The sequence below is a fragment of the Frigoribacterium sp. AC394 genome (assembly GCF_979258095.1).
The window spans coordinates 633,990-749,332 of record NZ_OZ409834.1; the positions used below are offsets into that span (position 1 = coordinate 633,990).

Consider the following 115,343-nt stretch of genomic DNA (forward strand, 5'->3'; position numbering starts at 1 on the left):
AGGCGCTCCTGCGGGTAGAGGGGCGTCAGCTTGTTGAACTCGACGCGCTTGGCGGCCTCCTCGACGGGCTGGCCGTTGATCGAGTCGATGCGCACGATGGCGTTGTACTTCTGACGACCCTGACCCTGCTCGCCCTCGCGGGGCTGGCGGATGGCGCCGACGACCGCGTCGCCCTTGCGGAGGAAGTACTTCTTGACCTGACCGAGCGACACGTAGACGTCGCTGGCGCCGGGCAGGTAGCCCGTCGTGCGGACGAACGCGTAGTTCTCGAGGACGTCGAGGATGCCCGCGACCGGGATCAGGACGTCGTCCTCGGTGATCTCGGGCTCGAACTCGTCGTTCTGCGTGGCGCCGCGACCGCGCTTGCGATCACGCTGACGGCCACGGCCCTGACGGCCGCCCTCGTCGTTCTGCTGGCCGTTGCCCTGGGGTCCGTTGCCCTGAGCACCGGCGGACTGCTGGTCGCCCCGTGCCCCGTCGTTCTTGTCGGCGCCGTTCTGCTTGGGCTGCTCGTCGACGCGGGGGGCGTCGGCCTGGCCGTTCTGGCCGTTCTGCCCGTTCTGCTGACCGCCCTGAGCGTTCTGCTGGCCGTTCTGGCCGTTCTGGCCGTTCTTCCGGTCGCCGCGGTTGCGGTTGCGGCTGCGACGCCCGCCGCCGCCCTGCTGACCGTTCTGCTGGTCGCCGCCCTGCTCGTCGGCGCCCTGCTGCTCGGCACCGTTCTGCTGCTCGGCGCCGTCGGTGACGCCCTGCCTGCCGGTGCCGGCCTCGGGGGCGCTGGCGGGAGCCTGCGCTGCGTCGTCCTGCTGGGGGGCCTGTGCGGCGGCCACGCTGGCGTCGGTCGCGCGGCGTGACCCGCGGCGGCTGCGCGAGGGGCGCTCGGCGGGGGTCTCGTCGGCTGCGGCGGCGGGTGCCGCGCTCGACTCGGCGGTGGTCGCCGCGGCTGCGGTCGCGGACGATGCCTGATCGGCGCCCGAGACGGCGGGGGCGGTCTCGACGGGAGCCTCGGTGCTCTCGACGATCGGCTCGGTGCCGGTCTCGGTGGCGTTCACGTGGTCGACGGCCCCGCGCTGAGCGGGAGCACCGGCGGCGGACGACGCGCGACGCGAACCGCGACGCTTGGCGGCGGGTGCCTGTGCGACCGGAGCCTCGACGGCGTCGGACGACGGCGCCTCGACGGCGGGCGCCCCGGCGGCAGGAGCATCGGCGGCAGGAGCCACGTCGAGGGTCGGCTGAGCCGCCTCGGTCGTGGGGTCGACGGTGTCGACGCTCTCGGCGGCGGAGGGGATCTCGGTCTCGCTGACGGCGGGGGCCTCGACGGTGCCGGTGGAGGCGCTGGCCTCGGTCGCGGCGATGGCGGCCACGAGGTCGCCCTTGCGGAGCTTGGAGAGACCGCTGATGCCGAGCGACGAGGCGAGGGCCTGCAGCTGGGGCAGGCGCATGGCGCCGAGCTCGGTGGTGCGGTCGGTGGACGCGGAGTTGCTGACGTCGGTCACTGGATGGTTTCCTTTCGCTCCCCCGCTCGGAACGGCGGGGCAGAGCTGCTCACACCCCGCTGCCTCTCGCCTGCGCAGAATCGCTGCAGGAGAGGATCTCGGAGGTGCGGTGCACGACTGCCGGATCGGCAGGCGGACACTGCTAGATGTGCACTACGGGATGGTTGCGACCCGGGGACTCGAAGACGTGGAACCCCATGCGGCCCGAATCGGTTCGCATCGACCCGAGGTCGATGGGAGGAGGTTCGAACGGTGCTAGATGCCCAGGAAATCTGAGTTTTCTACCGGGTGCGCTACGACTGTAGCACCTTTGAGATCGACGGCCAGCATCAACGCGTGCCACTCGGACACGCCGTGCTCGGCCACCAGATCGCTGGCGAACAGGCGCTGGGCCGGGTCGCTCCCGAGCACGAGGAGGGACGGCCCGGCGCCGGACACCACGGCCGCCAGACCCGCGTCGCGGAGCAGACGGATGAGGGCGTCGGTCTCGGGCATGGCGCTCGCCCGGTAGCTCTGATGGAGGCGGTCTTCGGTGGCGGCGTGCAGGAGCTCGGGGCTCTGCACGAGGGCCGCGACGAGCAGGGCCGACCGGGAGACGTTGAAGGTGGCGTCCTCGTGGGGCACCGAGGCCGGCTGCAGACTGCGCGCGAGCTTCGTCGAGAGGGTCGTCTCGGGCACGAACACGACCGGCGAGACGCCTCGATGCACCAGGAGGCGCTTGTGCGCGGGCCCCGTCGACGTCGTCCACGCGATCGTCAGACCGCCGAACAGAGCGGGAGCGACGTTGTCGGGATGCCCCTCGAGCTCGGCCGCCAACGCGAGGAGATCGGACGACGAGAACTCGACCTCACCCTCGAGGAGGCCCTTCGCCGCCATGACGCCGGCCACGATGGCGGCGGCGGACGATCCGAGCCCCCGCCCATGCGGGATGACGTTGCGGGCGTCGAGACGGAGACCCGGGAGGTCGCGTCCGACGGACGCGTAGGTCGCCGCGATCGCGCGGACGACCAGGTGCGAGGCGTCGGTCGGGACCTCGCCCGCGCCGACCCCGGTCACCCTGACGTCGACTCCGCGGCCGGCGGTCGTCGTGACGATCAGCTCGTCGTAGAGCGACAGCGCCAGCCCGAGGGTGTCGAACCCGGGGCCGAGGTTGGCCGACGTCGCCGGGACCCTGACGAGGACCGACCTCTCGGCCGGGGCGGGCTGCATGCAGAGGCCGGGACGAGCCCGAGCACCTCGGCCACACGGGCCGTGTCGCTCGCGACGACCGTCGGCTCGACGGTCGACCCGTCGGCCCGACGGAGGGCCCACTGCGGGTCTTTCAGACCGTGACCGGTGACCGTGAGCACGACCGTCGACCCTGCGGGGACGACCCCGGCGTCGGCACGCTCGAGCAGACCCGCGACGCTGATGGCCGAGGCGGGCTCGACGAAGACGCCGACCTCGGCGCTGAGGATCTTCTGCGCCGCGAGGATCGCCTCGTCGGTGATCGCCCCGAACCAGCCGTTCGTGAGGTCGCGGGCCTCGAGCGCGAGCTGCCACGAGGCCGGGTTGCCGATGCGGATCGCGCTCGCGATCGTCTCGGGCGACCTGACGACCTCGCCGGCGACGATCGGCGCGGAACCGGCGGCCTGGAAGCCGAACATGCGCGGGAGGCGCGTGGCGCGACCGGCCTCGAGGTCTTCACGGTAGCCGCGGGTGTACGCGGTGTAGTTGCCGGCGTTGCCGACGGGGATGAAGTGGAAGTCGGGGGCGTCGCCCAGGACGTCGACGACCTCGAAGGCAGCGGTCTTCTGGCCTTCGATGCGGTCGTTGTTGACCGAGTTCACCAGGTGCACGGGGTAGTTCTCGGCGAGGTCGCGAGCGATGTCGAGGCAGTCGTCGAAGTTGCCCTGGATCTGCAGCAGCTGACCGTCGTGCGCCACGGCCTGGCTGAGCTTGCCCATGGCGATCTTGCCCTCGGGCACCAGCACGGCCGCCGTGATGCCGGCGTGCGCCGCGTAGGCGGCGGCCGACGCCGACGTGTTGCCGGTCGAGGCGCAGATGACCGCCTTGGCACCGTGTTCGACCGCCTTCGAGATGGCCATGGTCATGCCGCGGTCTTTGAACGAGCCCGTGGGGTTCATGCCCTCGTACTTGACGTAGACCTTCGCTCCCGTGCGGTGCGAGAGCGCGGGGGCCGGGATGAGCGGAGTGCCGCCCTCGCCCAGGGTCACGATCGGGGTGGACTCGCTGATGTCGAGACGGTCGGCGTATTCGCGCAGGACACCCTGCCACTGGTGGGCCATCAGGCTCCTTCGACTCTCAGGACGCTCGTGACGGTGTTCACGACCGGTGATTCCTCCAAGGCCTCGACCGTCGCGGCGAGAGAGGACTCGAGCGCACGGTGCGTGCCGATGATCAGAGTAGCGGTGGCCGGGGTGTCGTCGTCGCCGGGTGCCGCCTCCGGCCGGACTCCCCCGGTCTGCTCCACGCTGTGGACGCTGACCCCGTGCTGACTGAGCACGCCGGCGACCTCGGCCAGCACACCGGGCTGGTCGGCCACGTCGAGTGTGATCTGGTAACGCGTGGTCACGTGGCCGATGGGCAGCACCCGGAGGTTCGCGTGGGTGGACTCGGCGACGCCCGGGCCGCCGATGACGTGGCGGCGAGCGGCCGACACGAGGTCGCCCAGCACGGCCGACGCCGTCTCGACCCCGCCGGCGCCCGCACCGTAGAACATGAGGTCGCCGGCGGCCTCGGCCTCGACGAAGACGGCGTTCTTCGCGCCGTGCACCGCGGCGAGGGGGTGCCCGAGCGGCACGAGAGCGGGATACACGCGCGCGCTGACGCCCTCGACCCCGTCGGTGTCGACGAGACGCTCGCAGATCGCCAGGATCTTCACGACGTAGCCGGCCTTGCGCGCGGCGACGACCTGCTCGTGGGTGACGCGCGTGATGCCCTCGCGATGCACCGCCGCGAGCGGCACCGTCGTGTGGAATGCGAGGCTCGCGAGGATGGCGGCCTTCTGCGCCGCGTCGTAGCCCTCGATGTCGGCGGTGGGGTCCGCCTCGGCGTAGCCGAGCTCGGTGGCCGTGGCGAGAGCGGCCTCGAGCGTGTCGCCGTCGGTGTCCATGCGGTCGAGGATGAAGTTCGTCGTGCCGTTGACGATGCCCATGATCCGCACGATGCGGTCGCCGGCCAGGCTGTCGCGGAGGGGCCTGATGATCGGGATGGCACCCGCGACGGCCGCTTCGTAGTACAGCTGCGCGCCGACCTGCTCGGCCGCCTCGAAGAGCTCCGGGCCGTGACTCGCCAGCAGCGCCTTGTTGCCCGTCACGACGTCGGCGCCAGAACCGAGCGCCTTGAGGATGTGGGTCCGCGCCGGCTCGATGCCCCCCATCAGCTCGACGACGATGTCGGCGCCGAGGATGAGCGAGTCGATGTCGGTCGTCAGCAGCTCCCGGGGCAGATCGACGTCGCGGCGGGCGTCGACGTCGCGCACGCCGATGCCGACGAGCTCGAGCCCCGCACCCGCGCGCCCGGCGAGGTCGTCCGCCTGCTCGAGGAGCAACCGGGCCACCTGGGACCCCACCGAGCCGGCACCCAGCAGGGCGACCCTCACGTTGCGGTATTCGATCATGGCGTTCCGTTCTCATGGGTGGGCCCGCATCGGCGGGCCCGGTTCGGTGCGGGAGGTGCGGTGGCGTCGGCGGCGGGGCCCGACGGGCGTCTCAGGAGAGACCGGCGTCTCGGGCGAGGAGGTCGGCCTCGGTCTCGCCGCGGACGATGACCCGCGACTCCCCGTCGACGACGGCAACCACGGGTGGTCGTCCGACGTGGTTGTAGTTGCTCGCGAGACTCCAGCAGTAGGCGCCCGTCGCGGGCACGCCCACCAGGTCGCCCGGGGCGACGTCGCCCGGCAGGTAGTCGGCCAGGACGACGAGGTCGCCGCTCTCGCAGTGCTTGCCGGCCACCCGGACGAGCACCGGGTCGGCCGAGGAGGCGCGGTTCGCGATCGCGACGGAGTAGTCGGCCGCGTAGAGGGCCGTCCGGGCGTTGTCGCTCATCCCCCCGTCGACGCTGACGTAGCGCCGCACGGCCTGACCGGAGCCGTCGTCGCCGGTGACGAGGACGTCCTTGACCGTGCCGACCTCGTACAGGGTGGTGCCCGACGGCCCGATGATCGAGCGACCCGGCTCGACGGCCATCACCGGGACGGGGATGCCGAGCCGACGGCACTCCTGGTCGACGATGTCGGCCAGGGCCGCGGCCAGCTCGGCGAGGGGGCGCGCGTCGTCGGCGCTCGTGTAGGCGATGCCGAAACCACCGCCGAGGTTCAGCTCGGGCACGTCGCCGCCGCGCAGCAGGCCGGCGTGGACGCCGAGGAGGCGCGACGCGGCTTCGGCGAAGCCGTCGCTGCCGAAGATCTGCGAGCCGATGTGCGAGTGCAGACCGAGGAACCTCAGCGACGCGCGCTCTCGGACGGCGGCGACGACCTCGGGGGCGTCGGCGAGGGGCACACCGAACTTCTGATCCTCCCTCGCCGTCGCGAGGTACTCGTGGGTCGAGGCGTGCACACCGGAGTTCACGCGCAGCCGGACGGCCTGCACCACCCCGTGGCGATCGGCGGCGTCGGCCACGCGGACGACCTCGTCGGCGTTGTCGAGCACGATCACGCCGATGCCCGCCGCGACCGTGCGGTCGATCTCGCCGAGCGACTTGTTGTTGCCATGGAACCCCATGCGGGCCGGGTCGACGCCCGCGGCCCGCGCGACGGCGAACTCGCCGCCGGTGCAGATGTCGACGCGCATGCCGGCCGCGGCGACCCAGCGGGCGACCTCCACCGACAGGAAGGCCTTCGCCGCGTAGTACACCGACACCGTGGTGCCGATGCGACCGAACTCACGTCCGAACGACTCGACGGCCTCTGCGGCTCGGCCCCGTGCATCGGCCTCGTCGACGACGTAGAGAGGGGTGCCGTACCGAGCGGCGAGCTCGCCGACGAGCACCCCGCCGATCGCCATCTGGCCCGAGTCGTCGCGGCGGGCCGTGCGTGACCAGACGGAGGAGTCGAGCGCGTTCGGCTCGGCCGGTTCGCGCAGCCAGGCGGGAGCGAGGGGATTGGACGACACGGGCACCTCGGTGTTCGGGGACGGAGGGAACTGATCTGAGCCTAGCGACCGCGGGGTCGGCCTCACGCCGTGCCCCCGCGAGTCACGAGCAGGTGGCCTCGTCGTCGAGGACCGGGGTCGAGAGGTCGAGACCGGGTGACGAGAGATCGATGGTGGCGCGATCGGTCGTGACGGCCACCCCGGTGATCGAGGCGTCGGTCGGGAGGTACTCGGCGACGCAGATGGTCGTGGCGAAGTCGCCGACGAACCGACTGAGATCGAGTCGCAACGACGTGTCGGGCAGAGAGGCGGTCATGGGCGCGAATGCGATCGCGCGACCCCCGTCGGCCACCGTGGGCGAGGCGGTCACGTCGACCGGCACGTCGCCGACGATGGGCACGCTGAATGTCTTCGTGTAGGTGACGCGTCCGTCGTCGAACTGCACCGCGCCTCCGGAATCGCGGACGCCCTGCAGGTCGTTGACCGTGCCGGCGTCCGCGCTGATCGTGCCCGTGATCGCCCCGGTCGTGCCGACGAGATCGGTGGGGACGTCGGCGACGTCGAAGCGGAAGTCCAACGGATCGGACGCGGAGCCCGACGACAGGGTCACCGAGTCGAGCGTGCCCCGCGAGAGCTGCCAGAGGATCGAGAGGCCGTGCACGTCGACCGAGACGTCGTCGATGCCGGAGGTCGACTCGATCTCGGATGCGGCGCGCTGCTCGATGACGACCCGGGTGATCACGTCGGCCACCACGGTGATGATGACCAGCATGCTCACCAGCGCCAGAGCGACGCCGAGGGCGAGACCCCGCCGGCGACGCCTGCGAGGTCGGACCGGCTGCTCGGTGAAGAATCCGTCGGGGGCGCTCACATGCGGTCCGGTGCGGAGACGCCGAGCAGCCCGAGCCCGTTGCGGATGACCTGACCGGCGGCCTCGTTGAGCCAGAGTCGGGTGCGGTGCAGATCGGTGATCGCCTCGTCGCCGAGCGGCGTCACCCGGCACGAGTCGTACCAGCGGTGGTACGTGCCCGCCAGCTCTTCGACGTAGCGCGCGACGCGGTGCGGCTCGCGGAGCTCGGCGGCCTGACGGACCACCCGGGGCAGCTCGGCGAGCGCACCGAGCAGGGCGGCCTCGGTCGGGTGCGAGAGGAGCGACGCGTCGAAGGCCTCGCGGGTGACGCCGGCGGCCTCGGCGTTGCGGGCCACCGCACGGGTGCGGGCGTGCGCGTACTGGACGTAGAAGACCGGGTTGTCGTTGCTGCGTCGCGTCAGCAGATCGAGGTCGATGTCGATCGAGCTGTTGACCGGGCTGCGGACGAGCGAGTAGCGACCGGCGTCGACCCCGACGGCGTCGACGAGGTCCTCCATCGTGACGACGGTGCCGTTGCGCTTCGACATGCGGAGGGGCTCGCCGTCGCGGAGCAGGTTGACCATCTGCCCGATGAGGATCTCGAGGTTGACGCCCGGCTCGTCGCCGAAGGCCGCGCACATCGCCATCATGCGACCCACGTAGCCGTGGTGGTCGGCGCCCAGCATGATCAGGTTGCGCTCGAAGCCCCGCTCGCGCTTGTCGAGGTAGTAGGCCAGGTCGCCGGCGATGTAGGCCGCCTCGCCGTCGGTCTTGATGACGACGCGGTCGCGGTCGTCGCCGAAGTCGCTGGTCTTCAGCCAGGTGGCGCCCTCGGCCTCGTAGATGTGACCGAGCTCGCGGAGGCGCGCGACCGCCCGCTCGACGGCCTTCGACTCGTGCAGGGAGTTCTCGTGGAAGTAGACGTCGAAGTCGACGCCGAAGTCGTGCAGGGACTTCTTGATGTCGGCGAACATGAAGTCGACGCCGACCGAGCGGAAGACCTCTTGGGCCTCGGCGCGCGGCAGCTCGCGGACATCGCCGTCGTGGGCGGCCATGACGCGGGCGGCGATGTCGCCGATGTAGAGACCGCCGTAGCCGTCTTCGGGGGTGGGCTCGCCGAGTGCGCTGGCCAGGAGGCTGCGGGCGAACCGGTCGATCTGACCGCCGTGGTCGTTGAAGTAGTACTCGCGGGTGACGAGCGCCCCCTGGGCCTGAAAGACGCGGGCGAGGCTGTCGCCGACCGCCGCCCAGCGGACCCCGCCGAGGTGGATCGGGCCGGTCGGGTTGGCGGACACGAACTCGAGGTCGATGGTGACGCCCTCGTAGTAGTCGCCCCGGCCGAACGACTCGCCCTGCTCGACGATGACCTTGGCGAGAGCGCCCGCGGCCGCGGCGTCGAGACGGATGTTGACGAAGCCCGGGCCTGCGACGTCGACGTCGGCGACACCGTCGACCTCGGCGAGCTCGCCGGCGATCTCGGTGGCCAGCTCACGGGGGTTCGTCCCGACGCGCTTGGCGAACTTCATGGCGACGTTGGTCGTCCAGTCGCCGTGGTCGAGATTGCGCGGGCGCTCGAGCACGACGTCGGCCGGGGTCACCTCGACCTCGTCGGCGAGGCCGCGACGCTCGAGGACACCCGAGACGACGGCGAGGAGGGACGAGGACAGTTCGGCGGGAGTCACGAGCGACGATCTTACCGTCAGACGACGGACGGGGAGCCGGGCGCCGTCCGCCATCCGACGGCACATGACGGCATCCGGCGGCATCCGACGACGCGCCTCGTCGCCCGGCCGCGCCCCACGGCGTCCGATGGCATCCATAGCCTGCGTCGGAGAGGATGGTGGTCATGACGTCGACCCAACACCGCTTCCTGCGGGGCCTGGCCCTCACCGCCGTCGTCGGAGCAGCCGCCCTGCCGCTCGCGGCCTGCACCTCGGCGGCCCCGCCGACGGGAGCCCCGACCTCCGAGGCCCCCGTCGCCGCGTCCGGCGACCCTGCGCCGGAGGCGACCGCGACCGCCACGCCTCCGGCGCTCGTGAGCACGCCCGTCGCGCTGGACTGCGCGAGTCTCGTCGACCCCGCCTCCCTGTCGTCCGTCTTCCCCGGGCTGACGGCCGCGGAGGCACCCGAGCCCGACGCCGCGGACGACGCGGCGGACGGCGCCACCGCAGCGCCGCTCGGACGCATCGCCACGGCCGACGGCACCCTCTGCGCCTGGACGGACGCCGCGGGCGAGACCATCACCCTCGGGGTCGCGCAGTACGACGACGCCGGGCTCACGTCGCTGGCGAACGACCTCGTCGCCTCGAGCAACTCCGTGCCGACCTACGGCGTCGAAGGCTACTTCGACATCGAGCGGGGCGTCGGCCGCGCGGAGCTGTTCCCCCTCCCCTACGACGTCGTCCTCGAGTCGACCGCGTTCGTCGAGCCGGGCTCGGCCGAGCCGATGGCCGCGCAGGTGGTGGCGGCGCTCGAGGCGACCGGCGCGACCGGCTGACCCGCGCCTCCTCGGCTCGGACCGCGCGTCGGGCGCCGCGGCTCAGGCGGCGCGGACCGACGTGCGGGTCGCCAGGGCCTCGTGCCGCAGCCGTGCGAGCAGGGCGGGCAGCTGGGCCCGATCGGCGCCGGGGTCCTCCGGGTGCCACTGCACGCCGGTGATCGGCGCACTCTCGTGCTCGACGGCCTCGACGGTGCCGTCGGCCGCTCGTGCCACGACGACCAGACCGTCGCCGGGTCGACCGATCGCCTGGTGATGCGAGCTGCGGACGACGGCGGTCGTGCCCAGGACGCCCGCGAGCCGACTCGTCGACTCGATCGCGACGGCGTGGTCGGTCATCGACAGATCGGCGGGGACTCCTCCGGTGCGGTGCAGTCCGCTCTCGTCGTGCAGGTGCTGGACGAGCGTGCCGCCGAGGGCGACGGAGACGATCTGGTGGCCGCGGCAGATACCGAGCACCGGCGTCAGCGTCTCGAGGGACCGCCGCACGAGGGCGATCTGCGCCTCGTCGGCGACGGCGTCGTGCGGCCCCTCGCCGGGGTAGCCGCCCTGCGCGCCGTAGAACCGGGGCGAGATGTCCTCCCCGCCGAGGACGACGACGGCGTCGGCCCGCGACGTCTCGCGGAGGAGTGCGTCCGTCCCGAGATCGCGGGCGGCGAGCCGCTCGGCGACCCACCCGCCGCGAGCCGCGTCGCCGAGCGCCCGGGCCACCATCGTCTGCACGTACGCGTCGTAGCGCGGAGCGTACGGGCGGTGGCGGGTCACCTCGACGACGGCGAGGCGGAGGGGCTCGGAGGGCATGGACCCATCGTCGTCACCGCCCGGCCGGGGTGCGAGCTCTGTGTCGCCGCGTTACGCCTACGACCCCGGCCGGATCAGGGCCACAAGGAGGCGCGGGTCCAGCCGTCTCCGTCGCGGTCGTACCGCAGGCGCACCTGATCACGGCCACTCGTTGCCTGCCAGAACTCGACGGACTCGGGTTCGACCCGGTAGGCCGTCCAGTCGTCGGGAGCGAGATCGGGGTTCTCGTCGATGCGCGCGCGGGCGGCGTCGAGCGCGCGCCGCGCCTCCTCGGGATCGTCGATCACGCTGCTCTGCGGGAGGGCGATGGCGCCGGCCCTCGAGGCGGGGTGCCGCGAGGTGAAGTCGGACTCGCTCACCTCGCGCGGCCCGGCGACGGCGCGGCCGCCCACCCGGATCTGCCGACCCCGCTCGGACCAGAAGAACGAGAGGGCGACGCGGGGCTCCGCCTCGATCTGCCGCCCCTTCGGGCTGAGCGACGACGACGCGAACCAGAAGGCGCTGTCGACGTCCTTCAGCAGCACCACGCGGGACGCCGGCGCACCGTCGGCGTCGACCGTCGCGAGGGTCATCGCCTGCGGCTGCGAGACACCGGCCTCGACGGCGTCGACGAGCCACTCGACCACGAGCTCGCGGGGGTCGTTCGGAGCCGCCCCGGGGTCGAGGGCCGGCACGTCGGGGTGAGGAGGCTTCGCCTGGCGCAGCCGGTCGCGGAGGGTCGGGGCGGACTCGTCGGTGCTCATGGCACCAGCGTGCTCCCCGGGGATGCGGCGCGACCGGGAGCGGCGTCGGGAGGCGCACGGAATGGCTGCTAACCTGGACGACGACCCGGGCCCCCATAGCTCAGGGGATAGAGCACTGCCCTCCGGAGGCAGGGGCGAAGGTTCGAATCCTTCTGGGGGCACCACAGAACCGCACGGTCGACTACTGATCCGCCTCGTGATCGTCGAGTCCGCGCCGGAGCACGCGCTCGGGCACGTCGAGATGACGGGCGACGTCGCGCATCGGCATGTCGTCTGCGAGCAGCACCCGGGCGATCCGCAGCCGGCGACTGCTCAGTGTCTGACGGCTGCGGGACATCGCCTCGCGCGCCTCCCGACGGCGCCTCGTCGCGGCCAGACCCGCCTCGGCGTCGAGCGACCGCTCGTGACCGGCCAGCGCCGACGCCGTGCGGAAGAAGAACCGGCCCCAGGGGCCGATCTCGTCGATGCCGTCGTCGAGCGATCGGAAGGCGACACCGCGTTCGTCGAGCCCCGCCACGAGATCGAGCAGCGCGGCCACCGAGCCGCCCAGCCGGTCGAGCCGCGTGACGACGAAGACGTCGCCGTCGCGGAGCGAGGCCAGTGCGTCGCCCAGATAGGGCTGGCGCTCGCGACGCCCCGTGGCCCTGTCGATGTAGATGCGCTCGCACGCCGCCGCCTCGAGCACCGCCTGCTGCCGGTCGGGGGCCGGGTCGTCGTCCGAGATGCGCGCGTAGCCGATCACCGCCATGACGGACCCCTCTCAGAGACGAACGGCCCCGCCGAGGCGGGGCCGTGGTTCGGACGCGGTGCCGGTGGGCACCGCCGACGTGCGGATCAGGAGTAGGTGAGCGCGATGACCGCGACGTCGAGCGTGCGGTAGACGCCCTCAGCACGGGTCGCCGTGCGGACCCGACCCCGCAGGACCTCGAAGCGGCCCTCGGACTCGTGCACGAAGCCGATCACGCCGGCGGTGGGTGTGGACACACGGTGATACCCGTCGCCCAGGGGCACGATCTCTGCCCGGGACGTCTTCTCGAGAACGGCTCCCATGGTGTTCCTCCTCGCTCACCTCGGACCGACTCTGGTCCGATGAGGCGAGAGTACGCCCGTACCCCGTGAGTGGGGTACAGATCATCCGGAAAACGTCATGCGGGTGGCGGCTCGGCCACCACGACCACCCGTCGACGCGCCGTGACGGTGACCCCGACGCTCGCCGCCGTCACCAGCGACAGGGCGATCAGCTCGCGGGCGCCGAGCCCCTGACCGAGCACGACCAGTCCGGCGAGCGCGGCCATCGCGGGCCCGAGACTCGACAGCACGCCGAAGACCCGGGTGGGCAGTCGCCGCAGTGCGACCATCTCGAGCGCGTAGGGGACGGCCGACGTCGCGACGGCCACGACGAGGAAGACGCCGAGGAGGCGCGGGTCGGCCATCACGGCGGCGGTCGCGTCGGCCGCGCCGAACGGCACCACCACGACGGCGGCGACCAGCATCGAGACGGCCAGCCCGGAGAGCGAGTCGGCACGGCGCCCGAGGTTCGCGTTGGCGACGATGTACCCCGCCCAGAAGGCCCCGGCGCCGAGCGCGAGAACGATTCCCAGCGCGGGGATCGCGCCGCTCGAGTCGGAGCCGAGCACCACGACCCCGCCGAGGGCGAGCACCGCCCAGCCGGCGTCGAGCCAGCGTCGCGTCTGCACGAGGGCCACGACGAGCGGGCCGAGGAACTCGAGCGTGACGGCGACGCCGAGCGGGACGCCATCGATGGCGAGGTAGATGAGCGAGTTCATGCCGGCGAGCGCCAGACCGAGCAGGACGACGCCCAGCCACGTGCGGGTGTCCCAGCCGCGGACGCGGGGGCGGAAGACGGCGAGCAGGATGACGGCGCCGAAGGCGAGGCGGAGGGCCGCTGCGCCGAGTGGGCCGACGGCGTCGAAGTGGGTCCGGGCGAGGGCGGCGCCGAACTGCACCGAGACGATGGCCCCGACCGCGAGGACCGGGGCGGGGACGACGTCGAGGGGGGATCGACTCACGGCGGGGGTTCCTCACGGACGGACGGGGGCCTCGGGGGCCTGCGCCGCGGTGCGGCACTACGATCGTGGCATGTCCGACGCCCTGCCCGTGATCTCGTCGGTCGTCGAGATGTTCGGCTGGCTGGGGTTCATCGCGGGGACGCCGTTCTCGATCGCCGCCGCGGTCTCGAGACGCCGGGCCCGTCGGTACGAGAAGACCGTCGCCGTCGTCATCCCCGCTCCGGATTACGCGCGGGTCGCGACGGCGCGCTGGATGGACTCGTGGGGCGACCTGCACGAGACCCAGTTCGCCGACTACGCCATCGAGACGCCCGTGGAGACCGAGTTGACGGTCCATTACGACCCGCGCCGCCCCTCCTCGGTGCGGACGGACACCCCGCATGAGGACGGTCACGCGTTCCGTCTGGCCGGGGGCGTGCTGCTCTCGGTCGGCGCCGTGTGCGCTGCCGCCTCGGTCGCGCTGCTCTTCGTCGAGTGACGTCGGCGCGGCGCCCCCTCGACGCGGCGTGACCGCCCCAGGCCGTCGCCCGGGCGACGTGTCGGCGCCCGTCACTAGACTCGGCCCCATCATCGAGGGGAGAGTCGTGGGCGTCGTCGCACGGAGTGGTCGGATGGTGACGGGCATCGCACTGGCGGGTGCTCTGGCGCTCGGAGGGACGCTGGTCGGCGCCACGGCCGCGCAGGCGGTGGCGCCGGTGGATCTCGCCGGTGCCTACGTCGTCGACCAGGCCGACGTGCTGACCGACGCCGACGAGCAACGGGTCGAGCAGTCGCTCGACTCGCTCGCGGCCGAGAACGGCACGAACCTCTTCGTCGTGTACGTCGACTCGTTCACGTCGCCCTCCGACCGCGCCGCCTGGGGTCGGGCGACGGCCGAGCAGAATCAGCTGGGCGTCAACGACGTGCTGCTCTCCGTGGCGATCGACGACCGTCTGTACGACCTCTCGGTCGCCGACGGCTCGTCGATCACCGCCGCGGACCAGTCCGCCCTCGAGACCGACGTGCTCGTGCCCGAGCTGCGCGACGGCGACTGGGCCGGGGCGGCGACCTCGCTCGCCGACGCCATCGCGACGGACGGGTCGGGGTCGGGCGGCGACGACGGTTCGTCCGGAGGCGGCGACGCGACGTGGCTGCTCTGGACCCTGGGGGTGCTCGCCCTCGTCGTGATCGCCGTGGTCGTCGCCGTCGCGATCGCCCGCCGCCGCCGGCGCAGCCGCGCCTTCGCCGCGGCCCGCGCCGAGCAGGACGACATCGAGCGTCGGGCGGCGGGCCTGCTCGTCGCCCTCGACGACGAGATCACCGCCGGAGCCCAGGAGGTCGGCTTCGCCGCCGCCCAGTTCGGCGACCCGGCGGCCCGGCCGTTCGCCGAGGCCCTCGAATCGGCCCGATCGAGTGCGCGGGAGGCCTTCGAGCTCCGTCAACGACTGGACGACCACGTCCCCGACAGCCCCGAGCAACGGCGCGAGTGGACGCTGCGCATCGTCGAGCTCTGCGAGTCGGCCGGCACGGCGCTCGACGCGCAGTCCGACGCCTTCGACGAGATGCGACGAGCGGAGGACGACGCGCCCGCCGACGCCGCCGCGTTGACCGGGGCACGCGACGAGCGCCGGGCCCGGCTGGTCGAGACGCGCGAGACGCTCGCCGCGTTGTCGCGCACCTACTCCCCCACCGCGGTGGCCACCATCACCGGCAACGTCGATCAGGCCGAGCGTCTGCTCGAGTTCGTCGACGAGTGCGCCGAGGCCGCCCGCACCCACCTCTCGGCGGGCGAGACCGGTCAGGCCGTCGCCCGGATCCGAGCCGGGCGACAGGCGCTCGGGCAGGTCGACCAGCTCGCCGACGCCGTCGATCGCGCGGGAGACTCGCTCGCGACGGCTCAGAGCCGGATCGGCGCTCTGACGGCCGAGCTCCGCACCGATCTCGACACGGCCCGTGCCCTCGAGCCCGCGGCCGCTCCCCGCGGGGTGGACCTCGCGGCGACGGTCACGACGGTCGACGCCGCCCTCCGCTTCGCCGCGGAGAACCCCGCCGACCCCCTCGCCGTGCTCGCCCGGCTCGACGACGCCGACACCCGGGTCGACGCGGCCCTCGAGGCCGTCCGCGACGCCGAGACCGCTCGGCGTCGGGCCCAGGCAGCGCTCGATCAGGCCCTGCTGTCCGGGCGCAGTCGGATCAGCGCAGCCCGCGACTTCATCGAGACCCGCCGCGGTGCCGTCGGGCCCGGCGCCCGGACGCGCCTGTCGGAGGCCGAGCGGCATCTGGCCACCGCCGTCTCGCTCGCCACCGTCGACCGCGACGCCGCCCTGGGCGAGGCCCACCTGGCCAACCAGGCCGCCGAGGCGGCCTCCAGCGAGGCCGCGTCCGACGTGTCGTCGTACCAGCAGGGATCGCCGTTCGGCGGGGGCGGCGGCTTCGGCAGCGGTCGCGGGTCGGGCGGAGCGGATCTCGGCGGCATCGTCACCGGACTGATCATCGGCGGGCTCTTCAGCGGCGGGGGCGGCGGGGGCCGCGGCTTCGGGGGCGGCGGCGGCTTCGGCGGCCGCAGCGGCGGCTTCGGCGGGGGCGGTGGCGGCTTCGGCGGCGGTGGTGGCGGCGGCGGTAGGCGCTCCGGCGGCGGCCGGTTCTGACCCGCATCTCTCCAGACCAGACACGACTCACGACCCACGATCACCCACTCGAAAGGACCACCCCATGTCGAAGCAGTCAATCTTCGGTCGCATCGCCCAGCTGACGAGGGCGAACATCAACAGCCTCCTCGACCAGGCGGAGGACCCGAGCCTCATGCTCGATCAGCTGGTCCGCGACTACACGAGCAGCATCTCGGAGGCCGAGAGCGCCGTCGCTCAGACCATCGGCAACCTCCGTCTCATCGAGCAGGACCACGCCGAGGACGTCGCCGCCGCCGCCGACTGGGAGCGCAAGGCTCGCGCTGCGAGCGGGAAGGCCGACGAGCTGCGCGCCGGCGGCAACACGGTCGACGCCGACAAGTTCGACGCCCTGGCGAAGGTCGCCCTCGGCAAGCAGCTGTCGGCCGAGAAGGAGGCGAAGGACGCCGAACCGACCATCGCCTCGCAGACGCAGGTCGTCGACAAGCTGAAGACGGGTCTGACCCAGATGCGCGGCAAGCTCGACCAGCTGAGCAGCAAGCGCGACGAGCTGAACGCGCGGGCGAAGTCGGCCGAGGCGCAGTCGAGGGTCGCCGACGCCGTCAAGAGCATCGATCTGATGGACCCGACGAGCGAGATCAGCCGCTTCGAGGACAAGGTGCGACGCGAGGAGGCGAAGGTGCTCGGCCAGCAGGAGCTCGCGGCCTCCAGTCTCGACGCGCAGTTCGAGGGCCTCGAGGACCTCGATGAGCAGACCGAGATCGAGGCGCGCCTGGCCGCCCTCAAGCTCGGGGCATGACCGTCGGCACCGCGGGTGCGTCGAGCCCCTCGGGCGGGTCGCACGGGTCGGCGCCCGCAGCGCCGTCCGGTCGACTCGCCGGGATCGACGTCGCCCGCGGTGTCGCGGTGCTCGGCATGTTCGCCGCGCACATGTGGCCGCGGGAACTCCTCGACGAGCGCGTCTTCGACGGCCGCTCGGCGATCCTGTTCGCCACCCTCGCCGGGATCTCGCTCGGTCTCGTCTCCGGCGGTGCCCGCGCGACGCCGCCCGGTCGGCGGGCGAGGGTGTCCGCCTCGATCGCCATCCGGGCGGCGCTGCTCATCGTGCTCGGACTGCTGCTGCAGGCCTGGAACGTCTACGTGCTCGTGATCCTCCCCTACTACGGCGTGATGTTCCTCCTGCTGCTGGGCGTCCTCTGGCTGCCTCGGCGCCTCCTCGTCCCCCTCGCCGCGGTCGTCACCGTCGCGGCCCCGTTAGCGGCCACCCTGGTGCCGGTCGACCCGATCGGAGACACCACCCTCTCCGGCCTCCCCGGTCTCGCGGCGGACGCCCTGCTCGTGGGGGCCTACCCGGCCCTCGTGTGGCTGCCGTTCCTCATCGCGGGACTCGTCGCCGCCCGCAGCGACCTGGCCCGGCCGAAGACGGCGCGACTGCTGATCGTCGTCGGCGTCGTCGCCGCCGTCGTCGGCTACGGCGCGCGATTCCTGCCGGGGGCCGCCGCCGTCGCGGCTCTCGACCCCGCCGATCACGAGGGCATGCCGGCCGAGATCGTCGGCTCGGGCGGCGTCGCCCTCGCCGTCGTCGGGCTGCTGCTCGTGATCACCGGCGCGGCCCGACCCCACGGAGGCGCGACCCGCGTCGTCCGTGCGCTCCTCGCCCCGCTCGCCGCGACGGGCGCCCAGCCGCTGACCGTCTACACCCTGCATCTGCTCATCACGGCGCCGCTCTTCACCGCGTACCGGTCGACCGGAGGGTCGTACGGACTCCCCCTCGGCTGGCTCGTCGCGGCCGTGATCGGCACCCTCGTCTACGCGACCCTGTGGCGCCGGTTCGTCGGACGCGGTCCGCTCGAACGTCTGGTGACTCGGGCGAGCCGGCCCTGGGAGCCCCGGGAGGCCGCCCTCGCCCGCTGACCCGCGCCTCCTCGGGGCACGGCGTCGCCGCCTCCACAGCGCACCGGATCATCCGCCACGGCGCCCCCGGGCTGTGCCAGACTGACGCGCGTGAGGTTCGTCGTGGTTCCGCAGTGGCAGGGTTCTCCGTCGTCGAGGGCCATGCGGCTCGCCGAGGGCGCCTACGCGGTGCTCGGCGATCTGCCCGCGTCCGCCACGACCCTCGTCGAGGTGCCGGTCGGCGCCGGCGACTCGCTCGGCACCCCCGTGCACCGGCTCTCGTCGGTGCTGACCGTCGCCGACGCGCTGCAGCAGGAGCTCGCGACGGCGGACTCGCCCGCGCTCGTCGTCGGGGGCGACTGCGGCATCGAGCTCGGCGCCGTGCGGCATGCGCTCACCCCCTCGACGGCGGTCGTCTGGTTCGACGCCCACCCCGACCTGCACAGCCCCCGCAGCAGCGAGAGCGGCGCCTTCAGCGGCATGGTCCTCCGTGCCCTGACCGGCGACGTCGCCGACGACCTCCCGACCCTCGACCCGGCCGAGACGCCCCTCGACCCGAGCCGCATCGTGCTCGCCGGCGCCCGCACCTTCGACGACGCCGAAGACCGCTACGTCGAGAGCCGGCGCGTGACCACCATCTCGTCGCTCGACCTGTCGCCCGACGACGTCGTCGCCGCGGTCGCCGCTACCGGCGCCACCGAGGTGTACCTGCACGTCGACCTCGACGTGCTCGACCCGGGCACGCTCGACGGCCTGCTCGCCCCGCAGCCCTTCGGCATCGACCTCGCGACCCTGATCGCCACCATCACGGCCCTGAAGTCGCGCTTCACCCTGGTCGGCGCGGGGCTCTGCTCGTTCGCACCCGTCGACGCGGCCAGCGCATCGGACGACATGGGCACCATCCTCCGCATCGTCGGGGCGCTCTCGCGATGAGCGCCGCCGACGCGACGGGCGGCACCGCCGCCGCCGACCGCCCCCGGGTCAGCGTCGAACGTCGCGGCCACGTGCTCCTCATCGGGCTCGACCGACCCGAGAAGCGCAACGCGGCCGACCTGCGGATGCTGCGCGAGCTCTCGCTCGCCTACGGCCGCCTCGACCGCGACCCCGGGCTGCGCGTCGGTCTCGTCTTCGCCCACGGCGACCACTTCACCGCCGGGCTCGACCTCAGAGACGTCATGCCCGCCATGACGGACGCCGGGCTGGACATCGTCCCCGAGGGCGGTCTGCACCCGTGGCAGGTCGACGGCACCCCGCTGACGAAGCCCGTGGTCATGGCCGTGCAGGGCACCTGCCTGACCCTGGGGGTCGAACTGGCGCTGGCGAGCGACGTCGTCGTGGCCGACTCGTCGACGCGCTTCGGTCAGATCGAGGTCAGCAGAGCGATCCTGCCCTTCGGCGGCGCCACGACGCGACTCCCCCGCCGGGTCGGCTGGGGCGATGCGATGCGGTACCTGCTGACGGGCGATCTCTTCGACGCCGAGGAGGCGCGGCGCATCGGGCTCGTCCAGGAGGTCGTCCCCGAGGGGGCCGCCTTCGATCGGGCCCTCGCCCTGGCCGAGCGGATCGCCTCGCAGGCGCCGCTCGCGGTGCAGGCGACCCTGGCGAACGCGCGACTCGCGGTGCGCGAGGGCGAGGCGGCGGCCGAGGCGCGCCTCCAACCCGAACTGGTGCGGCTGCTGACCAGTGACGACGCCCGCGAGGGGCTCGCCGCCTTCACGGAGCGCCGCGAGGCGCGCTTCTCCGGCTACTGACCCGACCGGTACGGCGCGCGTGCGCACGACCGCCGCGCACGACCGGCGGCCCGGGAGCACGACGAAGCCCGCCCCCACGAGGGGAGCGGGCTTCGGGCGTGATGACGCGTCTTACTTGAAGACGTCTTTCACGTCTTCGCCGGTCTTCTTGGCACTCGCGGCGGTCTGGTCCTTCTGACCCTCGGCCTTGAGGCTGTCGTCGCCCTTGTGGTCGCCGATGGCCTCCTTCGCCTTGCCCGCGATGTCCTGAGCGGCGTTCTTGATCTTGTCGTCGAGTCCCATGAAGACCTCCTCTGCTTGGCGCGTCAGCGCGTGGTGAATGCACGGTATCGAGGACCCCGTCCACATCGACCGAACGCACATCCGGCGTTCAGGATCGCCGCGCGGAACGGCCAGGCCACGGCCGGACGGATGCTCGGGGGCGAGGACTACGGTCAGGGCATGACGACATATGACCTCATCGTGATAGGCGCCGGCGCAGTCGGCGAGAACGTGGCGGACTACGCCAAGCGCAAGGGGCTGTCGGTGGCCCTCGTCGAAGGGGAGCTCGTCGGCGGCGAGTGCTCCTACTGGGCGTGCATGCCGTCGAAGGCGCTGCTGCGCTCCACCGCGGTCGTGCGTGCGGCCCGGGCCGTCGACGGGGCGGCCCAGGCCGTGACCGGCGACGTCGACGTCGCCGCCGTCCTCCGCCGTCGCGACTCCTTCACGAGCGGCTGGGACGACTCGGGCCAGGCCGACTGGGTGTCGGGGGCCGGAATCGATCTCATCCGCGGTCATGCGACCATCACCGGCGTCAAGGAGGTCACGGTCGACGGCGTCGTCCACACCGCGACCCATGCCGTCGTCGCCGCCACCGGCTCGACCGCCCTGCTGCCCGACATCCCGGGCCTCGCCGAGGCCCGCCCGTGGACGAGCCGCGAGGCGACCAGCGCGAAGAGCATCCCGCAGAGCCTCGTCGTGATCGGCGGCGGCGTCGTGGCGACCGAGATGGCCACGGCCTACCAGGGGCTCGGCGCGACCGTCTCGCTCATCGCCCGCAGCGGCCTGCTCGGCGGCCAGGAGCCCTTCGCCGGCGAGCTCGTGGGCGACGGTCTGCGCGAGCTCGGAGTCGACCTCCGCCTGGGGGTCTCGCCGACGTCGGTCGTCCGCACCGAGCACGACACCGTCGAGGTCACCCTCGACGACGGGAGCACCATCGTCGCCGACGAGGTGCTCGTCGCGACCGGTCGCGTGCCCCGCACCTCCGACCTCGGTCTCGAGAACGTCGGCATCGAGCCGGGCGACTGGCTGCAGGTCGACGACACCCTCCTGGTGCACGGCACCGACTGGCTGTACGGGGTCGGCGACGTCAACCACCGCGCGCTCCTCACCCACCAGGGCAAGTACCAGGCCCGCGCGGCCGGCGAGGTCATCGCCGCCCGCGCGCAGGGCACCGAGCTCTCGACCGCGCCGTGGGGCACCCACGTGGCGACGGCCGACGACGCCGCCGTGCCGCAGGTCACCTTCACCGACCCCGAGGTCGCCAGCGTGGGCCTGACCGCCGAGGCTGCAGGCCGGCGCGGGCTCGACGTGCGCGTCGTCGACTACGACCTCGCCTCGGTCGCCGGGTCCGCCCTGCACTCCGACTCGTACGAGGGCCGGGCGCGGCTCGTCGTCGACGAGAGCCGCAAGGTGGTCGTCGGCGCCACGTTCGTCGGCCCGGACGTCAGCGATCTGCTGCACGCCGCGACGATCGCGGTCGTCGGCGAGGTGCCGATCGACCGCCTGTGGCACGCCGTGCCGTCGTACCCGACCGTGAGCGAGGTGTGGCTCCGGCTGCTCGACGTCTACGGGCGTCCGTGAGGGGCATCCTGCTCGACTCCCCCGTGTCGCGGCTGGGCTGCTCGTTCGCGACCCTGGTGGGGCTCGCCGTCGGCGTGCCCCTCAGCACCGGTCGCATCCGGGTGGTCGGCGACCTGATCGTCTGCCGGGGCCTGCCCCGGTGGGCCTTCCGTCGCGGCGGCACCTGCGTCGGACGGGTCTACCTGACCCGGCACAACGACGGCCCGCGGGTGCTCCGCCACGAGGCCGTGCACGTCACGCAGTGGCGCCGATACGGCATGCTGATGCCACTGATGTACTTCCTGGCCGGCAGCGACCCGCTGACGAACAGGTTCGAGATCGAGGCCGGCCTCGAGGAAGGCGGTTACCGATGACCCGCACCGTGATCATCACCGGAGCGAGCAGCGGTCTGGGACGCGAGGCCGCGAAGGCCCTGGCGAAGGGCGGCGCGGACCTCGCGATCGTCGGTCGCAACCCCGATCGCACGCGCGCCGTCGCCGACGAGGTGGGCGGCACGGCCTTCGTGGCCGACTTCGACCGGCTGGACGACGTCCGCTCGCTGGCGGCGCGCCTCCTCGAGAGGTACCCCCGCATCGACGTGCTCGCCAACAACGCCGGCGGCCTCGTCAACCCGCGGGGGCTGACGGCCGACGGGCACGAGCGGATCCTCCAGTCGAACCACCTCGCGCCGTTCCTGCTGACCCGCCTGCTGCTGCCCCGACTCATCGAGAGTCAGGCCAGGGTGATCTCGACGGCGAGCGTCGCGAACCTGTTCGGTCGTGTCCGCCTCGACGACCTCGACTGGGCGAAGCGCCCCTGGCTCGGCGGATGGCGTCAGTACGGCACGAGCAAGATCGAGACGATCCTGTTCATCCGCGAGCTGGCGAAGCGCACCGGTCTCGAGGCGTTCTCGTTCCACCCCGGCATCGTCAAGACCAACTTCGGCGCGGACTCGCCGATGTGGCGGATGGCCAACGTGCTGACGAACGGTCACTACGGCATCTCGGCCGCGGCCGGTGCGCTGCCCCTGATCCAGCTGGCGGGCCCCAGCACGGTCGGCGTGCCGAGCGGCACCTACTTCGACCAGCTGAAGCCGAACGGGCTGGTCGTGCCCCAGGCGAAGGACGACTCGCTCGCCGCCGCCCTGTGGGACCGCAGCTCGGAGATCGTCGGACTGCCGTCGGCGGTCTGAGGAGCGGTCAGAGTTCGGCTCGGCCGAGTCGCCAGTAGCCCATGAAGGCGACCTGGCGCCGGTCGATGCCGACCTCGGCGACGATGAACCGGCGGAGGGTCTTGATGGCCGCGGCCTCGCCCGCGAGCCAGGCGTAGAGCTCGCCTTCGAGGGCCTGCCCCGGTAGTGCCGCGCCCTGAGGGACATCCCACAGGATGTCGTGGTCGACGTCGACCTCGTCGACCTCGACCCCGTGGTGCCAGGCGGCGACGTAGCGCTTCGTCCAGCCGCGGACAGCGTCGATCAGCAGGGCGCCGTGCTCGGCGCCCGACGTCGATCGGGGCAGCCAGTGGACGCTCACCCCGTCCGGCGCCACGAGCGTGAGGGCGTCGTCGGCGGTCGGCACCTCGAGGAACACGCAGCCCCGCGCGTCGGAGGGCAGACTCTCGACGATGGACGACACCGCCGGTACGGCCGTCTCGTCGCCGGCGATCAGGACCGAGGAGGCGCCCCGCGGGTTCCACTCGACCCCGCTGCCCGTCACGCCGCTGGTGGCGTCGGGCCCCACGAGCATCGCATCGTCGCCGACAGAGACCTCGGCCAGCCAGGCGGCCGCGGGCCCGCCGTCGGCGTGCACGACGAAGTCGACGTCGACCTCGCCGAGCTCGGGGCGGACGGCACGGGCGGTGTACGTGCGGAACGGGTTGCGCTCGTGATCGGGCAGCGCCCGCCACCCGCCCCACCAGTCGCCAGACGGGAAGGTGTCGAAGCCGGTGGCCTGGAGCGGGAGGACGACCTTGATGCGCTGATCGAGACCGTCGGCGCCGAAGTCGACGAGATCTGGCCCCGCGAAGGTCAGCCGGACGAACGACGGAGAGAGCTGGACCCGTCGCACGATGCGGGCCCGGTAGGGACGATGCGCCGGCTTGGAGGCGGCCTCGGGTACGACGACATCGCCTTCGACGGTCACGGGCGAGGCGTCGAGTGAGGAAGTAAGCACACCCTAAGTATGGCATGCCTTACCTGAGCGGCGACAGGCCCCGGGGAGGAGGTCAGAGCGCGACGGCCCCGTCGACCGCGTGGAAGACGCGGTGCAGATCGTGGCGCAGGTCGTAGGCGAACGACGGAGGCCCGGCGATCCAGATCACGTGCTCGCCCCCGACGAGCGACTCGGTGTCGACGTACATCTCGGCGAGCCAGGCCCGGACGGCGCGTTCGAGCGCCTCGCCGCGGTCGCACGACCGGCCGGAGCCGGGCGCACCCGACCGGCGATCGCGGGCGAGCCAGGTGACGGACACCCGGCCGGGCGAGGCGAGCGGCACGATCTGGCTGCTGTCGTCGACCTCGACGAAGACCTGCCCCCTGGCGCAGAGCGGCAGGGCCGCCAGCATGCCGCGGAGGTGGTCGATCGACGTGGCGTCGCCGGCGAACAGCACGCGCGTGGCGTCGTGCTGCAGGGGCGGGTCGCTGTATTCGAGGAACATCTCGGAATCAGTATAGGTAAGCCTCACCTATCTCGCGACGCGTCCACCTGATTCACACCCTGGTGGTAGGTTCTGACGCGTCCGCGAGTCCGTCAGCGACCCGCGGCGAGGGGCCGCGCCGTGTCCGACAGCACCACGGTGGCGGATCGTGACGACCGTTCCGCCAGCGACCGGAGATCCCCCGCAGCAGAGCCGAGACCACCTCGGCATCCTTCGCCGGGGCATCGACGCCCCGGCCCTCCCCCGGAAGGCCCCTCCGCGTGCGCACCCTGCCCCTCCTCGCCGCCGTCACCGCTCTCGTGCTCGTCACCGCCGGCTGCTCGTCGTCCACCGACTCCGACCGGTCCGGCGCACCCGACCCGGACGCCACGGTGACCGTCGGTCTCGTCCTCGAGCCGACCGACCTCGACATCCGGCGGACCGCGGGCATCGCCCTCGACCAGGTGCTGATCGACAACGTCTACCAGGGTCTCGTCGGCCGCACGCAGGACAACGAGATCGTCGACGTCCTCGCCTCCTCGCACGAGGTGAGCGACGACGGACTGACCTACACCTTCACCCTCGCCGAGGGAGTGACCTTCCACGACGGGGCCGCGCTGACGGCGGAGGACGTCGTCTGGTCGCTGCAGCAGGTCGCCGACGACGACACGCTCGCGAACCACGGCGACCTGGACGCCGTCGAGACGATCGCCTCCCCCGACGCCTCGACGATCGTCCTCACACTGTCGCGCCCCGACTCGGCGCTCCTGTTCTCCCTCACCGGTCGTGCCGGTCTCGTGCTCGAGCAGGCCGCCGACAACGACCTGTCGACGACGGCGAACGGGACGGGCCCGTTCACGCTCGAGAGCTGGACCCAGGGCGACAACCTCCGTCTCAGCCGCAACGACGACTACTGGGGGACGCCCGCCGGGGTGGGCGGCGTCGACTTCCGGTACATCCCCGACCCCTCCGCCCGGATCAACGCCTCGATCTCGGGTGAGATCGACGTGCAGACCGCGGTGGACGCCACCCTCCGCAGCCAGCTCGACGGGATCGACGGCCTCACGGTCGACGAGGGGAAGACGACCGACAAGTACACGCTCGCCTTCAACAACGCCGTCGAGCCGTTCACCGACCCCCGCGTGCGCAAGGCCATCCGGCTCGCGGTCGACAACGACGCGCTGATCGCGGCGACCGGCGGGTCGGCGGTCGACCAGGGCGGACCGATCCCCGAGCTCGACCCCGGGTACCGCGACCTGACGGACGTCGACGCGTACGACCCCGACGCCGCCCGGGCACTGCTCGACGAGGCGGGGCTGTCCGACCTCGACCTGACCCTCGAGTACGCGAACGTCTACCCGACGGCCATCGGCGACGTCCTGACCACACAGCTGAAGGCCGTCGGCATCACGCTGACGGTCGACCAGGTCGACTTCTCGACCTGGCTGACCGACGTCTTCGTCGCCCCGTCCGACGGCTCGCCCCGTGACTTCCAGCTGAGCATGGTCAACCACGCCGAGACCCACGACTTCGGCAACTGGGCCGACCCCGACTACTACTTCGGCTACGACTCCCCCGCCGTCCAGGAGCTCTACGCGGCTTCTCTCGCCGCGACCGACCCGGCCGACGCCGACGCCGCCCTCGCCGAGGCCGCCGAGATCGTCTCCGCCGACGCGCCCGCCGAGTGGCTGTACACGTCGACGACCCTCACCGCCGTGCGCGACGGCGTCACCGGGTTCCCGACCTCGTCGACGACCACCCGTCTCGACCTGTCCGACCTGGCCGCGACGGAGTGATCCGATTCACGGCGGGTCGACTCGTCCTCTTCGCGCTGGGGCTGGTCGTCGCGAGCGTCCTGATCTTCGCCACCCTGCGCCTCCTGCCGGGTGACGTGGCCCAGGTCATCGCCGGGACGACCGGCTCGCCCGCCCAGGTCGCCGCGCTCCGCACCGAGCTCGGCCTCGACCGGTCGATCGTCTCGCAGTACCTGGACTGGGCCGGCGGACTGCTGCGACTCGACCTCGGCCGCTCGCTCGTGACGGGCACCCCGGTCGGCGACGAGATCGCCGACAAGCTGGCCGTCACGCTGCCGCTCGCCGGCCTGTCGCTCGTGATCGGCCTGGTGATCGGGGTGCCCCTGGGCGTGCTCGCCGCGCTCCGCCGGCGTCGCCCGCTCGGCACCGCCGTGTCGGTCGGCGCCCAGGTGCTGGCCGCCGTTCCGGCGGTCTGGGCGGGCATGCTCCTGATCGCGCTCGTCGCCGTCACCCTGCGCTGGCTGCCCACGCAGGGGTTCCCGATCGACGGGTGGTCGGACCCCGCGGCGGCTCTGAGATCGCTCGTGCTGCCCGCCGTGACGATCGGCCTCGTCGAGGGCGCCGTGCTGCTTCGCTTCACCCGGTCCGCCGCGCTCGGGGCGCTCGACGCCGACTACGTCCGCGCCGCCGCGGCCAAGGGCATGACCCGCGACCGGGCCCTCGTGCGCCACGGACTGCCGAACGTCATGCTGAGCGTCGTCAGCGTGCTCGGCATCCAGGTGGCCGGCCTCGTGGTCGGCGCCGTGCTCGTCGAGCAGCTCTTCAGCCTGCCCGGCGTCGGTCGCATGCTCGTCGCCGACGTCGGGCGCCGCGATCTGACCAAGGTGCAGGGCGAGCTGATGACCCTGACCGCGATCGTCCTCGCCGTCGGCTTCGTCGTGGACGTCGTGCACCGCAGCGTCGACCCCCGATCACGGGAGCGCGGCGAATGAGGCGCGGGTCGTGGCTGCGGGCCGTGGTCGGCTCGCCGACGGGCGCGTTCGGCGTCGGCTGGCTCGCGCTCGTCGCGATCGCGGCGGTCGCGAGTCCGTTCTGGACCCCGCTCGATCCGTTCGCGACCGATCCGTACGCGGCCTGGGCGCCGCCCTCGACCGAGCACCTGTTCGGCACGGACTCCGTCGGTCGCGACGTCTTCAGCTACGTCGCCCGCGCGTCGACGACGACCGCGCTCGTCGCCCTGGCCTCCGGCGCCACCGCCCTCGTCGTCGGGGTCCTCCTCGCCGTCCTCGGCTCGCTGACCCCGCGGTGGGCGAGGGACTCCGTCGCGGTGCTGATCGACGTGCTCGTCGCGTTCCCCACCATCCTCATCGCGATGGCCCTCGCGGCGGCCTTCGGCGGATCGCTCGGCGTCGTCGTCATCGCCGCGGGCACGGGCTACGGCGTGAACATCGCCCGCGTCTCGCGCGCCGAGATCCGGCGCGTGGGGCGGGAGGACTACGTGCTCGCCGCCCGAGCCGCGGGCGTCGGCGCCCTGGGCGTCGTCGCCCGGCACGTGCTGCCGAACGTCGCTCCGCTCTTCGCCGTGCAGCTCTCGCTGGCCATGGCGACCTCGATCCTGGCCGAGGCGGGGCTGTCGTTCCTCGGCTACGGCGCGTCCGCCGAGACCGCGTCGTGGGGGCGCCTCCTGAGCGATCTGCAGAAGTTCATCGGGGTGCACCCCTGGAGCATCGTCTGGCCGGGCGCCGCCATCACCCTGACCGTGCTCGCCTTCAACCTGCTCGGCGACGCCGTCCGTGACGCCGGCGACCCGCGCCTCCGACCGCGTGCGGCGACGCCCGCCGACCGACCGGGGGTCGTCTCGTGAGCCTCTCCATCGACGACCTGCACGTCGACCTCGGCGGCCGGCCCGTGCTGGACGGCGTGTCGCTGTCGATCGGCGACGGCGAGCGTCTCGGGCTGATCGGCGAGTCCGGCTCGGGCAAGTCGATGACCCTGCTCGCCGTGCTCGGGCTGCTGCCCGACGCCGCGACCGTGCGCGGCAGCATCCGACTCGACGACCGCGAGCTGGTCGGCCTGTCCGACCGCGACCACGCGCCGCTGCGGGGCGCGGAGATCGGCGTCGTCTTCCAGGATCCGCGCACCTCCCTCGACCCGATCCGCACCATCGGCAGCCAGATCGCCGAGCCGCTCCGTCTGCACGAGGGCATCGGGCGCCGCGAGGCCCGCGCCCGGGCGATCGAGGCCGCGGCCGAGGTGGGCCTGCCCGACCCGGCCGGCATCGTCGACCGCTACCCGCACCAGCTGTCGGGCGGCCAGCGCCAGCGCGTCGTGATCGCGACGGCCCTGATCGCCCGCCCGCGCCTCCTGCTGGCCGACGAGCCGACCACGGCGCTCGACGTCTCGACGCAGGCCGAGGTGCTCGACCTGTTCCGCCGCCTGGTCGACGAACGCGGCACCTCGCTGCTGTTCGTCACCCACGATCTGGCCGTGCTGCGCCGCGTCGTCGAGCACGCGGCGGTGCTGTCGGCCGGCCGCCTCGTCGAGCAGGGTCCCGTGCGCGAGCTGCTGACCCGGCCCGCCCACCCCGTGACCCGCGGGCTCGTGGCGGCGTCGGAGGCGACCACCTGGAGGACGACGTGACCGTCGACGACCCGACCCGCGCCTCCTCGGCTCCGCTGCTGACCGGTCGCGGTCTGACCCGGACCTACCGGCTGCCGCGGCCCTCGCCGTTCCAGCCGGGCGCCGTGCGGCACGCCCTCATCGACGCCGACCTCGACGTCGCCGCCGGCGAGAGCGTGGCGCTGATCGGCGAGTCGGGCAGCGGCAAGAGCACGCTCGTCAAGCTGCTGCTCGCGCTCGACGCGCCCACCGCGGGGTCCGTCACGTTCGACGGGCGCCCGGTGCGACCGGGTCGGGCGGCGGCGCTCCGCTGGTTCCGCCGCGACACGGGCGTCGTGCTGCAGGACCCGTACAGCTCGCTCGACCCCCGCATGCGGATCCGCGACACGGTGGCCGAGCCGCTGCGGGCGCTGTCGATCGACGGCGACCACCGGGCGCTCGTCGACGAGATGCTCGGACGGGTCGGACTCACCCGTGAGCACGGCGACGGCTACCCGCACGAGCTGAGCGGAGGGCAGCGGCAGCGCGTCGCGGTGGCCCGGGCAGTCGTGCACCGCCCCCGGCTGCTCGTCGGCGACGAGCCGATGAGCGCCCTCGACGTCACCGTGCGGGCGCAGATCCTCGCCCTGCTGCGCGAGCTCCGCGACGACCTCGGGCTCTCGCTGCTCACCGTGTCGCACGACATCGGACTCGTGCAGCATCTCGCCGACCGGGTCGCCGTGCTGCACGAAGGGCGCATCGTCGAGCAGGGGGCCGTCGACGACGTGCTGCGGAACCCGCGGCACGCCTACACGCAGAGCCTCATGGCGTCGGTGCCGACGCTCGACTGAGCGGCGCCGGTCACCACCCGGGCGGGTGCCGACGCTGCCACCGCAGACGCCGTTCGAGCTGCGTGCCGAGGGCGAACAGGACGTCCTCACGACCCGGACGGCCGATCAGCTGCACGCCCGCCGGCTGCCCGTCGATCTCGCCCACGGGCAGGGTGATGGCCGGCAGCCCCGCGACGTTGACGAACGACGTGAACGGCGAGTAGAGGCACTGCTGCTCGAAGTTGCGCTCGGCGTCGACGTCGTCGTACCAGCCGATCGGACGCGGCAGCAGGGCGAGCGTCGGCGTCAGCACGGCGTCGTACGGAGCGAAGCTCTCGATGACCGTGCGCTCGAAGGCGGTCAGCCCGACGAGGGTCGCGGCCAGCTCGCGCGCGGTCACCCGACGCCCCTGCTCGACCAGCCAGCGGGTGATCGGCTCGAGCCGCCCCAGCTCGGCCTCGGTCTCGGCGGGGATGCCCGCGGCCCCGGCCTGCCACAGGGTGCGGAAGAGCGTCGGGTAGTCCGAGCCCGGCATCGTGGTCTCGTCGACGCCGTGCCCGAGGTCCGCGAGCAGATCGGCCGTGTGACGGACGACGCCGAGGAGGCGCGGGTCGACCCAGACGTCGAACGCGTCGTCCCACGGGCTGGTCGTCATCACCGCCACCTGGAAGCGTCCCTCGCCGCGCAGCGCCGTGCCGAGGTAGGCCCCGTCGGGCGACGGCGGAGCGTGCAGCGCCTGCCCGTGCCGCGGCGGGCGGCCGTCGGGCGAGACCATGGCGTCGAGCAGCATCGCGGCGTCGGCGACCGTCCGGGCGAGAGGTCCGCCGACGGCCAGCCCGCCGAGACTGGACAGCCCCGACTGCGACGGGACGCGCCCCCGCGAGGGCTTCAGGCCGACGAGACCGGTCGCCGCCGCCGGGATGCGGATGCTGCCGCCGCCGTCGGACCCCGGGGCGAAGGGCAGCAGGCCCGCCGCGACGGCCGCCGCGGCCCCGCCGCTCGAACCGCCCGCGCCGGTCTCGGGGCGCCAGGGGTTGCGGGTCGGGGGCCCGATCAGCGTCTCGGTGTAGGCCGTCAGCCCGTACTCGGGGGTGGCCGTCTTGCCGAGGCTGACGCCACCCGCCTCGTCGAGCACGTCGACGATCTCCGACGACGTCGTCGGCACCCTCCCGTCGGCCAGGCGCGAGCCCGACCGGGTGGGCACCCCGGCCCGGTCGGTGAGGTCCTTGTCGGCGAACGGGAGGCCCCAGAGCGGCGCGGCCGTCGGCCCCTCCCGGGTCAGCCGGTCGGCGCGAGCGCGGGCGGCGTCGGCCGTGACCGTCGTGAAGGCGCCGATCCCGGGGCGGCCGCCGCCTGCGGGGTCACCGGTGCCGCCGCCGTCGAGGCGCTCGATCCGCTCGAGGTAGTGGTCGGTCAGCTCGCGCGGCGTGACCCTGCCGTGCCGCAGCTGGTTCCACTGCTCGTGGGCGGTGAGGTCGTGGAGATCGGGCATCCGTCGAGCCTAGGCCTGGCCGCGCCTCCTCGACTCCCCCGGGTCGGACCGCCCGAGCTCGTGCCGAGCCGGGCCGCGCCCTCGCTCAGCGCCCGAAGCGTCCGCGTCGCTTCTTCAACGACTTCTGCATCGTGATGGTGCCGAGCCACCGCCCGAACTTGAAGCCCACCCGGCCCATGCGCCCGACCTCGACGAAGCCGAGTCGGGCGTGCAGGGCCACCGACGCCTCGGCGTTCTTGTCGGCGATGACGGCGACCATCTCGCGGATCCCGGCGTCGCGGCACACGTCGACGAGCGCCTCCAACAGCCCCGCACCGAGCCCCTTGCCCGTCGATGCGGCCCGCAGGTAGATCGAGGTCTCGACGGTGTAGCGATAGGCGGCCTTGCCGCCCCAGGGCGAGGCCAGCGCGTAGCCGAGCACCTCGCCGCTCGGGTTGACCGCCACGAGGAACGGCATGCCGAGCGACGTGACGAACGAGAACTTGCGCCGCCACTCGGCCAGCGTCATGGCGTCCTCGTCGAAGGTGACCGACGAGTTCGCGACGTAGTGGTTGTAGATCTCGCGCACGTAGGGCAGATCGGCGGGGGCGGCCGCACGCACCTCGAACCGGAACGCGGGCTCGACGGGCGCCGGCGCCTGCAGGGCGCGGGGCAGGCGACGACGGGGCTGGTATTCCTCTTCGAGCACGGTGCCACTCTGCCATGCGGGTGCCCGCCCTTGCGCCTGCGCGGGCGGGCGAATGCGACCCCGACGGGCGAGTCTTCACGCCCGCATGCGCCGGAGACGCCCGCTCCGCCCGCGGCTACCCCGCCCGGCATTCAGGAGGAGCGGCGCGGCCCAGGAGACGCGGCGCGGCCCAGGAGACGCGGCGCACCTCAGACGGAGGCTCGTACACCTGCGCACACGGGCCAGTGCGACGCCGACGGGCGAGTCTCCACGCCCGCATTCGCCGGAGACGCCCGCTCAGCCCAGGGCCGGGGTGCCTGAAGCCCAGGAGGCGCGACGCGGCTCAGGCGGGCGGCAGCGCCCAGTCGACGGGGTCGCCGCCCTGCTCGACCAGCGAGGCGTTCGCCCGGCTGAACGGCTTCGAGCCGAAGAACCCCCGCGAGGCGGAGAGCGGGCTTGGGTGCGCCGACTCGATGGTCGGGACGTCGCCGAGCATCGGCTTCAGGGCCGCGGCGTCGCGCCCCCAGAGGATGGCGACGAGAGGGCCGCCCCGCGCCGCGAGGGCCTCGATCGCCCGCTGCGTGACCGGCTCCCAGCCCTTGCCGCGATGAGACGCGGTCTCGCCGGGGCGGACGGTCAGCACGCGGTTGAGCAGCATCACGCCGTTCTCGGACCACGATGTGAGGTCGCCGTGCGCGACCGGGGGCACGCCGAGGTCGTCGTGCAGCTCGCGGTAGATGTTCGCCAGGCTCCGCGGGATGGGGCGGACCCGGGGGTCGACCGAGAACGAGAGCCCGACGGGGTGCCCCGGCGTCGGGTAGGGGTCCTGACCGACGATCAGCACGCGCACGCTCTCGAGCGGCGCCGTGAACGCCCGGAGCACGTGCTCGCCCGCGGGCAGGTAGCCGCGACCGGCGCGGACCTCGGCACGGAGGTACTCGCCCATGTCGGCGATGCGGTCGGCGACCGGCTCGAGCGCCTCCGCCCAGCCGGCGTCGATCTGCTCGGCGAGGGGCCGGCGCGCGGCCGACTCCGGCGCGCCGGCCGAAGCGGGCGACTCGGCCGACCCGGCCGACCCGGCCGACCCGGGCGACTCGGCGGACCCGGGCGAAGCGCCGGGGGCGTCGGTCACGCCGGGCCCAGAGTGCCGACCGAGACGCCGATGATCTCGCCGCCCTCGTCGACCTGCGGTTCGACCCGCCACACGCTGCCCGTGCCGAGCACCGTCAGGGCCCCGTCGCCGACGACCAGCGCGGTGTTCTCGTCGATCGCGACGCCGCCCGAGACCAGCCCGGCCTCGGTCGCGGCGATCAGCCTGGTGAGGGTGCCCCACTGCGCGGCGTGCACGTCGACGGCGATGTCGACGAGACCGAGGCCGCCGCTGAGGGTGACCTCGTCGAGGTCCTCCGCCGCGTCTTCGGGGCAGACCGGCACGTCGCCGATCAGCCAGCCGCCGAGCAGCGCCCGGTCGGCCGCGATCATCGCGCCGGCCGAGAAGCCGAGGTACGGCAGCCCGTCGGCCACGAGGAGGCGCACCTGGTCGACGAGCGGGATGACGGCCTCGAGGTACGCCGGGGTGAGCCCGCCTGCGACGATCAGCCCGTCGACGTCGCTCAGCACCCGGGTGTCGAACGACTCGCCGGCCTCGATCACGCTCGTCACCACCTCGCAGCGCCTCTGGGACGCGATCATCGCGGGGTAGCCGGTGCGGAACTCGGCCGAGGGCGAGTCGTCGGCGACGACGACGAGCAGGGCGATGCGCGGCACGGCGCGCCCGACGGCGCCGCCGCGGACGGCCGCCTCGGCGACGAAGAGGTCGTAGAGCTCGGGCGAGTCGGGCGACCAGCCGCCGCCCACCAGGTGGATGCTCACGCCTCGACCACCGCGCCGCTGTCGCGGGTGACCGGGGGCAGGGCGCTCCACGGGAAGGTGATCCAGCGCGACGTGCGCTTCCAGACGAAGTCCGGTTCGAGCAGGGTGCGCGGCTTGCTGTAGAGGCAGACGGTGCGCACGTCGGCGGCGACCGCGGCGAGCAGGTCGCGGACGAGCACGAGCGTGCGACCCGAGTCGGAGACGTCGTCGACGATCAGCACGCGCTTGCCCTCGAGCGACGGGGCGTCGAGGGTCGGGGGCAGCAGCACCGGCTCGGGCAGGCGCTCGTCGATGCCCGTGTAGAACTCGACGTTGATCGAGCCGCACATCTTCGTGTCGAGGGCGTACGAGATGGCGCCGGCCAGCACCAGCCCGCCGCGGGCCACGGCCACGATCACGTCGGGGGTGAAGTCGGCCGCGACCACGTCGCTCGCCAGATGCCGCGCCGCCTCGCCGAATTCGAGCCAGCCGAGCACCTCGCGCTCGGGGGCGCCCGTCGACCCGCCCGCCGTGTCACCCGTCGCCGGCGGCGCCTCGGGTGGTGCTGCGGCGGTGTCGGTCGAGTCGTCGGGTGAGGAAACCATGCCAGCAACCGTAGTGCGCCCGCGCGCGGACCGCGAAGACGGCGGGTCAGGGCCCGACCCAGCGACCCCCGGGAGGCGCGAAGACGGTGTCGACGCCGTCCGACCAGAGCAGCGAGTCGGGCTCCCGATCGGCGACCCCGGGCAGACCGGAGTCGGCGATCAGCTCGTCGTCGAAGTCGACCAGCTCGGCCCGCCGCAGCGGCCACGCGCCGTGCTCGTTCGGCCAGAACCGGGTCGTCCCGCCCCGCTCGACGTGCATGCCCCAGCGCGCCGTGAGGAAGTCGGCCAGGGGGTCGCCGACGACGACCTCGTCGGTCGGACGGACGTGGAGGCGCGTGGCCGGTCGCGGGCCGGGTCCGTGCCTGCGCGAGGCGTACTCGACGACTCCCCCGCGCCTCCTGCGGGTCATCGAGGCCCAGCGGTACGGCAGCCCCAGGCCCGCGTTCGCGGCGAGCACCGGCAGCAGCCGCTGCGCCTCGAGCGTGCGGAAGACGACGCCGCGCCGCCCCTGCTCGTCGACCGAGTAGAGCCGCACGTTGGTCTCGAGGAACGTCCCCAGCACCGGTACGGGCGGGAACGGCCCGAACGCGCTCCGCGACAGCTCGAACGGGATCAGACCGACCCAGGTCGACCCGTCGAAGACGTCGGGCCGCGTGCCTCGCGGCAGCAGCGGGGCGACCCGCTCGGGCTCGACCCTCCAGTGCGCGAAGGCGAGCCCGCCCCAGTGCTGCCGGATGAACGGCCGACGGGAGAGCTCGGGGGCGACGTCGGAGACGGGATCGGGGTCGCGGGCGGTCATCGCCTCACCCTACGTGCGGCGGGCCGCGTGGGTAGGGTCGGAGGGGACCCGAGAGGATCCGTCACCGGTGCTCCCCGACCTGCCAGGCCTTCCCGTCCGCCGAGCGGACCCGACCCCGCTCGAACGCGCCGTCGACGACGGGTTCCTGATCGTCCGCGCCGCCGCGGTGGTGGCCGTCGCGAACACCGTCATCGTCAGGGCGCTGCAGGAGCATCTGCCGTTCGACGAGGACGTCGCGACGGCGGCGGCCCGGGACGAGCTGGCGCGGCTCGAGGCCGAGCAGCGCGAGGGCGTCGCGCGGCTGAAGACGCTGCGACGGCGGACGCACCGGTCGTACGGCCGGTCGCGGCACCAGTTCGACTACCGGGTCGACGACATCGACGCGCTGCGCCTGCGCGAGGCCACCCACAAGGAGCTGGCGGCGCGCATCGCGCAGAGCGCCGCCGACGACGACTTCGTGGCGTCGCTCGTGGCGGCCGCGAGGGCCCGTGCCTGGGACGACGTCGGCAGCACGGTCGTCGACCGCCTCGGCTGGGCCGCCTCGCCGCTCCCCGACTACGACGAGGGGCGCGACGAGCGCATCCGCACGCTCGTCGACGAGGACATCGCCGCGCTGCTCCGCCCCGAGGGCGACTAGCGGGAGACGACCCCGTCGAGCAGACCCACCGGGTCGTCGACGAACGCCTGCACCGCGCGGCGCACGGCGTCGCGGTCGAACGAGGTGTCGTTGTACGACACCGCCACGTGCAGCCGTCCGTCGAGCACGACGAGCTGCACGGCGACCGTCTCGGGCGCGATGGGGTGCACGGCCGACGCGGTGTCGACGACCCGCCCATCACGCACCCACGGGAGGGACTGCAGCGAGCGGTTGACCCCGAGGTTGCTCACGACGATCCTGGCCCTCGCCCTGGCCGGCGTGGCTCCGGGCGCACGGCGACGCGCCGGGCGCAGCGCCTCCTTGACGGCACCGGCCATCAGCGCGGCGAGGGGCCGCCCCGACGCCGCTGTCTGCGCCAGGCTCTGGTCGACCGCGACGAGATCGTCGCCGCCCGTCACGGGGATCCCCGTGACGAAGCTGCCCGTGGCCTCGACCCCGGTGGGCAGGTACCCGCGGACGTCGTAGACCATCTCGCTGTCCGGCCCGAGACGCAGCCCCTCGGCGGCGAGGGCGGCCCGCAGCGCGACGATGACGCCCGCGCCGAAGGCCACCGGCTCGTCGCGCCGACGCAGCCAGGCGTGCAGCCCCTTGAACGTCTCGCGGGTCCCGTTCGCCACGACGACGGCGGTGGAGCCGGTCCAGCCGATCAGCGGGCGTTCGACGGGCACCCGCTGCGGCACGACGGGGGTCTCGACGCGGCGCACCCGCAGGAGCGTCGCGACGCGGGCGGGGTGCTTGGCGAAGGTCTCGACGAACGCCGACCAGAGCGGTCTCCGGGCGTTCTCGGCCGTCAGCCACGCCGGGATGTCCCCACCCGTCGCGACCTCGATCAGGGCGAGGGGCAGGCGGGTCGTGAAGCGCGCGTCGACGACGCCGTGGTCGAGGATCATCAGGAGGCGGTCGCCGGCCAGCAGGATGCGCACGGGCGGCCCGGGCTCGAGCCGGCCGATCAGCCGCTCGAGCGCGTCGCCCGCGTCTCCGCTCGCGAACTCGGGCGCGTCGACGACCATCAGGTCGCATCGTTCACGGAGCGACTCGAGGCCGAAGCCCCAGGTGCGGTCGTCGAGCGCGACGAGTCCGAGCCGTGCGTCGGGGCCGACGGCGGCGATGCGCCAGAGGGCCTCGGCGATCGCGTCGCGCGACGGCAGCGTCATCGGGCCGAAGACCGAGACGATGTATCCGCCGGCACCGAGCCGGTCGACGGCCGAGATCGGCACGCGCACGTCGGCGAACGAGGCGGGCACGGAGCCGCCGCCTCCGTTGGTCACGGCGGTCATGCGGACCGCCGTGCGATCGACGGGTCGGCGCCGGTCGTGCGCCGCGGCCCGGTGCCCGCGCTGCGACGGCCCATCAGCCCGGCTCCACGGCGCCGCTGACGCAGGTACAGGATCGGCCCCAGTGCGACGGAGAGCAGCTCCTGCCGGGCGGTGCGGGCGATCTCGCGGGTCAGGTCGGCGTCGACCGGAGCCGAGGAGGCGCGCGAGGGTCCGTCGACGTCGGCGGGCGCCCCCTCGACACGGCGCTTCGCGGCCAGCACCCGGATCGCCCCGGGGGCGCGGCGCAGCGCGAGCCGCAGGGTCACGGGGTCGAGGGCGATCTTCGTCAGCCAGGCGCCGAGCCCCGTGCCGTATCCCCTCGCCTGCACGCGCAGGGCCCCGAGATCGGAGCGGTGCCGGTGCCAGACGAGCGCCGACGGCTCGACGACGAGGGCATGCCCGGCGAGCAGCACGCGGGTGAAGACGTCGAGGTCCTCCCCTCCGCCGGTCGGGGTGCCGACGCCGAACGCGGTGTCGAAGCCGCCGAGCAGCAGGGCGACCGGGCGACGGAGGGCGAAGTTGGCGCCGGTGCCGAACGCGCCGACGGAGAACGGGAACAGCGGCAGGTCGGCCGGCGGCTCGGCGAGACGGAAGACGCGCGTGGTGGTGTTCTGCGACCACGACACCCGGTCGTCGAAGAAGCGCTGGACGGGCGTGCGCAGCTCGCCGCTCGGCACGAGCCCGGACACGCAGGCGACGTCCTCGCCCTGGGCGAAGCCCGCCGCGAGGCCGTGCAGCCACTGACCGTCGACGATCACGTCGTCGTCGGTGAAGGCGACGATCTCGCCCGTGGCGGCGGCGAGACCGGCGTTGCGCGCGCTGGACAGGCCTGCGACGGGCTCGGCCGTGTAGCGCACGCGCGGGTCGTCGAACTCGGTGCGGACGAGGTCGCGGGTCTCCGTGGTCGCGGCGGCGTTGTCGACGATCACCACGTCGAACTCGGGGTAGTCCAGTTCGAGCACGCTGCGGAGGGCGCCGCGCAGATGCCCCGGGCGGTCGCGGGTGCACAGCACGACCGTGACCGAGGGCAGGTGGATCGGCTCGACGGGCACGACGACCGTCGCCAGCGCGGCCACCTCGGAGCGGAGCAGCTCGAGCGGGATCCGCCCGTCGACCACGGGGACCTCGACGAAGCCGAGCACGGCGCGACCTCGACGGACGAGCAGCCGGGCGGCCCGATGCCCCTCGGGGGCCGCCAGCACGACGTCGCCGACACCGGGGCGGGTCAGCTCGTCGACGTCGACCTCGCCGACCCAGAGCGCACCGCCCCAGGAGGGCGCGGTGGAGCCGGCCATCGGCCGGACGAGCTGGAGATCGGTCACGGGGCGCCGTCCGTCGGTCCGACGGCCGCCGGACGGGCCGATCCGCGAGCGGGGAGGACCTGGCCGGCCGAGGGATCGACGGGAGCCAGGGAGGCGCGGCGCAGGCTGCCGAGGGCGTAGCCGGCGACGGTGGCGACGACCGCGGTGACGAGCGCGGCCAGACGACCCGCGCCTCCTCGGCCGACCGAGCGGAGCTCGCGCAGCGCGGCGCGCGGGATGTCGCGACGCAGGTAGGCGGACTCGCTCGAGAGCGAGTCGGACGCGCCCAGCTGACGGCTGAGCGCCGCCTTCGACACCCCCTCGTAGAAGGAGCGGCGACGGAGGTACGCCCAGGTCACGCGACCGGCGGTCACGTGGTGACGCACGTCGGCCCGCGGTTCGAGGACGATGCGCGCCGACGGGTCGGCCTGACGGATCCGGATGCAGAGATCGGTCTCCTCTCCCCCGAGGGGGATGGTGCCGACGCGCCCGGTGTCGAGGTTGAAGCCGCCGACCGACAGGACGGCGTCGCGGCGGAAGGCCATCGAGCAGCCGATGACGTTCCGCACGTCCGAGAGCCGGGTCGGCAGACCGCGGTGGCTGCAGCCGACGATCCAGAGCAGCTCGGCCGGGTAGAGCGTGTTGCCGCCCTCGGGCCAGACGGGAGTCGCGTGCCCGCCGACGCCGGCCACGTCGGGGTCGGCGAACGGGCCGAGCAGGTGCGTCAGCCACGAGGGGTCAGCCGAGGCGTCGTCGTCGAGGAACGCGACGATGTCGCCCGAGGCCAGGGCCACCCCCGTGTTGCGGGCGCCGGAGAGCCCCTGCCGGGACTCGTTGGCGGCCACGACGACGTCACTCCACCGATCGCGCGATCGGGCGAGCAGGCCGTCGTTGTGATCGACGACCAGCAGCACCTCGGGCGCCTCGGGGAGCCCGCGGACGGACTCCACCGAGGCGACCAGGTCGTCCCAGCGGTCTTCGGTGTATGCGCAGACGATGACGGAGACCGTCGTCGGCTGCTGGGTCACGCGACGTCCTGGCGGGCTCCGAGTCGAGCGTCCAGACGGGCGCCGTCGACGACGGCGAAGACGGGCGCCGGCTCGTTCGTGGCCTCGGCCGACGTGAGGGCGGCCTCGCGGATCGACCGACGGAGACGCGCGGCCGCCGAGGGGCGACGACGACGCTCCTCCAGGATGACGCGCAGCACGCGGAATCCGTCGGAGATCGCGTTGAGGTTGCTGACGCCGTGGATGCGGAGCTTCTCGACGCTCGGGACCTCGACGATGTCGTAGCCGAGGGCGGCGATGCGGCAGTTGAGGATGGTCTCGATCTCGAAGCCGTCGCCGTTGTGCATCTGGCCGTCCGCGCGCGGTGCGAGGTCGGCCGGCAGCAGGTCGAGGCTCGGCACGATGCGGGCCCAGAAGGCGTTGTAGCCGTAGCAGAGGTCGGTGTACTTGGTGCCGAGCAGCAGGTTGGTCAGGGCGTTGAGGCCCCAGTTGCCGAGCGCACGGAAGCGCGTGATGTCCTCGCTGCCGCCGCCGTGGACGAAGCGGCTGCCCTTGGCGACGTCGGCGCCCGAGGTGAGCGCCTCGACGAAGCGGGGGATCTCGGCCGGGTCGGCCGAGCCGTCGGCGTCGAACATGACGATGATGTCGCCGGTCGCGGACTCGAAGCCGCAGGCCAGCGCGTTGCCCTTGCCCTTGCGGGTCTGTCGGACGACCTTGATGTCGGGCATGACGCGCTGCGCCGTCGCGATGGTGTCGTCGACGGAGTTGCCGTCGACGAGGATCACCTCGTGGACGAGCGGGAGCATCGGCAGGACGATCTCGAGGTTGCGGGCCTCGTTCCGTGCCGGCACGACGATGGAGATACGGGGAGCGGCGCCGTTTTCGGGCGTGGGGAACACCTGGTTCATGGGGTCCTTGCAGGGGTAAGCGAACTGGCAAAGGGGTGTTGCGAGAGGAGCTCTGCACGGGCGGAGTTTCGGGTTCACGCCAGGAGAGCTGGGCTCGGTCGATCAGTTTCGGGCTGAACGACGTCGCCGTCGGGTGAGACCAAACCTACGCTCGATCCGAGGCAGCGCAAGTACCGGAGATCGTGTCGTGTCGTCGGCCGGCCTCCGTCGGTCGCGCCCGGGCCGCCGCCTCACCCGCACGGCGCGCGTCGCACCCTCGACCGACGGCCCGTCCGCCCGCTGTCCCCCGCTCGGGCGATCGGCGACGAGAGCCGACGCCCCTGGCGCGGGTGTCGTGGGTACAGTCGAGGGCACGCCGAGGCGCCGTCGCACGACGGCACATCGGACCGATGCTCGGAGGAGCCCCATGGCGCGGAAAGTCGACGAAGACAGCACGCTCTGCGTCTGCGGGCACGCCCGCGAGGCGCACGAGCACTACCGCCGCGGCAGCGACTGCGCCCTGTGCGGCGCGGCCGGATGCCGTCGCTTCCGCGCCGATCGCCGACCCGGCCGGGGGACATCAGGGGGACACGGCTTGTCCCCCGAATCCAACTGAGTGGTACTCAGTCGTGGATGACCGGACCCGTCTAACCGGGCGCGCGAGTCGCTCTCGCGCCCCCCCGTCCGGGGGTCGCCGCGCCCCCTTCGAAGGCGGTCGGGACCCGGCCGAGAACGCCTCGGTCCTGCTCAGGAGGCCGACGGGTGATCCGTCGTATCGTCCGCGAATCACCCGTCCGGACCACCCTCGACGATCGTCGTCGGCGTGTCACCGTGTCTGCAGCCGGCCTTTCACGACCTTGTGCGGGGCGGCCTGGGCCACCGGCTTCAGCGTCACGAGGTCGAGGTTGACGTGCGCCGGCAGCTCCACCGAGTGCACGATCGCCTCGGCGACGTCGTCGGCGACGAGCGGCCCCTCGACGTCCGTGTAGACGGCGTCGGCCCGGCCCTGATCGCCGCCGAACCGATTGACCGAGAACTCCTCGGTGTGCACCATGCCCGGTGCGATCTCGATCACGCGGATGGGCTCTCCGGCGAGCTCGAGGCGCAGCACCGCCACCAGGGCGTGCTCGGCGAACTTCGAGGCGTTGTAGCCGCCGCCGTTCTCGTAGGCGACGTGGCCGGCGATCGAGGTCACCGTCACGATGTCGGCGCCGCCCCCGTCGCCGTCCGCCCGCTCGGCGTCGGCGCCCCGGCGGAGGGCCGGCAGCAGCGCCGAGACCATCCGCTTCGTCCCGAGCACGTTCACGTCGAACATCCGCTGCCAGTCGTCGATCGATCCCGACTCGACGCTGTCGAGCCCGAAGGCGCCTCCGGCGTTGTTGACCAGCGCATGCAGCGGACCGGTCGACTCGACGTGCTCGCGCAGCGCGGCCACGTCGGCGTCCACGGTGACATCCGCTCTGAACGCGGTCGCCCCGGTCTCGGCGGCGAGGTCGAGGAGGCGCTCCTCGCGTCGGGCGACGGCGATCACGTCCCAGCCGCGTCGCCGGAACAGCCGCACCGTCGCCGCCCCGATCCCCGAACTGGCCCCCGTCACCACGACACGCTTCGTCATCCACTGCTCCTCGTCGTCGGGTCGGCCGTGGCCGACGCTCCGCCGGTCGACCCGGCATCCGTCGACGCTAGCGCGCCGGGTTACGTCGCGTGTCCGCCCGCGTGGACAGCCCCGGCGCGCCCTGCGTAGCGTTGCAGCACCGCAGTCCGGCCGATCGGCCGCCGCAGACCCCGACCGCAGGAGCACAGCATGAGCGACGACACGTCCACCTGGAAGTTCGAGACGCAGCAGATCCACGCGGGGGCGCAGCCCGACCCGACGACGCACGCCCGCGCCACCCCCATCTACAAGACGACGTCGTACGTGTTCCGCGACGCCCAGCACGCGCAGGACCTCTTCGCCCTCGCCGAGAACGGCAACATCTACTCGCGCATCATGAACCCCACCCACGACGTGGTCGAGCAGCGCATCGCGGCGCTCGAGGGCGGCACGGGCGCTCTGCTCGTCGCCTCGGGTCAGGCCGCGTCGACCTTCGCCGTGCTGAACATCGCGCAGGCGGGCGACCACATCGTCTCGTCGTCGTCGATCTACGGCGGCACCTACAACCTCTTCAAGTACACGCTCGCGAAGCTCGGCATCGAGACGACGTTCGTCGAGAACCAGGACGACCCCGACGAGTGGCGCCGCGCCGTCCGCCCGAACACGAAGCTGTTCTTCGCCGAGACGATCGGCAACCCGAAGATCAACATCCTCGACATCGAGACGGTGTCGGGCGTCGCCCACGCCGAGGGCGTCCCGCTGATCGTCGACAACACCATCGCGACCCCCTACCTGATCCGCCCCCTCGAGCACGGCGCCGACATCGTCGTGCACTCGGCGACGAAGTTCCTCGGCGGGCACGGCACCGTCATCGGCGGCTTCATCGTCGACGGCGGCGCGTTCGCGTGGTCGGAGAACGCCGAGAGGTTCCCCGGGCTGACGCAGCCCGACCCGTCGTACCACGGCGCCGTCTACACGCAGGCCGTCGGCGACCCCCTCGCGTACATCATCAAGGCGCGGGTGCAGCTGCTGCGCGACCTGGGCGCCTCGAACAGCCCCGACACCGCGTTCTCGCTGATCCAGGGCATCGAGACCCTCAGCCTCCGCATCGAGCGCCACGTGCAGAACGCGCAGGAGATCGCGGAGTGGCTCGACTCCCGATCCGACGTCGCGGCCGTCTACTACGCCGGCCTGCCGACGAGCCCGTGGTACGCCGCGGCCAACAAGTACGCCCCCCGCGGCGTCGGGGCCGTGCTCTCGTTCGAGCTCAAGGGCGGCGTCGACGCCGGCCGCGCGCTCGTCGACGGGCTGAGTCTCTTCAGCCACCTGGCGAACATCGGCGACGTCCGCAGTCTCGTCATCCACCCCGCCTCGACGACCCACTCGCAGCTGACCCCCGAGCAGCAGCTGACCACGGGCGTCACCCCGGGTCTCGTGCGGCTGTCGGTCGGACTCGAGAACATCGACGACCTCAAGGCCGACCTCGAGGCCGGCTTCGCCGCGGCCCAGGCGGTCACCCGCGAGTCGCTCCGCAGCAGCTGACCCGGGCCCCGCAGGAGGCGCGGTGCGGTAACAATCGCACCGCGCCTCCTCGGGTCCACCAGGATGGGGATCGATGGACTGGCAGAGCACACCCGAGGACACCGTCCCGTCGAGCGTCGTCAGCGAGCGGACCCGCCTGGCGATGCTGGGGCGCCCGCCGGTCACCGGTGCGTGGCGCGACGGCGACGACCCCGGCGACCGGCGCTTCGTCACCCTCGACGACCTCGGGCTCGAGAGCGGCGCGGTGCTCCCCCGCCCCCGGATCGCCTACGAGACCTGGGGCGAGCTCGACGCCGACCGCGGCAACGCGATCCTGCTGCTGCACGCCCTCACCGGAGACAGCCACGTGCGCGGCGCCGCCGGTCCGGGCCATCCGACCGCGGGCTGGTGGAACGGCGTGGTCGGCCCCGGTCTCGCGATCGACACCGACCGCTGGCACGTCGTCGCCCCGAACATGCTCGGGGGCTGCCAGGGCAGCACCGGGCCGTCGTCGTTCGCACCCGACGCGGTCGAGTGGGGTTCGAGGTTCCCGCATCTGACCATCCGCGACCAGGTCGAGGCGCAGGCGGCGTTCGCCGACCGTCTCGGCATCGGACGCTGGGCGGCCGTCGTCGGCGGCTCGATGGGCGGCATGCACGCCCTCGAGTGGGGCGTGTCGCACCCCGACCGGGTCGATCGGCTGGCGGTTCTCGCCGCCCCGCCGGTCGTCAGCGCCGACCAGATCGCGCTCAACACGGTGCAGTACGAGGCGATCCGCATGGACGCCGCGTGGCACGACGGCGACTTCTACGACGCGCCCGACGGCGAGGGGCCCTACCGGGGTCTCGCCCTCGCTCGGCGCATGGCCCTGCTCAACTACCGCTCGCCCGACGAGCTGCAACGCCCGGTTCGGCCGCAGCTGGCAGAGCGAGATCTCGCCCCTCGGCGGCCCGGGCCGGTTCCAGGTCGAGAGCTACCTCGACTTCCACGGCAACAAGTTCACGCGCCGGTTCGACGCCGGCAGCTACGCGGGCCTGCTGGGCGCCATGAACTCGCACGACGTCGGCCGAGGTCGGGGCGGGGTCGCCGCCGCCCTCGACCGCGTCACCGCCCGCACGCTCGTGCTCGGGATCGACAGCGACAGGCTGTTCCCGGTGCCCGACCAGCGCATCATCGCCCGCCATCTCGCGAACGGCATCGACGGGCACGAGCCCGCGGTCATCGTGAGCGAGTTCGGCCACGACGGGTTCCTCATCGAGAACGAGGCCGTCGGCGGTCACCTGAGACGACTGCTCGTCGACTGAACGGCGCGTACGCCCCCCGGCGGGGGGTCCTGTGTGGAAGCATGGGGTCTGCTGTCAACCGACAGGATGAACGACACCCGATGCACACCTGGGATCCGCATGGACATCTTCGCGCAGGAGCGAGACCGGTTGCTCGGCAGCACCGCCCGGGCCCTCGGCATCCCGTGCGCGGTCGTCTCGCTGGTCGCCCTGGCCATCCCCGGCGTCACCGAGCCCCTCCACCTCGCCGCGATCGTGCCGCTCGCCGCTCTCCTGATCGCGTCCCTCTGGATGGTCGGCCGGTCGGCGGCCCCGCGCTGGGTGCTGATCGGGCTCGTCTCCGGCATCGCCGTGAGCCTCGTCGCCCTGCTGCCGTCGGGCGACCCGACCGACCCCGCCCTCGCGACCGCCGTCATCCCGCTCGTCGGCGGGGCGACGGCGTCGTTCTGCGTCGTCCTCTCGTCGAGCCGGGTCCGCGTCGCGGTCGCCGCCGTGGCCTTCGTCGTCGCCGTCGCACTGGTGGCCTCGGCCACCGGATCCTTCCTCACGTACCCGGTCGCGGCGGTCGTGCTCGGCTGGGTGCTCGTCTTCGTGACCGGCGTCTGGCTGGGCCGCAGCGTGCCGCTCGCCGCGCGGCGGATCTACAGCATCGGCAACGCGCACCGTGCCGAGCGTCAGGCCAGCGAGACCGAGGCGCAGCGCCGACAGGGGGCGCGACTGCTGCACGACACGGTGCTGGCGACGCTGACGCTGCTGGCGCACTCGGGGGTCGGGGTGACGCCCCAGGCGCTGCAGGCCCAGGCCGCTGAAGACGCGCGGCTGCTGAGGCATCTGCGACTCGGCGGCACGCCGCAGCCGCAGGCGTCGGGCGAGTACTCGCTCGAGACCGTCGAGGAGGACCCTCTGGGTCAGACCCTCGAGTCGGTCAAGCAGCGCTTCGGCCGCATGGGCCTCGAGGTCAGCTGGCACGGCACGGGTCAGGTGCTGCTGCCGAGCCACGTGCTCGACGCGTTCCTGCTCGCCCTCGCCGAGTGCCTCGAGAACGTCCGCCGGCACGCCGGCGTGACGGAGGCGCACGTCACGATCATCCACGACGAGAGCATGGTCCGGGCCATGGTCACCGACGCCGGCGTCGGCTTCGACCTCGCCGGGGTCAGCGAGGAGCGACTCGGCTTCAAGGAGTCCGTCGTCGGTCGCCTCCGCGAGGTCGGCGGCAGCGCCCGCCTGTTCTCGTCGCCCGGCGCGGGCACTACCGTCGTCCTGGAGGCCCCGCGATGAACGTCGACGAGAACACCCTCGGCGTCACCCGCGGGCGCCGCGCCGCCCGTGGGCTGCCGATCGGCTCGACCGGGGCCCGCTCGCTGCGTCAGGCCCGGGCCGCGGGGGCGACCCTCGGCACGGGCCATCTCGGCATCGGCGCCGCCGTCCTCGCCGGTCTGCAGGCCGTCTACGGCCTCATCTTCTTCTTCAGCCACCTCGACGACTACCCGTCGGTGGCCCCCGTCCTCACCGCATGGCTCCTCTACATCGCGGTCTTCGTCGTCACGACCGCGCTCGTCACCATCCGCGGCCAACGACTGACGGGTCGCCTGTTCGCCGCCATCGCCGTGGTGCTCGCCCTGGTCGTCGCGCTCGACTTCGTGGCCATCGCCCCGCTGCGGGACGTCGGCGCCTACGCGACGGTCAGCGTCGCCGTCGGCTTCGGCCTCCTCCCGATCGTCACGCTGCGACCCGCCCGCGAGATCGTCGTCGCCACGACCCTGCTCTTCGCCGCCTTCGTCGCGATGACTTTCGCGACGACCCCGATCACCGCCGACACCGGGCCCCAGCAGATCGCCATGATCTCGCTCGCCGTGCTGCCGAGCGCCGTCGCGACGCTCGTGCTGCAGAGGTTCCGCCGCATGGTGCAGGTCGAGCTCGATCGCGTGCTCGTGCAGAGCAACGTCTCGCAGCCGCGCTTCGCGGTCGGCATGCTCGCGAGCGACGAGCTCGCCCGACTCGACCTCGCCGCCGAGAAGCTGCTCGACGGCGTGGCGGGCGGCGACGTTCCGTTGCCGCTGGCCCCGAAGGTCGCGTCGCAGGCCGCCTCGCTCGCGACCGAGCTGCGCCTGCACCTCATCGAGGGTCGGCGCGAGACCTGGCTGCACCACGCCGTCACCGAGTCCGAGTACCTGGGCCGATCGGTCACGCTCGCCGACCCGTCGTCCCTCGCGGGCCTCCTCGCTCCGCCGCAGCGCGACGGTCTGCTGCAGGCCGTCTGGCTGCTGCTCGGCGACTCGAAGAGCCGCACCCCCGGCACGACGATCACGCTGACCCTGGGGCCCGTCACCGCGACCGCGCATTCGCTCGCCGGGCGCAGCGTCGAGATCCCCGTCGTGGTCGCCACGACCGGCATCCGCCGGAACCGGGTCACCCCGGCCACCTGGAGCGCACTCGAGCGCGTGGGCGAGTACACCGTCTCGACCCACGAGCAGAGCGTGCGGCTGCAGGTCTCGTGCCTGGTCGACAACCCGGCCGAACTGTGATCGGCGTGGCCGTTCCGCGTCGCCGGCACCGCTCCTCCCCCGGCATCTAGCATGATGGTCAAGCTCCCCAGAAAGAAGGACCCCGTGACGAACACCGACGATCGCATCCGCCTCGCCCTGGTCGACGACCACAAGATGCTGCTCGGCGCGCTCAGCGAGTGGATCCGCGGGGCGGCGGGCGACATCTCCGTCGTCGCCGCCGTGGCCTCGTGGCCCGAGCTGCTGACGCACCCCGAGTTCCCCGTCGACGTCGTGCTGCTCGACCTCGATCTGAAAGACAGCATCCCGATCTCGCTCAAGATCAACACGCTGAAGACCACCGGCGTCAAGACCGTGCTGATGAGCACGTACTCCGAGCCGAACGTCGTGCGCGAGGCACTCGCCGCGGGCGCGCTCGGCTACCTCGTGAAGAGCGAGGACGCCGAGATGATCGTCGAGGCCATCCGCTCGGCGTCGCAGGGCGAGTCGTACATCTCGGCCGAGCTCGACCTGGCCCTGAACGCGGCCGAGGTCGGGGGCGTGCCGAAGCTCAGCGCTCAAGAGCGACGAGTCATGGCCCTCTACGGCGGCGGCGAGCCGGTCAAGGCCGTGGCGTACCAGCTCGGCATCAGCGAGGAGACGGCGAAGAGCTACCTCAAGCGGATCCGCGAGAAGTACCGCGTCGCCGGCTACGACGTGGGCACCAAGGTCGCGCTCCGCAAGCGGGCCATCCAGGACGGGATCCTGCTGCAGACCGACCTGCCGACGCAGACCAGCTTCTAGCGTCCCCCTGCCGGAGGCGCGGGTCGGCTCTCGCGCCGACCCGCGCCTCCCTCAGTTCTGCACGATGAAGATGGAACCGCTGTCGGTGTCCTCCTTGTGGTCCGCCTCGGCGGCCGCTGCGCAGAGGGCCGCCTGACGGGCGTCGCCGCTCTTCTGCAGACGGAAGCTCACGACCGTGAGCACGACGCCGGCGAGGGCCAGGGCGACTCCGACCCAGCCCGGGGCGGCGAAGCCGAAGCCCGCGGCGATGACGGCCCCGCCGAGGTAGGCACCGGCGCTGTTGCCGAGGTTCATCGACGAGTGGTTCAGAGCGGCACCGATCACCTGGCTCTCGCCGGCGACCTCCATGAGGCGCGACTGCACCGACGGGCCGATCATCGAGCTGACGAGCCCGAGCAGGAACGTCGTCGCGAAGATGCCGACGATGCCGTCGACGAGCAGCGCGTAGGCGACGAGGGCGGCGATGAGCCCGACGAACCCGACGGTCAGGGCCGCCTTGAGGTTCTTGTCGGCGGCCCATCCGCCGATGACGTTGCCGATGGTCATGCCGACCCCGACGCCCACGAGCACCCACGGCACGACGCCCTCGTCGACGCCCGCACCCTCGGTGACGGCGTTGGCGATGTAGCTGTAGACCGCGAAGAACCCGCCGAAGCCGATCGCGCCGATGCCCATCACGAGCCAGACCTGGGGTTTGCGGAACGCGCTGAGCTCGCGCCTCATCGAGGCGGACGAGTCGCCCTCGAGGTGCGGCACGGCGAGGGCGACCGCGACGAAGGTGAGTGCGAAGATCGCGGCGACCGCGAGGTAGGCGACGCGCCAGCCCTGCGCCTGGCCGAGGGCGGTGATCGTGGGGACGCCGATCACATTGGCGATCGTCAGCCCGCTGAGCACGAGCGCGACGCCCTTGCCGCGGTTGCCGGGCCCCATGATGGTCGCGGCGACGATCGACGCGATGCCGAAGTAGGCGCCGTGCGGCAGACCGGCGAAGAACCGGGCGCCGAGCACCCAGCCGAACGAGGGCAGCACGGCCGAGAGCACGGTGCCGAGCACGAACAGCCCGAGCAGGCCCATCAGCAGCTTCTTCTTCGGCAGATGCGACGACATCGCGGCGATGGTGGGCGCCCCGACGACGACGCCGAGCGCATAGGCGCTGACCAGCCAGCCGGCGCGGGCGATGCCCTCGTCGGACGACTGCGCGTACAGCCCCGGCAGCAGATCCTGCGCGATGTTGGGCAGCAGCCCCATGGCCACGAACTCGGTCGAGCCGATGCCGAAGCCGCCGAGGGCCAGGGCGATCAGGGCGAACGTCTTGCGACGGGTGGAGAGGGTGTTCACGGGCGGCTGCCTTCGCTGGGGTGGGAGGTGTCGGGCGGCGGTGGCCCGGGGCTCTCCGTCGAACGGGCCGGGTGGGGCGTCGGAGGCGACCCGCGCCTCCGGCCGGTCGGGGCGTCACCGAATCGATTCGATGAGCGCGAGACCACCGACGAGCTTACGACCTCAGGAGGCGCGGTGACAGCCCCGAGGGCGCCGTCGTCACGCAGCGGGGCGGAAGTCGTAGATGGGCGGCTCCTGCTTGAAGAACCCGAGCAGGCCCTCGATCCGCAGCGAGCCGGCGCCGACCGAGAACACGTAGGTCTCGCCCTCGGTCAGCTCGGCCGCTATGCCGTCGACGTTCTCGGGAGTGACCCCGTCGCGGATGTCGAGGACGCCGCAGGAGTCGGTCTGCACCCTCACGAGCGCGGAGGCACCGCCGATCCCGGTCCGGCTCGAGCTCGCCCCGACAGGGCGTCCACCGAGTCGACCCTGCAGGTGAGTTCTTCTCGGTGAGAGGAGTCGTACGACTCGAGGACATGAGGTCCGACGCCGAACGTACCGACGAGCACCACGAAAACTGCGAGCCCGCCGACCAGGATGAGCCGCGCGCGACGCACCGAACGCTTTCTCGGTGGTGCTGCCGCGGAACGGTGCGAATTCGACATGGTCATTCATCTCTCTCGTCAGACGGCTCGTGATGCGGCCGGTCAGTGTCGCGGAAGGCTCGGTCCCTCGGCTCCCGAGAAGAAGCCGTTCGAGAACGCCTGCCCGGCAGTCGTCTCGGGGTCGGGATCCAGCGCGTACTGCGCGAGCCCCGACGTCCCGCCCACCAAGCCATCTTGGCCCATGTCGAGCAGCCCTTCGCCCGCCGCGTTCCACCGCGGGCTCAGCGACGGCAGGGCTTCGGACAGGATGTTCGTCGACGAAGGAGAGGGGATCAGGCTCGAGATCCCGCTCGTGGCCGACCCGGCGACGAAGCCGTTCACTCCCTGGCCGACGTAGCCCGCGAACGAGTGGTCCTGCTTCGGGTCCAGGCCGTAGTCGAGCACGTTGCTCGTGGCCCCCTCGACACCGGCGGCGACGGCGCCCTGGCCGGCCCGACCCACGGCGGCCGTCGCGACGCGCTGGCCGATCGGAGACGCGATCCGCTGGACGACCGGCGCCACGGCCTGGGTCACCGCCGGAGCGGCCTTCGACGCGACGATCGCAGCGGCTCCGCCCGCGGCACCCGCGGCGCCTCCGATCAGCATCTGCAGACCGACCTGCTTGTAGTCGACGTTCCCGCTGTCCGGGCCCTGCTGGATGATGCTGAACCCGCCCGCCATGAGGGCACCGCCTGCAGCCAGTGCGAGGATGTTGACACCGGGCACGAACATCAGGGCGACGCTCCCCGCGATCATGATTCCGGCGAGGATCGCCTCCCGATGCGACCAGACCTCCTTCGCCGCATCGACGATGAGGCCCTGGTTCGCATCGTTGTAGGCCTTGAGGTCGGCGTCGGTGGCGGGCTTGAGGCCCAGCGGGTCGAGCGCCTGCAGCGGGTCGTTGCCGGCGTACGAGTAGGGGTTGGCCGCCCATCCTGCGCCGAGCGTCGCCACGATCGGGTCCGTCGACAGGAATCCCCGTGCCGAGGGGTCGTAGACGCGGGCGCCGAGCCAGTCGAGGCCGCCGATCGTGAGACCGCCGCCCGCCGTGAGGCCGATGCCGTCGGGCAGTCCGAGCCCCGAACCGGGACTCGACACGGCGGCCAGCGCCTCCCACGGGTCGTCGACGTCCGTCGCGCGCGCCGCGCGCCACCCGCTGGACAGGACCGCGTCGTCGATCGCCGTGACCCCGCCGGGGAGTGCGAGCACGGGTGCCGGTCCGAGGCAGGCCAGCGCCGGCACGGCTGCGGCGGAGTCCCACCAGATCGACGTTCCTCCTGCCTCGGCGAGTTCACCCAGGCCGTCGACCCAGACGTCGATCCGTCCGGTCTCCGCGCCGTCACGGTCGCGGTCGACGATGCCGCCGAGACGCCCGAGATCCGACCAGGCGTACTGCCGCGTCGTGCCGTCGGGCTCGGTCCGGCGGACCCGCCGCCCGAGGCCGTCGTGCACGTACTCCACACGGACGCCGAGCGTCTCGGTGGCGACGAGCTGGGCTGCCGCGTCGTACTCCCGTCGGGTCTCGACCCCGTCGACGGTCTCGACGACGAGCCGGCCGGCCACGTCGTACCGCCAGGTGCGCCCGGCGCCTCCGCTCGCCTGCGCGCCCACGAGCTGCGCGGCGTCGTCGTAGCGGTACTCGACGCGACCGCCGCCCTGCTCCACCGCCGAGATGCGCCCATCGGCGTCGTGCTCGACGCGGGTCCGGTCGACTCCGCTCGCCCGGGTCGCGGTGTGCTCCACCACGACGCCGCCCTCGTACGACCACGTCTGCACGAGGTCGCTCGCAATGGATTCGACGACGCGGCCCGCCCGGTCGTACGTGACGCCTCCGAGGTGCGCACCGTCGAGTGCGACCCCCACGACCCGACCGTTCGCATCACGTCGATACTCCGTCCGCGAACCCGTGGGGCCGGTACGGGTGACGACGGCGCCGTCGGCGTCGCGCTCCCATGTCATGGACTCGGCACCCCGCGATCGACGGACGAGCAGTCCACGTCGGTCGTACCGCAGCTCGTGCTCGATCGAACGCCCCTCACCCCTGCTGTGATCGCTCACGACGACCGCTCGATCGAAGGGGTCGCGGGAGATCTCGAGCACCACCGCGCCGTCGACGCTCACGCTGCTCTGCCGGCCCGCGCGGTCGTACCCGTTCTCGAGGAGGTGCCCGTCGGGGTCCGTCCGTGCCACGAGACGCCCCGCGGCGTCGTACGAGTACCTCGTCGTCCGTCCGAGAGGGTCGGTCACGGCCGCCACGCGATCCGCGGCATCGTAGGCCCGCCGGGTCACGCCGCCGACCGGGTCGGTGATCGTCACGGGGCGACCGCGCTCGTCGTAGTCGTACGAGGTCACGCCGCCGAGGCCGTTCACGACGGCGATCAGCTGCCCCGCGTCGTCGTATCGGAAGCTCCTCCGTCCGAACCTGAGGTCGTGGCTGCCGACGAGACGACCCACGGAGTCCCAGCGGTACCGTGCCGTCCCGGCGCCCGGGATCGTGCGACTCACGAGACGACCCACGGGGTCGTACTCGAATCGCTCCACCTCGCCCGTCGGCGACGTGCGCGTGGACACGCGCGAGTCGGCGTCGTACGAGAGGCTGGTCCGCGCGCCGGAGGCGTCGGTCGCGACGGCGGCCCGTCCGCAGGCGTCGTACTCGTACGTCGATCGCGCCCCGGTCGCCGTCGTGACGGCGACGACCCGGCCGGCCGGATCGCGTTCGAGACGCGTGAGTCCGCCTTCCCCGTCGACGAGCTCGACGGGACGACCGCAGGCGTCGTAGGTGACGAGCTCGTGCCCGCGTTCGTCGGACGTCATCTCGACGGGCCGCCCGAACTCGTCCGTCCGCACGGTCGTCGTCGTGAAGGCGTCTCGGAGGGACGAGAGTCCGGTCGTCTCGTCGCGTTCCGCCAGGCGCCGCACACCCGTCGGGTCCGTGATCGACCGGAGGTCCCCGGTGACCCCGTACTCGCGATCCCAGCGCGCGCCCGTCGGATCCGTGACGACCCGCAGGCGGGAGAGGGCGTCGTGCTCGAAGGCCCAGGCGGCTCCGTCGGGCAGCTCGAGGCGCGAGACGTCGCCTTGATCGTCCATCGTGCGGGTGGTCGTGCGCCCGAGAGGATCGGTCTCCGAGACCAGATCGCCGGCCGGACCGTAGCCGTACCGCGTCACCGCACCACGGGGATCGACGACCGCCTCGAGTCGACCCGCCGGGCCGCGCTCGAAGCGCCACAGCGCGCCGTCGGGGTCGCGCCGCGAGACGAGCTCATCCGAGCCGTCGTAGCGGTACTCGGTCCGAGCTCCGGACGGGGTCGTGGAGGCCACCACGTGACCCGTGGCGTCGCGTTCCAGACGCACGACGCCGCCGTCGGCGTTGCGAGCCGCGACGATGTCCCCGAAGCGGTCGTGCTCGAGTTCGAGCGGCACGCCCGTCGCGTCGACGACGCGGACGAGGCGGCCGTCCCGCCACGTCGACTCGGATCGCCCGCCGGCGGGGTCGATGATCGCCGAGGGGTTCCGGTCGTCGCCGTCGTACTCGAAGGCGACGACCCCGCCCGACTCGGTCACGACGGTCGTCACGCGATCGAGGTCGTCGTAGCCGTAGGTGATGTCGGCTCCCGCCGGAGTCACCGTGCGCGTCCGACGACCGCGGTCGTCGTAGGCGTGCACGGTGATCTCCCCGTCGCGCTGCGTGGCGGAGACGAGGTTCCCGTGGGCGTCGTAGCTCATCGACTGCCGCCGGTCGTCGCTGTCGACGACGCCGACGAGACGGCCCTTGGCGTCCGCCAGCCAGGTGTTCGACCGGCTGCCGTCCTCGTCGGAGACGACCGTCACCCGACCGGGGAGGTAGGCGAAGCGGACCCGGCGGCCATGGGGGCTGACCTGCAGCACGACGCGTCCGTGCTCGTCGTACGTGTTGTCGACCTCGATCACGCCCGCCGCGCTGGTGACCGTCGAGACGAGCCCCTCGTCGTTCCAGCCGTATCGGCGGGTCCCCCCTGGCGTGGTGACGCCGACGAGCCTCCGGCCCCGGTCGTACTCGTACTCGACCCGCCGGCCGTCCGATCCGCGCACGACGACGACTCGGCCGTCGAGGTGCTCGATCTCGATCGAGCGCCCCCGCTCGTGGACGAGCCGGGTGACCACGTCGCCGTCGTACTCGACCCGGACGGCCGTGCCGCGCCTCCCTCGCTGCCCGACCCAGCGACCCGACGGCGTGAAGTCGACGCGCACGCCCTCGTTGTCGCTGACGACGAGGAGGCCGTCCTCTTCGGTCAGCCAGCGGTTCTCGCCGATGCCGCGGCCCCAGCCGGTGTCCTGACGGGGGAACCGGATCTGGCGTCCGTCCGCGCCGACGAACGACGCTCCCTCGTCGTCGATCAGCAGCCTCGTCTCGAGCACCGACGACCAGCCGGGGCCGAAGAGACCGACGCGGTCGTCGAGCGAGTTGTACATGCGCGTCATGGCGAGCGACGCCGAGGCTCCCCCGAAGCCCAGGTCGTGCTCCGGTTCGAGGAAGTTGCCGGTGGTCGTGTTGACGGGGTCCATCGTGAAGCCCGTGGTCGGCTGCTCGCCGAAGGCCCGTGGCGGATCGATCGTCAGGGCGGTCCGGTCGGCCGAGACCCCCGCCGCCTGGAGGGCGGCGGCGAGCGCCGAGTCGGATACGGTCGAGACGTCGCCCTCTCCTCCGGCGGCCGCGAACGCGTCGGCCACGGTGTTGGCCCACGCGACGTCCTGGCCGTTGGCCTCGAGCCACTTCTCGAATCCCGTGACGAGTCCGCTCGCCTCGATCTCGCCCCACTTGCACCGCGACGCGAAGTCCGCGAGCTTGCCCCGCAGCGCGGCCGGCCGGCCCGTCAGCTCGGTGTCGAGCTGCGACGAGCCCGTGGCGAACGACCGGAGGTTCTCGGGTCGTGCCGACGAGGCGCCTCCGGCAGCGCCGCCCCCTGCAGCGCCGCCTCCAGATGCGGGCAGGGGCGTCTCCCGGGAACCGGTGGCGACGGTGGACGCCGGGAAGGTCGGCTCCTTCTCGGCCGGTTCGGTCGGCATGTCCTCTCCGCCGACGATGCCGTCCCACCACTTCTCGATGTCCGACCGGTTCTCCTGACGCTCCGTCCACTCGCGGGCGCGCTTGCGACGGGCGTTCTCCTTCTGCGCCGACTCCTTCATCGTGCCGACCCAGCTCGCGATGTCGCGGAGCGCGGCGACGATCTTGTCGCCGTCCGCCTTCGCGGTGTCCTGGTTCGCGCCGAAGATCTCCGAGAATCGCCCGAGGAAGTCCTGCTCGGCCGTGGTCCGATACGACCGGCGCGAAGCCACCTGCCCCTCGATCGCCTCGGCCGATGCGTTGGCCTCGGTGACGAGAGCGTCCGCTGTCGCGTCGTCGAACGTCACTTCTTCGTTGCCGGTCGGATTCGCCACGATTCTCGTTCCCCCTGGTGATACGTCGTCTCGACGCCGTGTCCAACGAACGACTCGTCACGGATCCCGGCGTCCGCCCCCGCGCAAGACGCGCCCCCGGGGCTCGAACATGCCAACTGTACGGGCAGAGGCGCCTTCTGTCGCGATCCTCTCCACAGAGTGGTCGGTATCATCGCCGGATGATCGACTGGACCGTCCTCGGGCTCGTGGTGACCGCCGTCTCGGTCCTGGCCGCCGTGGGCGTGCCGCTCGCCGCCTCACTCCTCAGCCGGTCGCGTCGAGCGGCGGCACCAGACTCCCCCCGCTGTTCACCACGCACCCCCCGCGCCTCGTGTCGGTCATGTTCGCCGTCGTCGGTCTGGCCTCGTTCTTCTTCGGTCTCGTGCTGGCGCTGCAGGTCCCCTTCACCGACGAGCCCGACGTCGCCGAGGGCTCGGCCATCGCCGGGGCACTGTGCGCCCTCGGGGCCATGGAGGTCCTCCTCTGGCGCGGCATCCGGCGCACGCGCCTCGACGTCCACGACGAAGGGCTCCTCGTGCAGTCCTGGTTCCGTCCGGCACGCTGGGTCCTGGTGAGCGACATCGCGTCGTACCGCCCTCTGCTCAGCCCGGGCGCCATCGACGGGTCGGGCATCGACGCCCGCGACGCCCGCCGCAAACGCCTCTTCATCGCCAACCGGCGCGACGACAACTACCGGAAGCTGCTCGACCACCTCGAGCGGCACACGCCCGAGGCGCTGGCCGACTTCCGAGGCGTGCGCACCCGCTGATCGTTCACCGTCGACTCATTCGGCGTCGACCTGCGACCACACCCCGTGCCCGTGCCGGGCCGGGCCGTCGGCCACCGCGTAGACTCAGAGGTGGCCGTCCCGGGGCCTTTCCGTCCGAATCTCGAGCACCTCACCCACGCTCGTCGCACTGAAAGAGCTTCCATGCGCCTCCTGCCGTCCCGTCGCGCCGTGACCGTCTTCGCGACCGCCGCCCTCGTCTCCGCCGTGGCCGTCGTCGCGCCCGTCTCCGCCGCGCCGTCCGAGGCCGCGACGGCCGCCGCAGCCGCGACCTCCTCCTACCCCACCGGCTCGACGTCGTTCAAGACGCCCGCCGCCGGGGGCACGACCATCTGGGTCTCCACGACGGGGCGCGACTTCATCGATCTGCGTCACCCCGACGGTCACGTCGAGTCGTACAAGCGCTCGTACTGCATCGGCAATGCGGCCTCGGCCGACTGGGTCAAGAAGCAGTGCCCCGCGGCGAACTCGTCGAACCCGGTGCGCACGCTGCAGATGGCGATGCTGCTGGTCAAGCCCGGCGATGTCGTGGTCGCCCGCGGCGGGACGTACAAGGAGTCCGTCAGCAACAACGGCAAGGCGGGCACGGCGGCCAAGCCGATCGTCGTGCAGAACGCCCCCGGCGAGCGCGTCGTGATCGCCGGCCGCTACGTGTTCACCGGTGCCGACCACTGGCTCGTCTGGGGTCTCCGCTTCACCTACGACGCGACCACGTCGAACACCTACGGTCTCGTCACCTTCGCCGGCGGCACGGGCTGGACGTTCCGCGGCAACGACGTCTCGGGATCCCGCCGCACCGCCAACGTGATGGTCACGACCGAGACGGCGACCGGGACGTCGACCGCGGCACGGGTCGCCGCGGCGCCGCACGACTGGACGATCGTGGGCAACGTCATCCACGAGAACAAGGGGCAGGACGCCGCCGGCACAGACCACAACCTCTATCTGCTGAGCTCGATCTGGGGGACGAACGGCGTCGTCGAGCGGAACCTGATCTGGGGTGCTCCCCGCGGCGCGAACATCAAGGCGGCGGGCAGCAGCGACCCGAACGAGAGCCCCCGCGACGTCGCGATCCGCTACAACACGATGCTCTACGCGGGCAGCGGCGTCACCCTGGGGCTCAAGGCGGAGGGCATCGTGATCTGGCGGAACGTCATCGGCGCACCGCAGGGCGAGGCCTACAACAGCGGCGGCATCAAGACCTACCGCATCGCGCAGCCCGCGAAGAACCTGGCGAAGTACAACTACATCGCGGGCTACAAGTACCCCTATTACACCGACCCCGGTGCGGGCCAGATCGTCAAGGCGAGCAACGTCATCAAGCAGACGGCCCTCGCACTGACCGGTTCGGTCACGGACGACACCGTGCGGCCCGCGGACGCCTCGGTGAACACCTCGTACGGTCGCAACTTCGGCCAGTAGGGCCGAGACGCCGCACGGGCGCTACGAGTCGAGGGCCCGTTCGAGGCGCTCGACCTTGCCGTCGAGCTCGCCGGTCCGCCCGGGGCGGATGTCGGCCTTGAGCACCAGCGAGACCCGACTGCCGAACGCGCCCACCGCCTCCGCGGCCTCCTTGACGACGGCCATGACCTCGTCCCATTCGCCCTCGATCTCGGTGAACATCGAGGAGGTGCGGTTCGGCAGCCCGGAGTCCCTCACGACCCGCACGGCGGCGGCCACCGCGGCATGCACGGAGTCGCCGTGGGCGTCGGGGTCGAGGTCTCCGGCGGGGGCACCGCCGCTGGGCGAGAGCGAGAAGGCGACGATCATGCGCTCATCCTGTCAGCGGCCGGGCCGCGGCGCACTCCCCCGAGGCGCCAGAGCATGACGGCCGCGACGACGAGCAGGGCGATCTCGCCGAGGTTCCGCAGCGTGATGACGACGAGCATCCACGGCTCGACCCGCAGCAGGTCGTCGTAGAACCAGGGGTAGATCAGCTGGGTCAGAGCGGCGATGCCGACCGCCAGCCCCGCCGCGAGTCGGAACGACGGCCCGCCGGACCGCGACGTCACGAGCCCCACGACGACGGGCACGGCCAACCACGACACGAACTGCGGAGAACCGACCTTGTTGGTCACGATCAGCGCCGTCGTCAGCGCGAGAGCGAGCGGACCGAGGAGGTGCGGCGCGGCGACCCCCGCCAGTCGCGCCCGCAGACCGAGCAGCACCACGGCGCCCACCACCAGCGCCATGACGAGCGTGGCGGCCCTGGCCGCGAGACCGACCCCGTCGCCCTGCACCTGGAAGGTGAGGATCTGCTGGTCGTAGTACACGCCCGTGCCGGCCACACCCGCGGCGGCGCGCCACAGCCAGGGCGTCGCCGCGGGCGACTCGATCTGCAGCCCCCGGCCCGCCTGCTGACCGACGAAGCCGAGGACGGTGGTGCCGCTGCCGAGCGCCAGCGAGACGGCGACCACCACGACCGTCGTCGCGGCCGCGGCGACGACGATGGCGATACCACGACGGGAGGCCAGCACGGCGGCGGCGACCAGGGCGGCCGGCCAGACCTTCACCCACGCGGCGATCGTCAGCACGACCGAGGCCGCCACGGGGCGCTCGGCCACCAGCAGCACACCGATCAGGGCGAGGGCCACGGTGACGGCGTCGATGCGCCCGAAGGCGATCGGGCCGAGCGCGACGACGAAGAGCAGCCACCACCAGGCGGCGGTCGTCGTCGCCCGCGTCGACCGGCGGGTCAGCACGGCGAAGGCCATCGCGTCGAGGGCGATCACGACGAGCAGCCACACGGTGGCGTAGTCGGTCGAGCCGCCGAGTCGGGCGACGAGCATCGGCACGGCCGCCAGCAGCGGGTACACCCACGCGACATCGATCCCGACCCGGTCGCCGCCCGAGACGAAGTCGTCCATCCACGACCGGTAGACGGTGCGGACGTCGCCGAGCGACTGGTCGGGGCCGGCCAGCGCGACCCAGGCGACCATGAGGTGCACGACCGCGAAGGCCGCCCAGAGGAGCACCCGCCGCTGCGCGAGCGTCGAGACGATCCGCCCCGTCGTCGTCCGCGCGCCGGGGATCTCAGGAGGCGCGGCGACGGTCATCCGGTCAGGCTAGCCGCAGCGCGTCACACGACGCCGCACAGCTCGGCGGTGTCGTCGGTCACCGTTATCCTCGGGGTCATGACCCGTTCACCGTCGCGACTCGTCGCGTCCGTCGCCGCCGCCCTCCTCTCGGTCGGCGCCCTGGCCGCCTGCGCGCCCACGTCCGACTCCGAGGGCTCGGACGGCGTCGGTGCCGTGTCCGAGGGCAGGCTGACGATCGCCACCGGCGAGCCCGCCTACTCCCCCTGGGTCGAAGACGACGACCCGACCACGGGCGACGGCTACGAGTCCGCGCTCGCGTACGCCGTGGCCGATCGTCTCGGCTACGACCGCGACGACGTCGTCTGGGTGCGCGCCACCTTCGACGAGTCGATCGCGCCCGGCCCGAAGACCTTCGACCTGAACCTGCAGCAGTTCTCGATCACCGATCAGCGGGCCAGGGCGGTCGACTTCTCGTCGCCCTACTACGAGACCCGCCAGGCCGTCGTGACGCTGCCTGGCTCGGCCGCCGAGGGCGCCACCAGCGTCGCCGACCTCGCGGGGCTCGACATCGGGGCGCAGAGCGGCACGACGAGCTTCACGGCCGCCGAGTCGGTCATCGATCCCGACGGCGGCGTGCAGGCCTACAACTCGAACGACGACGCCAAGGCCGCCCTCGAGTCGGGGCAGGTCGACGCGATCGTGCTCGACGTCCCGACGGCGACCTACTTCGTCGAGGGCGGTGTCGTCCTCGGTCAGCTGGCCGCGGTCGACGGCGCCAGCGACCAGCTCGGCATCGTCCTGCCGCTCGACAGCGCGCTCACCGACGAGGTCACGCAGGCCGTCGACGATCTGCGCGACGACGGCACGCTGGCCGAGCTGCAGCAGCAGTGGCTCGCCGACTACGACGTCTCGGACCTCTCGTAGCGCCCACCGCGATCGCCCCGGGGTCCGCCCCGATCAGCGATCTCGAACAGGGGCGACGGGCCTATCGGCGTCGCCAGTCGGTCCGATCGGTGCTCGTCGCCGTGGTCAGCACCATCGTCTTCGCGGCCCTCGCCTGGTGGGCGGTCACCAGCACCCCGGGCTGGGAGCGCGTCAAGTTCAGCTTCTTCGACGGCCCCACCCTGATCGCCGCCTGGCCTCGCGTGGTCGAGGGCCTCTGGCTCAACATCAGGGTGCTCGTGGTGGCGGCGATCGGCGTGGCGCTGCTCGCGACGCTGCTGTCCGCCCTGCGCACCCTCCGCGGCCCCGTGTTCTTCCCCGTCCGCGCGCTGGTCCGGGGCTACACCGACCTGTTCCGCGGGCTGCCGCTCATCATCGTCCTGTACCTCGTGGGCTTCGGTCTGCCGGGTCTCGGGCTCGGCATCCCGCGCCTCCCGGCCGAGTTCTGGGGCACGATCGCGCTCATCCTCACCTACTCGGCCTACGTCTCCGAGGTGGTGCGGGCCGGCATCGACGCCGTGCACCCCTCGCAGCGGCTGGCCGCGCGGTCGCTCGGTCTCGGTCACGCCAAGACCCTCCGTCTGGTGGTCTTCCCCCAGGCGATCCGCAAGGTGACGCCGGCGCTCATGAACGACTTCGTCTCGATGCAGAAGGACGTCGGGCTGATCTCGGTCCTCGGGGCGGTCGACGCGGTGCGCGCGGCCCAGATCGAGACGGCGACCGCCGCGAACTTCACGCCGTACGTGCTCGCGGGGCTGCTGTTCGTCCTGCTGGCGCTGCCGACGCTGTGGTTGACGGACTGGCTGTCGGCGCGCCTCCGTCGTCGCGAACAGGCAGGGAGCGTCGTATGACCGGGTCACGCATCGCAGGCGAGGCCGGCCCCGGCCCCGGCCCGGAGGTCGTCCTCCGTCTCGAGGGCGTCCGCAAGTCGTTCGGCGCCACGACGGTGCTCGACGGCATCGATCTCGAGGTCGCCCGAGACGAGGTCGTCGCACTGATCGGGGCGAGCGGCTCGGGCAAGTCGACGCTGCTTCGCACGATCAACCTCCTCGAGCCGATCGACGACGGTCGCATCGTGCTCGGCGGCGACGACATCAGCGACCCCCGGGTCAAGGCCGACGCGGTGCGCGCGCGGATCGGCGTGGTCTTCCAGCACTTCAACCTGTTCCCGCACCTCACCGTGCTCGAGAACGTCTCGCTGGCCAGTCGGCACGTTCTGCGTCGCCCGAAGGCCGAGGCCCACGCACGGGCCCGCGAGCTGCTCGAACGCGTCGGTCTCGGCGACAAGGCGGGCGCCTACCCCGACCGTCTCTCGGGCGGACAGCAGCAGCGCGTCGCGATCGCCCGGGCCCTCGCCCCGCGTCCGACCCTGCTGCTGCTCGACGAGATCACGAGCGCGCTCGACCCCGAGCTCGTCGGCGAGGTGCTCGACCTGGTCCGAACGTTGAAAGAGGTCGGCACGACCATCGTCATGGCGACCCACGAGATGGCCTTCGCACGCGACGTCGCCGACCGGGTCGTGTTCCTCGACGCCGGTCGCGTCGCCGAGCAGGGCCCGCCCGAGCAGGTCTTCACGGCGCCGCGAACCGCACGGGCGAGAGAGTTCCTCACCCGCTTCACCGCCTGACGGGTGACTCCCAGCTGATTCCAGCCACCCCATAGACTCACCCGCCATCATCTCCCCCAAGCCGTTCCGGCCCATGGCACCCGAGCCGACCCCGCGGCGTGGTCACGCCCAACCCGAGCCGACCCAGGAGACACGAACGATGAAGAAGAAGACCGGAATCATCATCGGAGTGGCGGCGGTCCTCGTCGTCGGCGTCGGAGTCACGGCGGCCGTCGCCGGCCCCGCCTTCTACCGCGACTACATCGTCGGCGAGCCCGACGCCGCCCCCACCGTGTCACTCACCCCCGGCGCCAGCACGGTCGACCAGAGCCAGCTCACCGGCGACTGGTCGGTGGGCGACGGCAGCTCGGCCGGCTACCGCGTCGACGAGGTGCTGAACGGCACCGACGTCACCGTGGTCGGCACCACCGATCAGGTCTCGGGCACCGTGACCGTCGACGGCACCGCCGTCACGGCGGCCGACATCATCGTCGACGTCGCGAGCATCGCCACCGACAGCGGTAACCGCGACGGCTACTTCCGTGACGACGCGATGGAGGTCGGCACCTACCCGACCGCCACCTTCACCCTGACCGACCCGATCGACGCCGCCGTGCCGTCCGACGGCCAGGTCGCGACGGTCCAGGCCACCGGCGAGCTGACCATGCACGGCGTCACGCAGACCGTCGAGGTGCCGCTCCAGGCCGCGCTCTCCGGCGACGGCGTCCAGGTCAGCGGCTCGATCCCGGTCACGTTCTCCGACTACGGCGTGACCGCGCCGAGCCTCGGCTTCGTCGAGGTCGAAGACCAGGGCACCGTCGAGTTCCTCGTGGCGGCGACCCCCGCCTCCTAGGCTCGCTGCCCTCTGCCCGCCACGATCGACGCGATCGTGGCGGGCAGTTGGTCGATCAGGCCCAGCACGGTGATCGGTCCGCCGCCGCTCGCCCGCTCCGCCGCCAGACCGTGGACGACCGCCGCCGTGGCGGCCAACCGCGCGAGGGCCTCGTCGTCGGCGGCGATCTCGTCGGCGTGCGTCGCGACGAGGGCGCCCAGCACTCCGCCGAGCGCGTCGCCCGCACCGGCCGTCGCCAACCACGTCGGCGCGCTCTCGGCGACCAGCAGCGTGCCCCCGGGCGAGGCCACGTGGGTCCGGTGCCCCTTGACCAGCACGGTGCAGCCCCACTCCCCCGCGGCGCGCGTCGCCGCATCGCCCGGGTCGGCCGCCACGTCGGCGACCTCGCGACCCGACGCCCGCGCGAGCTCTCTGAAGTGCGGTGTCAGCACCACGGGCCCGGTGGCCTCGTCGCGCAGCGAGAGGGCGCCGGCGTCGAGCACGAGCGGCAGCCCCGAGGAGGCGCCGGTCGCGAACCCCTCGCGGGTCTCGTCGTCGAGGTGGTCGGGGTCGACACCCGAGCCGAGCAGCCAGGCCTGGACCCGCCCCGGGCTGGTGACGGCCTCGGGACGGCGATGAAGCACGAAGTCCGACGCGCGCGTCGGGCCCAGGTAGCGGAGCATGCCGAGCCCCGTGTGCAGCGCCGCCTCGACGCCCAGCACGGCGGCGCCGGGGTACGCGCTCGAGCCGGTGACGACGCCGAGCACGCCGCGGCTGTACTTGTCGTCGTCGGCCGCGGGCACGGCGATCCAGTCGGCGGCGTCGGCGGGGGTCCACGGCACGAAGTCGGTCATGCCGTCGACGCTAGTCGCCGCGCGTCGGTCGGGACCCGAGCGGAGCCGCCATCCGCTGCACCGCGCCCGAGGGAACATCCCGCCCCCGCGTACCGTTGCATCCCGACGACGATCCACCATCGAAAGGCGATGACCCCACTCGTGACCCAGACGGCAGCGACACCCACGACCACCCCGAAGACCCCCGCGCAGAAGACCGCGCAGAACGGCGACGAGGTCGGCGACCGCCCCCTCGGACTCTTCGATCCGATCACGCTGCGGGGCCAGAGCTTCCGCAACCGGCTCTGGGTCGCGCCCATGTGCCAGTACTCGGCCGAGCGCGAAGACGGCGTCCCGACCGATTGGCACCTCGTGCACCTGGGTGCGCTGGCCCGAGGAGGCGCGGGCGCGGTGATCGCGGAGGCCACGTCGGTCACCCCCGAGGGCCGCATCTCGCCCCAGGATCTCGGTCTCTGGAACGACGAGCAGCTCGAGGCGTTCCGCCCGATCACGGCGTTCATCCGGTCGCAGGGCTCCGTGCCCGGCGTCCAGCTGGCGCACGCCGGTCGCAAGGCGTCGACATTCCGCCCGTGGAGCGCCGAGCAGGGCACCGTGCCGGCCGACCGCGGCGGCTGGCAGACGGTCGCACCGTCCGCCGTCGCCTTCGAGGGCTACGACGAGCCTGTGGCCCTGAGCACCGCCGAGGTCGGCGGCCTGGTCGAGGCGTTCCGTGACGCCGCGCGCCGCTCGGTCGACGCCGGCTTCGAGCTGATCGAGCTGCACGCGGCCCACGGCTACCTGCTGCATCAGTTCCTCTCACCGCTCAGCAACGAGCGCACCGACGAGTACGGGGGCTCCCTCGAGAACCGGGCGCGCCTCCTGCTCGAGGTCGTCCGGGCCGTGCGCGCCGAGGTCGGCGACGACTACCCGCTGCTCGTGCGCTTCAGCGCGACGGACTGGGCCGAGGGCGGTTGGGACGAGGACGACACCGCGACCGTGGCCGCATGGTCGCGCGAGGCGGGTGCCGACCTGTTCGACATCTCGACCGGCGGCCTGGTCGCCGGGGTCAGCATCCCGGTCGGCCTCGGCTACCAGGTGCGCTTCGCCGAGCACGTCCGCACGCAGGCCGAGGTCGAGACCGGCGCGGTCGGCCTCATCGTCGGGGCCGAGCAGGCCGACGAGATCGTCGCGAGCGGTAGGGCCGACGTGGTGCTGATGGCGCGCGAGTTCCTCCGCGACCCGCACTTCCCGTTGCGGGCCGCCGCCGAGCTCGGGGTCGAGCTCGACTACGTGCCGGCGCAGTACCAGCGCGCACCCTTCCGCGCGCGCTGACCCGCCGCGCGGCGGCCGCCGCCCGGCGGCCGGCGGCCGCCGCCCGCCGCCATCGAAGTGACGCAGAAGGGGCCCTCGGCCACCCCGAGGGCCCCTTTCGCGTCACCTCGACGCCGCCGCCGGCCACCGGCCCATCGAGGTGACGCAGAAGGGGCCCCCAGCAATGCCGAGGGCCCCTTTCGCGTCACATGGACGCCGCGCGCGGTCAGCGACCGCGTCGCGTGGCGTCCTGCACCTCGCCGATGCAGCTCCTCCAGGATGTCCTCCAGGAAGAGCACGCCCTCGGTCGTGCCGTACTCGTCGAACGAGCGCGCGACGTGCACGCCGCTGCGACGCATGGTCGCCAGAGCGTCCTCCAGGTCGGTGCCCCGGTAGATCGAGATGAGCTGTCTGATCCGCTTCGGGGGCACGGGGTCGCCGAACTCGTCGTCGTCGAGGTCGAGCACGTCCTTCAGGTGCAGGTAGCCCGTCGGGTCGCCCTGGTCGTCGACCAGCACGTAGCGCGAGAAGCCGTTCTGCGCGACGGCCCGCTCGACGTCCGACGGCGTCGCGTCTTCGGGCAGGGTGACGAGGCCCGGCATGGGGACCGCCACGTCGGACACCTTCTTCTCGGTGAACTCGAACGCCGCCTGGACGGTGCCGCTGGCGTCGGTCAGGGTGCCCTCCCGGCGTGACTGCGCGACGATGTTGGCGACCTCGTCGACGGTGAAGGCGCTGGCGGCTTCGTCCTTCGGTTCGACCTTGAACGCCCGCAGCACCGTGTTCGCCGACCAGTTCAGCGAGACGACGACCACGTGCAGCACGCGCGCGATGGCGACGAGCGGCGGCGCGAGGATCAGCGCTGCGCGGTCGGGCAGCGAGAACGAGATGTTCTTCGGCACCATCTCGCCGAACACCACGTGCAGGAACGACACCAGCACCAGCGTGATGACGAAGCCCACGACGCTGACGAGCTCGGGGCTCAACCCGGTCAGACCGAGCGGCCCCTCGAGAAGGTGGTGGATCGACGGCTCGGACACGTTCAGGATGAGCAGCGAGCAGATGGTGATGCCCAGCTGCGTCGTCGCGAGCATCATCGTGGCGTGCTCCATCGCCCAGAGGGTCGTGCGCGCGGCGCGGCTGCCCGCCTCGGCCAGGGGCTCGATCTGCGATCGTCTGGCCGAGATGACGGCGAACTCCGCCCCGACGAAGAACGCGTTGCCCATCAGCAGCAGCACGAGCCAGACGATGCCCAACCAGTCGCCGCTCATCGGACGGCCTTCCGGTCGGCGGACGACCCGCGGGGGGTCGCCGCAGCGGTCGCCGAGGAGGCGCGGGTCGGGTCGACCGGCACCGCAGCCGACCCGTCGGCCGGGTCGTCGTCCGTGGCGGGCGTGAAGCGGATGCGGTCGATCCGACGCCCGTCGAGCCGCTCGACGCGGAACGCGCCGGCCTCGGTCTCGACGACGTCGCCCGCCGAGGGCAGGTGTCCGAGCTCGCTCATCAGCCATCCTCCGACGGTCTCGTACGGGCCGTCCTCCGGCACCTTGACGGAGGCGCGCTCGAGCAGCTCGTCGGGGCGGAGCAGACCAGGGAAGGTCAGCCAGTTGCGTGATCGGACGACGTCGACGCGGCTGCGGTCGTGCTCGTCCGACACCTCGCCGACCAGTTCTTCGATGAGGTCCTCGAGGGTGACGACCCCGGCGGTGCCGCCGTACTCGTCGACGACGACCGCCATCTGGTAGCCCCTGCCCCTGACCTCGGTCAGCAGGTTGTCGAGGGTCATGGTCTCGGGGACTCGCACGGCGTCGGTCTGCAGGGCCGAGACGGGCACGTCGGCGCGACGCTCGCGAGGGACCGACACGGCCTGCTTGACGTGCACGAGGCCCACGACGTCGTCGATGCCGTCGTCGGTCACCGGGAACCTCGAGTAGCCCGTCCGCCGGGCCAGCTGCAGCACCGTCTCGGCGCTGTCGGTGCGCGTGACCGACGACAGCCGGGGTCGCGGGGTCATCACGTCGGAGGCGGTGTGGTCGCTGAAGGCCAGCGTGCGCGACAGCAGCGTCGCCGTGTCGGCCTCGAGGCTGCCCTCGGTCGCCGATCGACGCACGAGCGACGAGAGCTCTTCGGCCGTCCGCGCACCGGAGAGCTCCTCCTTGGGTTCGACGCCGATCGCGCGGAGGATGCCGTTGGCGGTGTTGTTGAGCAGCGCGACGGCGGGCTTGAAGACCGTGGTGAACCCGACCTGGAACGGCATGACGAGCTTCGCCGTCTTGAGCGGGAGGGCCAGGGCGAAGTTCTTGGGCACGAGCTCGCCGATGATCATCGAGAGCAGGGTCGCGACCACGATCGACACGATCGGCGCCGCGATCGTCACGGCGGCCTCGGGGACGCCCGCGCCCACCAGCGGGGGCGAGATCAGTCGCGAGATCGCCGGCTCCATCGTGTAGCCGGTGAGCAGCGTCGTCAGCGTGATGCCGAGCTGCGCGCTCGACAGGTGCGTCGAGGTGATGCGCAGGGCCCCGATGGTGGTCGTGAGCCCCTTCTCGCCCTTGCCCTGTCGGGATTCGAGCTCGGACCGGTCGAGGTTGACGAGCGAGAACTCGCTCGCGACGAACAGCCCGGTGCCGATGGTGAGGAGGAGGCCGAAGCCGAGGAGGATCCACTCGTTCACGACGAACGGTCACCTCGCTCGGAACGGTGCGGGAGGGGGGTCGTCGACGCGATCGGCGTCGGAGACGGAGGGTCGTCCATAGACGGAAGAGCTTACGGCACCCGCGCGCCCCTCGGGGCCTCTTCTCACCAGCCGACCGGCAGGGCCTTCCCCTCCTCGTAGCCTGCAGCGGACTGCACGCCGACGAGGGCGCGCTCCGCGAACTCGGGCACCGAACGGGCCCCGGCGTAGGTGAACGAGCTGCGGACGCCCGACGTGATCATGTCGAGGAGGTCCTCCACCCCGGGGCGCAGCGGGTCGAGGTAGATCTTCGACGACGAGATCCCCTCGGCGAACAGGGTCTTGCGGGCCAGCTCGTAGGGGTCGAGTCGTTCGAAGCGGCCCTGCACCGCCTTGGTCGAGGCCATGCCCCAGCTCTCCTTGTAGAGACCGCGCTCGTCGCTCGCGAGATCGCCGGGAGCCTCGATCGTGCCGGCGAACCACGAGCCGATCATGACCGAGGCCGCTCCGGCGGCGAGCGCCAGCGCGACGTCGCGGGGGTAGCGGACGCCGCCGTCGGCCCAGACGTGGGCTCCGAGGGCCTTCGCGGCGGCGGCCGTCTCGAGCACCGCCGAGAACTGGGGCCGCCCGACCGCGGTCATCATGCGGGTGGTGCACATCGCGCCGGGGCCGACGCCCACCTTGACGATGGTCGCCCCGGCGCCGACCAGGTGATGCACGGCCTGCTCGGTGACCACGTTGCCGGCGACGATGGGGAGGCCGAGCCCGAGCGCCGAGACGGCCGCGATGGCCTTGACCATGCCGTCCTGGTCGCCGTGCGCGGTGTCGATGACGAGCACGTCGACGCCGGCCGCGGCGAGCGCCTTGGCCTTCTCGGCCACGTCGCCGTTGATGCCGACGGCCGCCGCGACGCGGAGTCGCCCACCGGCGTCGAGCGCGGGCTGGTAGAGGGTCGAGCGGAGGGCGCTCTTCCGGCTGACGGTTCCGACGACGCGGCCGTGACGGAGCACCGGGGCGAAGTCGAGGTCGGCGGCGACGAGGCGGTCGAACGCCGCGCGGGGGCCCTCGACGTCGTCGGCGTCGAGCGAGGTCAGCGCGCCGTGGAGGAGGTCGCCGAGCACGGCGTCGCGGGGGGCCGTCGCGAGGCGGGAGGCGGCGATGCAGCCGAGGTAGGCGCCGTCCGCGTCGTGCAGGACGATGCCGTGGCCCTCGACGGCGGGGACGGTCGACAGCGCGGCGTCGACGGTCTGTCCGGCGTCGAGCGTGTAGGGGGTGTCGTACTCGACCGATTGGCTCTTGACCCAGCGGATGGCGGCGTCGAGCTGCTGGAGGGGCATGTCCTGAGGGAGGACCCCGAGACCGCCGCGCCGGGCGAGCGTCGCCGCCAGGCGGGGCCCGGTGACCGAGTTCATGTTCGCCGAGACGACCGGGATGGTGGCGCCGGTGCCGTCGCCGGGGGCGAGCGACACGTCGAGGCGACTCGTCACCGACGAGCGGCTGGGCACCAGGAACACGTCGGAGTAGGTCAGGTCGTGGGTCGGCGTCGTCTCGTAGAACCTCATGCGGACAACGTTAATCCCTGTGAGTCCGAGAGCCCCCGAGCGCGGTAAGCGTTTAAGCTGGGTCGAGGCGGGCCCCTCGGGGCCCCACCTGATCAACAATCAACGGAGAGTGGGCGATCGGCAGTGACTAGCCACGTGACGGGAACGACGGACGACGGCGCGGCGGCCGAGTTCGGGGCCAACGAGTGGTTGGTCGACGAGCTCTACGAGCAGTGGGTGGTCGACAAGAACTCGGTCGACGAATCGTGGTGGCCCGTGCTCGAGGCGTACAGCCCCTCCGAGACCTCGTCCGAGTCGACGCCGACCACCGCTCCCCCGCAGACGGACGCCGCCGCCCCGGCGCCGACCCCGGCCCCCGCCCCCGACCAGGCCCCGAGCGACGGTGCTCCGGCCAAGAAGTCGGTCGCGGCCCGCACGACCTCCGTCGAGCCCGCGAAGAAGCCGATCCCGGCCGAGGCTCCGAAGAAGAAGAAGGAGCCCGCACGGGCCGAGTCCACCGCCGAGCAGCCGACGCCCGAGCCGGTCAACACGGTCGCACCGCTGCGGGGCATGGCCAAGTCGCTGGCGACGAACATGGACGCGAGCCTCTCCGTCCCGACCGCCACCAGCGTCCGGACGATCCCGGCGAAGCTGATGATCGACAACCGGATCGTCATCAACAACCACCTCAAGCGGGCGCGCGGCGGCAAGATCTCTTTCACGCACCTCATCGGCTGGGCCCTCGTCCAGGCCCTGAAGGAGTTCCCGAGCCAGAACGTCTTCTACGACGAGGTCGACGGCAAGCCCTCGATCGTCACTCCCCCGCACATCAACGTCGGTCTCGCGATCGACATCCCGAAGCCCGACGGCACGAGGGCGCTGCTCGTGCCCGGCATCAAGCAGGCCGACGAGATGCACTTCGGCGAGTTCCTCCAGGCCTACGAGGACGTCGTCAAGCGGGCTCGCGACAACAAGCTCGCCGCCGCCGACTTCCAGGGCAACACGATCTCGCTGACCAACCCGGGCGGCATCGGCACCGTCCACAGCGTGCCGCGCCTGATGAAGGGCGCCGGGTCGATCATCGGCGCCGGGGCGCTCGACTACCCGGCGGAGTTCCAGGGGTCGGCGTCGAAGACCCTGGTCGAGCTCGGCATCGGCAAGACCATCACCCTGACGAGCACGTACGACCACCGCGTCATCCAGGGAGCCGGCTCCGGCGAGTTCCTGAAGAAGGTCCACGAGCTGCTCATCGGTCAGCGCGGCTTCTACGAGGACATCTTCGCGGCGCTGCGGATCCCCTACGAGCCGATCCGTTGGAACCCCGACATCAACGTCAACATCGCCGAGCGCATCAACAAGACCGCGCGCGTGCAGGAGCTGATCAACAGCTACCGGGTCAGAGGTCATCTGATGGCCGACATCGACCCGCTCGAGTACCGCCAGCGCACGCACCCCGACCTGGCGATCGAGAGCCACGGACTCACCTTCTGGGATCTCGACCGCGAGTTCGTCACCGGCGGTCTCGGCGGCACGACGAACCTCCTGCTCCGCGACATCCTCGGCATCCTCCGCGACTCGTACTGCCGCACGATCGGCATCGAGTACATGCACATCCAGGACCCTGCGCAGCGCAAGTGGGTCCAGGATCACGTCGAGGTCCCCTACGTGAAGCCGTCGCACGACGAGCAGATGCGCATCCTCGCGAAGCTCAACGAGGCCGAGGCGTTCGAGACGTTCCTGCAGACGAAGTACGTCGGGCAGAAGCGCTTCAGCCTCGAGGGCGGCGAGTCGACCATCTCCCTGCTCGACACGGTGCTGCAGCAGGCCGCCCGCGAGGGCCTCGACGAGGTCGCCATCGGCATGGCCCATCGAGGTCGTCTCAATGTGCTCACCAACATCGCCGGCAAGACCTACGGTCAGATCTTCCGCGAGTTCGAGGGCACACAGGACCCGAAGACCGTCCAGGGCTCCGGCGACGTCAAGTACCACCTGGGCACCGAGGGCGAGTTCACGAGCGCGACGGGCGAGACCATCCCGGTCTACATCGCCGCGAACCCCTCGCACCTCGAGGCCGGCGACGGCGTGCTCGAGGGCATCGTCCGCGCCAAACAGGACCGCGGCGCCTCCGGGGTCTTCGGCACGCTGCCCATCCTGATCCACGGCGACGCCGCCATGGCCGGGCAGGGCGTCGTCGTCGAGACGCTGCAGATGTCGCAGCTGCGCGGCTACCGCGTCGGCGGCACGATCCACCTGGTGATCAACAACCAGGTGGGCTTCACGACCCCGCCGTCCGAGTCGCGGTCGTCGGTCTACTCGACCGACGTCGCGAAGACCATCCAGGCTCCGGTCTTCCACGTGAACGGCGACGATCCCGAGGCCGTGGCACGGGTGGCGGAGCTCGCCTTCGCCTACCGCCAGCAGTTCAAGCGCGACGTCGTGATCGACCTCGTCTGCTACCGCCGCCGGGGCCACAACGAGGGCGACGACCCCTCGATGACCCAGCCGCTGATGTACAACCTCATCGAGGAGAAGCGCAGCGTCCGCACGCTGTACACCGAGGCCCTCGTCGGTCGAGGCGACATCACGCGAGACGAGTACGACGGCGCCCACCGCGACTTCCAGGATCGACTCGAGCGGGCCTTCGCCGAGACGCACGCCGCGCAGACCGGGTCGATCCCCGTCATCACCGGCGACGCGCACGACGTCGCCGACCTCGAGCGCCCGGCGACCCAGCGCGACGACAGCGCCGGCGAACCCGAGTCGACGGCGATCTCCCTCGAGCTGCTGCACCGCATCGGCGACGCGCACGACAACCCGCCCGAGGGCTTCGTCGTGCACCCGAAGCTCCAGCAGCTGCTGAAGAAGCGCGTCGACATGAGCCGCAACGGCAACATCGACTGGGCCTTCGGCGAGCTGCTCGCGATGGGCTCGATCGTCACGGAGGGCACGCCCGTGCGTCTCGCCGGCCAGGACAGCCGACGCGGCACCTTCGTGCAGCGTCACTCCGTGCTGCACGACCGCGAGAACGGCCAGGAGTGGCTGCCCCTGCAGTACATCTCCGACGACCAGGCCAAGCTCTGGATCTACGATTCGCTGCTCAGCGAGTACGCGGCGATGGCCTTCGAGTACGGCTACTCGGTCGAGCGGGCCGACGCCCTCGTCATGTGGGAGGCGCAGTTCGGCGACTTCGCGAACGGCGCCCAGACGGTCGTCGACGAGTTCATCTCGAGCGCCGAGCAGAAGTGGGGGCAGCGCTCGAGCGTCGTCCTCCTGCTGCCCCACGGCTACGAGGGCCAGGGCCCCGACCACTCGTCGGCCCGCATGGAGCGCTTCCTCCAGCTGTGCGCCGAAGACAACATGACGATCGCCCGGCCGTCGACCCCCGCGTCGTACTTCCACCTGCTGCGCCGTCAGGCCTACGCCCGCCCCCGCCGGCCGCTGGTGGTCTTCACTCCGAAGGCCATGCTGCGACTGCGCGGTGCGACGAGCGGCGTCGACGACTTCACGACCGGCCGCTTCGAGCCCGTGCTCGACTGCACCCGCGTCTCCGACCCGTCGACGACGAAGCGCGTCGTGCTGCACAGCGGCAAGATCCACTACGACCTCGCCGCCGAGCTCGACAAGCGGGGCGTGCAGAACGACGTCGCGCTCGTCCGACTCGAGCAGCTCTACCCGCTGGCCCTCGACCGCATCCGCGAGGTGCTGGCGCAGTACCCCGAGGCCGAGCTGTTCTGGGCGCAAGAGGAGCCCGAGAACCAGGGTGCCTGGCCGTTCGTCGTGCTCGAGCTGCAGAAGCACCTCGACCGCCGCATCACGGTGGCCTCGCGCCCGGCGTCCGCGTCTCCGGCTGCCGGGTCGACCAAGGCCAGTGCCCGCCAGCAGACCGAGCTGATCGAGAAGGCGCTCACCCTGTAGGCACGCGTCATCGCCCGACGACGGGGCGCAGCATCCCACGATGCTGCGCCCCGTCTCTCTGCCACCGCGACAAACTGATATGTCTATGATATTTTGCATACATGACGTTTCATCAGGCTGCTCGACGCGATCCCGGCACCATGACGCGTGAGACGTGGACGGACACCGTGCGGGGAGCCTGCATCGTGCTGGTCGTCCTGTTCCACTACGTCGTCCTGCAGCAGAACGCGCATCTCGTTCCGGCTCCGCTGGTGTGGCTGAACGACGCCATGGCGCCCTTCCGCATGCCCCTGCTGATGGTGCTGAGCGGCCTCTTCGTCCCCGCATCGCTGCGCCACGGGCCATGGCGGTTCGTCACGCGACGTCTGGCGGGCGTGGCGTGGCCCCTCGTCGTCTGGTCGCTGATGTCCTGGGGCATCCAGGTCATCGCGGCCCACGGATCCGCGGCGCTCTCGTCACCGGTCGAGTTGCTCCTGAGCACGCGCCTGGCCGCGCCCGCGGGCGTGTGGTTCCTGGCGTACCTGCTGGTCTTCTCCGCAATCGCCCTGCTCACGAGGCGCCTGCCGCCGCCGATCGTCGCCGTCGTGGCCTGGTCGATCGCCCTCGTCACGCCCCGCGTCGGCACCGACCCCGAGATCGACCGCTTCTTCGTCCTCCTGGCCTTCTTCATGGGCGGCGTCGCCCTCACCCGCCTGCCGAGCCGCCTGGTCGCCGTCGCGAGGACACCGCAGGCCGTCGTCGTCAGCGCCGTCACGGCCGCCGCGTGCGTCGCCATCGCCGTCGCGCAGGGCACCGCCGAGGTGCATTACCTGCCCGCCATGGCGCCCGCGGTCGCCGTCGGGATGATCGCCATCGTGCGGGCGGCTCAGGCCCTCCAGCACCATCGGGTGTCGAGACTGCTGGCCGTCGTCGGCCGTCGCAGCGTCGTCTACTACCTCTCGCACTTCGTCGGGTTGGCGATGGCCGTGGCCGTCACCGAGCGCGTGGGGGCGACGAGCCTCAGCTGGACGGTGCTCGGCATCGGCCTGTCGTTCGGCGTCGGCGTCGCCCTGCACGCCGTCGTCACGCTCGTGCCGCCGGCGGACATCCTCTTCCGGTGGCCGACTCGTACCGGGTCGCGAGCGCGGCGGCGGCGGGCGAGCGTCGCCCGATCAGATCAGCTTCGAGTAGCGGACGCCGGCCTCGTGGTACCCGCGCTTGCGGTAGAACCGGCTGGCGGTGTCGGTCGCGGCGGCGCCGACGGCGTTGACGACTCGGGCGCCGTGCCCGTGGGCCCAGGTCTCGACGTGCCCGAGGAGGTGCGAGCCGAGTCCGTCGCGACGTCCGACCTCGGAGACCACCAGCAGCAGCAGCTCGGCCGTGGGTGAGTCGTCGTTGTAGGCCCAGACGATGCGCCCGCCGGCGACGGCGGTGATGCGGTCGTCGGCGTCGCGCACGACCCAGGTCTCGTGACCGCCGTCGATCGACAGGCGCCCGAGCCGGGCCGACAGCACATCGGAGTCGAGGGTGTAGCCGAGGAGGCGGATCAACGACACGAGGTCGTCGAGGTCGTGAGCGGTCGGAGTACCGAGGGGCTGCACCGGTGCGGTCATGCACCGACGCTAGCGCAGGCCCGCCGCCCGTGACGACCGGCGGTGGAGGAGGCCGGCCGACCCGCGCCTCCTCGGCGCCCGCGGGGTTCTAGCGGTGAGCCGACTGCAGCTCGCGCAGTCGCGCGAGCACCGCCCCGCGCAGGTCTTCGGGCGCCGTCTCGCGGCAGGCCCGCTGCACGGCCTCGGTCAGGACGACCCCGACCTCGTGCTCGCCCGCGCAGTCGCCGCAGGTCGCCATGTGCTCACGGATGTCGGCCGCGTCTTCGCGGCACAGCTCGTCGTGCAGATATTCTTCGAGTTCGGCCTTGGCCTTGTCGCAACCGCAGTCGGTCATTTCTTGCTGCCCTTCGATGTCGTGCCCACCGGCACCTCGATACCGCGACCGCGCGCGTAGTCGGCCAGCAGCTCTCGGAGCAGACGGCGACCGCGGTGGAGACGGCTCATGACCGTGCCCACGGGGGTCTTCATGATGTCGGCGATCTCCTGATACGAGAACCCCTCGACGTCGGCGAAGTAGACGGCCATGCGGAAGTCCTCGGGGACCTTCTGCAGGGCGTCCTTCACGGCGCTGTCGGGCAGGTGGTCGATCGCCTCGGCCTCGGCCGAGCGGGTGCTGCCGGAGGCGCGGGTCGCCGACTCGGCGCCGCCCATCTGCCAGTCTTCGAGCTCGTCGATCGTGCCCTGGTAGGGGTCGCGCTGCTTCTTGCGGTAGGTGTTGATGAACGTGTTGGTCTGGATGCGGTACAGCCAGGCCTTGAGGTTGGTTCCCTGCGTGAACTGCGAGAACGCGGCGAACGCCTTGACGAACGTCTCCTGGACGAGGTCGGCGGCGTCGGCCGGGTTGCGGGTCATCCGCATGCCCGCCGCGTAGAGCTGATCCATGAACGGCAGAGCCTGCTCTTCGAAGAGCGCCCGCAGATCGGGTTCGCCGGCGGAGGCCTCGTCGACCGCCTCGACGACGGCGTCGACGGTCTCGGCGGCCGGAGCCGTCGGGCCGGTCGGCTCGCTCGTCACGGCGGGCCGTGCCGTCGCGCCGGTGGGCTCTGAAGTGGGCTCGTCGCCCTCGAGGGTGATCATCACGGCCGATTCTAGTTCGGCCACGGTGATCTCTCTCGGTGCAAGTGCTGTCGGCACAGGTCCTCCCGCTGTTCGTTGCATTACGGTGGTGAACCGATGCAGGTCTTCAGGTATTCCGGCCCCGAGTTCAGTCCCTACGACGAGGGCCGCGCCCCCGAGGTGGACGACGGTCGCTGGGTTGCGCCCCGGGCGACCGGGCCGCTCCGCGCCTCCCTGTCGCTGCCGGGGTCGAAGTCGCTGACCAACCGCGAGCTCGTGCTCTCGGCGCTCGCCTCCGAGCCCTCCACGCTGCGGCTGCCGCTGCACTCGCGCGACACCGATCTCATGGTGCAGGCCCTGCGGGGTCTCGGCGTGCAGATCGACGAGGTCGCGAACGACGAGCCATTCGGCCCCGACTACCTGATCACCCCGTCCGAGCTGACCGGCGGCACGAGCGTCGACTGCGGGCTCGCCGGCACGGTCATGAGGTTCCTGCCGCCGGTCGCCGCACTCGCCCTGGGCCCCGTCTCGTTCGACGGCGACGCCAGCGCGCGACGCCGCCCCATGACGACCACCGTCGACTCGCTGCGCGCCCTGGGCGTCGACGTGTCCGACGACGGTCGCGGCGCCCTGCCGTTCAGCCTGTACGGCACCGGCGAGGTCGAGGGCGGCGAGGTCGAGATCGACGCCTCCGCCTCGAGCCAGTTCGTCTCGGGCCTGCTGCTCTCGGCACCGCGCTTCAGCCGCGGCCTGAGCCTCCGGCACACCGGCGAGCGCCTGCCGAGCCTGCCGCACATCGAGATGACCATCGAGACCCTCGCCCGACGCGGCGTCGAGGTCGAGTCGCCCGAACCGGGCGTCTGGCGGGTCGCACCCGGCCCGATCTCGGGCCGCGACGTCACGATCGAACCCGACCTGTCGAACGCCGCGCCGTTCCTGGTCGCGGCCCTGGTGGCCGGTGGCACCGTGTCGATCCGTCACTGGCCGACCGAAACGACGCAGGTAGGCGCCGACCTGATCGAGCTGCTGCCCCTCTGGGGCGCGACCGTCGCCCTCGACGGCGACACGCTCACCGTCGACGGCGGCGTCGGCCTGATCGGCGGGGGCTCGCTGCCCGGCGTCGACGTCGACCTCTCGCGCGGCGGCGAGCTGGCGCCGGCGCTCGTCGCCCTGGCCGCCCTCGCGTCCGGGCCCAGCACGATCACGGGCATCGGTCACCTCCGCGGGCACGAGACGGATCGCCTCGCGGCCCTCGCGGCCGAGATCACGGCGCTCGGCGGGTCGGTCGACGAGCTCGACGACGGTCTGCACCTCGAGCCGTCGCCGTTGCACGCGGGCCAGTGGCGCAGCTACGAAGACCACCGCATGGCCACGGCCGGCGCGATCATCGGCCTCGCGGTCGACGGCGTCGAGATCGACGACGTCGGCGTGACATCGAAGACGCTTCCCCAGTTCGTCGACCTGTGGGACGACCTCCTCGGTCGGCGGTCGCCTGCGCGCCCGGCCGACATCGACCTGCTCGGATTCCTGTGAGGCACGCGGCATGAGCTGGTGGACGGACGGCGACGACGCCGACGAGGGCGACTACGCCCAGTACGACGAGAGCTCGGTGCGGGTGCGCCCGAATCCGAAGGGCAACAAGCCGCGCACGAAGCAGCGCCCGGCGTACGCGAACGCCGACGAGGGCGTCGTGTGGACGGTCGACCGCGGCCGCTACGGCGTGCTGATGGACGCCGGCACGCCCGACGAGCGTGAGATCACGACGGCGCGAGCCCGCGAGCTGGGCAAGAAGTCGGTCGTCACCGGCGACCGCGTCGACGTGGTCGGCGACACCTCCGGTGCGGAGGGCTCGCTGGCCCGCATCGTCCGGGTGCGCGAGCGCACGACGCTGCTGCGACGCAGCGCCGACGACAGCGACGCCGTCGAGCGCGTGATCGTGGCGAACGCCGACCAGATGCTGATCGTCGTCGCGGCCGCCGACCCCGAACCGCGCCCCCGCCTCGTCGACCGCTACCTGGTCGCCGCGTTCGACGCGGGCGTCGAGCCCATCCTCTGCATCACCAAGACCGACCTCGCCGACCCCGCGCCGTTCGCCGCGCACTTCTCGTGCCTCGATCTGCGGATCGTGACCAGCACCTCCTCGGCCTTCGATGCGGGGCCCGACGGCGAACCGTCGGCCGTGCTCGACGAGCTGCGCGAGATCCTCGACGGGCACGTGACCGTCACCGTCGGGCACTCGGGGGTCGGCAAGTCGACGCTCGTCAACGCCCTCACGGGGTCGCAGCGCGAGGTCGGCGTCGTCAACGCGGTCACGGGCCGCGGGCGTCACACGTCGTCGTCGACGGTGTCGTTCAAGGTGCCGACCGGCGGTTGGATCGTCGACACCCCCGGCGTGCGCTCGTTCGGCCTCGGTCACGTCGACCCCGAGAACATCCTCCGGTCGTTCGCCGCGCACGCCATCCCCGCCGCCGGCGAACCCGCCGACGGCATCCCGCTCGCCGAGGCCCACGACTGGGAGATCGTCGACCGGGTCGAGGCGGGCGAGCTCGGCGACGTCGGTCGCGAGCGTCTCGCCTCGCTGCAGTCGCTGCTCGCGTCGAAGGGCGGCGTCACCGCGCGCGACCAGGCCGCCGCCGCCGACGACGCCCGCGACGACGAACGCGGCTGACCCCCGAGGCCCGAGGCCGAGCCGAGGAGGCGCGGGTCGACGCCGCCCCGCTGGGTACGCTGGCAGCGTGACCGACCCCACCCCCGCCTCCTCCCCCTGGGCCGACGATCTGGCGCTCGCGCTCGAGCTGGCCGATCTGGCCGACTCGATCAGCACCGAGCGGTACCGGTCGGCCGACCTGCACGTGTCGCTGAAGCCCGACCGCAGTCACGTGACGGACGCCGATCAGGCGGTCGAGCGGGCGATCCGCGAGCGCGTCGCGTCCGCCCACCCCGGTGACACCTTCTACGGCGAGGAGTACGGGCACGACGCCCCGTCGCACCGGCAGTGGGTCGTCGATCCGATCGACGGCACCGCGAACTACCTCCGCGGGGTGCCGGTGTGGGCGTCGCTCATCTCGCTCGTGGTCGACGGCGTGCCCGTGGTCGGCGTCGTCAGCGCCCCGATGCTCGCCCGCCGGTGGTGGGCCACGCAGGGCGGCGGCGCCTTCTCGACCGAGCACGAAGGGCCGCTGCGCGTCTCGGGCGTCGCCGACCTCGCCGACGCGTCGATCAGCTTCAACGGGCTCGAGTACTGGATCGACGCCGGGCGTCTGCCCCAGCTGCTCGACCTGACCGGCCGGGTCTGGCGCACCCGCGCCTACGGCGACTTCTGGTCGTACATGCTGCTCGCCGAGGGCGCACTCGACATGGCCGGCGAGTTCGACCTGCAGCCCTACGACATGGCGGCGCTGGTGCCCATCGTCGAGGAGGCGGGCGGGCGGTTCACCAGCGCCGACGGGCAGGAGGGCCCCTGGCACGGCACGGCGATGGCGACGAACGGCCTGCTGCACGACGAGGTGCTCGCGATCGTCGCAGAACGGCCGAGCGACTCGGCCGACGGGACCGACTCGGCCGACGTGGCCGCTCAGTCGGACGAGTAGCTCGTCACCTTGCCGGTCTTGCGCCCGCGGAGGTCGAGCAGGCCGAGCACGAGGGCGACCGAGATGAGCGCCAGCACGACCAGGAACCCGTTGCGGTACGCCTCGTGGTACTCGACGAGTCCCGCGCCGTCCGCTCCCCCGGCGCCGGCGATCACCGAGTAGAACGTCGACACCGCGGCCGCCGTGCCGATGGCCGTGCCGGCGCGCTGACCGACCTGGCCCATCGAGCCCGCCACACCGCCCATCTCGACGGGCACCTCCGCCAGGGTCAGCGTCTGGTTCGGCGAGATCACGAAACCTCCGCCGGTGCCGGCGAGCAGCATCCCGACGCCCATCGCGTACGGCGTGATCTCGGGCGGGGTGAGGATCGCGGCGAGCAGCAGCGCGACGAAGCCGACGGCGACGAGCAGCAGCCCGAGCACGACGAGGCTGCGCCCGTACCGCTCGACGAGCCGCCCGCCGTAGAAGGCGGCCACGGCACTTGTCAGCGCGAACGGGATGGTGACCATGCCCGCGTAGACGGGCTCGAGCCCGAGCCCCTGCTGCAGGTACAGCGTCGTCAGCAGGAACGTCGCGGGCAGCGCGCAGAAGTAGACCGTCGCGATCAGGGTGCCGTTGCGGTACGACGCGAGCGAGAACAGGCTGAAGTGCACGACGGGCGACCTGCCGCTCGCCTTGTAGCGCTGCTCCCACCGGATGAAGGCGGCGCCGAAGACGACGAAGCCGATCAGGAACAGCCAGCGCAGGGGGTCGTCGCCCTGCCCGGTGGTCAGCACGAACGGCAGCATCAGGGTGAAGATCGTCAGACCGAGCAGCACGATGCCGAAGAGGTCGAGCTCGTTGTGACCGCTCGGAGCCGTCGACGCCTTCGGCAGCAGACGGAGCGCGAAGACGATCGCGGCGAGACCGAGCGGGATGTTCATCCAGAAGAGCAGCCGCCAGCCGTCTTCGGGGCCGCCGATCGCGATCAGCAGCCCGCCGAGGGTGGGGCCGAAGGCGGTGCTGACGCCGATGATGGCGCCGAAGAAGCCGAACGCGCGCGCACGCTCCTTCCCCTGGAAGAGCTGCTGGATCAGCCCGAGCACCTGCGGCATCTGGATTCCCGCAGCGACACCCTGGAGGATGCGCGCGGCGACCAGCAGCTCGATCGACGGGGCGAGGGCGCAGAGCAGACTCGCGACGGTGAACGCGGTCAGGCCGACGACGAACATCAGGCGGCGCGACTTGAGGTCGCCGAGACGACCCGAGGGGACGAGCGAGAGGCCGAAGGCGAGCGCGTATCCGGCGACGATCAGCTGCAGCGCGGTCGGGCCGGCGCCGAGCGACGCCTCGATGCTCGGCAGGCCGACGTTGACCTTCGACAGGTCGAGGATGGTCAGGGCCGCGACCGCGACGCATACGGCGAACGCCTGCCACTTCTGACGCTCGGGGCTCGGGGCTTCGCGTGGCTTCGCCATGGGATGGTTCCGTCATACACCCGCCCCGGGGCGGCGGGCCGACCGGCAGGGGCGGCGGGCCGACCCTCTCGGGCCGACCCGCGCCTCCTCGTCAGGCCTTGATGTAGTCGTTCGGGTTCAGCACGTACTTCGTCGCCGCTCCCTTGTCGAACATCTCATAGCCGCGCGGTGCGTCCGCGAGGCTGATCGCCTCGGCGTGGACGTTCTTGGCGATGCTCGTGCGGTCGTGGAGGATCGCCATCATCAGACCGCGGTTGTACTTCATCACCGGGCACTGACCTGTGGTGAACGAGAGCGACTTCGCCCAGCCCGTGCCGAGGCTCAGCGACAGCGAGCCCTTCTGCGCGGCCGCGTCGATCCCGCCCGGGTCGCCGGTGACGTACAGCCCGGGGATGCCCATGGCCCCGCCCGCCGCCGTGATGTCCATCAGCGAGTTGAGCACGGTGGCCGGCGCCTCCTCGCCCGATCCGCCGCCGTGCCCCTTGGCCTCGAAGCCGACGGCGTCGATCGCGCAGTCGACGAGAGGCTCACCGAGGATCTGATCGATCTGCTCGCCGGGCTCGCCCTTGGTCAGGTCGACCGTCTCGCAGCCGAAGCTCCGGGCCTGGGCGAGGCGGTCGGCGTTCATGTCGCCGACGATGACGACGCTCGCGCCGAGCAGCAGCGCGCTCGTCGCGGCGGCCAGACCGACGGGGCCCGCACCGGCGACGTAGACGGTCGAGCCGACCTCGACCCCGGCCGTCACGGCCCCGTGGAACCCGGTCGGGAAGATGTCGGAGAGCATCGCCAGGTCGAGCACCTTCTCGAGGGCCTGGTCGCGGTCGGGGAACTTCAGCAGGTTCCAGTCGGCGTAGGGCACGAGCACGTACTCGGCCTGGCCGCCCACCCAGCCGCCCATGTCGACGTAGCCGTAGGCGCTGCCCGGGCGGTCGGGGTTGACGTTGAGGCAGATGCCGGTCTTGCGCTCCTTGCAGTTGCGACAGCGACCGCACGCGATGTTGAACGGGACGGAGACGATGTCGCCGACCTTGATGAACTCGACGTCGGGGCCGACCTCGACGACCTCGCCCGTGATCTCGTGGCCGAGCACGAGGTCCGTGGGGGCGGTGGTGCGACCGCGCACCATGTGCTGGTCGGAGCCGCAGATGTTCGTGGCCACGGTGCGGAGGATCGCCCCGTGGTTGACCTTGCGCCCGATGTTCGCCGGGTTGACGCCCGGGCCGTCCTTCAGCTCGAAGGTGGGGTAGTCGACGTCGATGACCTCGACCTGGCCCGGACCCTTGTAAGCGACCGCGTGATTCGTTGCCATGGTGATCCTCCTTGATCACTCGGGACACGGGATCGTGCCCGTGACCACACGCTAGGACTCCGAGGAGGCGCGGGTCGCGTTTCGCAGCCGCTCATCAGCAAGATCACCCCTCGCCTTCCGATACCGCCCTTCGTATGTCGCCTTATGTTTCACATGTTGAATGTGAGAGAATCGCAGTCGGCGTCGTGGCAGGAGGCCGATCAGGGTGCTGACGGCACGGCCTCCCTCCGGCGCCCGATGCCGCGCCCGGCGCAGACCCCGATCGAGACAAGGACTCCCCGTGGAATCACGCAACGACGACCGCCGCCGCCCGACCCCGTCCACGGCCACTCCCGCTGCGGTCGCGCCCGCCGCCGTCGGCGCCGCCGCCGTGGCGAGGTTCATGCGGTCGCCGGCCCGGCGCACGTCGTTGCTGATCGCGGCCGACGCCAGCGCCTGGGCCGTGGCGCTCGTCTTCGCCGTGCTCGTGCGCTACGACTTCGCGGCGCACCAGATCGCCTGGCGCTCGGCCGCCGCAGCCGTCGCCGCGGCCGTGCTGGTCCACGCCGGCGCCGGCTTCGCCACCGGCGTCTACCGTCGGCGGTTCGTGTCGGGCAGCGCGCTCGAGGTCCGTGCGGTCGCGGCCACCGTCGTCCTCACGGGTCTCGTCGTCGGCATCCCCGTGCTGCTCGTCGGCACCGAGATCCACCTGGCCCGCAGTACGGCCGTCATCGCCACGCCCGTGGCGTTCGTGCTGATGGGCTCCCTGCGGTACCTCGCGCGCCTCCTGCTCGAACGTCGCAGCCGACCCCGCGACGACGCGCAGCGCACCCTGATCTTCGGCGCCGGGCGACTCGCGAACCACCTCGTCCGCCGCATGCTGACCGACCCCGACTCGGCGTACGTGCCCGTCGGCCTCATCGACGACGATCCGACGCGGGCGGGTCTGCGCATCGAGGGCGTCCGCGTGCTCGGCACCCGGCGCGATCTCGTGCGGGCCGCGGCGGACTCCGGCGCCGAGGCGCTCATCGTCGGCATCGCCCGGGCCGACGCCGCCCTGCTGCAGGAGGTCACCGATCTGGCGGCGACCGCGGGCCTCCGGGTGCTGGTGCTGCCGCCCCTCGCCGACGTCCTCGACGGTCGGTCGCGCCTCCGCGACGTCCGGGACATCGCCATCGAGGACATCATCGGTCGCCACCCGGTCGACACCGACGTCGAATCGATCGCGGGCTACCTGTCGGGCTCCCGGGTGCTCGTCACCGGGGCGGGCGGCTCGATCGGCAGCGAGCTCTGCCGGCAGATCGCCCGCTACGCGCCGGCCGAGCTGATCATGCTCGATCGCGACGAGACCGGGCTGCAGCAGGCCCAGCTGTCGATCTCGGGCAACGGCCTGCTCGACACGAAGGAGGTCGTGCTCGCCGACATCCGCGACGCCGCGAGCCTGCACCGCATCTTCGCCGACCGTCGCCCCGACGTCGTCTTCCACGCCGCGGCCCTCAAGCATCTGCCGATGCTCGAGCAGTACCCCGACGAGGCCTGGAAGACCAACGTGCTCGGCACCCGCAACGTGCTCGACGCCAGTCGATCGGTCGGCGTGACGACGTTCGTCAACATCTCGACCGACAAGGCGGCGAACCCGACCAGCGCACTCGGCCGCTCGAAGCGTCTGGCCGAGCGCCTCACCGCCTCGGCGGCCGACGAGACCGGCGCCCGCTACCTGTCGGTCCGGTTCGGCAACGTGCTCGGCAGCCGCGGGTCGATGCTGCCCGTCTTCTCGTCGCTCATCGAGGCGGGCGGCCCTCTCACCATCACCCACCCCGACGTGACGCGGTTCTTCATGACCATCCCCGAGGCGTGCAACCTGGTGGTTCAGGCCGGCGGCATCGGGTCGCCTGCGGAGGTGCTCATCCTCGACATGGGCGAACCCGTGCGGATCCTCGACATCGCCCAGCGCATGATCGCGCTGTCGGGTCGCGACGTCGAGATCGTCTACACGGGACTTCGTGACGGCGAGAAGCTGCACGAGGAGCTCGTGGGCGACGGCGAGACCGACGACCGCCCCGTGCACCCGAAGATCTCGCACGCCTCGGTGCCTCCGCTCCACCCGTCACTGTTGGCGACAGCTGTCGGCGACGACCCCTGGTCGCTCATCGACCCGTTGCTGGGCACCCCGACCACGACGGTGGGGAGGCCGCTGCTGAAATCACTGTGAAGTAACTTTCTGCGCCTGTGATCACAGGCCGGGCACAGCATGTGTGAGTATTGGTCACGGCGTGATGCCGTGGGGAGCAATCAGGGTGCCGGGAGGCGCGGTCCACATGGCGATCGCCCAGGCGTCCGACGAGATGCCTGCTCTCGATCAGGACAGGACCCCAGCCACGTGGAACTCCGTGACTACATCCGCATTCTCCGTAAAGGCTGGGTCTTCATCGCCGCCTTGACCCTCGCGGGCATCGCCGCCGGCGCGTTGTCGTCCGTGCTGGCGACGCCGACCTACGTCTCGTCGACGCGCCTGTTCGTGTCGGTGCAATCGCAGGACTCGTCGACCACCGTCGACGCCGTGCAGGGCAGCAGCGCCGCGCAGCAGAAGGTGCGCTCTTATGTCGACGTCGTCTCGAGCGACGCCGTGCTCGCCCCGGTCATCGCCGACCTCGGGCTCGACGCCACACCCGCGGGTCTCGCCTCGCAGATCACGGCGGAGTCGCCGCTCAATACCGTGCTGATCAACATCACCGTCACGGACACCGATGCGCAGCGCGCCGCCGACATCGCCAACGCTGTCGGCACGTCGCTGAACGAGGTCGTCGTCAACGACCTGGAGACCCCGGCCGACGGAGGCGCGAGCCTCGTCAAGATCGCCACGATCGTCCCCGGGTCGGTCGCCTCGGCGCCCGCGACCCCGCGCACCGCGCTGAACCTGGGCCTCGGTCTGCTGATCGGCCTGGCCCTCGGTGTGGGCGCAGCCGTGCTGCGCAGCACGCTCGATACCCGCATCCACGGTTCGCACGACGTCGAGCTCGTCACCGACGCGGCCATCGTCGGCGGCATCAGCTTCGACCCGGGCGCGAAGAAGAACCCCCTGATCGTCCACAAGGACCCGCGCAACCCCCGCGCCGAGTCGTTCCGCACCCTGCGCACCAACCTCCAGTTCGTCAACGTCGAGTCGGGCAACCGCTGCTTCGTCGTGACGTCGTCGCTGCCCGGCGAGGGCAAGACGACCACGACGGCGAACCTCGCGGTGGCCCTGGCCGAGACGGGCGCCACCGTCGCCGTCGTCGACGGCGACCTGCGTCTGCCGCGCCTGGCCGACACCCTGGGGCTCGAGGGCGTCGTCGGTCTGACCGACGTGCTGATCGGGCGAGCCGAGCTGCAGGACGTCCTGCAGCCCTGGGGTCGCGGCACGATGTTCGTGCTGCCGGCCGGCCGCGTTCCCCCGAACCCCAGCGAGCTGCTCGGCTCGAAGGCGATGAGCGCCCTGCTCGAGTCGCTCTCGGCCTCGTTCGACTACGTGCTCATCGACGCGCCGCCGCTGCTTCCTGTCACCGACGCCGCGATCCTCAGCAAGCTGACCGGCGGAGCCCTGGTCGTCTCCGCCGCCGGGCGCACGACCCGCAACGAGCTGCAGTCGGCCCTGCGCAACCTCGAGCACATCGGCAGCCGGGTGCTCGGCATCGTGCTGACCATGCTGCCCACCAAGGGCCCGGACGCCTACGGCTACGGTAACTACGGCGCGTACTACGGCATGGAGCAGGACACCCCCGAGGCCGGCGTGGGCGACCTGCCCGCCGCCCCCAAGACCAAGACGCGGATGGGCCGGTAGAGCACAAGTGTCATTCGACGGGGCCGACGCCCCCTCCCCCGGTTTCTCGCTGCTGACCGTCTGCACGGGCAACATCTGCCGGTCGCCGCTCGCCGAGCTGCACCTCGCCCGTGGGCTCGCCGAGCTCACCTCGGTGGCCGTCTCGAGCGCCGGCACGATGGCCGTCGACGACGACGTCATGCCCGAGCAGGCCCGGGCCCTGGCCCGGTCGTTCGGCCTGGAACCCGACGAGCACCGCGCGCGGTTCCTGTTCGAACGCGACGTGCGTGATGCCGACCTGGTCATCGCGCTGGCGCGAGAGCACCGCCGTGCTGTGGTGGCCATGCACCCCCGAGCGAGCCGGTACACCTTCACCCTGCGCGAGGCTGCCCGTCTGGCGCGCGACGTGACCGACGGCGAGATCGCCACGGCGTTGTCCGCCCTCGCCGACGACGCGAGCGAGGCCGACCGGCTGCGAGCCGTCGTCGAGCTGCTCGCGTCGCGTCGTGGAACCGTCGAGGCCCCCGAGGACCCTCTCGACGACGACGTCGTCGACCCTTACCGCCGCTCGGACGAGACGTTCGCCGAGTCAGGGCGCCAGCTCGTGCCCGCCGCCGACGTCGTCGCCGATCTGCTGCGCCGAGCGGGAGGTGTCGGCTGATGCCCGATGCACGCCGCAAGCGCGGCCAACGCGCCCGCACCCGTCGTCGCCTCGCCATCGTCGGTCTCAGCCTCTTCGTCGTCGTCGACCTCGCGCTCGTCGCCTTCGCGCTGACCCGCGAGCCCGACGGCCTCGCGGCCGACGCCGACACGTCGGCGCCCTCGGCGCCGGCTGCCTCGTCGACCACTCCGGGCGCGACGCCGACCGCGACAGCCACCCCGTCGCCCGCGGCCGATGCGGCCCCTCTCGATCGCATGATCTCCGCGGTGGACGGCACGACCGCCTGGCGTGCCGAGGCCGGTGCCTGCGCGCCCGACGCCGAGAGCAACCCGGCCACCCTGCAGCGGACCGATTCGACCGGTACCGAGTGGACCAGCTCTGCGATCCCGGCGGCCGTCGGCGTCGTGGGCGTCGATCGGCTGCAGGCCAGCGAGGCCGCGACGGCGTTCGTCGTCGGCCCCGTCGGCTCGACCTGTGAGCCGACCTTCGCTCAGACGTTCACCTCCGGTGCCGACTTCGGCGAGTACCCCGACCGACTCGACGCCTCGTGGTACGTGGCCCGCGACGACCGTGCTGTCGTTCATGCTCCGTTCAGCGAGAACCCCGCGCCCTGCGCATCGGTCGTCGATCTCGCCGTCGTGAGTGACACCCAGGCCGCGGTGCTCTGCTCCGACCGCACCGTGTACCGGACAACCGATGCGGCGACCTCGTGGGATGCGGGTGTGACGGTCGAGGGTGCCGTCGCCATCGCCGCGGCATCGGGGACGTTCTACGTGGCGTCCACTGGAGCGGCCGGCTGCGACGGCACGCAGATCGCGACCACCTCGTCCTCCGCCGACGACGTCATGACACCTGTCGGGTGCTCGACGGCCACGACGGACGAACCGGGTTCGGTCGCTGTCTCTGCGGCCTCGGGCAGCGTGTGGCTCTGGGCCGGCGACGATGTCGTCGTCTCGACCGATGGCGGGGTGACCTGGTGATCGAGCGCATCCTCTCCACTCCCCTCCGGCGCACGGCTCTGCAGGTCGTGCTCGACGCCCTCTCGTGGGCCGTCGCGATCCTCTTCTCGGTGTCGTTGCGTTACGACTTCTCGTACGTCGACGTCACCTGGCGCGCGGTCTTCGCTGTGGCCGTCGTCACGATGCTCGTCAGCGCGGCTCTCGGGTTCTTGACCGGGCTCTACCGTCGCCGCTTCGTCCCAGGCAGTTTCGCCGAGGTGCGGGCGATCGTGGTCGTGGTCCTCTCCACCGGTGTGCTCGTCGGTCTGCCCGTGCTGATCATCGGCACCGACATCTCGCTGGCGCGAAGCACCATCCTCATCGCCATGCCGGTCGCCTTCGTCTTCATGGGCGCCCTGCGCTACATGGCCCGTCTGTACGTCGAGAGCCAGCACCGCCCGGGTGAGAGCGCACAGCGGACGCTGATCTTCGGTGCAGGCCGCCTGGCCAACCACCTCGTTCGGCGGATGCTGACCGATCCGGCCTCGCCGTACCTCCCGGTGGGCCTGATCGACGACGATCGGACTCGAGCCGGTCTGCGCGTCGAAGGCGTGCCGGTGCTCGGCACCCGCAACGACCTCGTCGAGGCGGCCCAGCGGAGCGGAGCCGAGGCGATCATCGTCGGCATCGCCAAGGCCGACGCGACCCTGCTGCAGGAGGTCACCGACCTCGCGGCCGAGGCCGGTCTCCGCGTCATGGTGCTGCCGCTGCTCGACGAGATCCTCGAGGGGAAGTCTCGACTCGGTGATGTCCGCGACATCGCCATCGAGGACATCATCGGTCGTCACCCCGTCGACACGCAGGTCGAATCGATCGCGGGCTATCTCGCCGGCAAGCGCGTGCTGGTCACCGGCGCCGGTGGTTCCATCGGTAGCGAGCTGTGCCGCCAGATCGCCAAGTTCGGCCCGGCCGAGCTGATCATGCTCGACCGCGACGAGACAGGCCTGCAGCAGTCGCAGCTGTCGATCTCGGGCAACGGCCTGCTCGACACGAAGGAGGTCGTGCTCGCCGACATCCGCGACCCCGAGGCACTGCGTGCGATCTTCGCGGAACGACGCCCCGAGGTGGTCTTCCACGCCGCGGCACTGAAGCACCTGCCGATGCTCGAGCAGTACCCCGACGAGGCCTGGAAGACGAACGTGCTGGGCACGCAGAACGTGCTCGATGCGGCCAAGGCGGTCGGGGTGACGACGTTCGTCAACATCTCGACCGACAAGGCGGCGAACCCGACAAGCGTGCTCGGGCACTCGAAGCGCCTCGCCGAGCGTCTCACCGCGTGGGCGGCCGACGAGACGGGCGCGCGCTACCTGTCGGTCCGGTTCGGCAACGTGCTGGGCAGCCGCGGGTCGATGCTGCCCGTCTTCACGTCGTTGATCGAGGCGGGTGGTCCGCTGACGATCACCCACCCCGATGTGACCCGGTTCTTCATGACCATCCCCGAGGCCTGCCATCTCGTGGTGCAGGCCGGCGGCATCGGCGCACCCAGCGAGGTGCTCATCCTCGACATGGGCGAGCCCGTCCGCATCCTCGACATCGCCGAGCGCATGATCGCCATGTCGGGACGAGACATCGGCATCGTCTACACGGGTCTCCGAGAGGGCGAGAAGATGCATGAAGAGCTCGTGGGCGACGGCGAGAGCGACAACCGGCCCGTCCACCCGAAGATCTCGCACACCTCGGTGCCGCCCCTGCACCCGTCGCAGCTGACCGATGTGCACGCCGAGACCGGCCCGTGGACCGCGGAACTCACCCTCGACCCGAAACAGGAAGTCCCCGAGTGACCGAACGCATCTACATGAGCTCACCCGACGTGGGCGAGCTCGAACAGCAGTACGTCCAGGCGGCGATGACCGGTGGCTGGATCGCGCCGCTGGGTCCCGATGTCGACGCCTTCGAGAACGAGCTCGCCGAGCGCGTCGGTGTCGGTCACGGTGTCGCGTTGAGCTCAGGTACGGCCGCCCTGCATGTCGCTCTCGTCGCGTGGGGCGTCGGGCCGGGCGACGTCGTGCCGACCTCGTCGATGACCTTCGCAGCCACGGCGAATGCGATCGCCTACACCGGTGCCGAGCCATATTTCGTCGACTGCGATCCCGAGACCGGCAACATGGACCCTGAGCTGCTCGGGGATGTCCTCGACGAGTTGTCGGCCGCCGGCGAGAGCATCGGGGCCGTCGTGCCCGTCGACCTGCTCGGCAAGGCCATCGACTACACCGCGATCACCGCACTCACCGAGCGTCATGGTGTGAAGCTGCTCGCCGACGCGGCGGAGTCGCTCGGGGCGACGCACGCTGGTCGCGCAGCCGGTTCCTTCGGTGACGCATCCGCCATCTCGTTCAACGGGAACAAGATCATGACAACATCAGGCGGCGGCATGCTGTTGACCGATGATGGCGACCTGGCGCAGCGCGTGCGCTATCTGTCGACGCAAGCCCGTCAGCCGGTCGCACACTACGAGCACACCGAGATCGGCTACAACTACCGCCTCAGCAACATCCTCGCCGCGCTGGGTCGAGCACAGCTGACGCGCCTGGACGAGATGATCGCTCGCCGACGCGAGATGCGCGAACTCTACGCCGCGATGTTCGCCGAGGTCGATGGCGTCGAGATCTTCGGTCGCACTGGGGACGAGCAGGACAACGTCTGGCTGACGTCGATCCTCGTCGACAGCTCGGTGACGGGCTGGAAGCCCGCCGACCTGTCGGCTTGGCTGGCCGCGGATCAGATTGAGTCACGCCCGTTGTGGAAGCCGATGCACATGCAGCCGGTGTTCGCGTCGGCTCGTTCGCGGTCGAACGGTGCATCCGAACGCCTCTTCGAGCGCGGGGTCACTCTCCCCAGCGGCTCGGCGCTCGACGCCGGCCAGCGGGAGCGCGTCCAGGGACGCATCCGCGCCTTCTTGGACGCGGCCTGATGGCTGGCCTTATAGACCGAATCGCCAAGAGAACACTCGATATCACGGTCGCCGGGGTCGGACTCGTCGTGACTGCGCCCGTCCAGCTTGTTCTGGCCGGCGTCATCGCAAGGCGACTTGGTCGACCGGTCCTATTCGTTCAGCCGCGGCCGGGCAAAGACGGCCGAGTGTTCAACCTCGTCAAGTTCCGCTCGATGTTGCCCGTCGACGAAGCACGTGGCCTCGTGACCGACGAAGACCGCATGACCACCTTCGGCTCGGTTCTGCGTTCAACAAGTCTGGACGAACTCCCGACGCTGTGGAACGTAGTGCGTGGCGACATGAGCCTCGTCGGCCCAAGGCCACTCTTGGTGCGGTATCTCGACCGCTACTCTTCCCGCCAAGCACGGCGCCACGACGTCCGCCCTGGCGTAACGGGTTTAGCGCAGATAAGTGGACGAAACGCCATTTCATGGAACGACAAGCTGGAGCTCGACGTCATCTACGTTGAAACGCGCACGCTCCTGGGCGACATCCGCATCCTGACAGCGACTCTCATCCGTGTCATCAGACGCGATGGCGTGACGGCCGAGGGCTCGGTCACGACAGAAGAATTTCTCGGTAATGGCGGTGTCAGCTCGTGACAGTACGCCTCATCGTGATCGGCGCGGGCGGATTCGCTCGCGAGACTCTCGACGTCATTCATGCCGTGAATCAGGCGGGAACAGGAAAGTTCGAAGTCGTTGGTATCCTCGACGATCACCCGTCTGATGCTTCGATCAAGCTACTTCACCGTCGCGGTCTCAAAATCAGTGGCAGCATCCGGTCATTGCTCCAGGACGAACTCGACATCGAGTTTGATGCATACGTCATTGCTATCGGCGACCCAGTCGTGCGACGGGACTTAGCCAAGCGCATCCCAGGCCACCGACGCGCCGCAACCGCGATCGTGCACCCCAATGCTTCTATTGGCAGCGACGTGCTTTTTTCCGATGGCGTGGTTGTTTGTGCTGGTGTCGCACTCTCCACAAACATCAACCTAGGGCCCCATAGTCACATCAATGCACATGCCACGATAGGCCACGATGCCGCGATCGGATGTGCGGTCTCCATTAACCCGGCGGCTGTGATCTCTGGAACCGTCACTGTGGGCGACGGAGCGTTGGTTGGGGCGTCTTCCGTCGTCCTCCAAGGTATATTTATCGGCGAGTCAGCCGTCATCGGTGCCGCCGCATGCGTCACGCGAGACGTCGCCGCTGGAGCGACAGTAAAAGGAATTCCAGCGAAATGAAAAGGGTCCGCACGATTAAAGATGATGCGAGACTATGGCTCTTTCTCGACAGCAGAATGAGGCTCGTGTGAAAAAATCACGCCTGAAGTCGCTGACGACGCGCCTAGCCCCGTTACAAACCGTCTTGGTACTACAGTCGAATCAGCTTCTCGTCGCGGGCGTCGCCGTCCTTGTCAGCTTGCTTGCTTCGACCATCATGGATCCGAGCAACAGAGGCGACCTTGCCCTATGGCTACAGGTTGGCTACGTTCTCACCACGGCTGCCATGCTCGGTATAGAGCGACCCTACTCAGCGAGTGGTAGCGAGGATTTCTCCACTGCAAGTCGAGAAATACTATTCCTTGTACGACCTGGACTCCTCCTCCCTGGCGGCCTGGCACTTGTCGGTGCCGGGGCGTTTCTAACTGGCGCAAATGAAACGGCCATCATTGCCGTTGTCGGATCAGTCTTTGTCCTCGGTAATATATACGCAAGGGTGAGCCGAGTCGCATACATAAGAAGCGGCAGGTCTCGTCTTTACTGGACACTGAGTACGAGTTCGCAAACGCTTCTTCTCATAGTTACAGTCGGTCTTTGGATTGCCCGTATTAATGACCCTCTGGTCTGGCTCGTCGCCTACGCCGCAGCATCGGCGCCGTTTCTCGTAGGCGTAACGGCACTTGCTCGCAATGGATCAAGCCAGTCCATGCAGGCCGGATCACTATCACCCATAAGACAAGCGGGACTACACCTGTTGCCTGCCTCTTTCGGCAACACAGCCATGCTGCGGTCGGACCGACTACTGCTGCCATTTCTATCATCCAGTTATGAACTCGGTATCTACATCGTGGTCGCGACAGTGATGGAATTGGCGAGCTGGCCTATCCAAAATTGGGTCGACGCATCTCTCGCGAAGTGGAAATCACGGAACGGGGTGAACGCTAAGTCTTCCTCAAAGCCCTGGCTCAAGCCTGCTCTAGCCTCGCTCGTCCTATCAACGATGTTTGCTCTCGCATCGCTGGCAGTCATCCTCTGGATCCTCCCAGAATCGTACCAGCCGGCATTAGTCCTCATTCTACCCCTGTTCCTCTCGTCACTTATCTACTCGTTGACGAGAATCCAGCAAGGGCGACTGATAGCAGCTGGTAGACCCAAGCTAGTGTCGACCTCTGAGGTAGTTGGGATGGTCGCGTCCGTGGGCCTCTACGTTGCACTCATACCCTCGATGGGGGCAGTCGGTGCGGCGTTCGGCTCAGTCGGCGGCTACTTCGCCTGCTTCCTGGTCGCTTTAATCGGGGCCAGGAGAGGCAAGAACCAATGAATGCTACTGAAATGCCGCGAACCCCTTGGCCACGAATCGCCCTCGCCATCCTCTTCATAGGGCTCGTCGCGGGCAGGTTCGATCTGTCCCGCTACAACGTGGGCCTTGCAGCCGTGGACGTTCGCCTTGTGTTTCTCATCCTTGCGACCATCAGCGCTGTCCCGCTGCTAACGCGATTACCCCACACGAGTGGACGGGAAGCAAAACGTTTCACCGTGGCGGTGGCGAGTTGGTGCCTATGGTTAGTTTTGTCGTCATATTGGGCCCCCCTGGCGGCTCGACTATCCGACTACGTCACGGACATGACCTTCCTGTTGGCGTATCTTCTTCTTGCGCTATTCGTCTCAACTCGAGCGACGAACAGGGACTGGGGATTTCTCTGGTCACTCATCGCCTTGATTGCGAGCATCTACCTGATCGCTGCCTTGGTTTCCGGCCCGGGCGAGCAGGGTCGATATTCTGCCTTCGGCGGTGGGCCCAATGTGTTTGTTCGAATAATGGGCCTTGGGGCCATTGCTGCGATTCATATTTACCTTGCTAAAAGTCGACATCTAGTTCTGCTCCTCATTCCCGCATTTCTGCTTGGAGCCGTACTGTCTGGTAGCCGCGGAGGCCTCGTAGCCGGCGCAGCTATCGCAGTCATTGCCGTTCCTCTCGTTCTACGTCGCCTCGGAAGACGGCGAGGAATTCAATTCGGTGTCATACTCACAATAGGGGCGATTGCCTTCTTCCTAGCTTTCCGATCCGTCGCAACAGCTCTGATTCAGGAACGAATCGTGCTACTTACGATTCAAGACGGATACAGTTCAGGACGCGACCAGATCTCAGAGGCCGCCATTCGGCTTTTCAACCAAAGTCCTATCATAGGTTCAGGCCTGGATGGTTACTATGGCCTGGTCGGCAGGTTTAATGAACTCCAGTATCCGCACAATCTTGTTCTTGCAAGCGCAAGCGAAGCAGGCTTCATTGGCGCACTACTAGTCCTGATCCCGATTCTCTATGCTCTAATCGTCCTGAACAAAAAATCACCATTGTCACCTGAGTCTCTTTGCGCGTTACTTGCCGGTTTGTTCATGTTTATTTGTTCTATGTTCTCGGGTGACTACTACGATTCACGCTTTGTCTGGTTCTTCCTCCTCATCGCCATAGCAATGCCGAGTCGATCAAAGGTGGCGACGAGTAGCAAGCTACGACCGGGTCTGTCTGCAGGCGCAAGCGCAAAAGTCCTTCGGAACGGTTAACAATCCCTATGCGCAAGTCTCGTGGGCCACCTTCCCGCTTGCGCGGCGACTCAAGCGACTACCAAGCTGAGCCTTAACCAGCCCGGCAAGACAACGTTTCATCGTTCAGCCCATCGGACCAGCTGCATTAGTTCCGTTGCAGTTGTCTCGCTTCAGCTAAGGCCCCATCGCCCCTTCGCGCTGGCGGGCATCTTAGCCTTTAGGCACGCTTCCTTGAGTTCTCCTAAACATCGGGAGGCAGCCAATTTGGGGAGTCACATTCCCGACGGGCGCCCGGATCGACGCCGCGAGCGACCTTTGCCCAGCTTTTGTTGGGACCCGCTACCGCGGGCCCTTGATCCTAAGAAAAACGAGTTAGTGTAGCGCAAATTATCTGTTTATTAAGGCTGCATTCCCGACATTATTAGTAGAAGAAGGCATCTCGGCCTCCTTGAGAAGTTCCCGAGGAAGTTCTTCCCATCCACGTTTAGGCGGCGCTACGAATCGAACCCGCAGCACAGCTTCTCCCGAATCTAACAAAGCGTGCAAGGCCCTGGTTTGCCCGGTCCCGAGTGAGCCGAGCACTCCATAGTTGACTGACCGACACGGCTAAAACTATGATTTAGCCCGATCAGGGTCGATGACACCTGTCTTTTTTCACGTGCTCGTATCAAGTACCTCTATCGCGCGCCTTGTGCCTAAGGAATGGGTGACCCTTAACTACCTCTTATTCTGAAGTTAGTATCATTACCGGTGAGCGTCATTCCGAAGAACGTATTTCCCTCAGCATTAACGTCGCCACCAGGCAATACTTCCAACGAATACCCGAGCCACCGAAAGCTTCTTCGAACAATATCCACTTGATTAGGGGCATGGAACTTGATTTGAAGATCAATTTCTCGGTGACCTGAATTTATCGTCAATGTTTGAGCGACGTAGGTCACGTCCCATACCGTGGTCGCGTATACCAATTCATTCTCGACGACTTTCAAGACTGATTTACCTTCGTCATCGAATACATGGAGACTTAGTAAGCAGCAACCGTCCTCGAATTTGAGCGAAAGTAAGGACTCGCCGCCGAGAACGACAATGTCTGTAGCTTTCATTCCGCCCGCTGAAATGCGGTTCGAGCCGAGACGCACGGTGATGGGAACGTCACCGTAGTAGAGCTTGTAGGGCTGCGAAGTCTCTTTAGGCGAACTTCGCACTCCGTGCGCAATTATTCCGGCAGCCGATGCCCGCTTCGTTCTCCCAGATCAGCCGATGCAGGACTGCGCCAAGACGTTCTCCAGACGTGTCGATACCCCCCGCCAAAGGATCCGACGTCGTCCGTGCAAGGACCATGCTCGCTGTAGTAAACCTTGAACACGACGCCACGATCACCTGCGCCGGCCACGCCAAAGAACCGACCAACATCATGACCGGCGCGGCAGCGAACCAGCGATGGCACAAATTCTGGTCACCTGCCGCGAACAACTGCCGGGCCTCGGGGTCATTCCGCTCAGACTCTGGAGACAGCAATGCTATCTATATCGAAACCAGGACACCGACCCCCGATCACAAGACCGGCCTACCAGCTTCGCGATCACATCGACCCCACTACTAGCCATGCCGCCTACTAGCCATGCCGCGCGGGGTCGACATCCGCCCTAGGCTAGCTGGACACGCCGGTGAAGTTCATTGCACTCTGGCTAGACCCTCATATCCCGGCACAACTAGATTGCTCTAGATTGTTCTGGTCGATGCGAGGCGCCACAGCCTCAGTGCGGGCCAGAGTTAGGTCAGGAGCCGCCGGTAGATCGATCTTGCGTCGAGGCTTCGTTCAGGTCGTTCCGAGACGCCCGGCACGGTCGGGACGACCCGCATGAGCTACCTGTTGTCTCCCGAGCTTGACGTAACGACCTCGGTGAAGCGACGAGCCAGGATGGGCAGTGAGTAGCTCTCGTCGGCCAATCTCCCGGCAGCCTCGCCGGCGCGATCGAGGGCCTCGTCAGCCCCGATGATGCCATCGAGTAGTTGCACGGCCTTGGCAGCGTCACGGTCGAGCCGCCAACCTGCCCCGGTTTTCTCCAAAACCTCGGCCTGCCATCCCCCGTGATTCACCAGCATCGGGCGGCCGGCCGCCAACGTGTCGAAGAACTTGTTCGCGCTGTTGTGCTCGAGGATCGGGATGTCGATCACCCATGATGAACCGAAGGCGGAACGGGCGAGCAGATTTGGGAGCTCGCTTTTCGCCACCGGGTCCAACGCAAAGAAGCTCGAACCCAGTACATTCTCTCGACGGGCGAATTCGACGACGCGATCACGCTCGACTCCGGTTCCGATTGCGACGAAAGCCAGCGGAGAACCGATCTTCTCGGCCTCGATTGCGAGTTCGACCATGTAATCAAGACCGTTCACGCGACCGTAAGTCCCAGAGTAGAGCACGATCGGGCGCCCGGAAAGGGCTGGCACATCGTCGAAGACAGTGCTCTGAGACGGGTCTGATTCTCTGAACGCGTCGATATCAGCGATGTTCGGAATAACGGTGATCTTGTCCGAGGCGACACCGGTCTCGACAATGCCCGAAGCCATTCCGTCGGACAGAGCCACGATGTGATCGGCTTTCCTGTAGGTCACTTTCTCGAGCAGACGGGATACGAACTTCAAGACCGGATTCCTCAGGTACCCCATCTCGATCGGTGCGGCCGGCCAAAGATCGCGCACCTCGAAGACGAATCTGGTTTTTGGGCGAAGAGCTATGGCCCACAGAGCCGGGAGTGCAATTGTTAGCGGCGTGCTTGTGGCGACTACAACGTCTCCCCGCAATCTCCGCGAGACTCGAGCTGACGAGGCGGCGAAACTCAGGAAAGCCACTATTCGCCGGCTAACACCCATGGTGTTGTCGTAGGGAACCGCGATGCGGTGCACGTTGAGACCATCGATGAGTTCGAGCGTATGGCCTCGCTCCGCCGCAGGATCCGGGTCTGATGTCACCACGTGCACATCGTGACCGAGCGCAGAAAGGGCCCGGGCGAAGTGGTATGAGCGGACTCCACCATTCACTCTTGGTGTCTTGAAATACTGATGGAGGTAGACGATTCTCATTGACTACAGCGTTTCGATGTTCTCGCCTGAGACGACGTGCCGCGCATCGAAGACGGGGACGCCCGAATTGGCCAGCGAGTCGAGGTCGACATCAGCGTGGTTGGTCAGGACGATGACGAGGTCTGCGTCCGTGACCGTGTGCTCAAGATCGGTGGAGCGGACGACGCCGGCCGGCCACCGGTGAGGTTCAACATGCGAATCGAGTCCGGTCAGTTCAGCCCCCAGTTCGCTGAGCAACTCGATGACGCGAGCGGACGGCGCCTCGCGGATGTCGCCCGTGTTGGGCTTGTAGGCCAAGCCGATCAGCGAGATGCGGGCGCCTCGAACCGACTTGGAGCGGTCGTTGAGCATGGTGATCGCGCGCTGGACCACGTAGTCCGGCATGTGGTCGTTGACGTCGTTCGCCAGTTCGACGAATCGGAAGCTCTTTCCGAGCTGCTTGCGCACCTGCCACGACAGGTAGCTGGGGTCGACCGGTAGGCAGTGTCCACCGACGCCAGGACCCGGCGTGAACTTCATGAAGCCGAAGGGCTTCGATGAAGCTGCCTCGATGCTCTCCCAGACGTCGACACCCAGCTGGTGGGCGAAGATGGCCAGTTCGTTGACTAGAGCGATGTTCACGTGCCTGAAGGTGTTCTCGAGCAGCTTGGTCAGTTCCGCCTCTTTGGTACCCGACACGGGAACGGTCGTGTCCACCAGCTGGTCGTAGAAGGCCTGGACGCTCTTCAGCGAAGCCGGGTTGATACCCGAGACGACCTTAGGGGTCTCCCTGAAACCCCAGACCTTGTTACCGGGGTCGATGCGCTCAGGGCTGTAGCCCACAAAGAAATCAGTGCCCGCCGTCAAGCCCGAACCGCTCTCAAGGATCGGAACGAGAAGCTCCACTGTCGTGCCCGGGTAGGTCGTCGATTCGAGAACGACGGTGGCCCCAGAACGAACGTAGGGTGCCAACGACGCGGCCGACTGCTCGATGAAGCTGAGATCGGGAAGCGAGTCACGGAGCGGGGTGGGCACGGTAATGACGGCGATGTCGAACCCCTCGACGTCGGCATACCTTGTCGTGGCGATGTAACGACCGCTCGCGGACGCAGAAGCAAGCGTCGCGTCCGAGATGTCGTCCACATAGGACGTGCCCGCCTGCAGCAGACCGATACGGTTCGTGTCGAGATCGATGCCGACGACGTCGTGGCCGACTTCGACCGCCCTCATAGCGACTGGCAACCCGACATAACCCTGGCCGACGACGACTGTCTTCATGTGATTGCTCTCTGTAGAGATGGCCGCGTTGACGCGGCACAGATTATCTGGGTTGTGGTGAAACGAGATTGAAGAACGGCATCGCGGCTACTGCGCGACAGGCAGCTCCGCCAGCGAGTCATTGGCGAGGGCCGCCTTGACGGCGTCGAGGCCGGCCTGATCGACCTTGACTATGGACTGACCTCCGACGGAACCGGTGCCGGCGGTAGGCACTGTGAAGAAGTGCATACCGGAGCGATCCATCGAGCGGAGGCTGAGTCCGAGTGACGCGATCGTTCCGATCTCGAACTCCTGGTCGACAGTCAGATAGGGCGACATGGCCTCGACGAAGTCCGAGATCTTGCCCGGGTCGGTCAATGTAGATCGATTCAGGATCGTTTCGGCCAAGCCTCGGACGAACGCCTGCTGGTTCTTCACTCGCGTGAAGTCCGCGTCAGCGAACGCATAGCGCTCACGCACGAAAGCCAGAGCGGCGTCGCCCTCAAGTCGTGTAGCACCGGCCGGGTACGAGAACCCGGCTTTGGTCGTGAAGGCCTGCGGCGAGACCACATCGACCCCACCCAGAGCCGTGGTCATGCCCTTGAAGCCCTCGAAGTCGATGATCGCCACGTGATCGACTCGTACACCCAGCAGCTGCTCCACCGTCTGCACGGTCAGAGGCGAGCCGCCGTAGGCGAAAGCCGCGTTGATCTTGTTCTGGCCGTAGCCGGGAATGTCGACGTAGAGGTCGCGCATGATCGACATCACGTAGATGTTCTCGCGGTCGGCGTCGACGTGCACGAGCATCATCGAGTCCGTGCGCTGGTCGGACGCCGACGCGTCGTCGATCGTCGCGGCGTCTGCACGCGAGTCCGAGCCCATCAGCAGGACGTTCATGGCGCCGTCGGTCGTCGCCTCGGGGCGGGTGGACTCCTCCGGGAACGCCTGGGGGATCTTCGTCGCGTTGTCGTTGAACGAGCCGGCGAGGCGGGAGGCGTACACGCCGCCGACGACACCGACGGCCACCAGAGCCGCGACGAGCACCGCCGCCACCACGATGAAGAAGACCGCGACCTTCGGCAGCCGACGCTTGCGCTTGCCGCCAGGAGTCGGGTCGTTCTCGTTCTCGTCGTTCGACGTCAGCGTGAAGATGTCGCTCATACGTACGGCTCCCCTGGCTCGTGGTCACGGATCTCGGCCCGAGCTCTCACGACTATAACGTGAGGGCCACTGATCTTCGAAGACGAGACGACGAACGCCCCGCCTGGATCAGGCGGGGCGTTCGTGATCCGACGGAGTGTGACAGCGGCCGGTGGTGGAGATGGGGGGAATTGAACCCCCGTCCATCGCTGAGATTGCACGCATTCTACGGGCGTAGCCAGATGAGACGTTCTGCTCGGCCCCGACCTTTGCTACTGGCTTCTAGATCGACGGGCCCAGCCCGAGTTGAAGTCCCGCGTGACCCTCAGGCGTAGTCACGCAGCAAGCCCTCTAGATGACGTCAGGCTCTGGTTAGAAGGCGGTCACCAGACTGACGGACTCCATGTGGCTCTACTGCTTACGCAGCGAGAGCGAAGTCAGTGCGCTTGTTATTGGCACTTATTGTTTTCCAGAGATCGTTTACGAGATAACCCTGGATCCTCGGCCCGCTTCTCGTTCGCACACAGGCGATGTCGAAACCGATCATCCCCATGAGGGGCCGTTGTCACACTCTGTGGAGTTGTCGCGATGGAGCCGACCGCGGTGTTCTGCGGCCTTCCAGTGTAAGGCACGCCGTGCCTCCGCGGCTACTCCCCCAGGTGCTTGCGCGCCGAGATCGCGGCCTGCGCCTCACGCGTCGCCGTGCGCTCGCGCAGCGTCTGCCGCTTGTCGTACTCGCGCTTGCCCTTGGCCACTGCGATCTCGACCTTGGCCCGGCCGTCGCTGAAGTAGATCTTGAGCGGCACGATCGTGAAGCCGCCCTCTTTGGTCTTCTGGCCGATCTTGTCGATCTCCTGGCGGTGCAGCAGCAGCTTGCGCTTGCGCCTCGGCGCGTGATTGTTCCAGGTGCCCTCGGTGTACTCGGGGATGTGCACCGCGTCGAGCCAGGCCTCGTTCGCGTCGACGAACGCGTAGCCGTCGACCAGCGACGCCCTGCCCTGCCGGAGCGACTTCACCTCGGTGCCGCTCAGCACGATGCCGGCCTCGTAGGTGTCCTCGATCGTGTAGTCGTGGCGTGCGCGGCGGTTGGTGGCCACGACCTTCTCGCCGCGTTCTTTCGCCACAGGTGCCTCCTGGTCGTTCGGATGATGGTTCTGCCGGTAGCAGGCAGCCTGTCAGTATACCTGCGGTTGCGACGGCAGGAGGCGCGGTGCCGGTCGGACCGGCACCGCGCCTCCTGAGGGAGTCGGGCCCGTGCTGGTCGGACCCGGGCGGCGATCAGACCTTGAGGTACCGGCGGATGGCGATGTTGGCCGAGAGCGCCGCGAGCACGATGCCCACCAGGATGACCAGCGGGACGACCAGTGCGGTGTCGCGCAGGCCGACGAACGGGGTGCCCACGAAGTTGACCGCCAGATAGCCCTTCACGAAGAAGTTGACGATCGCGACGATCGCACCGCCCGCGAGCAGGGATCCGATCAGCGCGGCGATCACCCCCTCGAGGATGAACGGCGTCTGGATGAACGTGTTCGACGCACCCACCAGCCGCATGATGCCGAGCTCTCGCCGCCTGCTGAAGGCGCTCAGCCGGATGGTCGTCGCGATCAGCAGGACGGCCGCGATCAGCATCAGCACGGCGATGCCGATGGCCGTGTAGCTCGCCGCGTTCAGCACCGAGAAGATCGGGTCGAGGTAGGCCCGCTGGTCGACGACGCTCTGCACCCCGGCGAGACTCGAGAGGCTCTCGGTGAGGACGTCCGACTGGGTCGGGTCCTTCAGGTTGACCCAGAAGGTCTCGTTCAGGTACGACGGCTGCACGAACTCGGTCGCGGGGCTGTCGGCGAACTGCGTCGTGAAGCGGTCGTAGGCGTCTTGCTGCGTCTCGAAGTACGAACGGTCGACGAACGGCTGCAGCACCTCGGAGTCGAGCTGCGCCTGCACCGCGTCGATCTGGTCTTGCGTGGCCTTCGCACCCGTGCAGTTGCCGGTCGTGTCGGTGTCGGTGCAGAGGTAGACGGCCACCTGGGCCTTGTCGTACCAGTAGCCCTTCATCTGATTGATCTGCATCTGCAGCAGCGCCGCGGTGCCGACGAAGGTCAGCGAGATGAAGGTCACGAGCACGACGGCGACGACCATCGAGACGTTGCGCCGCAGGCCGCTGCCGACTTCGCTGAGGACGAGTCCGAGTCTCATTCGTCGGCCCCTCTCAGGCTCAGGTCTTCGACCCCGATGGCTTGGATGGGCACCGCCTGCGTCTGGTAGCCGCCCTCGCGCTCGTCGCGCAGGATGTTGCCGGCGCTGAGCTCGATGACGCGGCGCTGCATCTGGTCGACGATGCCGGCGTCGTGGGTGGCCATGATGACGGTCGTGCCGCCCGAGTTGATCCGCTCGAGCAGCGTCATGATGCCGGCGCTGGTCGAGGGGTCGAGGTTACCGGTCGGCTCGTCGGCGAGGAGGACGGCGGGCTTGTTGACGATCGCCCGGGCGATGGCCACGCGCTGCTGCTCGCCACCCGAGAGCTCGTGGGGCAGACGGTGCTGCTTGCCGACGAGACCGACCATCTTCAGCACGTCGGGGACGGCCTCCTGGATGAAGCCCTTGCTCTTACCGATCACCTGCAGGCTGAACGCGACGTTGTCGAACACGTTCTTCTGCGGCAGCAGCCGGAAGTCCTGGAAGACCACGCCGATGTTGCGACGGAAGTACGGCACCTTGCGGCTCGAGAGCGTGCTGAGACGCTGCCCGAGCACGTGGATCTGCCCCGCCGACGGCTTCTCCTCCTTCAGCACGAGCCGGAGGAAGCTCGACTTGCCGGAGCCGCTGGCCCCGACCAGGAACACGAACTCGCCCTTGAGGATCTCGAGGGTGACCGCGTTGAGCGCCGGTCGGGGATTGCCGACGTAGACCTTGGTGACTTCATCAAACCGAATCATGACGGTGGCTACCCTAAGCGCCAGCCCCGGTGATCACCGCAGCGACGCGCACGCCCGGGGGCTATGAATCCCCTGGGACGCCGAGGAGGCGCGGTCCCGGTCGGCGGGCGACGGCGGCACCGCGAGAGCGTGCGTCAGGAGTCGTCGCGCTTGCGCCAGCGGATGCCCGCCGAGATGAAGCCGTCGAGGTCGCCGTCGAAGACGTTCGACGGGTTGTTGACCTCGTGCTCGCTGCGCAGATCTTTGACCATCTGGTACGGCGCGAGCACGTAGCTGCGGATCTGGTCGCCCCAGCTGGCGGTGATGTTGCCGGCGAGCTCTTCTTCTTCGCGTTCTCCGCCTCCTTCTGCAGGAGCAGGAGCCGGGACTGCAGCACGCGCATGGCGGCGGCCCGGTTCTGGATCTGGCTCTTCTCGTTCTGCATCGAGACGACGGTGCCCGTGGGGATGTGCGTCAGACGGACGGCCGAGTCGGTCGTGTTGACGGACTGACCACCGGGCCCGGACGACCGGAAGACGTCGACGCGGATGTCGTTCTCGGGGATCTCGATCGACTCGGTCTCCTCCATCAGCGGGATGACCTCGACCGCGGCGAAGCTCGTCTGACGCTTGCCCGCGGCCCCGAAGGGGCTCATGCGGACGAGCCGGTGCGTGCCCGCCTCGACGCTGAGTGTGCCGAAGGCGTAGGGCGCGTCGATCTCGAAGGTGGCGCTCTTGATGCCGGCCTCTTCGGCGTAGCTGGTGTCCATCACGGTCGCCGACATGCCGTGCTTCTCGGCGTAGCGGAGGTACATGCGCAACAGCATCTCGGCGAAGTCGGCGGCGTCGACGCCGCCGGCGCCGGCGCGGATCGTGATGACGGCGGGCCGCGGGTCGTACTCGCCGTCGAGCAGGGTCTGCACCTCGAGGGTGTCCATCATCTTCTGCAGGGCCTTGAGCTCGACCTGCGCCTCGTCGGCGCTCTCTTGATCGTCGCCGTCGTTGGCCATCTCGACCAGCACCCCGAGGTCGTCGAGGCGCTGCTCGGTCGTCTCGAGCTTCTCCAGCTCGGCCTGGCGGTGGCTGAGCGCGCTCGTGACCTTCTGCGCGTTCTCCGTGTCGTCCCACAGGTCGGGGGCGGACGCCTTCTCGCTGAGCTCGGCGATCTCGGCCACCAGACGGTCTTGCCCGATCACCGCGCGGATGTCTTCGAACGTGGCCCGGAGGGCGGCAATCTGCTCAGAGAAATCCAGTGCGATCATGGTGACCGAGCTTACCGGGCGCGGCCGACACCCGCGTCTCGCAGGGCCAGGTCGGCCAGTCGCCTGACCGCGTCGGCGTCGCCGGCCCGCCAGGCGGCGACGGGGTTCGAGGTCACGGCCGCGAGTTGGCGCGCGTCGAGCGTCGACAGCGCTCGCAGGGCGAGCAGGTCGTCACCACCGGGGCTGCGCAGCAGGGCCGACACCGAGGAGGCGCGGCGCACGAACGCGATCCGTCGCCTCAGCCACGTCAACAGGATCACCACGACGGGCAGACCCGCGACCAGGAGGCCGACCACGAGGGAGGCGGTGCCCACCGCCTCCTGCTGGTCCCGACCCGCAGCCACCAGCGTCGACGCCGCGTCGCTCGCCCCGATGAACGGGCGCCCGGCGGCCTCGCCCACGAGCGGCAGACCCGAGATCGACTCGGCCGCGTCGCCCATCGACTGCTGGAAGCCCAGCCCCGCGTCTTCGACCCGTCGCCCCAGCTCGGCGAACGTGCGGATGAACGCCGCCGCCGTGAGACCGGCCACGACCGCCGCGACCAGGAGCGCGAGGGCCACGACGTCGGAGGTGATCTGGCGCGCACGGACCGCCGTCGACGCCGAATAGAGCTGCATCGCCCCAGTCTGCCCGCCCGGCGCGTGCGCGCGCCCCGCGCCCCGCGCTCCGCGCGCCGCGCGCGCCTGCGGCGAGCCGCCCCAGCATCGAAGTGACCCGTCCGGGGCATCCGACGCCCCGCAGGGGTCCCGACGGGTCACCTCGATTCGCGGCGAGCGAGGTAGCCGCAATCCGCCTCGCACCGCACCGCCCGCACCGCACCGCACCGCACCGCACCGTGCCTCCCCGGCACCACACCACCATCGAAGTGACCCGACGGGGGCATCCGGCGTACTGCAGGGGTTCCGACGCGTCACTTCGATTCGCTGCAGGCGAGATAGCGACGGATTCGGGCCGTGAGAACGGCCGCGGCTGCGCCGTACAGATCGTCACGACTGACCAGCACGACGCGCCAGCCCTCGTCCTCGAAGCGCTCGCGGCGGGCCAGGTCGTAGCGCCATGTCTCCAGATCGGTGCGATGGTGATCGCCCTGATACTCGAGGGCGAGCCGGCACCACCCGTAGCTCAGGTCGGGCTTGCCGAGATAGGACCCGTCCGCGGCGTACCTCTTGACGTTGACCTCGGGCTCGGGCAGGCCCGCCCGCACGATCAGCAGCCGGAGGTCAGTCTCCCGGGGCGAGTCGACCCCCGGCCGCACGAGCTCGAGCGCCTCCCTGAGCCGGCGAATGCCTGGGCGACCCCGAGCCGAGGCCGCCGCCTGCATGGTCGAGACGGGGAGCTCACGCGCGAACGCGTGGTGCGACCACGACCCGGCCAGTGCATCTCCGAGACGCACCAGGTCGTCGAGGCCGAAGTCGTTCGCCGCCTGCACGAGCGCGTCGACCGGGTCGGCCACCGGGAGTCCGCCGACGTCGTGGAGCGTGGCCGGGACGAGGCGATGGCCGACGACCCCAGCCCGACGACGCTGACGGGATCGAGTCGTGCCGACGTGCAGAGGCCCGGGCTCGGAGCGGCGGGGCGTCGGCAGCCCTGCGAGCTCGAGCGCCGTCTCGTGGGCGAAGTACTCGTCGGGGCGCAGCAGGGGCGCGAACTCTCGACACCGGCCGATCAGCCCGTCGGCCGTCGACGGCGACCGGACGCCGTGGAAGGGCGAGCGGAGATCGTGGGCCCGGAGGCGGTGGGGCGCGACGCCGTGCGACCGCGCCGTCGCCGTCGAGAACGGGCCCCGGGCCAGCGGCGGAGGCAGAGGACGTGGGTGCATGGGGCCATGCTCGCTCCCGCCCCGCGGCGTCTCGGCGTGCTCGACCCGCGGCTGTGGATGGCTCGAGCACCGCGCCCCCTGTGGAGGACGCGCGTCGGCTGCCCGCGCCGCCCCCGCCACATCGAAGTGACGCGAAACGCGCCCTCCGCGCCGTAGAAGGCCCGCTTGCGTCACATCGATGAACGGGGCGCGGCGACGCAGTTCCGCCAACCCCGCACACCACATCGAGGTGACCCGAAACGGGCCTTCGGAACGCCACAGGGCCCGCTTCGCGTCACCTCGGCGGAACCCGCGGCGATGCAGCACCGCGCGCACCCCGCGCGTTACGTCCATGTGACCCGAAACGCGCCCTTCGAGCCGCAGAAGGCCCGCTTCGCGTCACATCGATGCACGGGGCGCGGCGACGCCGTACCGCTGACCCCGCACACCACGTCGAGGTGACCCGAAACGCGCCCTTCGAGCCGTGAGAGGCCCGCTTCGCGTCACATCGACGAACGGCGCGCGCAGCGGAGCAGCGCAGCGCGCAGCGCAGCGCTACCGCGCGCCGAGGGCGGGCGCGCGGTCGGCGTAGCCGGCGCGTCCGGCCCGCGCGACCGCGTCCGGCAGCGCCGCGAGCAGCGCGTCGACGTCGGCAGCGGTCGACGTGTGCCCCACGGTCATGCGCAGGGCGCCCCGTGCCTCGTCGTCGCTCAGCCCCATCGCCAGGAGGACGTGCGACGGTTCGGGGATCCCCGCCTGGCACGCCGACCCCGTCGACACGCTCACCCCCGCGGCGTCGAGCAGGAACAGCAGCGAGTCGCCCTCGCACCCCTCGAACGTGAAGTGCGCGTTGCCGGGCAGCCGGTCGACGGGATCGCCGCGCAGCACCGCCCCCGGCACCGCCGCGCGCACCCCGTCGATCAGCCGGTCGCGTAGCGGCGCGTAGTCGACATGCGGCTGCTCGGCCGCGACGGCGAAGGCCACGGCCGCCGGGGCGTCCTGTGTGCCCGATCGCACCTGCCGCTGCTGCCCGCCGCCGTGGATCAGCGGAACGACCGTCGCCGCCCGTGACAGCACGAGCGCGCCGATGCCGATCGGGCCGCCGATCTTGTGGGCGCTGACGCTGAGCGCTGCGAGACCCGACGCGCCGAAGTCGATCGGCACCTGCCCGTACGCGGCCACGGCGTCGGAGTGCACCGGCACCCCGTGCGCCCCGGCGAGCGCCACGACCTCGGACACGGGCTGCATGGTGCCGACCTCGTTGTTGGCCCAGAGCAGGCTGACCAGTGCCACGTCGTCGTGGGCGTCGAGGGCCTCGGCGAGCGCGTCGAGGCGCACCCGGCCGACTGCGTCGAGCGGGATCCACGTGACGACGGCGCCCTCGTAGCGCTCGAGCCATTCGACGGTGTCGACCGTCGCGTGGTGCTCGCCGGCGGCGACGAGGAGGCGCGGGCGCGGTCGATCGGACTGCCGCGCCCACCAGAGGCCCTTGACGGCGAGGTTGACCGACTCGGTGCCGCCCGAGGTGAAGACGACCTCGATGGGTTCGCAGCCGAGGGTCGCCGCGACGCGCTCGCGGGCCTCTTCGAGCACGCGCTTGGCGTTCTGGCCCGCGCTGTGGATCGACGAGGGGTTGCCGACCGCGCCGAGGGCCTCGGTGTACGCCGCGATGGCGGCCGGGTGCATCGGCGTGGTGGCGGCGTGGTCGAGGTAGACGGTCATGTCGGTTCTTCGAGCATCGAGGGTGGGCGAGGGCCGGCGCGGGAGGGCGCAGGCAGGAGGCGCGGGTCGAGCCGGTGCCGACCCGTCATCTACTGTAAGTGCCGTGTCCGACATCGACCCCCTGCGCGACCTCGGCCTGACCCAGGGCCCCGAGGGGCCGACCCTCCGGGTGTGGTCCGGCTCGGCCACCCGCATCGACCTCGTGATCGACGACGCGCCGCACGACCGCGTCGTGCCGTTGACCCGAGGCGACGGCGACGTGTGGAGCGCGACCGACCCCTCCCTCACGCCCGGCCGCCGGTACTGGCTCCACGCCGACGGCCCCACGGGCGGCGGCGACGCCTTCGACCCGTCGCTCGAGCTGCTCGACCCGTACGCCCGCGGGCTCGGCCGCACGGGGCGCGGCGGCTGGCAGTCGGCCGTCGTCGACGAGTCGTTCGACTGGGGCGGCGTCACCAAGCCGCGCACGCCGCTCGACAGGGTGGTCGTCTACGAGGCGCACGTGCGGGGGCTCACCCGCCTGGCGCCGTTCGTCCCCGAAGAGCTGCGCGGCAGCTACGCGGGGCTCGCCGCCGAGCCGACGATCGAGTACCTGAAGTCGATCGGCGTCACCGCCGTGCAGCTGCTCCCGGTGCACCAGCACGTCGACGAGCAGCGTCTCGTGGCCCAGGGCATCGAGAACTACTGGGGCTACAACACCCTGTCGTACTTCGCTCCCCACACGGCGTACGCGAGTCGCGACGCCCAGCTGGCCGGCGCCTCCGCCGTCCTCCGCGAGTTCAAGGGCATGGTGCGGCTGCTGCACGAGGCGGGCATCGAGGTCTACCTCGACGTCGTCTACAACCACACGGCCGAGGAGGGGGCGGACGACGGCCCGATCACGAGCCTCCGCGGGCTCGACGGGTCCGGTTACTACCGGCACGACGCCGACGGCCGACCCGTCGACGTCACCGGCTGCGGCAACTCGATCGACACGAGCACCCCGGCCGCGTCGCGACTGGTGCTCGACTCGCTGCGCTACTGGGCCAACGAGGTGCAGATCGACGGCTTCCGGTTCGACCTGGCGGCGACCCTCGGCCGCGGCGCCGACCACGTCTTCGATCCCGAGCACCCCCTCCTCGCGGCGATCGTGTCCGACCCGGCGCTCGAGGGTGTGAAGATGATCGCCGAGCCGTGGGACGTCGGGATGGGCGGCTGGCAGACGGGCGCGTTCCCCCACGGCTGGATCGAGTGGAACGACCGGTTCCGCAACCGCACCCGCGAGTTCTGGCTGACCGACGTCGCGGCCGCGCGGGCGAACGGTCTGCCGCCCTCGGGTCTCGGCAGCTTCGCCTCGAAGCTCAGCGGCTCGAGCAACATCTTCGCCCACGAGCGGGGGCCGCTCGCCGGGGTCGGCTTCATCACGGCGCACGACGGGTTCACCCTGCTCGACCTCGTGTCGTACGACGCGAAGCACAACCTGACCAACGGCGAGGGCAACCGCGACGGCACCGACGACAACAGGTCGTTCAACCACGGCATCGAGGGCCACAGCGACAACCCGTGGATCTCGGACGCCCGCCGCCGTTCGATGCGGAACCTGCTGGCGACGCTCTTCGTCTCGGCGGGCATCCCGATGCTGACGGCGGGCGACGAGCGCGGACGCACCCAGCACGGCAACAACAACGGCTACTGCATCGACAGCGAGCTGACCTGGGTCGACTGGTCGGACGAACCGTGGCAGGTCGCGCTCCGCGACGACGTCGCCGCGCTCGCCCGGCTGCGGGCCGAGAACCCCGCACTGCGGCCCGTCCGGTTCGGCGTCGACGGAGCCTGCACCCTGAGCGCCACCCAGATGTCGTGGCATTCGGCCTCGGGCGCCGAGATGCAGCCCGGCGAGTGGAACGACGTGGCGGTGCGCACGCTCCAGTACCTCGCCACCTCGACGCCCGAGCACGAGGCGCCGAACAGCGTGCTCGTGGTCGTGCACGGCGCCGAGACGATCATCGAGGTGACCCTGCCGACCGTCGAGGGCGTCGTGGGTTACGAGCCCCTCTGGTCGAGCGACGACCGCCGACTGCCCGACGCCGGCCGACCGGGCGAGACGGTGTCGATCTCGGGCCCGACGGTCGTCGTGTACCGCGTCGGCTAGGGCGACGGCCGTGTCGGAACGTCGCATCGAGGGCTCTCTGACGAGCTGGAACGACGACCGCGGCTTCGGGTTCCTCACCCCGGACTCGAGCCGCGGCCGGGTCTTCGTCCACATCACGGCCTTCAGCGGCGGATCGGCGCGACCGCGCGTCGGCGAGCGGTACTCGTACACGGTCGACCGCCATGGCGATCGCGGGCCCGAGGCGGTCAGGGTGGCTCCCTCGGGCACGACCTGGTCGGCGCCGCGCGCCCGACCCGCGCGCCCCTCCTCGCGGGGTCGTCTCGCCGCCGCCGGAGCCGTCGTCGTCGCGCTGGCCCTGATCGTCGTCGCCCTGTGGCCGATCGCCGGCGTGTGGTCCACCGGGTCGCCGGCCGGGACAGCCGACGTGTGGTCGCTCGGCCCGCCGGCGCAGGCGGGTCGCCTCGCCGTCGTCGGAGCCGTCGCACTGCTGAATCTCGCGACCGCCGTCGCCTACGCCGTCGACAAGCGGGCCGCACGGCTCGGGCTCCGACGGATCCCCGAGCGGAGCCTGCTGCTCTGCGGTCTGCTCGGCGGCTGGCCGGCCGCCGTCGTCGCACAGCAGCTGCTGCGGCACAAGACGGGCAAGCCCGCGTTCCGGCGCGTGTTCGCCGCGACCGTCGCCCTGAACCTCGTCGCCGTGGCGGCCGTCGCCGCGGCCGTCACAGCGATCGCCTGAGTCACGGCCAGCGCGACGGTCACCCGAGTCGCGCCCGTCGCGGCGAGCGCCTGAGCCGCGCCGCGCCTCGCCTCGCCTCGCCGCGAGTACCGAGCCGCCGGGCACCGGCGGCGACCGGACCGGTTCGGGCCGGGTCCGGGCGCGCGCCGTCGCTCGCCGTGTTCGCCGTCGCACGCGACGGCCTCGGGTCCGGGCCGTCGATGAATCCGGCGGGGTGTCAGCAATGCGACACCACCGATCGACGGGCGCCGGGCTCTCGGGGCGGATGTCGCCTCGGGCGGGCAGGCCGCGTCGTCGTCCCCGACTGTAGCGGTCCCCCAAACGGCCGACAAGCACGTCCGGTCGCGCACTCGCACCCCAATCCGGGGGGTCACCCCGAGACAGCTCCGACGACCGGTGGTAGGACCCTGAATCGACCATCGGACGACCGTCGGATCAGCTCCCGGATCGGCCCTGAGTCGAGTCTGCGGACCGACCCTCGGACCGACCCTCGGACGCACCCTCGGACCGCCCGGCCGACCGTCGCCCCCGACCCCGTCCGCGCCGCCGCTCCGAGCGGTGTGCGACGAGACCCGAGGTGATCATGTACCCGGCGTAGCCGAACAGGGCGACGGCCAGCAGGGGCACGATCCAGGCCCGCGCCTGACCGTTGACGGCCTGGTTCACGAAGCCGAGCCACGGGACGCTGTACCAGAGCGTGCCGCGCACCTGGACGGGCAGCACCGCCTTCTCGTCGGCGGCGGAGTTGTTGTCGCCCTTCGTCACGAACGACGTGGTGCCGTCCGACGCCGACACGATCTCGATCACCCGGTGGCTGATCACCTCCGGCCGACCGGACTCGATCTGGTACGTCATGACATCGCCGACCCGCACATCCTCGGTGGACGTCGGGCGGACGACGAGCAGCGTCCCCGGCGGGAGGCTCGGCTCCATCGAGCTGGTCAGCACGGTCAGAGGCGTCGACCCGGTCGCCTTGGGCACGATGACGAGCAGCACGGCGAGCGCGACGACCACCAGCAGCAGCCCTGCGCTGAGCCCGACGCCGATGCTGTGCAGCAGCCCCCGTTCCGCCGAGGAGGCGCGGCGCGCGGTCACAGACGCCTCCGGTCGGTCATGCGGGGCCCTCCGACGAGCAGGCTCGGCGCCTCGAGGGCGTGCTCGCCCGAGTCGGCCCGGTCGCCGGCGTCCACCGCGTCGCCGCGGTCGCGGCGACGACGCCCGAGGGCGACGTACCCGCCGCCGAGCAGGGCCAGCACGCCCACGGCGATCGGCAGCCACTCCCCCGGCAACGGGACGCTGACGAACGGGATCGCTCCCGCGACGGCATCCGAGCCGGCGTCCGCCGTCGCACCGCCGTCGACGCCCTCTCCGCCGGAGGCGGCCTCGATCGAGACCGCCCCGGTCGCCGGTCTCGCGGCACTCGTCACGGAGCCCGACGATGCGGATCCGGCCGACGTCGAGCCGCCGGTCGCAGCGGCGCGCGCCTCCTGGTCGTCGGCTCGTTCGTCTGCCGACCCGCCGCCCGCGCCGGTCTCCGAACCGGCGGTCGAGCCGCATGGATCCAGCGTCTCGCCGCCCTGACCGGTGAGCGTGACGAGGACGGTGACTCCGACCGACTGCGCGGCCGAGGCCTCGGATGCGTCCGCCGCGAGCCGCAGGGCCACGGTGATCGGCGCCTCCTGACCGGCCGGCAGCAGGGTCGCGGGCATGACCACCGAGCACGACGGGGAGTCGAGGGTGACGAGCGGCACGGCCTGCGCGACGGGCGCGGCATCGGCGACGGGCGCCTCCTCGACCAGCGGCAGCACGGACGGCGAGCCGTCGAGCGCGACGCCGTCCGGCTCCGCCTCGCCGCCGAGCGTCTCGCCGTCGACCGCATCGTCGCCGTCGACCGCATCGCCGTCGTCGAGCCCCTCGGCCCACGCCGTCACGGACACGTCCTGGGCGAACTCGGTCGTCGACGAGGTGATCCCGACGATGCGGGCGCCGAGCATGGCCGGCTCCGAGGTCGTGTTCTTGACCCAGAAGGTGCCCGAGGTCGAGCCGCCGGGCACGAGCGGCAGGCCGTCGGCGAAGAGCCCGGAGTCGAGACGGGCCTGCCAGAGCCGCCCGTCGTCGCTCACCATCAGCCTCGGCCCGGAGGCCGCGCGCGAGAACGATGCCGCCTCGGCGGCGCGTGCAGCGGCGAGACCCGGCAGCGCGACGGCGCCCGCGACGGCGAGCGACACCAGCAGGGCCGCCCCGACCGTCGTCCTGCGGAGCGCGGGCCGCCCGATCACGGGCACTGGATGTTCCTCAGGCCGTTCGGGTCGTAACCGCCCACGACCACGCCGGTGGCCGCGATCGCCCCCGGCGCACCGTTCACGACGACGCGGATGTCGACGGTGATCGGCCCGTCGCCGTACGGGTCCTTCGGCAGCGTCTCGCGGGTGAAGCCGAACTCGGGGTAGTGACCGGTCTCGGTCGCCGTGCCGACCCGCGTCGAGCCGACGAACGAGCCGTACGTCGTCTCGAGAGGGCGGTCGGACGGGTCGAAGTGCAGGCGGGCGTAGTAGATGTCGGTGGTCGAGCAGGTCGCCGTCTTGCGGGGCGCGACCGTGTTGTTCTGCACGAAGCTCCGCTGCTGCGGGGAGGCGCTCCACGAACCGGTGGCGAGGGTCGCCCGCAGCACCGGGGTGACGCGACCGAGGGGCGAGGTCGTCGACGTGGACGAGCGGATGCACCAGGCGGCCGAGGCGCCGGCGGCGAGCGAGCCCGTCAGCCGAGGAGGCGCGGACCACGTCCCCGAGACCGCCCCGGACCCGACCGCGGCCGACGCCGTGCACGAGGCGCCCGCGGTCGAGCCGCGGGGCACAGGCCAGGCGACGACGGCTATGGAGGAGGCGAGGTCGGCGGAGCTGCCCGAGGCGAGCGACCCGATGGTCGAGTAGTCGGCGTCGACCGAGCCGGTGTTCGTGAACGACCAGGTTCCCGTGATCGCCGGCACCGACGCCGTGTAGTCGCGCTGCAGCGAGGTCGGGTCGGTCGTGCTGAGCGCCACGGCCCCCGTCGCCGCTTTCGTGGAGACCGGCGCGCTCGTCGTCCAGAGGGCGACGGCGGCGCCCCCGGCGGCGAGGGTCGAGCCGATGACGACGCCGGCCACGACGGCGAGCGCGAGACGCCGACCGGCCGCGACGGGCCGGCGACGGGCGTGACGGCCGGTCACGGAGCCACCTGCGTGCCGGCCAGCACGAAGCCGACGGGGGCGCTCTTCGACTGGACGGTGGCGGGGGCGTCGGAGTCGAGGGTGAGGACGAGGCACCCCGTGAGGGACTGACCGGCGGGCAGCGTCGTCCAGGACGAGCCCGTGTCGAGGCTCGCCGCGCGGGCCGAGGTGCCGGCCGTCGTGATCGTGCACGCGGTGCCGCTCCGCAGCACGGCGGCGGTGGCACGCAGCTCGCCGACCACGGCGGCGTCGGTGGACGTCGGCGCGGTGCCCGTGAGACGCAGGGCGAGGGGGACGGTGCCGGTGTTCTTGGCGATGAAGGTGCCCGAGACCGAGCGCCCGGGGCCGAGCTTCGCGACGTCGAGGGCGGACACGCTGGTCACCGCGACCCCGGCCGAGCCGGAGGTGACGACCGACGCCGATGTGGTGGCCGAGGTGCTGAAGAGGGCGTAGGTGCCGCCAGCGGTCGCGACGATCGCCAGCAGCCCGATCACGACGATCCCCGTCGCCGACCACAGCGGACGCACGAGACCACCGAGGCCGCGGACGCCGCGGACGGGCTCGGCGCGGTGACGACGCTGCGTCGTCCCGTGTCGGCTCATCGCGCGGCTCCCGTCTCGGTGGTGGTCGTGATCGTAGGGGATCAGGCGATGGCGCGCTGCTTGAGCGTGAAGGTCAGCTTGCTGAGGTCGAGGGTGCCGTTCATGCTCGCAGCACTCTCGGTGGCCTGCGGCAGCTCGACGATGAAGGTGACGACGGCGGTGGTGCTGCCGGCCGCGACGGGGCGGACGACGAAGCTGCCGGCGGTCGCGGTGTCGGCGGTGACGCCGGCGGGCAGGGTCGACGAGCCGGCGGCGCTCGAGACGCCCATCGACGTCACGGCGACGTTCTTGAGCGATCCCGTGATGGAGGCGGCCGAGTAGGTGAGGTCGGCGACGAGGTCGTTGCCCGACGCGTCGATCTTCATGGTCTGCGTGAAGCGGAGCTTGTTGCCGGGGACGATCTTGAACTGCGACACGTCGGAGATGGCGGCGTTCCGGCCGTTCGTGATGTCCGTCCAGGTGCCCGTGCCGCTCGTCGTCAGCGCCAGCGTGCCCGAGGTGACGCTCGCCGCGGCGACCTCGGTGTTGGCGTTCCACAGCGCGAATGTGCCCGCGCCGCCGAGGAGGAGGGCGATGCCTGCAGCAGCGGCGATGGAGCCTTTGACGAGCTTGTTCATGACGATCCGATCAGCCCTCGAGGAGGGCGCGACGAGCACCGCGGGCGGCGTCCGTCGGGAGGACGCCCCAGCAGGGCGGGTGAGAGGGGGAACCGGTCGGTGACGACCGGAGACTGTGTCGGCGGCGCCGGGCTCTCGGTGGGATGACCGGGCGGGCAGGCCGTGCTGACTCCTACGACACTAGCGGTCCCCCAAAGTGCGGACACGGGTATTTATGCATATGCACTGACCCAGAACGGGGGGTAAAAATGAACGCGGCGGTCTGTCCCCACCGGTGCGGACACCATTCTGTACCCCGAATGGACCTGTTCAGGTGATCTCGGGGGACGCCGCCCATCACCAGGGCCGACCCCGCCTCAGACCGGGTAGCGTCGCTGGCGTGTCGACTGCATACGAGCCCAAGGTCGGACGGATCCCCGTCACGGCACTGACCCCGACCACCCCTGACCGGGTGTTCCCGACGAAGGCCTTCTCGGGCGAGGTGGTGCCGTTCGGCGCCACCGTCTTCCGCGAAGGCCACGATCTGATCGGTGCCGACCTCCTCCTGGTCGATCCGAACGGTGCGACGACGAGGCACCCGCTCACCGCGGGCATCCCCGGCACCGACCGCTGGACGACCGAGGTCCAGCTGGAGATCGAAGGCGACTGGACCTGGCAGGTCGAGGCCTACACCGACGACTGGGCCACCTGGCTGCACACGGCCGAGATCAAGATCCCCGCCGAGATCGACGTCGACGTGACCTTCGCGCTGGGCAGCGAGCTGCTGACCGCGGCGATCGACGACTACCCCGAGACGGTCCTCGTCCGCGACGCGGCCACGGCCCTCGGCAACCCCTCCCTCTCGGCCGGCGCGCGCCTCCGCGTGGCCACCGACCCGCGCCTCGCCGCCGTCTTCGCGAGCAAGCCGCTCGCCAGCCTCCGCACCCGCAGCGGCACCGAGACCCTGCGCGTCGAGCGGAGCCGGGCCGGGCTCGGCAGCTGGTACGAGTTCTTCCCCCGCAGCGAGGGCGCGAAGAAGCAGGAGGACGGCAGCTGGAAGAGCGGCACGTTCCGCACGGCGGCCCGCCGCCTGCCCGCGATCAGCCGCATGGGCTTCGACGTCGTGTACATCCCGCCCGTGCACCCCATCGGCACCACGTTCCGCAAGGGGCCGAACAACACCCTCACGGCCGGGCCCGACGACCCGGGGTCGCCCTACGCCATCGGCTCGCCCGACGGCGGGCACGACGCCATCCACCCCGAGCTCGGCACGGTCGCCGACTTCCGCTGGTTC

Annotated in this window: 98 protein-coding genes, 1 tRNA gene, 1 other RNA gene and 3 pseudogenes (2 of these 103 cut by a window edge); 47 read left to right on the forward strand and 56 right to left on the reverse strand. The window is 70.9% G+C overall.

Annotation, left to right across the window (positions count from 1 at the left end; genetic code table 11):
- The 7 genes from rho to argS all read right to left on the reverse strand — a co-directional run.
- On the reverse strand, positions 1-1,493 hold the 5' portion of the coding sequence (gene rho / locus ACZZY9_RS02875) for a transcription termination factor Rho (RefSeq protein WP_463462908.1). It extends 856 nt beyond the left edge of the window; 1,493 of the gene's 2,349 nt are visible here — the first part of the coding sequence; it begins with the start codon at positions 1,491-1,493; its stop codon lies off the left edge, out of view.
- A gap of 255 nt (positions 1,494-1,748) precedes the next feature.
- Positions 1,749-2,702: a homoserine kinase gene (thrB, locus tag ACZZY9_RS02880; protein ID WP_463462909.1), complete on the reverse strand. Its 954-nt coding sequence runs from the start codon at positions 2,700-2,702 to the stop codon at positions 1,749-1,751.
- A complete protein-coding gene (gene thrC / locus ACZZY9_RS02885; protein ID WP_463462910.1) occupies positions 2,588-3,781 on the reverse strand; it encodes a threonine synthase in 1,194 nt (397 codons plus the stop codon). The genes thrB and thrC overlap by 115 nt, the downstream gene beginning before the upstream one ends.
- Entirely contained in the window at positions 3,781-5,115 is a 1,335-nt protein-coding gene (locus ACZZY9_RS02890) for a homoserine dehydrogenase (protein ID WP_243215627.1), read from the reverse strand. The genes thrC and ACZZY9_RS02890 overlap by 1 nt, the downstream gene beginning before the upstream one ends.
- Before the next feature lie 91 nt (positions 5,116-5,206).
- Positions 5,207-6,607 carry a diaminopimelate decarboxylase gene (gene lysA / locus ACZZY9_RS02895; RefSeq protein WP_463462911.1) on the reverse strand — a complete coding sequence of 467 codons (1,401 nt, stop codon included), beginning with the start codon at positions 6,605-6,607 and terminating at the stop codon, positions 5,207-5,209.
- 82 nt (positions 6,608-6,689) lie between these two features.
- A complete protein-coding gene (locus ACZZY9_RS02900) occupies positions 6,690-7,457 on the reverse strand; it encodes an LmeA family phospholipid-binding protein (RefSeq protein ID WP_463462912.1) in 768 nt (255 codons plus the stop codon).
- The gene (gene argS / locus ACZZY9_RS02905) at positions 7,454-9,118 is read right to left on the reverse strand and encodes an arginine--tRNA ligase (RefSeq protein WP_463462913.1); all 1,665 of its coding nucleotides are present in this window, start codon (positions 9,116-9,118) and stop codon (positions 7,454-7,456) included. The genes ACZZY9_RS02900 and argS overlap by 4 nt, the downstream gene beginning before the upstream one ends.
- Before the next feature lie 164 nt (positions 9,119-9,282).
- On the opposite strand from argS, the gene ACZZY9_RS02910 reads away from it, so the two are divergent.
- Positions 9,283-9,933, forward strand: coding sequence for a hypothetical protein (locus tag ACZZY9_RS02910; RefSeq protein ID WP_463462914.1), 651 nt, complete (start codon positions 9,283-9,285; stop codon positions 9,931-9,933).
- Between the two features lie 42 nt (positions 9,934-9,975).
- Here the strand turns inward: ACZZY9_RS02910 and ACZZY9_RS02915 are convergent, their stop codons facing one another.
- Entirely contained in the window at positions 9,976-10,734 is a 759-nt protein-coding gene (locus tag ACZZY9_RS02915) for a gamma-glutamyl-gamma-aminobutyrate hydrolase family protein (RefSeq protein WP_463462915.1), read from the reverse strand.
- 74 nt (positions 10,735-10,808) lie between these two features.
- Positions 10,809-11,477 (reverse strand): pyridoxine/pyridoxamine 5'-phosphate oxidase, encoded by a 669-nt coding sequence (locus ACZZY9_RS02920; RefSeq protein ID WP_463462916.1) that lies wholly within the window; start codon positions 11,475-11,477, stop codon positions 10,809-10,811.
- An 89-nt stretch (positions 11,478-11,566) separates the two neighbouring features.
- Here ACZZY9_RS02920 and ACZZY9_RS02925 point away from each other — a divergent pair.
- A tRNA-Arg gene (locus ACZZY9_RS02925) sits at positions 11,567-11,641 on the forward strand.
- Between the two features lie 17 nt (positions 11,642-11,658).
- On the opposite strand, the gene ACZZY9_RS02930 is transcribed toward ACZZY9_RS02925, so the two are convergent.
- The 3 genes from ACZZY9_RS02930 to ACZZY9_RS02940 all read right to left on the reverse strand — a co-directional run bounded on the left by ACZZY9_RS02930 (position 11,659) and on the right by ACZZY9_RS02940 (position 13,507).
- Complete coding sequence (locus tag ACZZY9_RS02930; protein WP_463462917.1) at positions 11,659-12,225, reverse strand: recombinase family protein; 567 nt, start codon at positions 12,223-12,225, stop codon at positions 11,659-11,661.
- An 86-nt stretch (positions 12,226-12,311) separates the two neighbouring features.
- On the reverse strand, positions 12,312-12,527 hold the full coding sequence (locus ACZZY9_RS02935) for a hypothetical protein (RefSeq protein ID WP_463462918.1): 216 nt from the start codon (positions 12,525-12,527) through the stop codon (positions 12,312-12,314).
- Between the two features lie 95 nt (positions 12,528-12,622).
- The gene (locus ACZZY9_RS02940) at positions 12,623-13,507 is read right to left on the reverse strand and encodes an EamA family transporter (RefSeq protein WP_463462919.1); all 885 of its coding nucleotides are present in this window, start codon (positions 13,505-13,507) and stop codon (positions 12,623-12,625) included.
- A gap of 70 nt (positions 13,508-13,577) precedes the next feature.
- On the opposite strand from ACZZY9_RS02940, the gene ACZZY9_RS02945 reads away from it, so the two are divergent.
- The 6 genes from ACZZY9_RS02945 (at position 13,578) to ACZZY9_RS02970 (ending at position 19,757) form a co-directional block, all read left to right on the forward strand.
- Positions 13,578-13,985, forward strand: a complete 408-nt coding sequence (locus tag ACZZY9_RS02945) for a hypothetical protein (RefSeq protein ID WP_463462920.1) — start codon at positions 13,578-13,580, stop codon at positions 13,983-13,985.
- Positions 13,986-14,091: 106 nt separating this feature from the next.
- Positions 14,092-16,134 carry a TPM domain-containing protein gene (locus tag ACZZY9_RS02950; RefSeq protein WP_463462921.1) on the forward strand — a complete coding sequence of 681 codons (2,043 nt, stop codon included), beginning with the start codon at positions 14,092-14,094 and terminating at the stop codon, positions 16,132-16,134.
- A gap of 64 nt (positions 16,135-16,198) precedes the next feature.
- Positions 16,199-16,912: a PspA/IM30 family protein gene (locus ACZZY9_RS02955; RefSeq protein WP_243214218.1), complete on the forward strand. Its 714-nt coding sequence runs from the start codon at positions 16,199-16,201 to the stop codon at positions 16,910-16,912.
- A complete protein-coding gene (locus tag ACZZY9_RS02960; RefSeq protein WP_463462922.1) occupies positions 16,909-18,027 on the forward strand; it encodes a DUF418 domain-containing protein in 1,119 nt (372 codons plus the stop codon). The genes ACZZY9_RS02955 and ACZZY9_RS02960 overlap by 4 nt, the downstream gene beginning before the upstream one ends.
- A 90-nt stretch (positions 18,028-18,117) precedes the next feature.
- Positions 18,118-18,939, forward strand: coding sequence for an arginase family protein (locus ACZZY9_RS02965; RefSeq protein WP_463462923.1), 822 nt, complete (start codon positions 18,118-18,120; stop codon positions 18,937-18,939).
- Positions 18,936-19,757: a crotonase/enoyl-CoA hydratase family protein gene (locus ACZZY9_RS02970; protein WP_463462924.1), complete on the forward strand. Its 822-nt coding sequence runs from the start codon at positions 18,936-18,938 to the stop codon at positions 19,755-19,757. Before ACZZY9_RS02965 ends, ACZZY9_RS02970 begins: the two co-directional genes overlap by 4 nt.
- A gap of 111 nt (positions 19,758-19,868) precedes the next feature.
- On the opposite strand, the gene ACZZY9_RS02975 is transcribed toward ACZZY9_RS02970, so the two are convergent.
- Entirely contained in the window at positions 19,869-20,039 is a 171-nt protein-coding gene (locus ACZZY9_RS02975) for a CsbD family protein (RefSeq protein ID WP_320478222.1), read from the reverse strand.
- Positions 20,040-20,198: 159 nt separating this feature from the next.
- Between ACZZY9_RS02975 and ACZZY9_RS02980 the strand changes: the two genes are divergently transcribed.
- From ACZZY9_RS02980 to ACZZY9_RS02990, 3 genes are read left to right on the forward strand one after another with little or no spacing between them, the layout of a single operon-like run.
- The gene (locus ACZZY9_RS02980) at positions 20,199-21,599 is read left to right on the forward strand and encodes a dihydrolipoyl dehydrogenase family protein (RefSeq protein WP_463462925.1); all 1,401 of its coding nucleotides are present in this window, start codon (positions 20,199-20,201) and stop codon (positions 21,597-21,599) included.
- On the forward strand, positions 21,563-21,952 hold the full coding sequence (locus ACZZY9_RS02985) for a Fe-S oxidoreductase (RefSeq protein ID WP_463462926.1): 390 nt from the start codon (positions 21,563-21,565) through the stop codon (positions 21,950-21,952). The genes ACZZY9_RS02980 and ACZZY9_RS02985 overlap by 37 nt, the downstream gene beginning before the upstream one ends.
- Complete coding sequence (locus tag ACZZY9_RS02990) at positions 21,949-22,770, forward strand: SDR family NAD(P)-dependent oxidoreductase (RefSeq protein WP_463462927.1); 822 nt, start codon at positions 21,949-21,951, stop codon at positions 22,768-22,770. Before ACZZY9_RS02985 ends, ACZZY9_RS02990 begins: the two co-directional genes overlap by 4 nt.
- A gap of 7 nt (positions 22,771-22,777) precedes the next feature.
- Here the strand turns inward: ACZZY9_RS02990 and ACZZY9_RS02995 are convergent, their stop codons facing one another.
- Together ACZZY9_RS02995 and ACZZY9_RS03000 are read right to left on the reverse strand one after the other, a co-directional pair.
- Positions 22,778-23,749, reverse strand: coding sequence for a siderophore-interacting protein (locus ACZZY9_RS02995; protein WP_463462928.1), 972 nt, complete (start codon positions 23,747-23,749; stop codon positions 22,778-22,780).
- Between the two features lie 52 nt (positions 23,750-23,801).
- Positions 23,802-24,233, reverse strand: coding sequence for an SIP domain-containing protein (locus ACZZY9_RS03000; protein ID WP_192058173.1), 432 nt, complete (start codon positions 24,231-24,233; stop codon positions 23,802-23,804).
- A 260-nt stretch (positions 24,234-24,493) separates the two neighbouring features.
- Here ACZZY9_RS03000 and ACZZY9_RS03005 point away from each other — a divergent pair, with 260 nt between their 5' ends.
- The 5 genes from ACZZY9_RS03005 to ACZZY9_RS03025 are packed head-to-tail and all read left to right on the forward strand — an operon-like array spanning position 24,494 to position 29,415.
- The gene (locus ACZZY9_RS03005) at positions 24,494-26,008 is read left to right on the forward strand and encodes an ABC transporter substrate-binding protein (RefSeq protein WP_463462929.1); all 1,515 of its coding nucleotides are present in this window, start codon (positions 24,494-24,496) and stop codon (positions 26,006-26,008) included.
- The gene (locus ACZZY9_RS03010) at positions 26,005-26,958 is read left to right on the forward strand and encodes an ABC transporter permease (RefSeq protein WP_463462930.1); all 954 of its coding nucleotides are present in this window, start codon (positions 26,005-26,007) and stop codon (positions 26,956-26,958) included. The genes ACZZY9_RS03005 and ACZZY9_RS03010 overlap by 4 nt, the downstream gene beginning before the upstream one ends.
- On the forward strand, positions 26,955-27,830 hold the full coding sequence (locus tag ACZZY9_RS03015) for an ABC transporter permease (protein ID WP_463462931.1): 876 nt from the start codon (positions 26,955-26,957) through the stop codon (positions 27,828-27,830). Before ACZZY9_RS03010 ends, ACZZY9_RS03015 begins: the two co-directional genes overlap by 4 nt.
- Positions 27,827-28,606 (forward strand): ABC transporter ATP-binding protein, encoded by a 780-nt coding sequence (locus ACZZY9_RS03020; protein ID WP_463462932.1) that lies wholly within the window; start codon positions 27,827-27,829, stop codon positions 28,604-28,606. The genes ACZZY9_RS03015 and ACZZY9_RS03020 overlap by 4 nt, the downstream gene beginning before the upstream one ends.
- On the forward strand, positions 28,603-29,415 hold the full coding sequence (locus ACZZY9_RS03025) for an ABC transporter ATP-binding protein (protein ID WP_463462933.1): 813 nt from the start codon (positions 28,603-28,605) through the stop codon (positions 29,413-29,415). The genes ACZZY9_RS03020 and ACZZY9_RS03025 overlap by 4 nt, the downstream gene beginning before the upstream one ends.
- A 10-nt stretch (positions 29,416-29,425) precedes the next feature.
- Here ACZZY9_RS03025 and ACZZY9_RS03030 read toward each other — a convergent pair whose 3' ends face one another.
- The 6 genes from ACZZY9_RS03030 to ACZZY9_RS03055 form a co-directional block, all read right to left on the reverse strand.
- Entirely contained in the window at positions 29,426-30,886 is a 1,461-nt protein-coding gene (locus ACZZY9_RS03030; protein ID WP_463462934.1) for an amidase, read from the reverse strand.
- An 85-nt stretch (positions 30,887-30,971) separates the two neighbouring features.
- Positions 30,972-31,574 (reverse strand): N-acetyltransferase family protein, encoded by a 603-nt coding sequence (locus tag ACZZY9_RS03035; RefSeq protein WP_463462935.1) that lies wholly within the window; start codon positions 31,572-31,574, stop codon positions 30,972-30,974.
- A 322-nt stretch (positions 31,575-31,896) separates the two neighbouring features.
- Positions 31,897-32,685: a uracil-DNA glycosylase gene (locus tag ACZZY9_RS03040; RefSeq protein ID WP_463462936.1), complete on the reverse strand. Its 789-nt coding sequence runs from the start codon at positions 32,683-32,685 to the stop codon at positions 31,897-31,899.
- A complete protein-coding gene (locus ACZZY9_RS03045) occupies positions 32,682-33,425 on the reverse strand; it encodes a Type 1 glutamine amidotransferase-like domain-containing protein (RefSeq protein ID WP_463462937.1) in 744 nt (247 codons plus the stop codon). Before ACZZY9_RS03045 ends, ACZZY9_RS03040 begins: the two co-directional genes overlap by 4 nt.
- The gene (locus ACZZY9_RS03050; RefSeq protein WP_320478212.1) at positions 33,422-34,009 is read right to left on the reverse strand and encodes a phosphoribosyltransferase; all 588 of its coding nucleotides are present in this window, start codon (positions 34,007-34,009) and stop codon (positions 33,422-33,424) included. The genes ACZZY9_RS03045 and ACZZY9_RS03050 overlap by 4 nt, the downstream gene beginning before the upstream one ends.
- 46 nt (positions 34,010-34,055) lie before the next feature.
- Entirely contained in the window at positions 34,056-34,808 is a 753-nt protein-coding gene (locus ACZZY9_RS03055; RefSeq protein WP_463462938.1) for a YqjF family protein, read from the reverse strand.
- A 67-nt stretch (positions 34,809-34,875) separates the two neighbouring features.
- Between ACZZY9_RS03055 and ACZZY9_RS03060 the strand changes: the two genes are divergently transcribed.
- A complete protein-coding gene (locus tag ACZZY9_RS03060; protein ID WP_463462939.1) occupies positions 34,876-35,445 on the forward strand; it encodes a hypothetical protein in 570 nt (189 codons plus the stop codon).
- On the opposite strand, the gene ACZZY9_RS03065 is transcribed toward ACZZY9_RS03060, so the two are convergent.
- From ACZZY9_RS03065 to ACZZY9_RS03085, 5 genes are all read right to left on the reverse strand, one after another.
- Complete coding sequence (locus tag ACZZY9_RS03065) at positions 35,442-36,743, reverse strand: hypothetical protein (RefSeq protein WP_463462940.1); 1,302 nt, start codon at positions 36,741-36,743, stop codon at positions 35,442-35,444. The genes ACZZY9_RS03060 and ACZZY9_RS03065 overlap by 4 nt on opposite strands.
- The gene (locus ACZZY9_RS03070; protein ID WP_463462941.1) at positions 36,740-38,104 is read right to left on the reverse strand and encodes a glycosyltransferase family 2 protein; all 1,365 of its coding nucleotides are present in this window, start codon (positions 38,102-38,104) and stop codon (positions 36,740-36,742) included. The genes ACZZY9_RS03065 and ACZZY9_RS03070 overlap by 4 nt, the downstream gene beginning before the upstream one ends.
- Complete coding sequence (locus ACZZY9_RS03075) at positions 38,101-39,111, reverse strand: glycosyltransferase family 2 protein (protein WP_463462942.1); 1,011 nt, start codon at positions 39,109-39,111, stop codon at positions 38,101-38,103. Before ACZZY9_RS03075 ends, ACZZY9_RS03070 begins: the two co-directional genes overlap by 4 nt.
- Positions 39,108-39,998, reverse strand: a complete 891-nt coding sequence (locus ACZZY9_RS03080) for a glycosyltransferase family 2 protein (protein WP_192058198.1) — start codon at positions 39,996-39,998, stop codon at positions 39,108-39,110. The genes ACZZY9_RS03075 and ACZZY9_RS03080 overlap by 4 nt, the downstream gene beginning before the upstream one ends.
- A gap of 805 nt (positions 39,999-40,803) precedes the next feature.
- Positions 40,804-41,592 (reverse strand): SDR family oxidoreductase, encoded by a 789-nt coding sequence (locus ACZZY9_RS03085; RefSeq protein ID WP_463462943.1) that lies wholly within the window; start codon positions 41,590-41,592, stop codon positions 40,804-40,806.
- Positions 41,593-41,781: 189 nt separating this feature from the next.
- On the opposite strand from ACZZY9_RS03085, the gene ACZZY9_RS03090 reads away from it, so the two are divergent.
- The 5 genes and pseudogenes from ACZZY9_RS03090 (at position 41,782) to ACZZY9_RS03110 (ending at position 47,662) form a co-directional block, all read left to right on the forward strand.
- Entirely contained in the window at positions 41,782-43,113 is a 1,332-nt protein-coding gene (locus ACZZY9_RS03090) for a bifunctional o-acetylhomoserine/o-acetylserine sulfhydrylase (RefSeq protein ID WP_320479080.1), read from the forward strand.
- Positions 43,114-43,186: 73 nt separating this feature from the next.
- Positions 43,187-44,396, forward strand: a pseudogene (gene metX / locus ACZZY9_RS03095) (homoserine O-acetyltransferase MetX).
- Between the two features lie 99 nt (positions 44,397-44,495).
- Entirely contained in the window at positions 44,496-45,653 is a 1,158-nt protein-coding gene (locus tag ACZZY9_RS03100) for a sensor histidine kinase (protein ID WP_243214248.1), read from the forward strand.
- Complete coding sequence (locus ACZZY9_RS03105) at positions 45,650-46,900, forward strand: hypothetical protein (RefSeq protein ID WP_463462944.1); 1,251 nt, start codon at positions 45,650-45,652, stop codon at positions 46,898-46,900. Before ACZZY9_RS03100 ends, ACZZY9_RS03105 begins: the two co-directional genes overlap by 4 nt.
- A gap of 84 nt (positions 46,901-46,984) precedes the next feature.
- Complete coding sequence (locus ACZZY9_RS03110) at positions 46,985-47,662, forward strand: response regulator transcription factor (RefSeq protein ID WP_308196197.1); 678 nt, start codon at positions 46,985-46,987, stop codon at positions 47,660-47,662.
- A 51-nt stretch (positions 47,663-47,713) separates the two neighbouring features.
- Here ACZZY9_RS03110 and ACZZY9_RS03115 read toward each other — a convergent pair whose 3' ends face one another.
- From ACZZY9_RS03115 to ACZZY9_RS03125, 3 genes are all read right to left on the reverse strand, one after another.
- The gene (locus ACZZY9_RS03115; RefSeq protein WP_320478206.1) at positions 47,714-49,000 is read right to left on the reverse strand and encodes an MFS transporter; all 1,287 of its coding nucleotides are present in this window, start codon (positions 48,998-49,000) and stop codon (positions 47,714-47,716) included.
- A 198-nt stretch (positions 49,001-49,198) separates the two neighbouring features.
- On the reverse strand, positions 49,199-49,399 hold the full coding sequence (locus tag ACZZY9_RS03120) for a hypothetical protein (protein ID WP_463462945.1): 201 nt from the start codon (positions 49,397-49,399) through the stop codon (positions 49,199-49,201).
- A gap of 287 nt (positions 49,400-49,686) precedes the next feature.
- Positions 49,687-55,041 (reverse strand): DUF6531 domain-containing protein, encoded by a 5,355-nt coding sequence (locus tag ACZZY9_RS03125; protein WP_463462946.1) that lies wholly within the window; start codon positions 55,039-55,041, stop codon positions 49,687-49,689.
- 340 nt (positions 55,042-55,381) lie between these two features.
- On the opposite strand from ACZZY9_RS03125, the gene ACZZY9_RS03130 reads away from it, so the two are divergent.
- Both ACZZY9_RS03130 and ACZZY9_RS03135 read left to right on the forward strand, forming a co-directional pair.
- Positions 55,382-55,810 carry a hypothetical protein gene (locus ACZZY9_RS03130; protein WP_463462947.1) on the forward strand — a complete coding sequence of 143 codons (429 nt, stop codon included), beginning with the start codon at positions 55,382-55,384 and terminating at the stop codon, positions 55,808-55,810.
- 162 nt (positions 55,811-55,972) lie between these two features.
- Complete coding sequence (locus tag ACZZY9_RS03135) at positions 55,973-57,250, forward strand: hypothetical protein (protein ID WP_463462948.1); 1,278 nt, start codon at positions 55,973-55,975, stop codon at positions 57,248-57,250.
- Positions 57,251-57,271: 21 nt separating this feature from the next.
- On the opposite strand, the gene ACZZY9_RS03140 is transcribed toward ACZZY9_RS03135, so the two are convergent.
- Together ACZZY9_RS03140 and ACZZY9_RS03145 are read right to left on the reverse strand one after the other, a co-directional pair.
- Positions 57,272-57,598 (reverse strand): thiamine-binding protein, encoded by a 327-nt coding sequence (locus ACZZY9_RS03140; protein WP_463462949.1) that lies wholly within the window; start codon positions 57,596-57,598, stop codon positions 57,272-57,274.
- Positions 57,595-58,884, reverse strand: a complete 1,290-nt coding sequence (locus ACZZY9_RS03145; protein ID WP_463462950.1) for a glycosyltransferase 87 family protein — start codon at positions 58,882-58,884, stop codon at positions 57,595-57,597. The genes ACZZY9_RS03140 and ACZZY9_RS03145 overlap by 4 nt, the downstream gene beginning before the upstream one ends.
- Positions 58,885-58,962: 78 nt before the next feature.
- Here ACZZY9_RS03145 and ACZZY9_RS03150 point away from each other — a divergent pair, with 78 nt between their 5' ends.
- The 4 genes from ACZZY9_RS03150 (at position 58,963) to ACZZY9_RS03165 (ending at position 62,267) form a co-directional block, all read left to right on the forward strand.
- Positions 58,963-59,790, forward strand: coding sequence for an ABC transporter substrate-binding protein (locus ACZZY9_RS03150; RefSeq protein WP_463462951.1), 828 nt, complete (start codon positions 58,963-58,965; stop codon positions 59,788-59,790).
- A gap of 89 nt (positions 59,791-59,879) precedes the next feature.
- Positions 59,880-60,659, forward strand: a complete 780-nt coding sequence (locus tag ACZZY9_RS03155) for an amino acid ABC transporter permease (protein ID WP_463462952.1) — start codon at positions 59,880-59,882, stop codon at positions 60,657-60,659.
- On the forward strand, positions 60,656-61,435 hold the full coding sequence (locus tag ACZZY9_RS03160; protein ID WP_463462953.1) for an amino acid ABC transporter ATP-binding protein: 780 nt from the start codon (positions 60,656-60,658) through the stop codon (positions 61,433-61,435). The genes ACZZY9_RS03155 and ACZZY9_RS03160 overlap by 4 nt, the downstream gene beginning before the upstream one ends.
- Before the next feature lie 139 nt (positions 61,436-61,574).
- Positions 61,575-62,267, forward strand: coding sequence for a YceI family protein (locus ACZZY9_RS03165; RefSeq protein WP_463462954.1), 693 nt, complete (start codon positions 61,575-61,577; stop codon positions 62,265-62,267).
- On the opposite strand, the gene ACZZY9_RS03170 is transcribed toward ACZZY9_RS03165, so the two are convergent.
- Positions 62,264-63,100 (reverse strand): ADP-dependent NAD(P)H-hydrate dehydratase, encoded by an 837-nt coding sequence (locus tag ACZZY9_RS03170; protein WP_463462955.1) that lies wholly within the window; start codon positions 63,098-63,100, stop codon positions 62,264-62,266. The genes ACZZY9_RS03165 and ACZZY9_RS03170 overlap by 4 nt on opposite strands.
- A gap of 129 nt (positions 63,101-63,229) precedes the next feature.
- On the opposite strand from ACZZY9_RS03170, the gene ACZZY9_RS03175 reads away from it, so the two are divergent.
- The gene (locus ACZZY9_RS03175; protein WP_463462956.1) at positions 63,230-64,411 is read left to right on the forward strand and encodes an NADH:flavin oxidoreductase/NADH oxidase; all 1,182 of its coding nucleotides are present in this window, start codon (positions 63,230-63,232) and stop codon (positions 64,409-64,411) included.
- 205 nt (positions 64,412-64,616) lie between these two features.
- Here the strand turns inward: ACZZY9_RS03175 and ACZZY9_RS03180 are convergent.
- The 3 genes and pseudogenes from ACZZY9_RS03180 to guaB1 all read right to left on the reverse strand — a co-directional run bounded on the left by ACZZY9_RS03180 (position 64,617) and on the right by guaB1 (position 68,626).
- A pseudogene (locus ACZZY9_RS03180) lies at positions 64,617-65,661 on the reverse strand (hemolysin family protein).
- On the reverse strand, positions 65,658-67,064 hold the full coding sequence (locus tag ACZZY9_RS03185; protein WP_463462957.1) for a hemolysin family protein: 1,407 nt from the start codon (positions 67,062-67,064) through the stop codon (positions 65,658-65,660). The pseudogene ACZZY9_RS03180 and the gene ACZZY9_RS03185 overlap by 4 nt, the downstream one beginning before the upstream one ends.
- Before the next feature lie 125 nt (positions 67,065-67,189).
- On the reverse strand, positions 67,190-68,626 hold the full coding sequence (gene guaB1 / locus ACZZY9_RS03190; RefSeq protein ID WP_463462958.1) for a GMP reductase: 1,437 nt from the start codon (positions 68,624-68,626) through the stop codon (positions 67,190-67,192).
- 123 nt (positions 68,627-68,749) lie between these two features.
- On the opposite strand from guaB1, the gene ACZZY9_RS03195 reads away from it, so the two are divergent.
- Complete coding sequence (locus ACZZY9_RS03195) at positions 68,750-72,520, forward strand: multifunctional oxoglutarate decarboxylase/oxoglutarate dehydrogenase thiamine pyrophosphate-binding subunit/dihydrolipoyllysine-residue succinyltransferase subunit (protein WP_463462959.1); 3,771 nt, start codon at positions 68,750-68,752, stop codon at positions 72,518-72,520.
- Positions 72,521-72,660: 140 nt separating this feature from the next.
- Positions 72,661-73,560, forward strand: a pseudogene (locus ACZZY9_RS03200) (acyltransferase family protein); the annotation flags it as partial.
- Between the two features lie 111 nt (positions 73,561-73,671).
- Here the strand turns inward: ACZZY9_RS03200 and ACZZY9_RS03205 are convergent.
- The 3 genes from ACZZY9_RS03205 to ACZZY9_RS03215 form a co-directional block, all read right to left on the reverse strand.
- Positions 73,672-74,112 carry a GNAT family N-acetyltransferase gene (locus ACZZY9_RS03205; protein WP_463462960.1) on the reverse strand — a complete coding sequence of 147 codons (441 nt, stop codon included), beginning with the start codon at positions 74,110-74,112 and terminating at the stop codon, positions 73,672-73,674.
- An 88-nt stretch (positions 74,113-74,200) separates the two neighbouring features.
- Positions 74,201-74,446: a zf-HC2 domain-containing protein gene (locus tag ACZZY9_RS03210; protein WP_192058243.1), complete on the reverse strand. Its 246-nt coding sequence runs from the start codon at positions 74,444-74,446 to the stop codon at positions 74,201-74,203.
- Positions 74,443-75,213: a sigma-70 family RNA polymerase sigma factor gene (locus ACZZY9_RS03215; RefSeq protein ID WP_463462961.1), complete on the reverse strand. Its 771-nt coding sequence runs from the start codon at positions 75,211-75,213 to the stop codon at positions 74,443-74,445. Before ACZZY9_RS03215 ends, ACZZY9_RS03210 begins: the two co-directional genes overlap by 4 nt.
- Before the next feature lie 72 nt (positions 75,214-75,285).
- Between ACZZY9_RS03215 and aroA the strand changes: the two genes are divergently transcribed.
- From aroA to ACZZY9_RS03230, 3 genes are all read left to right on the forward strand, one after another.
- The gene (gene aroA / locus ACZZY9_RS03220; protein WP_463462962.1) at positions 75,286-76,701 is read left to right on the forward strand and encodes a 3-phosphoshikimate 1-carboxyvinyltransferase; all 1,416 of its coding nucleotides are present in this window, start codon (positions 75,286-75,288) and stop codon (positions 76,699-76,701) included.
- 10 nt (positions 76,702-76,711) lie between these two features.
- The gene (gene rsgA, locus ACZZY9_RS03225) at positions 76,712-77,836 is read left to right on the forward strand and encodes a ribosome small subunit-dependent GTPase A (RefSeq protein WP_243215103.1); all 1,125 of its coding nucleotides are present in this window, start codon (positions 76,712-76,714) and stop codon (positions 77,834-77,836) included.
- A gap of 67 nt (positions 77,837-77,903) precedes the next feature.
- The gene (locus ACZZY9_RS03230) at positions 77,904-78,758 is read left to right on the forward strand and encodes an inositol monophosphatase family protein (protein WP_463462963.1); all 855 of its coding nucleotides are present in this window, start codon (positions 77,904-77,906) and stop codon (positions 78,756-78,758) included.
- Here the strand turns inward: ACZZY9_RS03230 and ACZZY9_RS03235 are convergent.
- Positions 78,743-80,215 carry an MFS transporter gene (locus ACZZY9_RS03235; protein ID WP_463462964.1) on the reverse strand — a complete coding sequence of 491 codons (1,473 nt, stop codon included), beginning with the start codon at positions 80,213-80,215 and terminating at the stop codon, positions 78,743-78,745. The genes ACZZY9_RS03230 and ACZZY9_RS03235 overlap by 16 nt on opposite strands.
- A 91-nt stretch (positions 80,216-80,306) precedes the next feature.
- A complete protein-coding gene (gene fdhA / locus ACZZY9_RS03240; protein ID WP_463462965.1) occupies positions 80,307-81,524 on the reverse strand; it encodes a formaldehyde dehydrogenase, glutathione-independent in 1,218 nt (405 codons plus the stop codon).
- Positions 81,525-81,804: 280 nt separating this feature from the next.
- Here fdhA and ACZZY9_RS03245 point away from each other — a divergent pair, with 280 nt between their 5' ends.
- The 10 genes from ACZZY9_RS03245 to ACZZY9_RS03290 all read left to right on the forward strand — a co-directional run bounded on the left by ACZZY9_RS03245 (position 81,805) and on the right by ACZZY9_RS03290 (position 93,683).
- A complete protein-coding gene (locus ACZZY9_RS03245) occupies positions 81,805-83,715 on the forward strand; it encodes a polysaccharide biosynthesis protein (protein WP_463462966.1) in 1,911 nt (636 codons plus the stop codon).
- Between the two features lie 168 nt (positions 83,716-83,883).
- Positions 83,884-85,323 carry a tyrosine-protein kinase domain-containing protein gene (locus tag ACZZY9_RS03250; RefSeq protein WP_463462967.1) on the forward strand — a complete coding sequence of 480 codons (1,440 nt, stop codon included), beginning with the start codon at positions 83,884-83,886 and terminating at the stop codon, positions 85,321-85,323.
- A gap of 7 nt (positions 85,324-85,330) precedes the next feature.
- Positions 85,331-85,963 carry an arsenate reductase/protein-tyrosine-phosphatase family protein gene (locus ACZZY9_RS03255; protein ID WP_463462968.1) on the forward strand — a complete coding sequence of 211 codons (633 nt, stop codon included), beginning with the start codon at positions 85,331-85,333 and terminating at the stop codon, positions 85,961-85,963.
- The gene (locus ACZZY9_RS03260) at positions 85,963-86,943 is read left to right on the forward strand and encodes a beta propeller repeat protein (protein ID WP_463462969.1); all 981 of its coding nucleotides are present in this window, start codon (positions 85,963-85,965) and stop codon (positions 86,941-86,943) included. Before ACZZY9_RS03255 ends, ACZZY9_RS03260 begins: the two co-directional genes overlap by 1 nt.
- A complete protein-coding gene (locus ACZZY9_RS03265; protein ID WP_463462970.1) occupies positions 86,940-88,742 on the forward strand; it encodes a polysaccharide biosynthesis protein in 1,803 nt (600 codons plus the stop codon). Before ACZZY9_RS03260 ends, ACZZY9_RS03265 begins: the two co-directional genes overlap by 4 nt.
- A complete protein-coding gene (locus ACZZY9_RS03270) occupies positions 88,739-89,872 on the forward strand; it encodes a DegT/DnrJ/EryC1/StrS family aminotransferase (protein WP_463462971.1) in 1,134 nt (377 codons plus the stop codon). Before ACZZY9_RS03265 ends, ACZZY9_RS03270 begins: the two co-directional genes overlap by 4 nt.
- Positions 89,872-90,495: a sugar transferase gene (locus tag ACZZY9_RS03275; RefSeq protein WP_463462972.1), complete on the forward strand. Its 624-nt coding sequence runs from the start codon at positions 89,872-89,874 to the stop codon at positions 90,493-90,495. The genes ACZZY9_RS03270 and ACZZY9_RS03275 overlap by 1 nt, the downstream gene beginning before the upstream one ends.
- On the forward strand, positions 90,492-91,142 hold the full coding sequence (locus ACZZY9_RS03280) for a PglD-related sugar-binding protein (protein ID WP_463462973.1): 651 nt from the start codon (positions 90,492-90,494) through the stop codon (positions 91,140-91,142). The genes ACZZY9_RS03275 and ACZZY9_RS03280 overlap by 4 nt, the downstream gene beginning before the upstream one ends.
- Before the next feature lie 67 nt (positions 91,143-91,209).
- Complete coding sequence (locus ACZZY9_RS03285) at positions 91,210-92,442, forward strand: lipopolysaccharide biosynthesis protein (protein WP_463462974.1); 1,233 nt, start codon at positions 91,210-91,212, stop codon at positions 92,440-92,442.
- A 302-nt stretch (positions 92,443-92,744) separates the two neighbouring features.
- Positions 92,745-93,683, forward strand: coding sequence for an O-antigen ligase family protein (locus ACZZY9_RS03290; protein ID WP_463462975.1), 939 nt, complete (start codon positions 92,745-92,747; stop codon positions 93,681-93,683).
- A 1,848-nt stretch (positions 93,684-95,531) separates the two neighbouring features.
- Here the strand turns inward: ACZZY9_RS03290 and ACZZY9_RS03295 are convergent.
- The 11 genes from ACZZY9_RS03295 to ACZZY9_RS03345 all read right to left on the reverse strand — a co-directional run bounded on the left by ACZZY9_RS03295 (position 95,532) and on the right by ACZZY9_RS03345 (position 106,818).
- A complete protein-coding gene (locus tag ACZZY9_RS03295) occupies positions 95,532-96,749 on the reverse strand; it encodes a glycosyltransferase family 4 protein (protein WP_463462976.1) in 1,218 nt (405 codons plus the stop codon).
- Positions 96,750-96,752: 3 nt separating this feature from the next.
- On the reverse strand, positions 96,753-98,006 hold the full coding sequence (locus ACZZY9_RS03300; protein ID WP_463462977.1) for a nucleotide sugar dehydrogenase: 1,254 nt from the start codon (positions 98,004-98,006) through the stop codon (positions 96,753-96,755).
- Between the two features lie 87 nt (positions 98,007-98,093).
- A complete protein-coding gene (locus ACZZY9_RS03305; RefSeq protein ID WP_463462978.1) occupies positions 98,094-99,146 on the reverse strand; it encodes an LCP family protein in 1,053 nt (350 codons plus the stop codon).
- A gap of 152 nt (positions 99,147-99,298) precedes the next feature.
- Positions 99,299-99,676: a transfer-messenger RNA gene (gene ssrA / locus ACZZY9_RS03310) on the reverse strand.
- Between the two features lie 96 nt (positions 99,677-99,772).
- A complete protein-coding gene (gene smpB / locus ACZZY9_RS03315) occupies positions 99,773-100,249 on the reverse strand; it encodes an SsrA-binding protein SmpB (RefSeq protein WP_192058255.1) in 477 nt (158 codons plus the stop codon).
- 154 nt (positions 100,250-100,403) lie between these two features.
- A complete protein-coding gene (ftsX, locus tag ACZZY9_RS03320; RefSeq protein ID WP_192058257.1) occupies positions 100,404-101,318 on the reverse strand; it encodes a permease-like cell division protein FtsX in 915 nt (304 codons plus the stop codon).
- Positions 101,315-102,058, reverse strand: coding sequence for a cell division ATP-binding protein FtsE (gene ftsE / locus ACZZY9_RS03325; RefSeq protein ID WP_192058259.1), 744 nt, complete (start codon positions 102,056-102,058; stop codon positions 101,315-101,317). Before ftsE ends, ftsX begins: the two co-directional genes overlap by 4 nt.
- A 134-nt stretch (positions 102,059-102,192) precedes the next feature.
- Positions 102,193-103,298, reverse strand: a protein-coding gene (prfB, locus tag ACZZY9_RS03330) for a peptide chain release factor 2 (RefSeq protein WP_243215107.1) whose coding sequence is annotated in 2 segments (ribosomal slippage) — positions 102,193-102,380 and positions 102,380-103,298 — 1,107 coding nt in all. Because the reading frame shifts where the segments join, the coding sequence is not laid out codon by codon here.
- 11 nt (positions 103,299-103,309) lie between these two features.
- Positions 103,310-103,915, reverse strand: coding sequence for a hypothetical protein (locus ACZZY9_RS03335; RefSeq protein WP_463462979.1), 606 nt, complete (start codon positions 103,913-103,915; stop codon positions 103,310-103,312).
- Positions 103,916-104,208: 293 nt separating this feature from the next.
- Positions 104,209-105,117, reverse strand: a complete 909-nt coding sequence (locus ACZZY9_RS03340) for a hypothetical protein (protein ID WP_463462980.1) — start codon at positions 105,115-105,117, stop codon at positions 104,209-104,211.
- Between the two features lie 534 nt (positions 105,118-105,651).
- Positions 105,652-106,818 (reverse strand): cysteine desulfurase family protein, encoded by a 1,167-nt coding sequence (locus ACZZY9_RS03345; protein ID WP_463462981.1) that lies wholly within the window; start codon positions 106,816-106,818, stop codon positions 105,652-105,654.
- A 103-nt stretch (positions 106,819-106,921) separates the two neighbouring features.
- On the opposite strand from ACZZY9_RS03345, the gene glgX reads away from it, so the two are divergent.
- Both glgX and ACZZY9_RS03355 read left to right on the forward strand, forming a co-directional pair.
- Positions 106,922-108,949, forward strand: a complete 2,028-nt coding sequence (glgX, locus tag ACZZY9_RS03350; RefSeq protein WP_463462982.1) for a glycogen debranching protein GlgX — start codon at positions 106,922-106,924, stop codon at positions 108,947-108,949.
- 10 nt (positions 108,950-108,959) lie between these two features.
- Positions 108,960-109,646 (forward strand): DUF1294 domain-containing protein, encoded by a 687-nt coding sequence (locus tag ACZZY9_RS03355; RefSeq protein WP_463462983.1) that lies wholly within the window; start codon positions 108,960-108,962, stop codon positions 109,644-109,646.
- Positions 109,647-110,081: 435 nt separating this feature from the next.
- Here ACZZY9_RS03355 and ACZZY9_RS03360 read toward each other — a convergent pair whose 3' ends face one another.
- The 5 genes from ACZZY9_RS03360 to ACZZY9_RS03380 are packed head-to-tail and all read right to left on the reverse strand — an operon-like array spanning position 110,082 to position 114,070.
- Entirely contained in the window at positions 110,082-110,741 is a 660-nt protein-coding gene (locus ACZZY9_RS03360) for a signal peptidase I (protein ID WP_463462984.1), read from the reverse strand.
- Entirely contained in the window at positions 110,738-111,931 is a 1,194-nt protein-coding gene (locus ACZZY9_RS03365; RefSeq protein WP_463462985.1) for a hypothetical protein, read from the reverse strand. Before ACZZY9_RS03365 ends, ACZZY9_RS03360 begins: the two co-directional genes overlap by 4 nt.
- Entirely contained in the window at positions 111,922-112,851 is a 930-nt protein-coding gene (locus tag ACZZY9_RS03370; protein WP_463462986.1) for a hypothetical protein, read from the reverse strand. Before ACZZY9_RS03370 ends, ACZZY9_RS03365 begins: the two co-directional genes overlap by 10 nt.
- The gene (locus tag ACZZY9_RS03375) at positions 112,848-113,453 is read right to left on the reverse strand and encodes a TasA family protein (protein ID WP_463462987.1); all 606 of its coding nucleotides are present in this window, start codon (positions 113,451-113,453) and stop codon (positions 112,848-112,850) included. Before ACZZY9_RS03375 ends, ACZZY9_RS03370 begins: the two co-directional genes overlap by 4 nt.
- 41 nt (positions 113,454-113,494) lie before the next feature.
- Entirely contained in the window at positions 113,495-114,070 is a 576-nt protein-coding gene (locus ACZZY9_RS03380) for an alternate-type signal peptide domain-containing protein (RefSeq protein ID WP_463462988.1), read from the reverse strand.
- 379 nt (positions 114,071-114,449) lie between these two features.
- Between ACZZY9_RS03380 and ACZZY9_RS03385 the strand changes: the two genes are divergently transcribed.
- Positions 114,450-115,343, forward strand: partial view of an alpha-1,4-glucan--maltose-1-phosphate maltosyltransferase gene (locus ACZZY9_RS03385; RefSeq protein ID WP_463462989.1) — the 5' end (the start) only. 1,107 nt of this gene lie beyond the right edge of the window; 894 of the gene's 2,001 nt are visible here — the first part of the coding sequence; it begins with the start codon at positions 114,450-114,452; its stop codon lies beyond the right edge, outside the window.

Coding starts and splice junctions, on each gene's coding strand:
- ACZZY9_RS03080 (WP_192058198.1), bottom strand. CDS start 39,998: ATGAACCAGGTGTTCCCCACGCCCGAAAACGGCGCCGCTCCCCGTATC.
- ACZZY9_RS02955 (WP_243214218.1), top strand. CDS start 16,199: ATGTCGAAGCAGTCAATCTTCGGTCGCATCGCCCAGCTGACGAGGGCG.
- ACZZY9_RS03260 (WP_463462969.1), top strand. CDS start 85,963: ATGCCCGATGCACGCCGCAAGCGCGGCCAACGCGCCCGCACCCGTCGT.
- ACZZY9_RS03030 (WP_463462934.1), bottom strand. CDS start 30,886: ATGCCCGATCTCCACGACCTCACCGCCCACGAGCAGTGGAACCAGCTG.
- fdhA (WP_463462965.1), bottom strand. CDS start 81,524: ATGGCAACGAATCACGCGGTCGCTTACAAGGGTCCGGGCCAGGTCGAG.
- ACZZY9_RS03170 (WP_463462955.1), bottom strand. CDS start 63,100: ATGACCGACTTCGTGCCGTGGACCCCCGCCGACGCCGCCGACTGGATC.
- thrB (WP_463462909.1), bottom strand. CDS start 2,702: ATGCAGCCCGCCCCGGCCGAGAGGTCGGTCCTCGTCAGGGTCCCGGCG.
- ACZZY9_RS03290 (WP_463462975.1), top strand. CDS start 92,745: ATGACCTTCCTGTTGGCGTATCTTCTTCTTGCGCTATTCGTCTCAACT.
- ACZZY9_RS03140 (WP_463462949.1), bottom strand. CDS start 57,598: ATGATCGTCGCCTTCTCGCTCTCGCCCAGCGGCGGTGCCCCCGCCGGA.
- aroA (WP_463462962.1), top strand. CDS start 75,286: ATGCAGGTCTTCAGGTATTCCGGCCCCGAGTTCAGTCCCTACGACGAG.
- ACZZY9_RS03160 (WP_463462953.1), top strand. CDS start 60,656: ATGACCGGGTCACGCATCGCAGGCGAGGCCGGCCCCGGCCCCGGCCCG.
- ACZZY9_RS02975 (WP_320478222.1), bottom strand. CDS start 20,039: ATGGGACTCGACGACAAGATCAAGAACGCCGCTCAGGACATCGCGGGC.
- ACZZY9_RS03345 (WP_463462981.1), bottom strand. CDS start 106,818: ATGACCGTCTACCTCGACCACGCCGCCACCACGCCGATGCACCCGGCC.
- ACZZY9_RS03295 (WP_463462976.1), bottom strand. CDS start 96,749: ATGAGAATCGTCTACCTCCATCAGTATTTCAAGACACCAAGAGTGAAT.
- ACZZY9_RS02910 (WP_463462914.1), top strand. CDS start 9,283: ATGACGTCGACCCAACACCGCTTCCTGCGGGGCCTGGCCCTCACCGCC.
- ACZZY9_RS03275 (WP_463462972.1), top strand. CDS start 89,872: ATGGCTGGCCTTATAGACCGAATCGCCAAGAGAACACTCGATATCACG.
- ACZZY9_RS03375 (WP_463462987.1), bottom strand. CDS start 113,453: ATGAGCCGACACGGGACGACGCAGCGTCGTCACCGCGCCGAGCCCGTC.
- ACZZY9_RS02920 (WP_463462916.1), bottom strand. CDS start 11,477: ATGAGCACCGACGAGTCCGCCCCGACCCTCCGCGACCGGCTGCGCCAG.
- ACZZY9_RS03165 (WP_463462954.1), top strand. CDS start 61,575: ATGAAGAAGAAGACCGGAATCATCATCGGAGTGGCGGCGGTCCTCGTC.
- ACZZY9_RS02990 (WP_463462927.1), top strand. CDS start 21,949: ATGACCCGCACCGTGATCATCACCGGAGCGAGCAGCGGTCTGGGACGC.
- ACZZY9_RS03065 (WP_463462940.1), bottom strand. CDS start 36,743: ATGACCGCCGTGACCAACGGAGGCGGCGGCTCCGTGCCCGCCTCGTTC.
- ACZZY9_RS03055 (WP_463462938.1), bottom strand. CDS start 34,808: ATGACCGCCCGCGACCCCGATCCCGTCTCCGACGTCGCCCCCGAGCTC.
- ACZZY9_RS02935 (WP_463462918.1), bottom strand. CDS start 12,527: ATGGGAGCCGTTCTCGAGAAGACGTCCCGGGCAGAGATCGTGCCCCTG.
- ACZZY9_RS02915 (WP_463462915.1), bottom strand. CDS start 10,734: ATGCCCTCCGAGCCCCTCCGCCTCGCCGTCGTCGAGGTGACCCGCCAC.
- ACZZY9_RS03090 (WP_320479080.1), top strand. CDS start 41,782: ATGAGCGACGACACGTCCACCTGGAAGTTCGAGACGCAGCAGATCCAC.
- ACZZY9_RS03150 (WP_463462951.1), top strand. CDS start 58,963: ATGACCCGTTCACCGTCGCGACTCGTCGCGTCCGTCGCCGCCGCCCTC.
- ACZZY9_RS03205 (WP_463462960.1), bottom strand. CDS start 74,112: ATGACCGCACCGGTGCAGCCCCTCGGTACTCCGACCGCTCACGACCTC.
- thrC (WP_463462910.1), bottom strand. CDS start 3,781: ATGGCCCACCAGTGGCAGGGTGTCCTGCGCGAATACGCCGACCGTCTC.
- ACZZY9_RS03130 (WP_463462947.1), top strand. CDS start 55,382: ATGTTCGCCGTCGTCGGTCTGGCCTCGTTCTTCTTCGGTCTCGTGCTG.
- ACZZY9_RS03050 (WP_320478212.1), bottom strand. CDS start 34,009: ATGGTTTCCTCACCCGACGACTCGACCGACACCGCCGCAGCACCACCC.
- ACZZY9_RS03300 (WP_463462977.1), bottom strand. CDS start 98,006: ATGAAGACAGTCGTCGTCGGCCAGGGTTATGTCGGGTTGCCAGTCGCT.
- ACZZY9_RS03135 (WP_463462948.1), top strand. CDS start 55,973: ATGCGCCTCCTGCCGTCCCGTCGCGCCGTGACCGTCTTCGCGACCGCC.
- ACZZY9_RS02970 (WP_463462924.1), top strand. CDS start 18,936: ATGAGCGCCGCCGACGCGACGGGCGGCACCGCCGCCGCCGACCGCCCC.
- ACZZY9_RS03085 (WP_463462943.1), bottom strand. CDS start 41,592: ATGACGAAGCGTGTCGTGGTGACGGGGGCCAGTTCGGGGATCGGGGCG.
- guaB1 (WP_463462958.1), bottom strand. CDS start 68,626: ATGAGGTTCTACGAGACGACGCCGACCCACGACCTGACCTACTCCGAC.
- ACZZY9_RS02960 (WP_463462922.1), top strand. CDS start 16,909: ATGACCGTCGGCACCGCGGGTGCGTCGAGCCCCTCGGGCGGGTCGCAC.
- ACZZY9_RS03340 (WP_463462980.1), bottom strand. CDS start 105,117: ATGCACCCACGTCCTCTGCCTCCGCCGCTGGCCCGGGGCCCGTTCTCG.
- ACZZY9_RS03000 (WP_192058173.1), bottom strand. CDS start 24,233: ATGTTCCTCGAATACAGCGACCCGCCCCTGCAGCACGACGCCACGCGC.
- ACZZY9_RS03145 (WP_463462950.1), bottom strand. CDS start 58,884: ATGACCGTCGCCGCGCCTCCTGAGATCCCCGGCGCGCGGACGACGACG.
- ACZZY9_RS02945 (WP_463462920.1), top strand. CDS start 13,578: ATGTCCGACGCCCTGCCCGTGATCTCGTCGGTCGTCGAGATGTTCGGC.
- rsgA (WP_243215103.1), top strand. CDS start 76,712: ATGAGCTGGTGGACGGACGGCGACGACGCCGACGAGGGCGACTACGCC.
- ACZZY9_RS03305 (WP_463462978.1), bottom strand. CDS start 99,146: ATGAGCGACATCTTCACGCTGACGTCGAACGACGAGAACGAGAACGAC.
- ACZZY9_RS03235 (WP_463462964.1), bottom strand. CDS start 80,215: ATGGCGAAGCCACGCGAAGCCCCGAGCCCCGAGCGTCAGAAGTGGCAG.
- ACZZY9_RS02980 (WP_463462925.1), top strand. CDS start 20,199: ATGACGACATATGACCTCATCGTGATAGGCGCCGGCGCAGTCGGCGAG.
- ACZZY9_RS03175 (WP_463462956.1), top strand. CDS start 63,230: ATGACCCCACTCGTGACCCAGACGGCAGCGACACCCACGACCACCCCG.
- ACZZY9_RS03100 (WP_243214248.1), top strand. CDS start 44,496: ATGGACATCTTCGCGCAGGAGCGAGACCGGTTGCTCGGCAGCACCGCC.
- ACZZY9_RS03015 (WP_463462931.1), top strand. CDS start 26,955: ATGAGGCGCGGGTCGTGGCTGCGGGCCGTGGTCGGCTCGCCGACGGGC.
- ftsX (WP_192058257.1), bottom strand. CDS start 101,318: ATGAGACTCGGACTCGTCCTCAGCGAAGTCGGCAGCGGCCTGCGGCGC.
- ACZZY9_RS03380 (WP_463462988.1), bottom strand. CDS start 114,070: ATGAACAAGCTCGTCAAAGGCTCCATCGCCGCTGCTGCAGGCATCGCC.
- ACZZY9_RS02930 (WP_463462917.1), bottom strand. CDS start 12,225: ATGGCGGTGATCGGCTACGCGCGCATCTCGGACGACGACCCGGCCCCC.
- ACZZY9_RS03335 (WP_463462979.1), bottom strand. CDS start 103,915: ATGCAGCTCTATTCGGCGTCGACGGCGGTCCGTGCGCGCCAGATCACC.
- ACZZY9_RS03210 (WP_192058243.1), bottom strand. CDS start 74,446: ATGACCGACTGCGGTTGCGACAAGGCCAAGGCCGAACTCGAAGAATAT.
- ftsE (WP_192058259.1), bottom strand. CDS start 102,058: ATGATTCGGTTTGATGAAGTCACCAAGGTCTACGTCGGCAATCCCCGA.
- ACZZY9_RS03105 (WP_463462944.1), top strand. CDS start 45,650: ATGAACGTCGACGAGAACACCCTCGGCGTCACCCGCGGGCGCCGCGCC.
- ACZZY9_RS02890 (WP_243215627.1), bottom strand. CDS start 5,115: ATGATCGAATACCGCAACGTGAGGGTCGCCCTGCTGGGTGCCGGCTCG.